The sequence below is a fragment of the Methylobacterium sp. NFXW15 genome (assembly GCF_049887755.1).
GTDB lineage: Bacteria > Pseudomonadota > Alphaproteobacteria > Rhizobiales > Beijerinckiaceae > Methylobacterium.
Genome location: NZ_JAGEKG010000013.1, coordinates 1 through 91,276 on the forward strand (window position 1 = coordinate 1; position 91,276 = coordinate 91,276).

General features: G+C 67.5%; 91 protein-coding genes and 1 pseudogene. 56 read left to right on the top strand and 36 right to left on the bottom strand.

Going from position 1 to position 91,276, the window contains the following annotated elements; all coding sequences use genetic code 11:
• Window positions 1-367 precede the first annotated feature (367 nt).
• A complete protein-coding gene (locus tag J4O73_RS21480; RefSeq protein ID WP_426220716.1) occupies window positions 368-889 on the bottom strand; it encodes a DUF2244 domain-containing protein in 522 nt (173 codons plus the stop codon).
• A 20-nt stretch (window positions 890-909) separates the two neighbouring features.
• Between J4O73_RS21480 and nth the strand changes: the two genes are divergently transcribed.
• Window positions 910-1,644 (top strand): endonuclease III, encoded by a 735-nt coding sequence (gene nth / locus J4O73_RS21485; RefSeq protein ID WP_426220717.1) that lies wholly within the window; start codon window positions 910-912, stop codon window positions 1,642-1,644.
• A gap of 189 nt (window positions 1,645-1,833) precedes the next feature.
• Entirely contained in the window at window positions 1,834-2,628 is a 795-nt protein-coding gene (purC, locus tag J4O73_RS21490) for a phosphoribosylaminoimidazolesuccinocarboxamide synthase (RefSeq protein ID WP_378970029.1), read from the top strand.
• Between the two features lie 3 nt (window positions 2,629-2,631).
• Here the strand turns inward: purC and J4O73_RS21495 are convergent, their stop codons facing one another.
• The 4 genes from J4O73_RS21495 to J4O73_RS21510 all read right to left on the bottom strand — a co-directional run bounded on the left by J4O73_RS21495 (window position 2,632) and on the right by J4O73_RS21510 (window position 7,236).
• Window positions 2,632-4,191, bottom strand: a complete 1,560-nt coding sequence (locus J4O73_RS21495; protein WP_426220719.1) for a glycosyltransferase — start codon at window positions 4,189-4,191, stop codon at window positions 2,632-2,634.
• Window positions 4,188-5,996, bottom strand: a complete 1,809-nt coding sequence (locus J4O73_RS21500; protein WP_426220721.1) for a glycosyltransferase family 2 protein — start codon at window positions 5,994-5,996, stop codon at window positions 4,188-4,190. Before J4O73_RS21500 ends, J4O73_RS21495 begins: the two co-directional genes overlap by 4 nt.
• A 133-nt stretch (window positions 5,997-6,129) precedes the next feature.
• Entirely contained in the window at window positions 6,130-6,741 is a 612-nt protein-coding gene (locus tag J4O73_RS21505) for a hypothetical protein (protein WP_426220723.1), read from the bottom strand.
• Window positions 6,742-6,774: 33 nt separating this feature from the next.
• Entirely contained in the window at window positions 6,775-7,236 is a 462-nt protein-coding gene (locus J4O73_RS21510; RefSeq protein ID WP_426220724.1) for an invasion associated locus B family protein, read from the bottom strand.
• Window positions 7,237-7,491: 255 nt separating this feature from the next.
• Between J4O73_RS21510 and J4O73_RS21515 the strand changes: the two genes are divergently transcribed.
• Window positions 7,492-7,866, top strand: coding sequence for a hypothetical protein (locus tag J4O73_RS21515; RefSeq protein WP_426220725.1), 375 nt, complete (start codon window positions 7,492-7,494; stop codon window positions 7,864-7,866).
• A gap of 3 nt (window positions 7,867-7,869) precedes the next feature.
• Here the strand turns inward: J4O73_RS21515 and J4O73_RS21520 are convergent, their stop codons facing one another.
• From J4O73_RS21520 to J4O73_RS21530, 3 genes are all read right to left on the bottom strand, one after another.
• Window positions 7,870-8,604 carry a M48 family metallopeptidase gene (locus J4O73_RS21520; RefSeq protein WP_426220727.1) on the bottom strand — a complete coding sequence of 245 codons (735 nt, stop codon included), beginning with the start codon at window positions 8,602-8,604 and terminating at the stop codon, window positions 7,870-7,872.
• A 39-nt stretch (window positions 8,605-8,643) separates the two neighbouring features.
• Window positions 8,644-9,165, bottom strand: coding sequence for an A24 family peptidase (locus J4O73_RS21525; RefSeq protein WP_426220729.1), 522 nt, complete (start codon window positions 9,163-9,165; stop codon window positions 8,644-8,646).
• Window positions 9,166-9,275: 110 nt separating this feature from the next.
• Entirely contained in the window at window positions 9,276-9,440 is a 165-nt protein-coding gene (locus J4O73_RS21530) for a Flp family type IVb pilin (protein WP_426220731.1), read from the bottom strand.
• A gap of 288 nt (window positions 9,441-9,728) precedes the next feature.
• On the opposite strand from J4O73_RS21530, the gene J4O73_RS21535 reads away from it, so the two are divergent.
• From J4O73_RS21535 to J4O73_RS21545, 3 genes are read left to right on the top strand one after another with little or no spacing between them, the layout of a single operon-like run.
• Entirely contained in the window at window positions 9,729-10,280 is a 552-nt protein-coding gene (locus tag J4O73_RS21535; RefSeq protein ID WP_426220733.1) for a pilus assembly protein N-terminal domain-containing protein, read from the top strand.
• A gap of 13 nt (window positions 10,281-10,293) precedes the next feature.
• The gene (locus J4O73_RS21540) at window positions 10,294-11,232 is read left to right on the top strand and encodes a quinone oxidoreductase family protein (protein WP_426220734.1); all 939 of its coding nucleotides are present in this window, start codon (window positions 10,294-10,296) and stop codon (window positions 11,230-11,232) included.
• A 48-nt stretch (window positions 11,233-11,280) separates the two neighbouring features.
• Window positions 11,281-11,952, top strand: a complete 672-nt coding sequence (locus tag J4O73_RS21545; RefSeq protein ID WP_426220736.1) for a metallophosphoesterase family protein — start codon at window positions 11,281-11,283, stop codon at window positions 11,950-11,952.
• Between the two features lie 3 nt (window positions 11,953-11,955).
• Here the strand turns inward: J4O73_RS21545 and J4O73_RS21550 are convergent, their stop codons facing one another.
• Window positions 11,956-13,155, bottom strand: coding sequence for a lytic murein transglycosylase (locus J4O73_RS21550; RefSeq protein WP_426220738.1), 1,200 nt, complete (start codon window positions 13,153-13,155; stop codon window positions 11,956-11,958).
• 136 nt (window positions 13,156-13,291) lie between these two features.
• On the opposite strand from J4O73_RS21550, the gene J4O73_RS21555 reads away from it, so the two are divergent.
• Window positions 13,292-13,420: a TFIIS helical bundle-like domain containing protein gene (locus tag J4O73_RS21555; RefSeq protein ID WP_378970002.1), complete on the top strand. Its 129-nt coding sequence runs from the start codon at window positions 13,292-13,294 to the stop codon at window positions 13,418-13,420.
• A gap of 52 nt (window positions 13,421-13,472) precedes the next feature.
• Here the strand turns inward: J4O73_RS21555 and J4O73_RS21560 are convergent, their stop codons facing one another.
• On the bottom strand, window positions 13,473-14,663 hold the full coding sequence (locus J4O73_RS21560) for a patatin-like phospholipase family protein (protein ID WP_426220741.1): 1,191 nt from the start codon (window positions 14,661-14,663) through the stop codon (window positions 13,473-13,475).
• Window positions 14,664-14,994: 331 nt separating this feature from the next.
• On the opposite strand from J4O73_RS21560, the gene J4O73_RS21565 reads away from it, so the two are divergent.
• Entirely contained in the window at window positions 14,995-15,531 is a 537-nt protein-coding gene (locus J4O73_RS21565; RefSeq protein WP_426220742.1) for a GcrA family cell cycle regulator, read from the top strand.
• Here J4O73_RS21565 and J4O73_RS21570 read toward each other — a convergent pair.
• On the bottom strand, window positions 15,528-16,469 hold the full coding sequence (locus J4O73_RS21570; protein ID WP_426220744.1) for a TAXI family TRAP transporter solute-binding subunit: 942 nt from the start codon (window positions 16,467-16,469) through the stop codon (window positions 15,528-15,530). The genes J4O73_RS21565 and J4O73_RS21570 overlap by 4 nt on opposite strands.
• A gap of 240 nt (window positions 16,470-16,709) precedes the next feature.
• On the opposite strand from J4O73_RS21570, the gene cysK reads away from it, so the two are divergent.
• From cysK to J4O73_RS21590, 4 genes are all read left to right on the top strand, one after another.
• Window positions 16,710-17,684 (top strand): cysteine synthase A, encoded by a 975-nt coding sequence (gene cysK, locus J4O73_RS21575; RefSeq protein WP_426220746.1) that lies wholly within the window; start codon window positions 16,710-16,712, stop codon window positions 17,682-17,684.
• Between the two features lie 90 nt (window positions 17,685-17,774).
• On the top strand, window positions 17,775-18,095 hold the full coding sequence (locus J4O73_RS21580; RefSeq protein WP_426220747.1) for a hypothetical protein: 321 nt from the start codon (window positions 17,775-17,777) through the stop codon (window positions 18,093-18,095).
• Window positions 18,095-18,406, top strand: a complete 312-nt coding sequence (locus J4O73_RS21585) for a hypothetical protein (RefSeq protein WP_426220749.1) — start codon at window positions 18,095-18,097, stop codon at window positions 18,404-18,406. Before J4O73_RS21580 ends, J4O73_RS21585 begins: the two co-directional genes overlap by 1 nt.
• Window positions 18,399-18,539: a hypothetical protein gene (locus tag J4O73_RS21590; protein WP_426220751.1), complete on the top strand. Its 141-nt coding sequence runs from the start codon at window positions 18,399-18,401 to the stop codon at window positions 18,537-18,539. Before J4O73_RS21585 ends, J4O73_RS21590 begins: the two co-directional genes overlap by 8 nt.
• A 47-nt stretch (window positions 18,540-18,586) precedes the next feature.
• On the opposite strand, the gene typA is transcribed toward J4O73_RS21590, so the two are convergent.
• On the bottom strand, window positions 18,587-20,404 hold the full coding sequence (gene typA, locus J4O73_RS21595) for a translational GTPase TypA (RefSeq protein ID WP_378969987.1): 1,818 nt from the start codon (window positions 20,402-20,404) through the stop codon (window positions 18,587-18,589).
• A gap of 263 nt (window positions 20,405-20,667) precedes the next feature.
• On the opposite strand from typA, the gene J4O73_RS21600 reads away from it, so the two are divergent.
• The gene (locus tag J4O73_RS21600) at window positions 20,668-23,313 is read left to right on the top strand and encodes an ABC transporter transmembrane domain-containing protein (protein ID WP_426220753.1); all 2,646 of its coding nucleotides are present in this window, start codon (window positions 20,668-20,670) and stop codon (window positions 23,311-23,313) included.
• A gap of 58 nt (window positions 23,314-23,371) precedes the next feature.
• Window positions 23,372-24,772, top strand: coding sequence for a cytochrome P450 (locus tag J4O73_RS21605; RefSeq protein WP_426220858.1), 1,401 nt, complete (start codon window positions 23,372-23,374; stop codon window positions 24,770-24,772).
• Between the two features lie 53 nt (window positions 24,773-24,825).
• Here the strand turns inward: J4O73_RS21605 and minE are convergent, their stop codons facing one another.
• From minE to minC (J4O73_RS21620), 3 genes are read right to left on the bottom strand one after another with little or no spacing between them, the layout of a single operon-like run.
• Window positions 24,826-25,149, bottom strand: coding sequence for a cell division topological specificity factor MinE (gene minE / locus J4O73_RS21610; protein WP_426220755.1), 324 nt, complete (start codon window positions 25,147-25,149; stop codon window positions 24,826-24,828).
• Complete coding sequence (gene minD, locus J4O73_RS21615; RefSeq protein ID WP_426220757.1) at window positions 25,146-25,961, bottom strand: septum site-determining protein MinD; 816 nt, start codon at window positions 25,959-25,961, stop codon at window positions 25,146-25,148. The genes minE and minD overlap by 4 nt, the downstream gene beginning before the upstream one ends.
• 13 nt (window positions 25,962-25,974) lie before the next feature.
• Complete coding sequence (gene minC, locus J4O73_RS21620) at window positions 25,975-26,703, bottom strand: septum site-determining protein MinC (RefSeq protein WP_426220759.1); 729 nt, start codon at window positions 26,701-26,703, stop codon at window positions 25,975-25,977.
• A gap of 322 nt (window positions 26,704-27,025) precedes the next feature.
• On the opposite strand from minC (J4O73_RS21620), the gene J4O73_RS21625 reads away from it, so the two are divergent.
• The 3 genes from J4O73_RS21625 (at window position 27,026) to J4O73_RS21635 (ending at window position 30,866) form a co-directional block, all read left to right on the top strand.
• Window positions 27,026-27,871, top strand: coding sequence for a formate/nitrite transporter family protein (locus J4O73_RS21625; protein WP_426220761.1), 846 nt, complete (start codon window positions 27,026-27,028; stop codon window positions 27,869-27,871).
• 59 nt (window positions 27,872-27,930) lie between these two features.
• Window positions 27,931-29,661, top strand: coding sequence for a protein kinase domain-containing protein (locus J4O73_RS21630; RefSeq protein ID WP_426220763.1), 1,731 nt, complete (start codon window positions 27,931-27,933; stop codon window positions 29,659-29,661).
• A gap of 119 nt (window positions 29,662-29,780) precedes the next feature.
• Window positions 29,781-30,866, top strand: a complete 1,086-nt coding sequence (locus tag J4O73_RS21635; protein ID WP_426220765.1) for a hypothetical protein — start codon at window positions 29,781-29,783, stop codon at window positions 30,864-30,866.
• A 27-nt stretch (window positions 30,867-30,893) separates the two neighbouring features.
• Here the strand turns inward: J4O73_RS21635 and minC (J4O73_RS21640) are convergent, their stop codons facing one another.
• Window positions 30,894-31,604, bottom strand: coding sequence for a septum site-determining protein MinC (gene minC, locus J4O73_RS21640; RefSeq protein ID WP_426220767.1), 711 nt, complete (start codon window positions 31,602-31,604; stop codon window positions 30,894-30,896).
• 159 nt (window positions 31,605-31,763) lie between these two features.
• Here minC (J4O73_RS21640) and addA point away from each other — a divergent pair, with 159 nt between their 5' ends.
• On the top strand, window positions 31,764-35,252 hold the full coding sequence (gene addA / locus J4O73_RS21645) for a double-strand break repair helicase AddA (protein WP_426220769.1): 3,489 nt from the start codon (window positions 31,764-31,766) through the stop codon (window positions 35,250-35,252).
• A 168-nt stretch (window positions 35,253-35,420) separates the two neighbouring features.
• A complete protein-coding gene (gene trxA / locus J4O73_RS21650) occupies window positions 35,421-35,744 on the top strand; it encodes a thioredoxin (protein ID WP_426220771.1) in 324 nt (107 codons plus the stop codon).
• A gap of 53 nt (window positions 35,745-35,797) precedes the next feature.
• Here trxA and J4O73_RS21655 read toward each other — a convergent pair whose 3' ends face one another.
• Window positions 35,798-36,424, bottom strand: a complete 627-nt coding sequence (locus J4O73_RS21655; protein WP_426220773.1) for a TetR/AcrR family transcriptional regulator — start codon at window positions 36,422-36,424, stop codon at window positions 35,798-35,800.
• A 122-nt stretch (window positions 36,425-36,546) separates the two neighbouring features.
• On the opposite strand from J4O73_RS21655, the gene J4O73_RS21660 reads away from it, so the two are divergent.
• From J4O73_RS21660 to J4O73_RS21705, 10 genes are all read left to right on the top strand, one after another.
• Window positions 36,547-37,764, top strand: coding sequence for an HlyD family secretion protein (locus tag J4O73_RS21660; protein WP_426220775.1), 1,218 nt, complete (start codon window positions 36,547-36,549; stop codon window positions 37,762-37,764).
• A 9-nt stretch (window positions 37,765-37,773) separates the two neighbouring features.
• On the top strand, window positions 37,774-39,360 hold the full coding sequence (locus J4O73_RS21665) for a DHA2 family efflux MFS transporter permease subunit (RefSeq protein WP_426220777.1): 1,587 nt from the start codon (window positions 37,774-37,776) through the stop codon (window positions 39,358-39,360).
• Window positions 39,361-39,485: 125 nt separating this feature from the next.
• Complete coding sequence (gene rseP, locus J4O73_RS21670; protein WP_426220779.1) at window positions 39,486-40,640, top strand: RIP metalloprotease RseP; 1,155 nt, start codon at window positions 39,486-39,488, stop codon at window positions 40,638-40,640.
• A gap of 417 nt (window positions 40,641-41,057) precedes the next feature.
• Complete coding sequence (bamA, locus tag J4O73_RS21675; RefSeq protein ID WP_426220781.1) at window positions 41,058-43,616, top strand: outer membrane protein assembly factor BamA; 2,559 nt, start codon at window positions 41,058-41,060, stop codon at window positions 43,614-43,616.
• A 190-nt stretch (window positions 43,617-43,806) separates the two neighbouring features.
• Complete coding sequence (lpxD, locus tag J4O73_RS21680; RefSeq protein ID WP_426220783.1) at window positions 43,807-44,868, top strand: UDP-3-O-(3-hydroxymyristoyl)glucosamine N-acyltransferase; 1,062 nt, start codon at window positions 43,807-43,809, stop codon at window positions 44,866-44,868.
• 109 nt (window positions 44,869-44,977) lie between these two features.
• Entirely contained in the window at window positions 44,978-45,442 is a 465-nt protein-coding gene (gene fabZ / locus J4O73_RS21685; RefSeq protein WP_378969952.1) for a 3-hydroxyacyl-ACP dehydratase FabZ, read from the top strand.
• A 4-nt stretch (window positions 45,443-45,446) separates the two neighbouring features.
• Complete coding sequence (gene lpxA / locus J4O73_RS21690) at window positions 45,447-46,265, top strand: acyl-ACP--UDP-N-acetylglucosamine O-acyltransferase (protein WP_426220785.1); 819 nt, start codon at window positions 45,447-45,449, stop codon at window positions 46,263-46,265.
• A 10-nt stretch (window positions 46,266-46,275) separates the two neighbouring features.
• Window positions 46,276-47,139 (top strand): LpxI family protein, encoded by an 864-nt coding sequence (locus J4O73_RS21695; protein WP_426220787.1) that lies wholly within the window; start codon window positions 46,276-46,278, stop codon window positions 47,137-47,139.
• The gene (lpxB, locus tag J4O73_RS21700) at window positions 47,136-48,332 is read left to right on the top strand and encodes a lipid-A-disaccharide synthase (protein ID WP_426220789.1); all 1,197 of its coding nucleotides are present in this window, start codon (window positions 47,136-47,138) and stop codon (window positions 48,330-48,332) included. The genes J4O73_RS21695 and lpxB overlap by 4 nt, the downstream gene beginning before the upstream one ends.
• Window positions 48,333-48,428: 96 nt before the next feature.
• Window positions 48,429-48,887, top strand: coding sequence for a hypothetical protein (locus J4O73_RS21705; RefSeq protein WP_426220860.1), 459 nt, complete (start codon window positions 48,429-48,431; stop codon window positions 48,885-48,887).
• Window positions 48,888-48,890: 3 nt separating this feature from the next.
• On the opposite strand, the gene J4O73_RS21710 is transcribed toward J4O73_RS21705, so the two are convergent.
• Window positions 48,891-49,106, bottom strand: coding sequence for a hypothetical protein (locus tag J4O73_RS21710; protein ID WP_426220791.1), 216 nt, complete (start codon window positions 49,104-49,106; stop codon window positions 48,891-48,893).
• A gap of 144 nt (window positions 49,107-49,250) precedes the next feature.
• Between J4O73_RS21710 and fae the strand changes: the two genes are divergently transcribed.
• Window positions 49,251-49,790 (top strand): formaldehyde-activating enzyme, encoded by a 540-nt coding sequence (gene fae, locus J4O73_RS21715; protein ID WP_426220793.1) that lies wholly within the window; start codon window positions 49,251-49,253, stop codon window positions 49,788-49,790.
• A 125-nt stretch (window positions 49,791-49,915) separates the two neighbouring features.
• On the opposite strand, the gene J4O73_RS21720 is transcribed toward fae, so the two are convergent.
• On the bottom strand, window positions 49,916-51,082 hold the full coding sequence (locus J4O73_RS21720; RefSeq protein WP_426220795.1) for an alanine racemase: 1,167 nt from the start codon (window positions 51,080-51,082) through the stop codon (window positions 49,916-49,918).
• A gap of 216 nt (window positions 51,083-51,298) precedes the next feature.
• Between J4O73_RS21720 and J4O73_RS21725 the strand changes: the two genes are divergently transcribed.
• The 7 genes from J4O73_RS21725 to mutL all read left to right on the top strand — a co-directional run bounded on the left by J4O73_RS21725 (window position 51,299) and on the right by mutL (window position 58,549).
• A complete protein-coding gene (locus tag J4O73_RS21725) occupies window positions 51,299-52,018 on the top strand; it encodes an ABC transporter ATP-binding protein (RefSeq protein ID WP_426220861.1) in 720 nt (239 codons plus the stop codon).
• Complete coding sequence (locus tag J4O73_RS21730) at window positions 52,011-52,751, top strand: ABC transporter ATP-binding protein (RefSeq protein WP_426220796.1); 741 nt, start codon at window positions 52,011-52,013, stop codon at window positions 52,749-52,751. Before J4O73_RS21725 ends, J4O73_RS21730 begins: the two co-directional genes overlap by 8 nt.
• A gap of 61 nt (window positions 52,752-52,812) precedes the next feature.
• The gene (locus J4O73_RS21735) at window positions 52,813-54,030 is read left to right on the top strand and encodes an ABC transporter substrate-binding protein (RefSeq protein WP_426220798.1); all 1,218 of its coding nucleotides are present in this window, start codon (window positions 52,813-52,815) and stop codon (window positions 54,028-54,030) included.
• A gap of 26 nt (window positions 54,031-54,056) precedes the next feature.
• The gene (locus J4O73_RS21740; RefSeq protein ID WP_426220800.1) at window positions 54,057-54,944 is read left to right on the top strand and encodes a branched-chain amino acid ABC transporter permease; all 888 of its coding nucleotides are present in this window, start codon (window positions 54,057-54,059) and stop codon (window positions 54,942-54,944) included.
• 22 nt (window positions 54,945-54,966) lie between these two features.
• Entirely contained in the window at window positions 54,967-55,953 is a 987-nt protein-coding gene (locus J4O73_RS21745) for a branched-chain amino acid ABC transporter permease (protein ID WP_426220802.1), read from the top strand.
• Window positions 55,954-56,229: 276 nt separating this feature from the next.
• Complete coding sequence (locus J4O73_RS21750) at window positions 56,230-56,586, top strand: hypothetical protein (RefSeq protein ID WP_426220804.1); 357 nt, start codon at window positions 56,230-56,232, stop codon at window positions 56,584-56,586.
• Window positions 56,587-56,638: 52 nt separating this feature from the next.
• Window positions 56,639-58,549 carry a DNA mismatch repair endonuclease MutL gene (gene mutL / locus J4O73_RS21755; RefSeq protein ID WP_426220806.1) on the top strand — a complete coding sequence of 637 codons (1,911 nt, stop codon included), beginning with the start codon at window positions 56,639-56,641 and terminating at the stop codon, window positions 58,547-58,549.
• 6 nt (window positions 58,550-58,555) lie between these two features.
• Here the strand turns inward: mutL and J4O73_RS21760 are convergent, their stop codons facing one another.
• On the bottom strand, window positions 58,556-58,933 hold the full coding sequence (locus J4O73_RS21760) for a 4a-hydroxytetrahydrobiopterin dehydratase (protein WP_426220808.1): 378 nt from the start codon (window positions 58,931-58,933) through the stop codon (window positions 58,556-58,558).
• 247 nt (window positions 58,934-59,180) lie between these two features.
• On the opposite strand from J4O73_RS21760, the gene J4O73_RS21765 reads away from it, so the two are divergent.
• The 3 genes from J4O73_RS21765 to J4O73_RS21775 are packed head-to-tail and all read left to right on the top strand — an operon-like array spanning window position 59,181 to window position 61,641.
• On the top strand, window positions 59,181-60,167 hold the full coding sequence (locus J4O73_RS21765; RefSeq protein WP_426220810.1) for an ABC transporter substrate-binding protein: 987 nt from the start codon (window positions 59,181-59,183) through the stop codon (window positions 60,165-60,167).
• A 21-nt stretch (window positions 60,168-60,188) separates the two neighbouring features.
• Window positions 60,189-60,920: an ABC transporter permease gene (locus J4O73_RS21770; protein ID WP_426220812.1), complete on the top strand. Its 732-nt coding sequence runs from the start codon at window positions 60,189-60,191 to the stop codon at window positions 60,918-60,920.
• Window positions 60,901-61,641 carry an ABC transporter ATP-binding protein gene (locus J4O73_RS21775; RefSeq protein WP_426220814.1) on the top strand — a complete coding sequence of 247 codons (741 nt, stop codon included), beginning with the start codon at window positions 60,901-60,903 and terminating at the stop codon, window positions 61,639-61,641. The genes J4O73_RS21770 and J4O73_RS21775 overlap by 20 nt, the downstream gene beginning before the upstream one ends.
• Window positions 61,642-61,648: 7 nt before the next feature.
• Here J4O73_RS21775 and J4O73_RS21780 read toward each other — a convergent pair whose 3' ends face one another.
• Window positions 61,649-63,565, bottom strand: a complete 1,917-nt coding sequence (locus J4O73_RS21780; protein ID WP_426220816.1) for a hypothetical protein — start codon at window positions 63,563-63,565, stop codon at window positions 61,649-61,651.
• Between the two features lie 136 nt (window positions 63,566-63,701).
• On the bottom strand, window positions 63,702-64,028 hold the full coding sequence (locus J4O73_RS21785) for a HesB/IscA family protein (protein WP_378969913.1): 327 nt from the start codon (window positions 64,026-64,028) through the stop codon (window positions 63,702-63,704).
• Window positions 64,029-64,144: 116 nt separating this feature from the next.
• Here J4O73_RS21785 and J4O73_RS21790 point away from each other — a divergent pair, with 116 nt between their 5' ends.
• The 4 genes from J4O73_RS21790 (at window position 64,145) to J4O73_RS21805 (ending at window position 68,636) form a co-directional block, all read left to right on the top strand.
• Entirely contained in the window at window positions 64,145-65,404 is a 1,260-nt protein-coding gene (locus tag J4O73_RS21790) for a deoxyguanosinetriphosphate triphosphohydrolase (protein WP_426220817.1), read from the top strand.
• A gap of 89 nt (window positions 65,405-65,493) precedes the next feature.
• Window positions 65,494-66,339, top strand: coding sequence for a tryptophan synthase subunit alpha (trpA, locus tag J4O73_RS21795; protein ID WP_426220819.1), 846 nt, complete (start codon window positions 65,494-65,496; stop codon window positions 66,337-66,339).
• A 56-nt stretch (window positions 66,340-66,395) separates the two neighbouring features.
• Complete coding sequence (gene accD / locus J4O73_RS21800) at window positions 66,396-67,304, top strand: acetyl-CoA carboxylase, carboxyltransferase subunit beta (RefSeq protein WP_426220821.1); 909 nt, start codon at window positions 66,396-66,398, stop codon at window positions 67,302-67,304.
• A gap of 6 nt (window positions 67,305-67,310) precedes the next feature.
• The gene (locus J4O73_RS21805) at window positions 67,311-68,636 is read left to right on the top strand and encodes a bifunctional folylpolyglutamate synthase/dihydrofolate synthase (RefSeq protein WP_426220823.1); all 1,326 of its coding nucleotides are present in this window, start codon (window positions 67,311-67,313) and stop codon (window positions 68,634-68,636) included.
• 31 nt (window positions 68,637-68,667) lie between these two features.
• Here J4O73_RS21805 and dxr read toward each other — a convergent pair whose 3' ends face one another.
• From dxr to J4O73_RS21870, 13 genes are all read right to left on the bottom strand, one after another.
• Window positions 68,668-69,846: a 1-deoxy-D-xylulose-5-phosphate reductoisomerase gene (gene dxr, locus J4O73_RS21810; protein ID WP_426220825.1), complete on the bottom strand. Its 1,179-nt coding sequence runs from the start codon at window positions 69,844-69,846 to the stop codon at window positions 68,668-68,670.
• 19 nt (window positions 69,847-69,865) lie between these two features.
• Entirely contained in the window at window positions 69,866-70,735 is an 870-nt protein-coding gene (locus J4O73_RS21815) for a phosphatidate cytidylyltransferase (RefSeq protein ID WP_426220862.1), read from the bottom strand.
• Window positions 70,736-70,769: 34 nt separating this feature from the next.
• On the bottom strand, window positions 70,770-71,333 hold the full coding sequence (gene frr, locus J4O73_RS21820; protein WP_378969902.1) for a ribosome recycling factor: 564 nt from the start codon (window positions 71,331-71,333) through the stop codon (window positions 70,770-70,772).
• Window positions 71,334-71,448: 115 nt separating this feature from the next.
• Window positions 71,449-72,171, bottom strand: a complete 723-nt coding sequence (gene pyrH, locus J4O73_RS21825) for a UMP kinase (RefSeq protein WP_378969900.1) — start codon at window positions 72,169-72,171, stop codon at window positions 71,449-71,451.
• A gap of 674 nt (window positions 72,172-72,845) precedes the next feature.
• A complete protein-coding gene (tsf, locus tag J4O73_RS21830; RefSeq protein WP_426220827.1) occupies window positions 72,846-73,772 on the bottom strand; it encodes a translation elongation factor Ts in 927 nt (308 codons plus the stop codon).
• A 126-nt stretch (window positions 73,773-73,898) separates the two neighbouring features.
• Window positions 73,899-74,960 carry a 30S ribosomal protein S2 gene (locus tag J4O73_RS21835; protein ID WP_426220829.1) on the bottom strand — a complete coding sequence of 354 codons (1,062 nt, stop codon included), beginning with the start codon at window positions 74,958-74,960 and terminating at the stop codon, window positions 73,899-73,901.
• Window positions 74,961-75,130: 170 nt separating this feature from the next.
• Window positions 75,131-75,868, bottom strand: coding sequence for a pseudouridine synthase (locus tag J4O73_RS21840; protein WP_426220831.1), 738 nt, complete (start codon window positions 75,866-75,868; stop codon window positions 75,131-75,133).
• Window positions 75,865-76,770 (bottom strand): class I SAM-dependent methyltransferase, encoded by a 906-nt coding sequence (locus tag J4O73_RS21845; protein ID WP_426220833.1) that lies wholly within the window; start codon window positions 76,768-76,770, stop codon window positions 75,865-75,867. The genes J4O73_RS21840 and J4O73_RS21845 overlap by 4 nt, the downstream gene beginning before the upstream one ends.
• A 147-nt stretch (window positions 76,771-76,917) precedes the next feature.
• On the bottom strand, window positions 76,918-77,877 hold the full coding sequence (era, locus tag J4O73_RS21850; protein WP_426220834.1) for a GTPase Era: 960 nt from the start codon (window positions 77,875-77,877) through the stop codon (window positions 76,918-76,920).
• A complete protein-coding gene (rnc, locus tag J4O73_RS21855) occupies window positions 77,874-78,641 on the bottom strand; it encodes a ribonuclease III (protein ID WP_426220836.1) in 768 nt (255 codons plus the stop codon). Before rnc ends, era begins: the two co-directional genes overlap by 4 nt.
• Complete coding sequence (gene lepB / locus J4O73_RS21860; protein ID WP_426220837.1) at window positions 78,638-79,423, bottom strand: signal peptidase I; 786 nt, start codon at window positions 79,421-79,423, stop codon at window positions 78,638-78,640. The genes rnc and lepB overlap by 4 nt, the downstream gene beginning before the upstream one ends.
• 166 nt (window positions 79,424-79,589) lie before the next feature.
• Complete coding sequence (acpS, locus tag J4O73_RS21865; RefSeq protein WP_378969881.1) at window positions 79,590-79,988, bottom strand: holo-ACP synthase; 399 nt, start codon at window positions 79,986-79,988, stop codon at window positions 79,590-79,592.
• Window positions 79,985-80,731, bottom strand: a complete 747-nt coding sequence (locus J4O73_RS21870) for a pyridoxine 5'-phosphate synthase (protein ID WP_426220839.1) — start codon at window positions 80,729-80,731, stop codon at window positions 79,985-79,987. Before J4O73_RS21870 ends, acpS begins: the two co-directional genes overlap by 4 nt.
• Window positions 80,732-81,078: 347 nt before the next feature.
• On the opposite strand from J4O73_RS21870, the gene rpsF reads away from it, so the two are divergent.
• The 10 genes from rpsF to J4O73_RS21920 all read left to right on the top strand — a co-directional run bounded on the left by rpsF (window position 81,079) and on the right by J4O73_RS21920 (window position 89,719).
• Window positions 81,079-81,489 carry a 30S ribosomal protein S6 gene (rpsF, locus tag J4O73_RS21875; RefSeq protein WP_378969876.1) on the top strand — a complete coding sequence of 137 codons (411 nt, stop codon included), beginning with the start codon at window positions 81,079-81,081 and terminating at the stop codon, window positions 81,487-81,489.
• Between the two features lie 2 nt (window positions 81,490-81,491).
• Window positions 81,492-81,743: a 30S ribosomal protein S18 gene (gene rpsR / locus J4O73_RS21880; protein ID WP_066921788.1), complete on the top strand. Its 252-nt coding sequence runs from the start codon at window positions 81,492-81,494 to the stop codon at window positions 81,741-81,743.
• A gap of 127 nt (window positions 81,744-81,870) precedes the next feature.
• Window positions 81,871-82,860: a DUF2232 domain-containing protein gene (locus tag J4O73_RS21885; protein ID WP_426220842.1), complete on the top strand. Its 990-nt coding sequence runs from the start codon at window positions 81,871-81,873 to the stop codon at window positions 82,858-82,860.
• A gap of 46 nt (window positions 82,861-82,906) precedes the next feature.
• Window positions 82,907-83,482 (top strand): 50S ribosomal protein L9, encoded by a 576-nt coding sequence (rplI, locus tag J4O73_RS21890; RefSeq protein WP_426220844.1) that lies wholly within the window; start codon window positions 82,907-82,909, stop codon window positions 83,480-83,482.
• Between the two features lie 223 nt (window positions 83,483-83,705).
• On the top strand, window positions 83,706-85,193 hold the full coding sequence (locus tag J4O73_RS21895) for a replicative DNA helicase (protein ID WP_378969869.1): 1,488 nt from the start codon (window positions 83,706-83,708) through the stop codon (window positions 85,191-85,193).
• 115 nt (window positions 85,194-85,308) lie between these two features.
• The gene (locus J4O73_RS21900) at window positions 85,309-85,911 is read left to right on the top strand and encodes a cupin domain-containing protein (protein ID WP_426220846.1); all 603 of its coding nucleotides are present in this window, start codon (window positions 85,309-85,311) and stop codon (window positions 85,909-85,911) included.
• A 10-nt stretch (window positions 85,912-85,921) separates the two neighbouring features.
• Window positions 85,922-86,824 (top strand): SMP-30/gluconolactonase/LRE family protein, encoded by a 903-nt coding sequence (locus J4O73_RS21905; RefSeq protein WP_426220848.1) that lies wholly within the window; start codon window positions 85,922-85,924, stop codon window positions 86,822-86,824.
• Window positions 86,764-87,705: a VOC family protein gene (locus J4O73_RS21910; RefSeq protein WP_426220850.1), complete on the top strand. Its 942-nt coding sequence runs from the start codon at window positions 86,764-86,766 to the stop codon at window positions 87,703-87,705. Before J4O73_RS21905 ends, J4O73_RS21910 begins: the two co-directional genes overlap by 61 nt.
• A 44-nt stretch (window positions 87,706-87,749) precedes the next feature.
• Complete coding sequence (gene lgt, locus J4O73_RS21915; RefSeq protein ID WP_426220851.1) at window positions 87,750-88,652, top strand: prolipoprotein diacylglyceryl transferase; 903 nt, start codon at window positions 87,750-87,752, stop codon at window positions 88,650-88,652.
• A complete protein-coding gene (locus tag J4O73_RS21920; protein ID WP_426220853.1) occupies window positions 88,649-89,719 on the top strand; it encodes a class I SAM-dependent methyltransferase in 1,071 nt (356 codons plus the stop codon). Before lgt ends, J4O73_RS21920 begins: the two co-directional genes overlap by 4 nt.
• A gap of 28 nt (window positions 89,720-89,747) precedes the next feature.
• On the opposite strand, the gene J4O73_RS21925 is transcribed toward J4O73_RS21920, so the two are convergent.
• Window positions 89,748-89,921, bottom strand: coding sequence for a hypothetical protein (locus J4O73_RS21925; RefSeq protein WP_426220855.1), 174 nt, complete (start codon window positions 89,919-89,921; stop codon window positions 89,748-89,750).
• Window positions 89,922-90,055: 134 nt separating this feature from the next.
• On the opposite strand from J4O73_RS21925, the gene pgeF reads away from it, so the two are divergent.
• Complete coding sequence (gene pgeF / locus J4O73_RS21930; protein WP_426220856.1) at window positions 90,056-90,838, top strand: peptidoglycan editing factor PgeF; 783 nt, start codon at window positions 90,056-90,058, stop codon at window positions 90,836-90,838.
• Between the two features lie 247 nt (window positions 90,839-91,085).
• Window positions 91,086-91,276 (top strand): annotated as a pseudogene (locus tag J4O73_RS21935) (porin family protein); the annotation flags it as partial.

The following is a 91,276-nucleotide window of genomic DNA, read 5'->3' on the forward strand; positions in this document are numbered from 1 at the left end:
GAGCTCAAAAAGGAGATCTACGATCAGCGTCTCGTCTCTCACGATCCAGCACGAAGCCAGATCCGCAAGGACAAACGAAAACGCCGCCCGCGTCTCCCTTCCTCATAATCACAATGTCAAAGAGCCGAAGCGCCGGGGCTACCCGTCAACCTCCACACCTGAAGACAAAAACAGCAGTTCGCCCGGCATTCGCCGGCCAACCCTGCCGCGATGTTCAGAAGGTGCGTCGTCAACCGGTCCGCTTCCGCGGCCGGCGCCGATGAACAGGGTATACGGACCACTCCCCGCCCCGTCAATCGCCTTTTTCGCGATCGGTCGATTTTTCTCGCAGAAGCCCGTGACGCCCGCGTGACGCGCTGCCAGGCGATCAGCGGCCCTTCTTGATGTCGGCGAGCGCCCGGCTCAGCCCGTCGGCCACACGAGCCCGCTCCTCGGGCCCGGCATCCCGCGCAACCGCCACTTCCTGTCGGCGCGAGACGAGCGTGAGGCGCTGCAATCCGTACTCGTCGTCATCGACGGATTCGAGCTTGGTCCAGAGGGGATTGAATCGCCATTCGCGCCGCTCCCCCCGGTGGCTCACGCGGGCAAGCAGGATTTCGATCTGCGAGATCATGACTTCCTCGAAGGAGGCCCCTCGCTTCACGCTCGTCTTCAAGGCGAGGTAGATGCCCAGCATGTCGAGGCCGAAGAACCCGGCAATCGGCCAGAAGCCCATCCGCCATGCCCAAACGGACACCGCCAGGGACACGAGGCACAGGCCACCCATCACCACGCGAAAGCCCATGCGGCTCAGCGATTGATGGGGCCGGATCGTCGTCGTGAAGATCGGCCTGTCGAAGGTATCTGGATCAAGCCCGTCCGGATGGACTGAAGGATTGCCGCTCGCCATGCCCCAGATATAACGCGCGAATGCCCGCCAGAAAGTCTTCCGCCGCCGCGGCCAACGGACGGATTGCCGCTCGCCTGCCCAAAATCGCCCTCGACGGCCAAGCCACCGCCGCGCCGGAGCCGGTGGAAGCCGCAACCGTCGGCGAAATTTTCCGACGTTTGCGGGACGCCAATCCAGAGCCCAAGAGCGACCTGCGATACACGAATCCCTATACGCTGCTCGTGGCCGTGGTGCTGTCGGCCCAGGCCACCGACAAGGGCGTGAACATCGCCACGGGCCCGCTCTTCGAGGTGGCCGACACGCCGGAGAAGATGCTGGCCCTGGGCGAGGAGACCGTTCGGCATTTCATCCGCACCATCGGGCTATTCAACACCAAGGCGAAGAACGTCATCGCACTGTCGCGCATCCTGATCGAGCGCCATGGCGGACAGGTTCCGGCCACCCTGGAAGACCTTCAGGTGTTACCCGGCGTCGGGGCGAAGACGGCGAGTGTCGTCCTCAACGTCGCCTTCGGCATTCCCCGGATCGCGGTCGACACGCATATCTTCCGTGTCTCGAACCGCATTCCCCTCGCGGTCGCAGCGACCACCGACAAGATCCAGGCGAGGCTCGAGGCGATCGTCCCCGAAGCGTACCTGCTGCATGCGCATCATTGGCTGATCCTGCATGGCCGGTACGTGTGCAAGGCGCGCAAGCCGGATTGCACCGCCTGCTCGATCCGGGATCTCTGCCGTTATCCGGCCAAGACCGCTTGAACCGGAATCGCGCGAGCCTCCCGCGGATGAGCGCGGGGGGCTAACGCGTTGTGCTGCCAGCCCGCTTCGGGTAGTTTGCGGCGTGGCCGCCGGGCCCTTCGCGAGGGGCCTCAGGCTGCCCGACCAAGCGTCCGGTCGCTTCGCCGCGGATCCCGCTTCACTCGTCGCGCTACCCAGGAGCCCCGGCAGATGGACTTCCTCAAACCACGGTACACGCCTATGAATCGCCGCCGTCGCATCTACGAGGGCAAGGCGAAGGTCCTCTACGAAGGGCCGGAGCCGGGCACCCTGATCCAGCACTTCAAGGATGACGCGACCGCGTTCAATGCCAAGAAGCACGAAGTCATCGACGGCAAGGGCGTGCTGAACAACCGGATCTCGGAATTCGTGTTCCAGAACCTGAACGATATCGGGGTGCCCACGCACTTCATCCGTCGGCTGAATATGCGCGAGCAGCTGATCCGGGAAGTTGAGATCATCCCGCTCGAGGTCGTGGTGCGCAACGTCGCGGCGGGCTCGCTGGCGACGCGACTCGGCCTGGAGGAAGGCACGCAGCTGCCGCGCTCCATCATCGAGTTCTATTACAAGAACGACCAGCTCAACGACCCGATGGTGTCGGAAGAGCACATCACCGCGTTCGGCTGGGCGACACCCCAGGAGATCGACGACATCATGGCGCTGGCGATCCGCGTCAACGACTTCCTGTCCGGCCTCTTCCTCGGCGTCGGCATTCGGCTCGTGGACTTCAAGATGGAGACCGGCCGCCTGTGGGAAGGCGACATGATGCGCATTGTCGTGGCTGACGAAATCTCCCCGGACTCCTGCCGCCTGTGGGACATCAAGTCCTCCGACAAGCTCGACAAGGACCGGTTCCGCAAGGATCTCGGCGGGTTGATCGAGGCCTATACCGAAGTCGCCAAGCGCCTCGGCATCATGGCCGAGAACGAGAAGGTGCAATTGGGCGGCCCGCGCCTCGTGCAGTAACGCTCAGGCGGGGCGGCGAACGGGACCCTGCCGGGGAAAGTCCTTCGCCAGCCTCGCATGGGTCGAGAGACCGGTATCGAAACCGAGATGATAATGGGGGTCCTGCACGAGCAGCGGCCCCCATCGCTTTTTGAAGGCAGCGACCTCGCGCTCGTGCCGGGCGCGGGCCTCCGGTGTCCAGCGGCGGCTTGCCGCTTCCCGGTGATGGAGCACGGCCTCCGGCACCTGCAGTGTGTGGTAGCCCGCCGCGTTGAGGCGAAGGCACAGGTCGACATCGTTGAAATCGACCGCGAACTCATCCGCATCGAAGCCGCCGACCGCGTGGAACTTGCGGGCTTCCACCATCAGGCAGGCGGCCGTGACGGCCGACACGCGATGCGCCACGCGCAGGGTCGAGAGATAGCCCGGCGCATCGCCCGGGAAGTGGCGATGGGCGTGAGTGGCGAGCCCGCCCGTGCCGAGGACGATCCCGCCATGCTGGATACGCCCTTCCCCATCGAGAAGCTTGGCGCCGACCGCGCCGACCTCTGGGCGAAGCGCGTGACGCGCCATCGCGACGAGCCAGTCCGGCCGGAACGCCTCGACATCGTTGTTCATGAAGACGAGCAGCGAGCCCTTCGCCTGGGCCGCCGCCGCATTGTTCATCGCCGCGAAGTTGAAGGGCCCCGGACAGGGCACGACGACCCCCCTCCCCTCCCCCGCAAGGGTGCGGAGATAGGCGAGTGTCTCGGGTTCGCGGCTCTCGTTGTCGCAAACCAGGACCTCCAGACGGGGCCATGCCGTGCGGGAGCGGAGGGCGTCGAGACAGGGTCGCAGAAGATCGAGCCGGTCGCGCGTCGGCACGATGACGCTGACGAGGGGCGTTTCGGGGAGCGGATGGGTGACGCGCACGAGGCCGCCGGTCTCCATCATCAGCATCACGGCCTCGCGTCCGGTGCGGTCGAGATGAGCGCGGACAGCGGCAAGGCGATGGTTCGCCGGCTCGTCGTTGGGACGGTGGAGATAGAGCAGACCTGGCAGATGGCCGATGGCCTTCGCGCCGTAACGTTCGGCGATAACGAAGGCGGCCGAAAGCGGATCCGATGGAGAGAGCAGCGCGTCCCGTCGCACGGCGAGGGTGCCGAGGTAATCGACCGACAACAACAGGTCCGGATCGAAAGCCGGGGGCAGGATCGGGAAGACAGGGCCACCCGGCTCCCGTTGAACCAGCCCGTCGCCGTAGAGCGCTTGCAAATTCGGGTCGTCCGCGAAGGCACGCTCGATCCGTTCGGATGCGCCTTGCAGGAGTGTGCCGCTGCCCAGGAGGATAAAGCTGCCTCCGGCGGGAGCTTCGTCGCGCGGCCGATCCATCTCCGTGGCGGGCAGGGCGAGGCGGTGATCGATGCCGATCAGGGCCGCGAGCCGCTGACGAGCGCGAAGGCGCTTGCCCGCCAGGCGGGCCGTCAGCACGCCAAGGGCCGCGCGAGGCTGGCGCAACACGTCCCGTGCCGTCGCCCTGAATGAGCGCCGCGATCCGCTTGGCTCACCGAGAGAGACGCCGCCCATGGGGTCCGGCCGACTCATTCGAGATCCTCGCCGAACGTCGTGAGCGACAAGGCGGGGTGATAGAAGGGATCGTGCCGGATCACATCGAGCCATCGCTCCGTGAACCGGGCGGCCTCACGCTCGAACCGCTCGCGCTTCGCACCGACGGAGGGGCCCCGGCTGACCGACTCGAAGTGATAGAGTTCGGCGGCGGGTGTCCAGATCGTCCTATAGCCACGTGCGCCGAGCCGAAGGCAAAAATCCACGTCGTTGAAATCGACCGGGAAGCTCTCGGCATCGAAACCACCGACCGCTTCGTACTTTTCGTGCGAGACTGCGAGGCAGGCCGCCGTCACAGCCGACACCTCGTGCGCGACGCGAAGTTGGCAGAGATGGCCGGGCGTATCGGCCGGGCGACGACGCAGGAGATGGCCCGCCCTCCCCGCGAGGCCGACCACCACGCCCACGTGCTGCAGCGTCCCGTCCCCGAAGAGCAGCTTCGCCCCGACCGCGCCGACCTCCGGCCGGATAGCCTGACGTACCATCTCACCCAGCCAACCGGCATTCCTCACGCCGATATCGTTGTTGAGCAGCACGACCACTTGGCCGGACGCGGCCTGTACGCCGGCATTGACCATGGCCGCGAAGTTGAAATCGTGAGGATATCGCACGATCCGCACGCGGCGGTCTCGTTGCAACTCCTCATAGAATGCGAGGACGGCCGGATCAGTGGAGCCATTATCCACCACGACCAGCTCGATGGCCGGGTAATCGGTCGCTTCGAGCACGCCGCGACAAGCGACGGAGATGAGATCGATTCGATCGCGCGAGGGGATGATGACGCTGGCGAGGGGGGCCGGATCGGGCAAGGGCCATTTCAGATCCATGGCTCCGTCCCGCTCGGCTACCCGGACCGGAGATCCAAGCGCGGCGAGGCAGCGGCCGAGGGGATGCGTCGAGGCCGGAGACACCCTGGCGAGGGGGCGCGGACAATGGACGGCCCGGCGGCAGGCATGGGCCGCGAGAATGCCGAAGGCTTCCACAGCCTCCATGCTCGGGCCGAGGGGCAGCTGAGGCAGGCGCTCGATCAGCGCCCGCGAAAATAGCGCGACTCGCCCGACATAGCCGGTAGCCAGGGCGAGGTCCGGACTCCAGTCGGGCTTGAGGCGAGGCGATCCGTCCGAGACGATCTCGTCGGCGTAGGCGAGGTCCGCCGTGCCGAGGCTCGCCGCGAGAAGGGCCAGCGCGTCTGGATCGAGCGCGTCCCCCGCCCGTAGCAGGCAAAGGCACGCGGCGTCGCCCAGGAGTTCGGCGGGGCTTCCGATGGAGGCGCTGGTCACCACCTCGACCGTGGCGAGGGGATAGGTCTGAGCGGTCAGCGATGCCTCTGTCCGCGCCAGGGCGTCGGTGTCGGAGGCGTCCGAGAGGACGATACAGCGGATCGGCAGAGGGGGCGCCTTGCCTGTGAAAGCAACGCGGCGCTCGTCTGCCCAGGCAGCGAAACGCGTCCGCCGCGTCACCGCCACGCCACCCCGCAAGATATCCCGCACGCGTCGCCCCTGCCCCCGCATCCGGGCGAGCAGCGCAGCGGCAGCGTTGCCCGGCTTCCGCCACGCGCATTCGAGCAACACGCTCGCCTCGCTGCGGCGCCCGACGCGGGTCAGCTTGGTGCCGGGATCCGTCGAGATAAGGATGTCGATCGCATCGCTGGGGATTAGGCCGATCCAATGAGCAAGGCCCAGCGCCGGGCCGGGGAGCACGAGCACCTGCGCGTCGCCATCGCTGCGCCGGATCCTGAGGACCGGCCGACGCGACGGCGCGGTAGCATCCGCGACAAAAGTCATGCTGAACCAGCCGCGGGAGCAGCCGGTCAGGATCAGGCGCGACTCGAAGTTGGGATCGCCGCTCGGTTCCAGGCGAAAGGCGACCGGCTGTCCATGCCGCCACCCCGCACGTCCGGCAGTCGGGTCGATCGGCTCACTGAGCAGCGTCGCCTCCGCCCGCCGGGGCGGCAGCGGTGGCCGGCTTGCGGCGGTGCTTCGGCTTGGACGGTGCCTTGGCAGCGCCGAGCGAAACCTCGATCTCGTAATCCCGCGTCATCGCCGCAGGCACGGTGAGGTCATCGACCACGATTTGCGCAATCGTCTGCGCCTCGCCCTTGTCGATCTCGGCGGTGGTGCGACCAACCCGGCTCGCTACGACCTTGTCGTCATATTTGACGGACACGGTGACGGGCACGTCGAACCGGCCGGGTGATCCGGCGGGGCCGAGAAGCACCCGCGCTTCGACGCCAACCTTTAGGGCGATCGAGCCATCCTCGCGGCGGGCGCATTCGCGTGCCATGCGGCCGACGCTGATCTGCGTGCGGACATTGGCCCCCGCCATGATGCGGAGCGCCGCGCCGCCCTCAGCGACATCGACGGTCGGGCAATAGGCCGCCTCGAGTTCCTTGGGCTGCGACGGCGGCACGGTGGTCCCGCCATACTTCAGCAGGTTCGAGAAGATGTTGCCTTCCTCGGCGCCCACAGGCGAGGCGCACAGTGCCGTCGCGAGTGCGAGACTAAGAAGGCTGATCCGCTTTCCGACCATGACGAGGACCCGGACAGGCTTACTGGAACAGGGCTATTTGAGACTGTCGAATCCGGCGGCGAAGCCCTTCATCGACAGGGGTATACCGACGCCTTCCTCAGGCGTCTGAAACACGATGAAGGTGGCCTTCGAGCCGTTCTTGAACTGCTGGATCAACCCATTATCCATCACCACCTCCGCGACGCAGCCTGTCGTGAGACAGCGCACGAATCCGGCGCGGCCGATATCGGTCTGGTCGATCTTGAGGCCGAGGCCAGAGGGCAACAATACGCCGAGCGGGGCGACCACGCGGAGGAGATAGCCGCGATTATCGGCAGTCTTGAGCACGATGACCACAAGGGTCAGGTTCGGCCGGTCCTCGGCGGCGAGGTATTGCACGAGGGCACATTGCTCGGCCTTGGCGCCCGCAGGCGTCTCGCAGCGCAATTGCCAGTCGTCGAAGGTCTTGCGCACGGTCCCCTGCGCAGCGGCTGGCGCGGCGGAGAGAAGCGACATCAGGAAAAGCAACCCGGACAGCGCAGCCGCATGCCGGAAACGTTCGAGCCTCACGAGGAACGGCACCGTCTGACCCTGTCGGAGAGGCCGCGCCTGACGGCGGCGGCCCGGAAAATGAGGGTGTTCCGACCATGCGGGCCCATGCGCTGTCAAGCGAATGACCCATGCAGCGCAGACGACGGCTACCCGCAGCCACGCTTCTGGACTAGATTAAGGCGAACAGGCCCCACCGCCGCCACAATCTCGGATAGTCCCATGCGTCTTCTCGTCCTCTCGGCCGCTGGCCTCCTCGCCAGCCTTGCGCAAGCCGGCGCACAGGGGCTGCCGGTGGGTGAGACCACCTATGTCGAGCGCTCCCTTGAGCATTCGGACAGGTTGATCGTCGAGCATCCGCCCGTGGCGGTGAACCCTTATGGTCGTCGTGGTGGCTCGGCTGCCATCGCGGGTTTCTGCCGGGAGGGGGGCATCATCCGGCGGCATGACCAGTTCGGAAATCCGGTCATCCTGCGTCAGCGAGAAGTCTGCGACAGCGTTGCGCCGCGCACGCTCAACCCCGGCGAGGTCGATCCGCGTCCGGCGTGGCCTGCGGAAGTCGTCACCACGCGGCGTGTCCTGCGCGTGAAGGGCTGAGCGTCAGCCGAAGCGGTGCAGTTGCGTGCCGTTCCGCTTCAGCCACGCCTCGGCGGCATCGACATGGCCGCAGAGGTGGTGGGCTACGGCCCAGAAGCGCGGCGAATGGTTCATCTCGCGCAAGTGCGCCATCTCGTGGGCGACGAGGTAATCCAGCACCATTGGCGGCGCGAGGATGAGCCGCCAGGAGAAGTTCAGCTCTCCCCTGGCGGTGCATGAACCCCAGCGGCTGCGCGTATCGCGCAACGTGACCTTTACGGGCCGCTGGCCGAGCCGCACCGCATGCCGCTCGATTGATGCGTCGATATCGGCCCGGGCGGCGCGCATCAGGGCGTCGCGAACCCGGCGAGGGAAATGCGCTTCGTCGCAGGCGAGGGAAAGGACCTTGCCCCCCTCCTCCTCGCCGAAGCACGCCGCGCCGCTGCGCGCCCCCCGCAGAACCAGCCGATGCGGCTCGCCGCGTATCGGGATCTCGGCGCCGGGCTCGAAGGCGGTGCGCTCGGGGACGCGTGCGAGCCGGGCGGCGATCCAGCCGGCATGACTCGCGGCGAAGCGCTGCGCCGTGCTCACGGCAAGGCGCGGAGGCAGGGTGATCACCGCCTCACCGGTGGCAGCGGACACGCGCAACGTCATGCGCCGGGCGGTGTCGCGCCGCCGCAGGGCGACGCGCAGCAGCGTCCCCTCGTGGTGGATGTCGAGGTGGTCGGGATCGGGGCGTCGCAGGAATGCGAGGGGCATGGGCCCTTGTAGCTGCGCCGTGGCGCGCGCTCCAGATCCTCAGGCGCCGGTCACGACCGTCCAGACGGAGGTTTCGGGCAAGACGAGCAAGGCGGCGGCAGCGAGCGCGATGCCGTAGGGCACGCCGGTCTTACGGTCGTGCAGGTGCAGCGCGAAGGGCAGCTTGGCCAGCGGGTTCGGGAGCGGGTGCGAGCGCGCCGCAAGCAGGGCCAAGGTCAGGAGACCGCCGAGAACGGAGGCGGCAAGCAGATAGTCGAGCAAGCCGTCGAAGCCGAGCCATAAGGCCGTGGCCGCCGCAAGCTTGGCGTCTCCGCCGCCGACGATGTTCAGGGCGAAGAGCGTGAAGGTGGTTGCCAGGACGACGGCGGCTGCGCCGACATGCAGGCCGATGTCGGACAGGCTCATCAGGCCGCTTCCCGCCAGGATGGCGAAGCCGAGCACCAGCGCCAGCGAGATCCGGTTGGGGATCAGCATGGTCAGCAGGTCGCTCGCAGCGGCGTAGGCCATGAGAAAGGGGAACAGCACCAGCAGCCCGAACTCGGCAATGATGGTTCCGCTCATCGTGGTCCCCGGTCTTGTTAGCCGCTCCGGCACGGTGAGCTTCCGCCCCGTCCTTTTCAGGACGCGGCGGTTACTCCCCGTGCCGCGGATCGGAGAAGGCTGCTATCCGATCAGTTCAGCTGAGCGGAGATGGAGCCGAACTTCGCGTTGAGCTGCGTGCCGATCACCTTCAGCGTGCCGATGATGACGACGGCGATGAGGGCGGCGATCATGCCGTACTCGATGGCGGTGGCGCCGGACTCGTCGCCGGCAAAGCGCTTGACGATGCTCTTCATGGTGATGGTCCTAAATACGAATATCGCTCGGTGACCGACGAAGTGTTGCGCCTCGATCGGCGGCTCGTTCACACTGGGTGCCACGCCTTGAAATTGAGTTAACCTGATCTCACAACCAGCGGCAAAGTGCTCACAATCGCGACAGGGTAAATAAAAATTGAATTGATAATCACTCACGTCCGGTCTTCATCGCGCAATCAGCGCTATATCATTTAGTGGAACGTTTACCACTTCCGTGCTTGCTGGAAGAGCACGGCGTAGCCGCGCACCGTGTACGGGCTTGTATCGATGCGTCTCACCTTCTCACCGGCCGGAAGGCTCGGTTTCGCCTTGAGCATGCTGTGCTTGCTGACGGCCCCGGTGCAGGCCGCGCCGCCGGAATCCCTACCGGTCGTTACGGTGATCGTCGACAACGCCAAGGTGATCCGCTTACCGGAGAAGACGCAGACGGTCGTCGTCGGAAATCCGTTCATCGCAGAGGTGACGCCGCAGAAGAACGGCGTGCTGATCCTCACCGGCAAGAGCTTCGGCTCGACCAACCTGATCGCTCTCGACAATACGGGCACATTGATCGCCGAGACGATGATCCGTGTCGAAGCCTCCCGCGAGGCGACGATCACTGTTCAGCGCGGCATGGACCGGGAATCCCTGTCCTGCACGCCGAACTGCCAGCCTGCGGCGCAGCTCGGGGATGCGGCCAAGTACTTCGATCCCGCCAGCATGCAGGCCGACAAGCGCCGCGCCCTCGCCTCCAGCGGCAGCCCCAGCGCCAATGCCCAGGGCCCAGCGCCCGGCGGCGGCGGCGGCGGCGGCGGCATGGGCGGAATCACATCTCCGTAAGGACGGCATCGCCATGCAGGCGGTCCGCTTCCACGCCACCGGCAGCCTCGATGAAGTGCGGGTCAAGACGGTACCGGACCCCGTCCCTGCTCGCGGACATGTCCGCGTGGCGGTTCACGCGGCGGGTCTCAACCCGAGCGACGTGAAGAACGTCCTCGGCCGCTTCCCCTACACGACCGTACCGCGCATTCCCGGCCGCGATTTCGCGGGCATCGTGGTCGAGGGTGATGCAACTCTCATCGGCCGCCGCGTCTGGGGTACGGGCCGCGATCTCGGCTTCGACCGAGACGGCAGCCACGCCGAATTCCTCACCCTTCCTGCCGACGGCGTCGCGACCATGCCGGAGGCCCTCTCCTTTGCCCAGGCTGCGAGTCTCGGCGTTCCCTTCACCACCGCATGGGATGCACTGAAGCGTGCGGGTGTGACGACGGAGACCCGGCTCCTCGTGGTCGGCGCAGGCGCGGTAGGCCGCGCGGCGACGGATCTCGCCCGGGCGGGCGGAACTCAGGTGCATGTCGCGGTCCGCCGCCCCGAACAGGCTGAGGAGCTAAAGGCCATCGGCCTCGACGCCGCCGCCTATTCGGCCGATACCGCCCTTCCGACCGGCTTCGACGTCGCCTTCGAGACGACGGGTTACCGCCTTCCGGAAGCGATCCGCGCCATCAAGACCTTCGGCCGGGTGGCCATCATCTCCGCGCCGCCGAGCGGCCATGTCGAGACGCCGGTACTCGACCTCTACCGGCGGGGCGGATCCATCGTCGGCATCAATTCGCTGCTCTATGACAGCCGCGCCTGCGCGACGATGCTCCGCGAAATCGGCGACCTCTTCGCCCAAGGCGCGCTGATCTGCGGCGCAGTGACCGAAGTGCCGCTGGCCGATGCTCCTGCCGCTTATCGCGACGTGGCCCGCGAGGGCGGCGATAAGATCGTGCTGAGGATGCCGAACGCCTGAGGCATCGCCTCGTCTTGCACGGCGCCTGCGTCCCGTGGACAACGGCTCATGCAATCAACGGCTTTGACGTACGCCATCGGCGATATTCACGGTTGTAACGAGCAGCTAGACGCGCTGCTCGAGCGGATCGACGCGTATGCCGATGGCCGCGAGCGGACGATCGTCTTCCTCGGGGATTACGTTGATCGCGGTCCGGATTCGGCTTCGGTGCTTCGGACGTTGAGCCGCCTGCAATGGTCCGAACCCGATCACGTTATTTGCCTGATGGGCAACCACGAGCGGATGCTGCTCGACGCTCTCACGACCGAAGAGGCCGCCCTGCATTGGCTCTCCAATGGCGGCGATGCGACCCTCGAGTCTTTCGGGGTGCGGGATGTCTCGGATCTGCCGAGCAACATTCTCGATTGGCTCGAAGGCCTGCCGACCCTGCATTCGGATGCCTGCCGCTGGTTCGTCCATGCCGGCTTCCGGCCCGGAACCCCGCCGGAGGACAGCGACGTCCATGATCGCCTCTGGATTCGCGATGGGTTCCTCGATGGGGACCATGATTTTGGCCGCCACGTCGTCCATGGTCACACGCCGCAGCGTGGGGGCCAACCGGAGCGCAGGCCCTTTCGGACGAATCTCGACACCGGTGCGGTCTATGGCGGCGCGCTGACGGCCGGCGTCTTCACCGATGAAGCGGGCCCGGCGGGCCACTTTCTCCAGGTCCGAGCCTGACCGTCACTTCTTCTGCGATCTCAGCGTCTCCAGCATCACGGCATTGGCATAGCCATCGGGCGGCAGGCCGGAAGCCTTCTGGAAGGCCCGCAACGCCGCCCGCGTGCGCGGCCCGATCTTGCCATCGACCGTGCCAACTGGATGACCCTGCTCGTTGAGCAGGGTTTGTAGGTCCTGTCGCTCCTCGGTGCCGAGCATCCGGTCGCCGCGCGGCCAATCCCGCCCGAAACCCGGCCAGCCTTGCAGCCTGTCCGAAAGGTGGGCCACGGTCAGCGCGTAGGAGAAGGATGTGTTGTAGCGCAGGATCACCGCGAAGTTCGGCATCAAGAGAAAGGCGGGACCGCGCGCCCCGGCGGGCAGGTAGAGCGTCGCCTTGTTCTCATCGCGCAAGCCGTCGTCCCGCACGGGCTTCACACCGAGTATGCGCCATTCGGCCAGGGTGAGCGACGTAGTCTCGTCCGCCAGCGCGAAGTCGAACCCATCGGGAAGCGTCGCCTCGGCGCCCCACCGCTCGCCTGCCTTCCAGCCCTCGGCAACGAGGTAGTTCGCCGTGGAGGCCAGGGAATCCGGCACCGAACCCCACAGGTCGCGCCGCCCGTCACCGTCGAAATCCACGGCGCGCGAGAGGAAGACGCTCGGCATGAACTGCGTGTTGCCCAGCGCGCCCGCCCATGAGCCTGTCAGCCGCTCCGGCGTCGCATCCCCGGCCGCTAGGATCTTCAATGCGGCGATGAGTTCGGCGCCCCAGTAATCCGGCCGCCCCGGATCGCCACAGGCCAGCGTGGCGAGGGAGCGCACCGCCGGGCGGACAATCGTGGGATCATCGAGCACGGCTCCGTAGCTCGACTCGACACCCCAGAAGGCGACGAGCGTGTAGCGATCGACCCCGTACCGGGCCTCGATTGCATCGAGAGCGCTCGTCCATTGCTGAAGCTTACGCTGGCCTTCCGCGATCTTCTCCGGCGTCACGGAGGCATCGACATAGGCCCAGACCGGCTTCGTGAACTCGGCCTGATTGCGGGTCGCCGCCAGCACATCGGCATCGGGCGTCAAGGTACCGAGTTGCGTCTGCGCGACCTCGCGCGGCACGCCGGCCTCGATCGCCTTGCCCGCCAAGCCCTCGAAGCAGCTATCTGACCGCGCAGCGGAGACCGGGAGGATCGCGGCCGACAGGGCGGCAAACAGGAGGGGGGCAGACTTCATGCTGATCTCGACGCGTTGTCCGGTTCGAACTCAGGCATGACATGCGTGGCCCGTTCATTGCGGAACAGGGGGTGCCCGTCGCCCGTTGATGATCAAGCTGCGCCGTTTTAGCGCAGGATGCGAGAGGACCCCGCGCATGAGCCTTATCGGACGTCTCGTCACCAAGATCCTCGGCAATGAGGATCGGCCCGTCATCCGCGACGACCGCAACGCGAGCACGGCCTCCCCGATCGGCCGTCTCGTGACCAAGATCCTGCGGAAGTAACCGGGCCTTCGCCCATACCGATCCAGGGCGAGCCGCCCTGGATCGTTCGAGCCTACGGATTTACCGTCTGCGCGATCTGCGCCTTGGTGATGGGCGCGGCGGGAACGGTATGCTCCCACAGATGGCTGGTACGGGCCTTCTCGAACCCGTCCTTGTAAAGGGCGCGCATGTAGGCGGTATTGAAGCCCTGAGCGGCCGGTGCCTTGGGACCGGTCTCGTCCACATAGGTCAGATTGAAGCCGATATTGTTGGCGCGTGCGAGCGCGTAGGTCGCAGCCAGCGCCGCGCGGGATCGGGCCCGGCTCGCGGTGGTAAACGACCGCCCGACGATCGCGAGCGTGTTGTTCTGCGTCACCTCGAAATCAGGCTCGAGGCGCCCATTGATGACCACGAAGATGTCGCCCTTCCCGTGGGTGCGCAGCTTGCCGTCCCGGAGCAACAGGCTCTGCGGCAGGGTGAAAACGGGTGTCACGACCGAGCCGTCGACATGCATTTCCTGGAACTGCGTGGGCCCGGCGCTGACATCGATGAGTTGCGGCGGGAATACCGCCGGGATGCTGGCCGACGCCGCGAGCACGTCGCGGAACAGTTCCAGCCGGTTCGGCGCGTTGCTCGAGGCGATAGCGCCCATGTTCCAGATCACGGCGCGCTGAGAGTCGAGGTTCGTCGTCACAACGAGGAGGCGGCGACCCTTGGCATGCTCGGCGGCGATCGCGTCCATCAGGTCGTTCGTCAGATATCGGCCGATCAGGTCGCGCAGGCGCCCGTCCCCGAACAGGCCGGAGCCGAACAGTACGCTCGTGATGCTGGGCTCGGCGACCAGCGTTTCGGCGACGCCGCTCGTGTAGAATTCGGTGAGATACGAGTCGTAGCCCGGTCCCAGGAACGCGAAGGGCGCGATCAGTGCGCCCGTGGACACCCCCGAGACGAGAGTGAACTCGGGTCGCGTGCCCGAGGCCGTCCAGCCATTGAGGACGCCCGCACCGTAAGCGCCGTCCCCGCCGCCACCCGAAAGAGCGAGATAGGTGAAGCGGCTCTTGCGCTTCTCGGGATTGGCCGCGAGCTGAGCGATGGTCTCGACCGAAGCGTCCGCGAACACGCGCGCGTCCGCGACGCCAGGCACGGTCGCGGCGCTGGCTTGGTCGGCGGTATAGGTAGTGCGCGGCACGGAGCCGCAGCCCGCCACAAGCGCGGCCAAGCCGAGGATTGCGGCGCAGCGCAAACCATTCCGAACGGTGGCCATCGTCAACATCCCGAACGTCCGGCTCGCACGAGGCGACGCACTTGCTAAGCAGAACCGAGCTTGGCCGTTTCGCGTTCCGGAAGCAAAGGCCAAGTTTGCCTTGACGAGGGGTTGTTGCAGTGCGGCCACGATTCAGCCGGAGGCCACGGTTGGCGGTGGACAGGCCAACGAGCGCTCGAAACCGTGGTCTCCCCGCCCTTGCAAGCGCCGCGAACGGCGCTGTAGGGTTCATCGGACGGCTCGGAGAGACACGGTGTCGCACTGGCCCGGCTCCCGCTGGCCGGCTCGAACGCGTCGCGTGCGCCGCTGGGCGATGGGTCGGAGGGGGATAATGGAAGCGGGCTTGAGCTGGACCGAAGAGCGCGTGGCGCTTCTTCGACGCCTCTGGGAAGACGGACAGAGCGCCAGCAAGATCGCGGCGCAACTCGGCGGCGTGACGCGCAATGCCGTCATCGGAAAGGTCCACCGGCTGGGTCTCGCGGGTCGCGTGAAGTCCGGCGAGGATACGCCGGTCGTCGCCAGCAAGCCCGTCGAGGTTGAGAAGGCCGCGATCCTCGCCGCCGCGCCGGAACCGGCCGTCGTCGTCTCGCACCGCCCGGCTCCCGAATTTCCGCAGGCTGCCCCCCCTACTCCAGTCGCCGCCGTCGCTCCCGAACCGGCTGCGATCCCCGTGTCGCAACGGGTCACGATCATGGACCTGCGGGAATCCATGTGCCGCTGGCCGCTGGGCGATCCGACCACGCCGGAATTCCGCTTCTGCGGTGCCCGGTCGATCACCGGCCTCCCCTATTGCACGCACCACGCCGAGATCGCCTACCAGCCGGCGACAGAGCGCAAGCGCGATCGCCGGGCCGCGGGTTTCCGCTAAGGCTTCGCTTCGGACAGGTAGCGCCGCGTTCCTGCATCGAGCGCAGCCTTCGGCAGGAGGCCTTCGAGCAGGCGTGGGTCGCTCTCGCCGCCCTGTGCGTGGCGGGAGCGCATTTCCGCCATTGCACGGGCCAGGGCCGTCACGATCCGATAGCCGGTCTCGGGCGGGAAATCCGGCCGTGCGAGGATGAAGCTCCACGAACCGATGGTCGAGATCGGAGCGTCCTGCCCCGGGAAGCTTCCGGCTGCCACGGTCATGGGCGTCAGAGATCGATCCTGCGCCGTCAGCCTGTCGATCGCCTCGGCCGAGGGGCCAAGGAAACGGGCGCCCCCCTCCTCCCGAGCCACGGCCAGGAACCCGGGCCATCCCAATCCGCCGCCCCACAGGGCTGCCGCCCGTCCATCGCGGACCATGGCGGGTCCATCGCCGGCATGATCGAGGAGGATGGACCGGATGTCGCGCTCCGGATCGAGGCCCGACGCGGCGAGCACCGCCCGTCCCATCACCGTCAATCCCGAGTTTCGCGTGCCGAGCGCGACGGCCCGGCCGCGCAAGTCGGCGATGGTGCGCACCGGACTATCGGCACGCAGCACGAACAGACCGGGACTCGAGTACATCGGCGCCAGCACCTTCGGCCCATCGGGCCTGTCGAGGATGGGATAAGCATAGGCCCCCTGCACCAGCGCAAGATCGATCTCACCCCGCGTCAGCAGGCCGATATTTTCCGCCGACCCGCCGCTCGGCCGTGTCTCGATAACCAGATCGGGATCGGCCCCGTGAATCGCGGCGGCAAAGGCCTCTCCGAAAGCCGGGAATCCTCCGCCGGGCGTCGCCGTGGCGAGGGTCACGCGCAGAGGCTCGGCCCAGACCGGCCATGCCGCCATCGCCATGCAAGCCGCGATTCCGGTTCGGCGCGTCAGTCTCGTTCCGTGGCTCATAACCGACACCCACTTGAGAAGGTTATTCTCTGGTCGAGGGGAGTTTAAAATACAATCTTCCACAGCAGGGCTTAATCCCTGGCTTCAGTAAAATGATTTGTCGGATAAGGCACTTACAGTGATTGCTCCGGCCGGATCGAGCGGCTATCGCAGCCCATGGAACGGATCCGGTAAGCCCTCACCCCTTGGCATAGGGTTTTCGCATCCGACATCGGAATGAACGCAGACAGGACATACGCGATGGCCGATTCCCTCAACGCGCCGGCCAAGGTCGGCCACGGTCGCATTTTCGGTTCGATCACGGAAACGATCGGCAATACGCCGCTCGTGAAGCTGAACCGCCTTCCCAAGGAGCATGGCGTCGACGCCGAGATCCTGCTGAAGCTCGAGTTCTTCAACCCGATCGCGAGCGTGAAGGACCGTATCGGCGTCAACATGATCGACGCCCTTGAAGCCTCGGGCAAGTTGCAGCCGGGCGGCACGCTGGTCGAGCCGACGTCCGGCAACACCGGCATCGCGCTGGCCTTCACCGCAGCCGCCCGCGGCTATCGGCTGATCCTCGTGATGCCGGAGACGATGTCGATCGAGCGGCGCAAGATGCTGGCCTTCCTCGGCGCTGAGCTCGCCCTCACTCCCGGCCCGCAGGGCATGAAGGGTGCCATCGCCAAGGCCGAGGAACTCCTTCGCGAGATCCCCGGCGCCGTGATGCCGCAGCAATTCTCGAACCCGGCCAACCCGGACATCCACCGCCGCACCACGGCCGAGGAGATTTGGGCCGACACGAACGGCAAGCTGGACGCCTTCGTGGCCGGCGTCGGCACGGGCGGCACGATCACGGGCGTGTCCGAGGTTCTCAAGCCGCGCCTGCCCGACCTGAAGGTCTTCGCTGTGGAGCCGGTCGACTCGCCGGTCATCTCCGGTGGCCAGCCGGGCCCGCACAAGATCCAGGGCATCGGCGCGGGCTTCATCCCCGACAACCTGCACACCGACGTGCTCGACGGCGTCCTGAAGGTCTCGAACGACACCGCTTTCGAGACGGCACGGGCGCTGGCCAAGCTGGAAGGCATCCCCGGCGGCATCTCGACGGGCGGTAACGTCGCCGCCGCCCTCGAACTGGCCAAGCGGCCGGAATTCCAGGGCAAGCGGATCGTCACCATCGCCTGCTCCTTCGCCGAGCGGTACATCTCGTCGGCGCTGTTCGACGGCATCGGCTAGTCCGAACCCTGCGGCTCGGCGTCCGCGCCGGGCCGCAACGATCACCCGCCGCCTCCGTTGTCCCGATACAACAGGACACGAGAGGCCATCATGGCGGACACCAACCAGCGTCAGTCGCTCAAGGACTTCGACGCCTATGCCGACCGCAACGGTCAGGATCTGGGGCAGGATTCGCCCCTGGACGTGGGCTTGCCGCAGAACACGCAGGCCGATCTGAAGCGCGATCCCTCCGGCGAGGCCGAGGCCGCCCGCATCGCATCCGGCACGCCGGGCCAGGATGCCACCGACGCCACCGAAGCCGAAACGCCTCCGGAGAACCTGCGCCGCCTGCGCGGTGAGACCGATTCCTCCACATCCGAGGCCATCGACCGCGCGACCGCCGCCGTCGGCCAGGACGATGGAAAACGCTGATGCGCGAGACCAGCGACTCCGCGACTGTCACCCGTAAGCCCGACGACAAGGTCGGCTCGCCCGGCACGCCGCCCACAGGCGGCGGGCATCAGACGCCGCAGCAAGCGGCCATCACCGGCATCGAGAGCGGTGGCAAGGATGAGGCCGAGCGTCGGCGAGAGATGGGCGGCGGGGCCGCAGGTTCATCGCCTCCCGCCATCGGCGGCTCATCGAACGGCCATTCCGATCAGAAGGCATCGCGCGGCCCCGAGGCCGATACCAAGGTCGCCGGGGGACATTCCCGTGCGGAGAGGAGGGACGGCGATGAGTGAGCGTGAGGAACCCAAGAAGCGCCCGGCAAACATTGCCCCGGACGCGGTGAAGGACCCGAACGAGAAGACGGACGGCAAGCCGGGCGAAGGCCCGAAGGGGCCGAACAGTGAAACCGACCCCGGCAGCAGCTAACAGAAAAAAGCCCGGAGGGTTTGACCATCCGGGCTTTTCATTCAGCCTCAGGCTTCCTTGGAGCGCTCAGCCCGCTTGCGGTCGTTCGGGTCGAGAACCGTCTTGCGCAGGCGGATCGACTTCGGCGTGACTTCCATCAGTTCGTCGTCTTGGATCCAGGCGAGCGACTTTTCGAGGGTCATGCGAATCGGCGGAGTCAGGCGCACAGCCTCGTCCTTCGACGTGGTGCGGATGTTGGTGAGCTTCTTGCCCTTGAGCACGTTCACCTCGAGATCGTTCTCACGGTTGTGCTCGCCGACGATCATGCCCTGATACACCTTGGCGCCGGGCTCGATCATCATCGGGCCGCGATCTTCCAGGTTCCACATGGCGTAGGCCACGGCCTCGCCCTTGTCGTTCGAGATCAGCACGCCGTTGCGGCGGCCGGGGATCTCGCCCTTGAAGGGCTCGTAGGCCTTGAACAGGCGGTTCATGATCGCCGTGCCGCGCGTGTCGGTCATCAGCTCGCCCTGGTAGCCGATGAGGCCGCGGGTCGGGGCATGGAAGACGAGGCGCAGGCGATCACCGCCTGACGGCCGCATCTCGATCATCTCGGCCTTCCGCTCGGACATCTTCTGAACGACGACGCCGGAATGCTCCTCGTCCACGTCGACGACGACTTCCTCGACGGGCTCCAGCAGGTTGCCGTCCTCGTCCTTCTCGAACACCACGCGCGGACGCGAGACGGCGATCTCGAAGCCTTCGCGGCGCATGGTCTCGATGAGGATGGCGAGCTGCAATTCGCCACGGCCGGACACGTAGAACGAGTCCTTGTCGGCGGCTTCCTCGATCTTGAGCGTGACGTTGCCCTCGGCCTCCTTGAACAGGCGGTCGCGGATCATGCGGCTCGTGACCTTGTCACCCTCGGTGCCGGCCAGCGGCGAATCGTTCACGATGAAGGACATGGTGACGGTCGGCGGATCGATCGGCTGGGCCTGGATCGGCTCGTTGACCGCCGGATCGCAGAACGTGTCGGCCACGGTGCCCTTCATCAGGCCCGCGATGGAGACGATGTCGCCCGCCTCGCCCACGTCGATGGGGGCACGCTCGAGGCCACGGAAGGCCAGGATCTTCGAGACGCGACCGGTCTCCACGACCTTACCCTCGCGGTCGAGAACCTTGATCGACTGGTTCGGCTTCACCGTGCCGGAGGCGATGCGGCCGGTGATGATGCGGCCGAGGAACGGGTTGGCTTCGAGCAGCGTACCGAGCATGCGGAACGGGCCAGGCTCGGTCTTGGCCGGCGGAACGTGCTTGAGCACGAGGTCGAACAGCGGCGCGAGGCCTTCCGATTGGTCGGCTTCCGGCGACAGACCCATCCAGCCGTTGCGGCCGGACCCGTAGAGAATCGGGAAGTCGAGCTGTTCGTCGGTGGCGTCCAAGGCGGCGAAGAGGTCGAACACCTCGTTCACGACCTCGTTGATGCGGGCATCCGGCCGATCGACCTTGTTGACGGCCACGATGGGGCGCAGGCCGATCTTCAGCGCCTTGCCGACCACGAACTTGGTCTGCGGCATCGGGCCTTCAGCGGCGTCGACCAGCACGATCACGCCGTCGACCATCGAGAGGATACGCTCCACCTCGCCGCCGAAGTCGGCGTGGCCGGGGGTATCCACCACGTTCACGCGGGTGTCCTTCCAGACGACCGAGGTCGCCTTGGCCAAGATGGTGATGCCGCGCTCCTTCTCGAGATCGTTCGAATCCATGGCGCGCTCTTCGACGCGCTGGTTCTCACGGAAGGTGCCGGACTGCTGAAGCAGCTTGTCGACGAGGGTCGTTTTCCCATGGTCGACGTGGGCGATGATGGCGATGTTGCGCAGATCCATGGGCCGGGTTCACGCTCGGTGGCCCTGGCAGTGCCGGTGCATCGGACGACATCAGGTCGTCCGCCCCGGGCCATGGGCAGATGTGTGGCGGTTGCGCTGCAATAGAAGGACATACCGCTTCCGGCAAGCCCAGGCGGCAAATGAGCGTTGGTTTCCCTGTGCCGACGTGCGCGTCCAGACGCGACGGCGGGGAGTTCCGCTATAGATAGGCGCCGTCGCGATCCGGGTTCGGCGTCGCCCCGCCCCATGTCCGGAAGGACCCCATGCGCGAGCTAGAGCCGCGACTCTTCAGCTACATCTGGCGCCATTCCAAGCGCGACCAGATCGCGATCTGCGTCGTCGTGCTGGCGTCGCTGCCGTTCTATTTCGCCTCGCTCGACCTGCCGAAGCGCATCGTCAACGACGCGATCACCGGCCGCGCCTTCTCCCATGGAGAGGAGACGGCCTCTTTCCTCGAGATCAAGATCGACTGGCCGAGCTTCCTCGGCGGCGGCCGCACCGAGGTGTTCGAGGGATTCCAGGTCGACCGGCTGCACCTGCTTCTCGGCCTCTCCCTCATGTTTCTCGGCCTCGTGATCGTGAACGGGGCTTTCAAGTTCTGGATCAACCTGCAGAAGGGCATCCTCGGCGAACGGATGCTCCGCCGCCTGCGATTCCAACTCTTCGCCCTGATGCTGCGCTTCTCGGCCGAGGCGCAGAGCGAAGTGAAATCGTCCGAGACCGCCACGATCATCCGCGACGAGGTGGAGCCGATCGGGTCCTTCATCGGCGATGCCATCGTCGTACCGGCGCAGCTCGGCACGCAGGCGCTCACGGCGCTGGCGTTCATCCTCATGCAGAATGTCTGGCTCGGCCTCGTCGCGGGGGGGATGGTCGGCGTGCAGATGACGGTGATCCCGCGCCTCCGGCGGCAGATCATCGTGCTCAGCCGGAAGCGACAGATCGCGTCGCGCGCCTTCGCGGGCCGGGTGGCGGAGGTCCTCGACGGTCTCCCCGCCGTCACGCTCAACAATACCGGGCGGTGGGAGCGCGCCGAAATCGGCGGGCGGCTCTACGCGCTCTACGATCTGCGCTTGCGGATCTACCGCCGCAAGTTCGCGGTGAAGTACCTCAACAACCTCATCGCGCAGATCACGCCGTTCCTGTTCTACGCAATCGGCGGCGTCTTCGCCCTGAAGGGCGAGTTGGATATTGGCCAGCTCGTCGCCGTCCTCGCCGCCTATCGCGATCTGCCTCCTCCGCTGAAGGAACTGATCGATTGGGATCAGCAGCGCCTCGATGTGGAGGTGAAGTACGAGACGGTCGCCGCGCATTTCGGCCCGGATCGGCTGACGCCCTATCAGGACGATGACGGCCCCGGCCTCCGGCTCGGTTCGCCCCTCTCGACCGAGGACCTTACGATCCGCGACCCGCGCGGGGGCTCGCCCATCGACATCGCGGCGATCGACATGCCCTTGCCCGCGCGGCTTGCGCTGGTCCCGCCGGGCCCCGTGGCGCAGGAATTCGCGCGGGTGATGGCGGGGCTCCAGATGCCGCGTGGCGGCACGGTGCGGATCGGCCATTACGATCTTGCCACCCTTCCCCGCTCGATCTTCTCCTCGCGCCTCGCATTCGCGGGCATCACGCCGGTCCTGTTCCCCGGCTCGATCCGCGACAACCTGCTCTACGGGCTCCGGGTGAAGCCGCAGGCCAGCCGTCGCCTGGACTTCACCAAGCAAAGCCTCCGCGAGGCGCTCCGCACGGGTAATCCCCTCGACAGCATCACAGACCCCTGGATCGATTTCGCCGCGCTTGGCGTCGAGGACGCGGCTGGGCTCGACCGGCGCCTCGTGGAGATCCTCTCCCGCCTCGGCCTCGCCGACGATCTCTATCGCTACGGTCTCGGCACCTTGAGTTCGGTGACTCACGAATCGGAGGCCGGACAGCGGTTCATCCTGGCCCGCGAGCATCTCCGCGAGCATTTCGAGCAGCAGGGGCTGGCCGGTCTCGTCATCCCGTTCTCGCGCGGCGCCTTCAACGATCAGGCGACACTCGGAGAGAACCTGCTGTTCGGTGTCCCCCGCGATACCACGCTGACCGAGCCCCTGCGCCTGGCGGCGGCGGCTCCGTTCCGCATGGCGCTGGCGCAGGCGCGCTTGCTCGACGACCTCGACCGGATGGGTGTGGAGATCGCGCGGAATCTCAGCGAGATCTTCAAGGACGTGCCCCCCGGGCACCCGCTCTTCCGGCGCTTCTCCCTGATCACTCCGGAAATGGTGCCGGAATACGAGGCGCGCCTGAGCCGCCTCGCCCCAACGGGTCGCCTACCGGAGGAGGACAGCAAGGCGTTCCTCGCCTTGGCCCTGGCCTATGTCGAACCGCGCATGCGTTTCGGCCTCATCGACCCGATCCTCAAGTCGCGGGTGGTCGGCGCGCGCAGCGTGGTGCAGGACGCCCTTGGCGGGGAGGACGGGTGCGATATCGAGACCTACGACCCCGCCCGCATCAATCCGCGGGCCAGCGTGCTCGACAACATCCTGTTCGGCCGCATCGATACGGCGCGGATGCACAGCGAAGAGATCATCCAGCGCGAGGTACTCGCCGTGTTCCGCGAGTTCGATTTGGAAGACGGTATCCGGCGGCGCGGGCTCGAACGGCAGGTTGGCAATCGCGGGCTTCTCCTGCCGGAGCGGGTACGCGTCCGCGTCGGTCTCACCCGGGCGCTGCTGCGCCAGCCGGAGATCCTTGTGATCGACCGCGTCACCGACCATCTCGAAGGAGGCGTTCAAACGCTGCTGGATGTGGTGGAAGAGATGATCCCCTCGGCGACCCTCCTCGCCTCCGTGTCGTCGGAGGCCGAGGTCCAGGCGTTTCCCGTCGCCCTCCGCCTGGTCCCTTCGGATCAACCGATGCGGAAGGCAGCGGAATGAGCGTTCGACGTTTACTCCCGGCCGTGCGTCGGCCATGACCGCGCCCGTGATGGATGCCATGCCGACGGACGCAGCCCCGACAGGCCAAGCCGCAGCGCGCGCGCCGCGAATGGTGCCGCCGCGACGCGAGCCTCCCAGCCGCGACCTGCCGATCCTCGCCTATCTCCGTTCCATCCGCGACAACGGCCTCTTGGGGTTCCCGAAGGCGGCCTTCGAGGAGCCGGTGACCCGGCGCGGGTTGCTCGGACGGTCGAGCTACATCCTCAACGATCCGGAGGCGATCCGGCGCTTCCTCGTCGAGAATCAAGCCAATTACGCCCGTACCGTGGGCACGATCCGCATCCTGCGGCCGATCCTCGGTGACGGGCTCCTGATCAGCGAGGGCGCGGAGTGGCGCCACCAGCGCCGCACGTTGGCTCCCGCCTTCACCCCCCGCGCCATCGACGGGCTGGTGCCGCATATCGACCGGGCGGTGACGGACGGCATCGCGGCGCTACGCCCCGTGGCGGCGGCCGGTCCGGTCGATCTGTTCGCGACCTTCCATAGCCTCGCCCTGGATATCGCGGGGCGGGCCATGTTCTCCGTGGGGATGGACCGGCAGGGCCCGCAACTGCGCGCCTTCATCGCCGAGTACAGCGTCCGGATCGGCCGCCCCCACGTCCTCGACGTGCTGATGCCGCCGGGCTGGCCAACGCCGCTCGGATGGCCCCGTGCGCGGTTTCGGAAGCGTTGGATTCCCTTCCTCGATTCGCTGATCAGGGCCCGTGCCGAAGCCGCCGCGAATTTCAACGGCGATCTCCTCGATCTCCTGACCGCCGCGCGCAACCCGGAGACCGGCCAGCCCTTCAACCTGCAGGAATTGCGCGATCAGGTCGCGACCATGATCCTGGCGGGCCACGAAACGACGGCGGGGACCTTGTTCTGGGCGAGCTACATGCTCGCCCTGTGCCCGGAGATTCAGGAGCAGGTTGCCGCCGAGGCGCGGGCGGCCGACCTCACCGACCCGACAGGCTGCCACGCGGATGGGCGGCTGCCACTCACTCGTGCGGTCATCGACGAGACGTTGCGGCTCTATCCGGCGGCCTTCGTGGTGGTGCGGCGCGCGCTGGGCCCGGACGAGTTGGCGGGCCACCCCGTCGCCAAGGGCGATATCGTTCTGGTCAGCCCTTGGGTGCTGCACCGGCATCGCAAGCTGTGGGATGACCCGGACGCGTTCGATCCCGGCCGGTTCTTGCCGGGCCGTCCAGCCCCGGCGCGATTCAGCTACCTGCCCTTCGGCGCGGGACCGCGCGTCTGCATCGGCGCGCAATTCGCCTTGAGCGAGGCGGTCATCGCCCTCGCTCGTCTCTGCGCGGCCTTCCGCATCGAGCCCGTCGGCAACGAGCCGATCCTACCGGCGGCGGTGGTGACGACGCAGCCCGAGAATCCAGGCGCCTTCCGGCTGTCCGCACGGGATTGAGGGCTACAAAAGAGAAACCCTCCCCCCGCCGGGACGGGGAGAGGGATTGGCGATCAAGCCGCCTTCTTGGCGCCGCTCTTGGCGGCGACCTGCGCGATCTTGCTCGCGAGCTTCGCATCGAGCTTGGCCGAGGCCCCGAGGGGGAGCTCGATATCGAGGCCCAGCGTCGAGACACCGGCGCCGCGCTCCAGCGTGACCTTGACCTTGTCGGGCTCGACCGCGACGTGGTTGGCGATCACGGCCAGGATCTCTTCCCGGAGCTGGATCACGAGATCCGGCCTGCCGGATTCGTTGCGCTCGTGGGCGAGGATCAGTTGGAGGCGGTCGCGGGCGACCGCGCTCGAATTGCGCTTCTGGAAGATCCCGAGGATGCTCATGCAGCCCTCCGCATGAAGAGCTTGTCGAGGAAGGACTTGCGCTCCGTGGGGAGCACCATCGGCACGTCCTCGCCCTTGAGCCGCTTGGCCGCGTCGGCGTAGGCGCGGGCCGGGGCACAGAGGGGGTTGTTCAGCGTCACCGGGCAGCCGACGTTGGAGGCGCGGAGCACTTCCTGGCTTTCCGGGATGATCGCGAGCAGCGGGATCGAGAGGATCTCCAGCACGTCTTCAGTCTTCAGCATGTCGCCGCGATCGGCCCGCATCGGGTCGTAGCGGGTAAGGATGAGGTGCTTGTCCATCTCCTCGCCGCGCTCGGCCTTGGCGGTCTTGGAGTCGAGCAGGCCGATGATCCGGTCGGAGTCGCGCACCGAGGAAACCTCGGGGTTCGTGACGACGACGGCGATGTCGGCGTGATGCATGGCGAGCTGGGCGCCGCGCTCGATACCGGCCGGGGAGTCGCAGATCACCCAGTCGAACTTCTCGCGTAGTTCATCCATGACCCGGGCGACGCCCGCATCGGTGAGGGCGTCCTTGTCACGGGTCTGCGAGGCCGGCAGCAGGTGCAGGCTCTCGACCCGCTTGTCCTTGATCAGCGCCTGCGGCAGCTTGGCGTCGCCGTTGACCACGTTGATCAGATCGTAGACCACCCGGCGCTCGGCGCCCATGATCAGGTCGAGGTTGCGCAGGCCGACGTCGAAATCGACGACGCACACGCTCTGGCCACCCTGCGCGAGGGCCGCTCCGAGGGCCGCGGTGGTCGTCGTCTTGCCGACGCCGCCCTTGCCCGATGTGACGACGAGAACCTTTGCCACGCGTCGCTCTCCCTTAATCCAGCTTAGCCAGTTTCATGGTGCCGCCATCGAGCCAGACCTGAGCGGCTTTGCCGCGCAGGGCCGATCCCATGTCCTCCGCAGTCCGCACGAGGCGGTCGATCCCCAGCAGCTCGGGCTCGAACTTGCGGCAGTAAATTCGGGCGCGCGGGTTGCGGGCGGCGCCGGCGATGGCGCGCCCCCGCAGGGCGCCGTAAACGTGGATGGAACCGCCGGCGAGGACTTCGGCCCCGGAGGAGACGTGGCCCATCACGGTCACGTCGCCGGTCGGGTTCACGATGCTCTGGCCGGAGCGGATCGACCCCTCGACGGTGATCGAGGTGACGAGCAGCGGCTCGGGTTCGGCGGGGATCGACGGAACCTCGATCGAGGCACCGGGGCGCCCTTGAAGGAGGATCGGCGGCAGGCCCTCGCCCGCCTCCTCCGTGCCCTCGATACCGAGGACGCGGATGTCGCGATGGCGCAGCTCGTCGAGCAGGCCCTGCAGATCGTCCAGGGACGGCTTCAGCTCCGCAAGGTCCAGGATGAGCGCCCGGCCCCTCAACAGGGTCGGTGACCGCTTCAGCGCGAGGTCGAGACCGGCAAGCCAATCTCCGACCGGGGGCTCCGGCGTCAGCGCCAGAGCCTTGAAGACCCGGCCGCGGAAGCTCAGCGGCCGGAGGGTCACCCGCGGCTCGGAGGCGGCGGGCTCTGGTGTGATCGGCTCTGGTGAAGCTGCGCTCATGGCCGCCCGTTAACAGTCCTTACCGGACCATTGACGGCGGGTATGGTTACCGAAGGGTTAAGTTTGTGATCCTCCCGGCAAATTTTGCCGGGATCCTTGGATCGTGTCTTCGAGAAGGGCGGATGCCGCTTTTTGTTGCTTTCGAGCGACAGGTACTCCCCGCGACACGAAAGGCACCAAACAGGCTCACCTCTTGCATCTTACATCCCGGCACCTGGCGACAACGGCAGGAGGCGGCCGGTGCGGCCGTCGCTCGGACTTCCGTCAGCGTCGATGGCAAGCCGAGGCGCCGACGTTCGCAGTAAGATTTTCAGGAGACACGATGGCTTATCTGGCCCCTTCGGAATTCGCCGTCAAAATGGTCGATGCCGGTGAAGCGAAAGTCTTCATGTCGACCCGCGATACGCTCATCCGCGCCTATATGGCCGGTGCGATCCTGGCGCTCGCCGCCGTCTTCGCGGTGACGATCACGCAGCAGACCGGCCAGCCGATCGTCGGCGCCGCCCTCTTCCCGGTCGGCTTCTGTATGCTCTACCTGCTGGGATTCGACCTTCTAACCGGCGTGTTCGTGCTGGCGCCGCTGGCACTCCTCGACAAGCGGCCCGGCGTGACCGTCGGCGGCGTGCTGCGCAACTGGGGGCTCGTTTTCGTCGGAAACTTCCTCGGTGCCCTGACCGTGGCCTTCATGATGGCCTGCGTCTTCACTTACGGCTTCACCAGCCCGCCCGATAAGACCGCCGAATTCATCTCCAACATCGGCGAGAAGCGCACCCTCGGCTACGCCGCTCACGGCTTCGGCGGCTGGATGACGCTGTTCATGCGCGGCATGCTCTGCAACTGGATGGTGTCGACCGGCGTCGTCGGCGCGATGATCTCGACCCACGTGAGCGGCAAGGTGATCGCCATGTGGATGCCGATCATGCTGTTCTTCTTCATGACCTTCGAGCACTCGGTGGTGAACATGTTCCTGTTCCCGTCGGGCTTGATGCTCGGCGCCAAGTTCTCGATCATGGACTACCTGATCTGGAACGAGATCCCGACCGTGCTCGGCAACCTCGTCGGCGGCCTCGCCTTCACGGGCCTGACCCTCTACTCGACCCATGTGCGCACCGCGCCCAAGCGCCCGCTTCCGGCCTCCGCCGAGGGTGTGCGCCGCCTCGCGGCCTGACGCTCATCTGAGAAACGGCGCTCCGGACCGGGTCCGGGGCGCCGCAGCACGGTCGGGCGATGACGCGGACACTGACGGTCACCATCGGCCAGCACAGCGAGCGCGGCCGGAAGGACGAAAACCAGGACTTCCACGGCGCCCTCGTGCCGGATGGTCCGGCCCTCGGGTTGAAGGGCATCGCGGCCCTCGTCGCGGACGGCATCAGCAGCAGCGCCCTCGGTGCTGTGGCGAGCGAGACCGCCGTCAAAAGCTTCCTCACCGACTACTACGCGACGCCCGAGACCTGGACGGTGCGCAGCGCCGCCAAGCGCGTCATCGCCGCCACGAATTCCTGGCTGCACGCGCAGACCCGCCGTGCCGCCGAGCCCGGCAACGCCGACCGCGGCTGCGTGACGACGCTCTCGGCGCTCGTTCTGCGCTCGCGCACGGCGCACATTTTCCATTGCGGCGACAGCCGGATCAGCCGTCTAGCCGGGCGCGCCCTGGAACAGATCACCGAGGATCATCGCGTCGTGATCTCGTCCCGCGAGAGCTATCTCGGGCGCGCGCTGGGCGCGGATGCCCATGTCGAGATCGATTGCTTCAGCGTGCCCGTCCAGGCGGGTGACGTCTTCCTTCTCACGACGGACGGGGTGCACGAGCACCTGCGCGCCCGCGACATCGCCGAGATCGTCGCGTCAGCCGGATCCGATCTTCAGGGCGCAGCAAGGCGTATCGTGGATGCTGCCTATGAAACAGGCAGCGATGACAATCTGACAGCGTTGATCGTTCGCATCGACACCTTGCCGGAGGGGGAGCCCGGCGAGGTGTTGGGCGAGGTCGGCGACCTTCCCCCTGCTCCCCTGCTCGAACCGCCCTGTCACTTCGACGGCTATGACATCGAGCGTCGGCTTCATGCGGGCGGGCGCGGGCATGTCTACCTCGCGACCGATGGCGAGACCGGAGCGCGGGTGGCGCTGAAGGTGCCGGGGCTCGAGTTGCGCGGCGACCGCGATTATCTGCGCCATTTCATGATGGAGGAGTGGATCGCGCGGCGGCTCGACAGCCCCCACGTCCTGAAGGCGTATGACCGCGATGGGCCGCGCAGCCACCTCTACACGGTGATGCGCTATGTCGAGGGACGCACCCTCGCCCAGTGGATGGCGGATCACCGCGAGCCGCATCTCGAAACGGTGCGTGAGATCGTCGAGCAGATCGCGAGGGGCCTTCAGGCCTTCCACCGCCGGGAAATGGTGCATGGCGATCTGCGCCCAGAGAACGTGCTGATCGACAAGGCCGGAACGGTGGTGATCGTCGATTTCGGGGCGACCCGCGTCGCGGGGCTGGTCGAGGAAGGCGGGCGCACGGACGATGCCCTGCCGCAGGGCGCGATCCAGTACACGGCGCCGGAATGCTTCCTGGGCTACGCCCCCTCCCCCGGCTCGGACATCTTCGCACTGGGCATCCTCGCCTATCAGATGCTCACCGGCCGCCTGCCCTATGGTGGAGAGGCGGCCCGCGCACGGACGGCCGGTCGGCAGAAGCGACTCCGCTACGTTTCGGCCCGCCATGCGCGCCCGCTCCTGCCTGCCTGGGTCGATGGATCCCTACGCCGCGCGACGCATCCCGACCCCGCCCGGCGCTACGACGTGCTCTCGGAATTCGTCCACGATCTGCGCCACCCGAATCCGGCCTTCAGCGAAACACGGGGTGTGCCGCTGATCGAGCGTGATCCGCTCGTCTTCTGGCGCGGCCTGTCGCTGGTGCTGGGCGTGACGGTGATCGTACTGCTGGCACTACTGGCGCGGTAGAGTTCGACATCCGTGGGACACCCTTAAGCATATAATCTAAGTCACGAGGCGCTTTTAGGGTTCTGCAAGAGCTCAAAGGCTATCGACCGGCTCGGCAACCCCACACAAGGAAGCGAGCCATGAGGAAGCGCCCCGTCATCACCGCGATCACTCTGGCACTGCTGGCCGGAGGCGCCGGTTCGCCCGCATGGTCGGGCGAACGCAAGCTCTTCGAGAACGTCCGCGGCTGGGAAGTCGAGCGCAATGTCGGCCAGACCGGCCGCTATACCTGCCAGATCTCCTACAGCTACCGCGACAAGGACGACGACAACGCAGAGAACGCGATCGTTCTCTCCCTCGATGAGGGCAAGGTGAATCTCGTCCTCGGCTACGCGAACTGGGGGTGGGACAAGGACGAGACAGTGCAAGCGTCCTTCTCCATCGACAAGCAGGTTCTCTATCCGAAGCAGGGCTGGACCGGGGAGGCCAAGCTCCTCTGGTCGCAATTGCCGGACACGGTGATTCCGAAGCTGCTGAAGGGGAAGCAGATCGTTCTCAAGTTCAACGATGGCGCGGCCGATTTCAGCATCCCAGGCATCGCGGACGCGTATGAAGGTCTGAAGCGCTGCAACGCCGCCGCCAGCCAGGACGCGCCCGCGCCGCAAGCCTCGGCCGTCCCGGCCGAGAAACCGAACGAGATCCGGCTTCAGGCCTATTTCATGGGCGTGATTCTGCAGAAGACCGCCGCGAGTTGCGCCGTCAGCACGACCGCGCCGCAGCGGGCCGCCATCGACGCCAAGGTGAAGGCCCTGCGGACCGAGTTCGCCGCCATCGATGCGGCGGTTCAGGATGAGATCAACAAGGCGGGCAAGCTTCCGGACTGCCCGAAGGATGCTGCCGAAACCGCAACGTTCGACACCGAGATGAAGGCCTATATCGACCAGGGGCCGGAGGCATTCGTCGCCTCCGCGGAGAAGCGCAACGCGGAACGCGAAGCGGTCAAGAAGGCCGAAGCGGAGGCCAAGGCCAAATCCGAGGCCGAAGCGAAGATGCGCGCCGAGATCGAGACCAAGATGCGCGCAGAGGCCGAAGCCAAGAGCAAGGCCGAAGCGGAGGCGAAGGCCCGGGCCGAGATGGAAGCCCGCATCCGTGCCGAGGTCGAAGCCAAGCTGAAGGCGGAAGCCGAGGCCAAGGCTCCGAAGGTCGAGGCCGAGGCGAAGCCCTGAGTCTCGACGAACGAAGCTGCGAGGGCTCTACCGGCTCTGGTCGAGCAGAGTCAGCTTGAGCGCGTCTTCCACCAGCCGCACCTCGACGGGCTGAGTGTGAAAAGCCGGATCGAGATCGTCGGCGGCCTTGTACAGGCCGTCGATGGCCACGAGTTCCGGCTCGAACCGGCGGCACCAGATCCGCGCCGCCGGATTGCCCGAGGCCCCCGCCACCGCCCGGCCGCGCAGGGCGCCGTAGACGTGGATGGAGCCCCCGGCGATCACCTCGGACCCCGAGGCCACGGCGCCGAGCACAGTGACGTCGCCTTCGAGATGGAGGATCGTCTGGCCGGAGCGCACCGGGGTGTCGATGATCAGCGACTTCGCGGGAACGGTGCGGGTCGTAGGCTCCGGAATGGGAGCGTCCGGCGTCGAGACTTCTCCCGCCGGGCGACCGCCCGACAGTGAGGGCGGCAGGCCGGGGCCGAGCATGCCGGGGGGCGCACCCTCGATGCCGTGAATCGGGATATCGCGAGCCGTCAGTTCCGCCACGAGCCCGTCCAGATCCTCCCGCGTCAGCGACAGACCGGTGAGGTCGAGGATGGTCGGACGCCCCGCAAAGAAGGCGGGCGCGCGACGGCACAGGGCGTCGAGGTCGGCGAACCAATCCGCGACGGGCGGCACGGGGGCCAGCACGGTCGCCATGAAGGATCGGCCGCGGAAGCGGATCGGCGGGCGGGCCGCGCTGGATTGTGTCATCGTCACCGGCGGATCGCGTGGTTTCGCGGCGAAAGGTTCTCCTGCATCCATGCGGCGGCGCGGGCTTCGCCGCAATCCCGGTGCGGCACCGAGGCGGCGCGCGGGGGCAAGACCTCGTGTACAAGTGGCGCCCCACCCGGAACGCAGGGACCAAAACCCTTGGATTCGACAGCGGGACAGACCCTGCCCGAAACAACCCGGACGATCGTCGTCGATCCGCTGACCCGCGAGAACCAGCGGCGGGCGGCCGATCCCCGCGCCTCGGCCTGGGTCTCGGCCAATGCGGGCGCGGGCAAGACCAAGGTTCTGACCGACCGGGTCGTGCGGCTGCTCCTCGACGGATCGCCCCCCGGACGGATCCTGTGCCTCACCTTCACCAAGGCCGCCGCCGCCAACATGGCGATCCGCGTGTTCCAGCGCCTCGGGCGCTGGGTGACGCAGGACGATGCCTCCCTGTCTGCCGAACTCACCGAACTGACCGGAGAACGCCCCTCGTCCGAGCGACTGCGCATGGCGCGGCGGCTATTCGCTCGCGCCGTCGAGACGCCGGGCGGGCTCAAGATCGAGACCCTGCACGCCCTGTGCGAGCGGCTTCTGCACATGTTCCCCTTCGAGGCGAACGTGCCTGCGCGCTTCGTCGTGCTGGACGAGATGCAGGCGCGGGAGATGTTCGCGGTGGAGACCGCCAACGTCCTCGCGGACGCGACCCAGGCGACGGAAACTCCGGTGGGCATCGCCCTGTCACGCGTCACCGCTGAGGCGACGGGGGAAGCCCTCCATGATGCGGTGCGCGCGGCGGTCCGCGCCCACGCGCTCATGGTCAGCCGCGACGGGCTGGACGGTGCCTTCGTCCGCCTGCGCGCGGAACTCGGCCTCTCGGCGGAGGAGGATGCTGATCGCATCGAGGGGGCGATCCTCAATGACGGCCTCGACGATCTGACGGCCATTGCCGCCGCCCTCCAGACGGGCAAGGCGAACGACGCCACCTTGGCTGAAACCGTCGCCGAGGCGCACGCCGCGCGGGAGGCCGCGCCGAAGGGATACGACCGGAGCGAGGCGATCGAGGCCTACAAGGCGGTGTTCTTCACACAGAAGGACGACCCCAAGGCCGACAAGAGCCTCGGCACGAAATCCGTGCCCGAGCCGGTCAAGCTCGCTTTGATCGAGGAACGGGACCGCCTCATTCCCCTGTTCGACCGCCTGCGCGCCGCGCGCGCGCAGGCCCGCACCGAGGCGTTGTTCGCCCTGGCCGCCGAGATCCACCGCCGGGTCGAGGCGCAGAAGGCCCGCCTCGGCGCGCTCGATTTCGACGACCTGATCCGCCGCGCCCTCGACCTGCTCTCGCGGGTCGGCGCGGGCTGGGTGCTCTACAAGCTGGATCGCGGCATCGATCACGTCCTCGTGGACGAGGCGCAGGACACGAACCCCGAACAATGGGCGATCCTGCGCACGCTCACCCAGGAATTCGCGGCGGGCGAAGGCGCGCGCGAGGGCAACCGCACCCGCTTCGCCGTGGGCGATCCCAAGCAATCCATCTACGGTTTCCAGGGCGCCGACCCCCGCGAATTCGCGGTGACGCGGGCGGCATGGATCAGCGAGTCGCGCTCGGCGGGCATTGCCTTCGCCGACGTGCCGCTCACCCTCTCCTTCCGCTCGACCACGATGGTCCTGAGGGCGGTTGATGCGGTCTTCGCTATCGACGCCCACAATGACGGCCTGTCGGAAGAGGACGTGCGCCGGCCGGTCCATGCCAGCGCGAGGCCGCACGCGGCGGGTGCCGTCGAGCTCTGGGACATCGCAGAGCCCGAGGCGACCGATGAGGTGAGCGCGTGGTCGGCGCCGGTCGACACGCCCGATCCCGGCTCGCCGGCGCTCCGTGTCGCGCGACGGGTCGCAGCCGCCGTGAAGACCTGGACCCGTGACGGTGACGCCACCGGCCGCATCTGGCGGCCGGGCGACATCCTCATCCTCGTGCGCAAGCGCGGCCCCGCCTTCGAGGAGGTGATCCGCGCCTTGAAAGGGCTCGGCGTCCCGGTGGCGGGGCAGGACCGGCTGGAGGTCTCGGCGCATATCGCGGTGGCCGATCTCGTCGCCATCGGCCGCGCAGGGCTTCTCCCCGCCGACGACCTGACCCTGGCCTGCGCACTGAAGACGCCGCTGGTCGGCCTGACCGATGAGGATCTCGTGCGCCTCGCCGCAGGCCGCGAAGACTCCGAGACGTTGCAGGACGCGCTGACCCGGCATGCCGAGACCGGGGATAAAGCCGCCATCACCGCGCGCGACGCGCTGGCCTGCTGGATCGATCTCGCGGGGGCGCTCGGTCCGTTCGGCTTCTACGCGCGGCTGCTCGGGCCGATGGAGGGCCGGGCGAAGCTGGTGTCACGCCTCGGCGGCGAGGCGGGCGATGCGATCGACGTGTTCCTCGCGGCGGCGGCCCAGGCCGAAGGCGGCGAGGAAGCGCCCTCCCTCGGTAGTTTCCTGGCCCGGTATCTCGGTGCCGAGGCCGGACACACGGTGAAGCGCGACCTCGAATCCGGACGCGACGAGGTGCGCGTGATGACCGTCCATGGGTCGAAGGGCCTGGAGGCGCCGGTCGTCGTCATCCTCGACGGCTGCGAGGCCTTCGCGGGTAAGGACCCGCCACTTCTGCCGATGGTCGGGCGCGACGCGGTGCTGCCGCCGGTCTGGGCGGGAAAGTCTCAGGATTGCGCGGCGACCGAGCGCGTCCGCGCCGCGCTCGGGGCGCGGGCTCGGCAGGAACACAACCGCCTGCTCTACGTCGCCATGACCCGTGCCGCCGACCGGCTGATCGTCGCCCCCTTCCGGGGCAAGATCCGCGAAACGGAAGCCGCATGGTGCCGGATGATCCGCGCCGGAATGGAAGCGACGATCGGCACGGGCGAAACCCTCGAACTGCCCTACGGTCCAGCGATCCTCTGGCGCGACGGCGCCCAGATCGAGGGCGGGACCCAGCCCCCCCGCAGCATCGAGAGCCGACCGGCCGAGCCCGACTGGCTGCGCCGGAAGGTGGAAGCGGAAGCCGTCGCGGAAGCGCCGTTGCACCCGTCGGGCATGCTCGATGCCGCTGATGGCGCCCGTCTGCCGCCGCCGCGCCTGGGTGATGCCGCAGCCCGCCGTCGTGGCCTTCTGGTCCATGCTCTGTTGCAGCACCTGCCACGCGTCGAGCCCGCCGCACGGCGCCGGGCGGGGCTGGCCTATCTCGTCTCGCGTGCTCCGGGCCTCGGCGAGCCTGCGCTTCGCGGCATTCTCGGCGCGGTGATGCGCCTGATCGAGGATCCCGCCCTCGCACCGTTGTTCACGGACCAGGCGCGTGCGGAGGTGAGCCTGTCTGGCCGGGTGAGCGTCGGCGGTCTCGAGCGCCCTGTGACCGGCCGCGTCGATCGCCTTGCCGTCAGCGATGGCACCGTCACCCTCGCGGACTTCAAGACCGGTCGCCCGCCACCGGACGATGCTCCACTGCCCGATGCGGAGGCGAGCCAGATAGCCCTCTACGCCCGGCTTCTGTCTCGGATCTACCCGGATAAGCGCATCGTGCCGATGCTGGTCTGGACTTCCGGGCCGGTCATCCGGGTTCTCGATGAAGTCGCGATGGACGCCGCCCTCGCACGGGTAGGCATCGCCGGGTAACGGCGGTTTCGGGCATGATGGGAATGCCCTGCCGTCATGCGTCCGGTGCCGTACTCCTTGACCGCTCGGACGCGCGACGCCAATTCTGCCTCGACCGTTCGGGCCGAGGAGCCCGTCCGCGGCCGCCCGGCAGCCTTGCCCGGCGGCGACTTCCGAAAGGTGATTCCGATGGCGACGGTGAAGGTTACCGACGCGAGCTTCGAGCAGGACGTTCTCAAGTCTGCCGAGCCGGTTGTGGTGGATTTCTGGGCCGAGTGGTGCGGCCCCTGTCGGCAGATCGGCCCGGCGCTCGAAGAGATCGCGACCGATCTTCAGGGCAAGGTGAAGATTGCCAAGGTCAACGTCGACGAGAATCCGCAGATTGCCCAGCAATACGGCATCCGCTCGATCCCGACGCTGCTCCTGTTCAAGAACGGTGAGCGGGTCGACCAGAAGGTCGGCGCGGCCCCCAAGGGCGACCTCTCCCGCTGGATCTCGACCCAGACCGCCTGAGGTCTGAGCGTGACCGGACCGGGCTGCGCTTTCCAGTGCGGCCCGGTGCTGTTTCAGGGCGCGTAGCCCGCGAGAAACACCCTGACGGCCTCATCGACCCGGTGATCGAGATCACCCTCGTCCTCGATCCCACCGGCCGAGAACAGCAGCCGCGTGAACAGGCCCGCCTGACACAGGTGCAGGAAATGTTTGGCGGCCAGCTTCGTGTCGGTCGCCCTCAAGCGCCCCGCCGCCACCTGCGCATCGAGGTAGGACGCGAGCCGCCCGTGACCCAGGGCAGGCCCGGCCTCGAAGAAGGTGCGCCCGAGATGGGGAAACTTCTCGCAGGCGCCGATCACCATGCGCACGAGCGAGACATGCTCCGGCTTGCTCATCTCGATCAAGTAGGTTCGCCCGAGCCGCGTCAGCACGCTGCGGAGATCCGGGTCATCGACGTCCAGCGCGAACAGTGATTCCGCAAGGCCGCGCTTCTGGTCGATGGTCAGCGCCTCGAACAGCGCATCCTTGCTGTCGAAGTAGACATAGAGCGTGCCCTTAGAGACCCCGGCCGCGCGGGCGATCTCGCCCATGCTCGCCCCGTCGAAGCCGGAGGCGGTGAAGACCCGCCGCGCGCCTTCGAGGATCTGCCGTCTCTTTTCGGTCTCGGCGCCGTCGCGCTCGATGGCCGCTGCACCCGCCACGCTGTGATCTCCACGTCATTGACCGAACGGTTCGGTCAAAATATGCTGCGGGAATTGCAGGCCGACGTCAACGCTCGTCCCGCGCATTGACCGAACGGTTCGGTCAAAACGGAGTTTTTCGGATGTCCCTCCGCGAGGATGCAGGGCGGCCGATCGAGGCCATCGACGACGAGAGTACCGCGCGCAGCGGCGGGGAACGGGCGGAGGCTCGCTCCACAGTAACGGCACCAGTTCAGTCGACAGCGCCTGCCGAACCGGCCGCGCCGCAGCGTAAGCGCTCCCTGCGCAAGCTCTTGCTGCTCGGTGTGCTCGCCGCGGCCGTGACCAGTGGGGGCTACGAGGGATGGCAATGGTGGAGCGTAGGGCGCTTTTTCGTCTCGACGGATGACGCCTATGTTCAGGCAGACATCTCGGTCATCGCCGCCAAGGTTCCAGGCTACCTCGAAGCTGCGCCGGTGGTGAACGGTCAGTCGGTCGCGAAGGGAGATGTCATCGCCAAGCTCGATGACGGCGATTACCGCCTCGCCTTGCGCTCCGCGCAGGACAAGCTCTCGACCCAGCGCAGCACCATCGAACGCATCGGCAAGCAGGCGGAGGCGGCCGAGGCTCAGGTGGCCCAAGCCGCCGCGCAGGTGGAGGCGAGCCGCGCGGACGCCGTGCGTGCCGAGGCCGATTTCCGCCGCGCCACGCAGATGCAGGCCGATTTCGTCGCCCGCTCCCGGATCGACCAGACAAAGGCTGACCGGGACCGCACCGACGCCGCCGTGAAGGGTACGGAAGCGGCTCTGCTCGCGGCCCGTGCCAATGTCGAGGTCCTGCGGGCGCAACAGAAGGAAGCCGAGAACCTCGCGGCCGAACTCAGCACTGCCGTGGACCGCGCCCAGCGGGATCTCGATTTCACCGTGATCCGCGCGCCCTTCGACGGCGTGGTCGGCAACAAGGCGGTGGAGGCAGGCGCCTATGTGGCGCCGGGCACCCGTGTTGCCGCCCTGGTGCCGCTCCAGAGCGTGCGAATCGACGCCAACTTCAAAGAGACGCAGGTCGAGCGGATGCGCCCCGGCCAGGTGGTGACCGTGACGGTCGATGCCTATCCCGACCGGCCGATCCGGGGCGTGGTGGAATCCTTCTCTCCGGCCTCCGGCTCGGTGTTCAGCCTGCTGCCCCCGGACAACGCGACCGGCAACTTCACCAAGATCGTCCAGCGCATGCCCGTGCGCGTGAAGGTGCCCCTGGACGTCGCCCGCGAGGGCTTCCTGCGGCCGGGCCTCTCGGCCGTGGTGAAGGTCGATACCCGCGAGGCGGGCGGGCGCACGGACGCCCGGGTCGCGGCGGCGCGCTGAGGTCCCACCATGGCCGCGTCAGCCGCCCTTTCCCCCGCCGCCGTACCGGTGTCGGCCGAACCGGCCGTCGACAAGCGGCGGATGGTGGCCTTCCTGTGCATGGTGTTCGGGATGTTCATGGCGATCCTGGATATCCAGATCGTCTCGGCCTCCTTGAATGAGATCCAGGCCGGACTCTCGGCCTCCGGCGATGAGATCCCCTGGGTCCAGACCAGCTACCTGATCGCGGAGGTCATCTCGATCCCGCTGTCGGGTACGCTGTCTCGCGTGCTCTCGACCCGGTGGATGTTCTCCATCTCGGCGGGCGGGTTCACGCTGATGAGCCTGATGTGTGCGTCCTCCTCGACCATCACCGAGATGATCGTGTGGCGGGCGCTTCAGGGCTTCATCGGCGGCGGGATGATTCCCACGGTCTTCGCCTCGGCCTTCACCATCTTCCCGGCCTCGAAGCGGTCGATCGTCTCGCCGATGATCGGTCTCGTCGCGACGCTGGCGCCGACGATCGGCCCGACGGTCGGCGGCTACCTGACCGACCTGATGTCCTGGCACTGGCTGTTCCTCGTGAACGTGGTGCCCGGCATCCTCGTCACGATCTCGACCGCAATCTTCGTGGATTTCGACAAGCCCGACCTGTCGCTGCTGCGCCGGTTCGACTGGTTCGGCCTCGCCACCATGGCGGGCTTCCTCGGCTGCCTCGAATACGTGCTTGAAGAGGGGCCGAACCACGATTGGTTGCAGGACGAGGCGGTGTTCGTCTGCGCCTTGATCTGCGCCGTCTGCGCGCTGCTGTTCTTCTGGCGGGTCTTCTCCGCCCGCGACCCGATCGTCGACCTGCGCGCGTTCTCGGACCGCAACTTCGCTAGCGGCTGCGTGGCGAGTTTCATCATGGGCATCGGCCTCTACGGCCTCACCTATCTCTATCCGGTCTATCTCGCGCGGGTGCGGGGCTACTCGGCGCTGATGATCGGTGAGACGATGTTCGTCTCGGGCCTCTGCATGTTCGCGACGGCGCCCATCGCGGGGCGCTTCTCCGGCAAGGTTGATCCGCGCATCCTCATGGCCATCGGTTTCACCGGCTTCGCGGCGGGAACGTGGATCGTCACCGGCCTGACGAAGGATTGGGACTTCTGGGAGTTGCTCTGGCCGCAGGTGCTGCGCGGCTGCTCGCTGATGCTGTGCATGATCCCGATCAACAACATCGCGCTCGGCACCCTGCCCCCGGCGCGGATGAAGAACGCCTCCGGACTCTACAACCTGACCCGCAACCTCGGCGGCGCAGTGGGCCTCGCGCTCATCAACACGCTGCTCAACGACCGCTGGGACCTGCATCTGACCCGCCTGCACGAGCGGTTCACGTGGTCGCATCCGCCCGCCCTCGAACGGCTCGATGCGATCCAGCGCGGCTTCGTGGATTACGGCAGCGCCGCCCCCGCCATGGCCCTGAAAGCCATGACCAACACGGTGCGGATCCAGGGTCTCGTGATGGCCTTCGAGGACGTGTTCCTCGTCCTTACGCTGCTCTTCCTCGCCATGGCCTGCGCCGTGCCGCTGATCCGGAAGCCGCGCGCCGGCGCGGGTGCCGCTGGCGGGCATTGAGGTGGATTGCGGGGGGCGTCGTGTCGCCCCCCAGTATTGATTGGCCTCCGGGCGCGCCGATCTGCTATTGACGGCGCGCGGGACGGCCGGAGAGACGCCCCGCGTCGACGGCCGGGACGGAACGCATGGATTTTCTCAACGCAATGGGCGGCACCGCCGGAGGATTCTTCGGCGCCCTGATCCCGTTCCTGTTCGTGCTCACCGTCGTCGTTTTCGTCCACGAGATGGGCCACTTCCTCGTCGGCCGCTGGTGCGGCGTCGGGGTTCACGCTTTCTCCATCGGGTTCGGGCCCGAACTGTTCGGCTTCAACGACCGCCGCGGCACCCGCTGGAAGCTCTGCGCCATTCCGCTCGGCGGCTACGTGAAGTTCCATGGCGACGCCAACGGCGCCAGCGTGCCCGCCCCCGAAATCATCGCCCAGATGACCCCGCAGGAGCGGGCGATCAGCTTCCCGACGCAGCCCGTCGCCAAGCGCGCGGCCATCGTCTCGGCCGGACCCGTGGCGAACTTCATCCTCGCCATCGCCCTTTTCGCCGGAGCGATCTGGTTCGGGGGCCGCTACGAACTGCCCGCCCGCGTCTCGGCCGTGGAGGCGAACAGCGCCGCCGCCCAGGCCGGGTTTAAGCCGGGCGACCTCATCACCGCCATCGATGGCACCCCGGTCGGCGACTTCAATGCCATGTACCGGATCGTGACCGGCTCGGCGGGCACCTCCCTCGCCTTCACCGTCGAGCGTGACGATCGTAACATCGTCATCAACGCGACCCCGGCCACGATCGAGGAGCGCACGCCCTTCGGCCGCCACCGCATCGGCCGCCTCGGCATCCGCTCGCCCAACGGCACGGAAGCGAAACTCGTCCATTACGATCTCGCCGACTCCCTGAAGCTCGGCGTGAGCGAAACCTACTTCGTGGTGGAGCGGACCTTCACCTATCTCGGCAAGTTGGTGACCGGCCGGGAATCCGCCGACCAGCTGTCCGGCCCGATCGGCATCGCCCGCGTCTCGGGCGAGGTCGCCAAGACCGGCGGCGTCGGTGGCCTCGTCGGGCTGATCGCCCTGCTCTCCGTCTCCATCGGCCTGTTGAACCTGTTCCCGGTTCCGCTGCTCGATGGCGGGCACCTGCTGTTCTACGCCTTCGAAGTCGTGCGCGGCCGCCCCCTCAGCGAGCGGGCGCAGGAGGTCGGCTTCCGTATCGGTCTCGCCCTGGTGCTGATGCTGATGCTGTTTGCCGCCTGGAACGACATCCTCAACCTCGGGGCCTCCCTGAAGAACACCTGATCCGGCCAAGCCGGGCGGTGGATAGGGCGCAAAAATAAAGGCGCCGACCCCCGTCCGGCCGCCCAGCGCTCGCCACAATCCTGGCCGTTCCGCCCGATCCGGCGGGGCGGCCTTTTCGTTAACAGCCAGTTCCCGAAACGACGAACACCCCAAAAAACCCGCGATGCGGCAGATATTTACGGTCTGTTCAGTATCTTCGCGGCTTTAGGCGGACGCCGCCTCAGACGTTAAGTGGCGCGAAGGCCACGTCTCCCCAAAATCCCTTGGTGGAGGTGCCGGGCGCGTTTGCTTGACGGGGGAATCCCAGTAAGAGCTTTGCTTGGACCGAAGCCACGCTTGGACCACGGGAATGGGACGATCGACCAACGATCGCCCGCGCAGGCAAGCCCTGCGACCAGATCAGAAACGGGCGATTGCATGATGTCGTTGACGGGGAAGCATCGGCGTAAGTCGATGCGGAAGACCATCGTCCTGATCTCCACGGGGGCAGGTATGGTGCTGGGCGGGGCCGCCCAGGCCCAGCAGATTGTCGTGCAGGGCAACCAGCGCGTCGATTCCGACACCATCCGTTCCTACGTCACCGGCACCGCATCGGGCTCCGCCGAGGAAGCCCGCCGCAACCTGCTCGCCAGCGGCATGTTCTCGGACGTGAAGGTGTCGCAATCCGGCGGCCGCACGGTCGTGACCGTTCGCGAGAACAACCTGATCAACCGGGTGGTGTTCGAGGGCAACAAGAAGGTCGAGAAGGCGACGCTGGAAAGCATCGTCGAGTCGAAGTCGCGCGGCCCGTACAGCGAGGCCGCCATCAACGCCGACCTCGCCCGTATCCGCGACGTCTACAAGCGCTTCGGCCGCGGCCTCGCCAAGGTCACCTACCGTACGGTCAACCTGCCGAACGGCCGCGTGGACGTGATCTACGACATCGACGAAGGCGATAAGACCGGCATCGTCTCCATCAATTTCGTGGGCAACCAAGCTTATTCCGACCGGACCCTCCGCGGGCTGATGAGCTCGTCGGAGATGAACTTCCTGTCGTTCGTCAAGACGTCGGACGTCTACGATCCGGAGCGGATCAGCCAGGACCTCGATCAGGTCCGCCGCTACTACCTGAAGAACGGTTATGCCGACTTCCAGGTGGTGAATGCCGACGCGCAATACGTCGAGGGCGAGAAGGCCGGCTACGTCATCACGATCACCGTGAACGAAGGGCAGCAGTACTCGGTCGGCGCCGTGGCGGTGGATTCCCGCCTGCCGGGCCTCGACACCGAGACGCTGCGCTCCGACATCGCCACCAATGTCGGCGACACCTACAATGCCGACGACGTCGAGAGGACGCTCAACACCCTGACCCGTGAGGTGAACCGCAAGGGCTATCCGTTCGCGCAGGTCCGCCCGACCGGCCAGCGCGACCCGGCGACCCAGCGCGTCTCCCTCGGCTTCGTGGTCGAGGACGGCCCGCACGTCTACGTCGAGCGCATCAACGTTCGCGGTAACACCCGCACCCGCGATTACGTCATTCGCCGCGAGCTCGATTTCTCCGAGGGCGATGCCTACAACCGCGTTCTGACCGACCGTGCCGAGCGCCGCCTCAACGGCCTGGGCTTCTTCAAGAAGGTCCGCTTCTCCAACGAGCCGGGCTCGGCTCCCGACCGCGTCGTCGTGAACATCGACGTTGAGGATCAGCCCACGGGTTCGTTCTCGGTGGCCGGCGGCTACTCCACCCAGGACGGTATCATCGGCGAAGTCTCGGTCTCCGAGTCCAACTTCCTCGGCCGTGGCCAGTACGTGCGCCTCGCCGGTACCGGTGGCCAGTACTCGCGCGGTGTCGATTTCTCGTTCACCGAGCCGTACTTCATGGGCTACCGCCTCGCGGCGGGCTTCGACGCCTTCTACAAGTACTCGGATCTCACCCGGTACTCGCGCTACGAGACGACCGTCTATGGCGGCCAGGTTCGTATCGGCCTGCCGATCACCGAGGAATTCGGCGTCACCCTTCGCTACTCGCTGTACAACACCGAGCTGAAGGTCCCGAACACCCTCAAGCGTCCGTACAATGACTGTTCGGTGCCGATCCCGGGCTACACGCAGACCTATGCGGCTGGCACGATCCTGAATGGGCGTAACGTCGGCGGTCAGGCGGCTTACCCGCTCTGCGCCACGGACGGCGAAGCCTCGATCGCCATCAAGGGCTCGCAGGGCAACACCCTCACCTCGCTGGCCGGCCTTACCCTGGCCTACTCGACGCTGGACGTGATCGGCGCGCCGCGCAACGGCGTCTACGCCGAGTTGAAGCCAGACGTGGCCGGCATCGGCGGCGACTCGAAGTTCTTCCGCGTGACGGCGGATGCCCGCTACTACAAAGAACTGTACGAGGACGTCGTCGGCTTCGTCCGCTTCCAGGGCGGTCACATCGAATCCCTGGACGGCAAGCCGCTGCGCATCACCGACCAGTTCTTCCTCGGCCCGTCGCTCGTCCGTGGCTTCGCCCCGAACGGCATCGGTCCGCGCGACGTCGGCATCGCCGATGCCCGCTCGAACGCGATCGGCGGCTCGACCTATGTCGGCGGTACGGTGGAAATCCAGTTCCCGCTCTATGGCGTGCCGCGTGACCTCGGCCTGAAGGGCGCCGTGTTCGCCGATGCCGGTACACTGTTCGGCTACCACGGCCAGCGCTCGTTCGACGTGAACGGCGACCAGTTCATCAACGGCTTCGCGAACGGCCGCTGTAACTTCAACGCCTACACGATCGGCGTCGAGCCGGAATGCGTGAACGTCCGCGACAAGGCCGTCCTGCGGTCCTCGATCGGTGCGTCCATCCTCTGGAACTCGCCGCTCGGCCCGATCCGCTTCGACTACGCCTACGCCCTGACGAAGGACGAGGGTGAGAAGGTCATCATCCCCGGCTCGAACCGGATCGGCCATATCGGCAAGGATCAGACTCAGGCGTTCCGCTTCTCGGGCGGCTCGCGCTTCTGATCCAGCGCTCGACGTAAAATCCGAATGGCCGGCCGGGGATGCCCTGGCCGGCCATTCTCGTTTATAGAGCGCAGCGACGCTCCCCGGTGTCAGGCCGTCCCCCACGCGGGGACGTTTCGATTCCGAGGCGAGCCCCCTCGCCGGATGCGCCGAGCCCGACGACGGGTAGAATCGGCGCGGTTGGTTCGAGATGCCCGAGACACACTTCTTTACGCCCGCGACCGGCGTGACCTTCGCCGATGTCGCGGCGGCGGCCGGGGTCGCGCTGCCCGAGGGTGCCGACCCGTCCCGGCCGATCGGCGGCGCCGCCCCGCTCGAGAGCGCGGGCCCCACCGAACTCGCCTACATGGACAACGCGCGCTACGCTGAGGCGCTGACGCAGACCCGTGCTGGGATCTGCCTCGTGGGGCCGCGCTTCGCCGCCCGCGTCCCGGCCGAAACCGTGGCCATCGTCTGCCGCGATCCCTACCGGATCTACGCCGGACTGCTCGGCCGCCTCCACCCCGACGCGATGCGGCCCGGCCCGCAATTCGGAGGCAAGGGCCTTGCCTCCGGGGCCCACGTCCACCCGGACGCGCGTCTCGAGGAAGGCGTCACCGTCGATCCCGGTGCTGTCGTCGGCCCTGGCGCGGAGGTCGGTTCAGGCACGGTGATCGGCCCCAATGCCGTCATCGGACCGGGGGTTCGGATCGGCCGGGATTGCGCCATCGGCGCGGGCACGACCCTGAGTCACGCTCTGGTCGGCAATCGGGTCATCGTCCATCCGGGCGCGCGGATCGGTCAGGACGGATTCGGCTTCGCCATGGGCGCGACGCACCTGAAGGTGCCGCAGGTCGGTCGCGTGATCGTGCAGGACGATGTCGAGATCGGCGCCAACACCACCATCGACCGGGGCGCCTCCCGCGATACGGTGATCGGCGAGGGCACCAAGATCGATAACCTCGTGCAGATCGCCCACAACGTGGTGATCGGGCGCCATTGCGTGATCGTGTCGGGGGTCGGCATCTCCGGGTCGACGACGCTGGAGGATTACGTGGTGCTCGGCGGCCAGGTCGGCGTGGTCGGCCACCTGCGCATCGGGCGCGGGTCGCAGATCGCGGGCTCCTCCAACGTGAACCGCGACGTACCGCCGGGCTCGCGCTGGGGCGGCACCCCGGCCAAGCCTGTCCGGGCGTGGTTCCGCGAACTCACCACCCTCGCCCGCCTCGCGGAGCGGTCGGGTGCGGAAGCCGCCGAGGGCGAGAAGTCCTGATCGGGTTGGATCTGAAACCGCGCCTGCGGCCTTGCACATCCACGCATTTCTGCAAAAGAGAGGCCGCCTCCGGCATGGAGTCGGCCGGCAACGAAGGTAGCGCAGCACGATGAGCGAGGCGGATCAGGTTCTCGGAACGGCCGACATCCACAAGTTGCTGGAGTTGCTGCCGCACCGCTACCCGTTCCTGATGGTCGACCGCATCATCGACATCGACCGGGACGAGTCCTGTGTCGGCATCAAGAACGTGACGGCCAACGAGCCGCAGTTCCAGGGTCACTTCCCCAATCTTCCGGTCTTTCCGGGTGTGCTGATCATCGAGGGCATGGCGCAGACGGCGGGTGCCATCTGCTGTCGCCACATCATGACGGACGAGCTTCGCACGAAGCAGGTGTTCTTCATGACGATCGACAAGTGCAAGTTCCGCAAGCCGGTCATCCCGGGCGACCAGATCCGCTTCGAGATGCGCAAGATCAACCACCGTCGCACGATGTGGTGGTTCCGGGGTGAGGCGAAGGTCGATGGCGTGCTGGTGGCCGAGGCCGAAATCGGCGCCATGCTGGTGACGGAGTGAACCGATGAGCGCGCCCGCGATCCACCCGAGCGCCGTGGTCGAATCCGGCGCCGTGATCGGCGACGGGGTGCGGATCGGCCCATTTTGCCATGTCGGGCCCGATGCGGTCCTCGGCGAGGGCTGCGAACTGGTCAGCCATGTCGTGGTCGCCGGGCGCACGAGCATCGGAGCGCGCACGCGGATCTTCCCCTTCGCTTCCATCGGCCATCCGCCGCAGGACCTGAAGTATCGCGGCGAGCCCTCGACGCTGACCATCGGCGAGGAATGTCTGATCCGCGAGGGCGTCACCATGAATCCCGGCACGGCGGGCGGCGGCCTGTCGACGACGATCGGTGACCGGTGTGCCTTCCTGGCCAATTCGCATGTCGGGCACGACTGTCACGTCGGCTCCAACGTGGTCTTCTCCAACAATGTGATGCTGGCGGGCCATTGCTCGGTGGGCGATTTCGCCATCCTGGGCGGCGGCGCGGCGGTGATCCAGTTCGCCCGCGTCGGGGCCCATGCGTTCGTCGGGGGCCTCTCGGGCCTCGAGAATGATTGCATTCCCTACGGCATGGTGCTGGGGAACCGGGCCTACCTGTCCGGCCTCAACATCGTCGGGCTTCAGCGCCGCGGCTTCGCGCGGGAGGACATCCACACCCTGCGCCGCGCCTACCGGCTGCTCTTCGCGCAGGAGGGCACGCTGATGGAGAGGGTCGAGGACGTGGCGACGACGTTCGAATCCCACACGGCGGTGCGCGAGATCCTCGAATTCATCCGCGCGGGCGGCAAGCGGTCGATCTGCACGCCCCGTGAGGCTCCGGTGCCGGTCGGCGGCGCCTGATCACGTCGCCATGCCGGAGGCCGTCTCGCCCGGCGAGGGCAACCTCGTCCTGATCGCGGGCGCCGGACGCCTGCCGGAACTCGTTGCGGATTCGCTGGACAGGGCGGGCACGCCCTTCCGCATGATCGCCCTACGCGGCTTCACCGGCCGCCCCCTGCGCGGGCGGGCGAATGCCACGGTCGATCTCCTCGACCTTGCGGCGACGCTGGCCCTGCTCAAGACGTGGGGTCCTGCGGTGGTGGTCCCGGCGGGGAGCGTCGCCCGTCCGAGCGCGGCGGCGATCTTCAACGCGGGCGCCGCATGGCGGAACCGGGATACGTTGCGCGAGATAGCAGGCGGTGGCGACGATCGCCTCCTGCGCGCGGCCCTGTCGTTGGTGGAAGAGAACGGGCACCGGGTGCTCGGTGTCCATGAGGCCGCGCCGGATCTGCTCTGCCCGGAAGGCCCGCTCGGCGTCGTGAAGGCGGATGGGGAGGCGCAGGTCTCCATCGCCACGGGTCAGAGCGTCCTCAAGGCCCTTTCGCCCTTCGATGTCGGACAGGCGGTTGCCGTCGCGGGGGATCGCGTGCTGGCGGTCGAGGGCCCTGAGGGCACCGACAAGATGCTTGCGCGCGCCCGCGCCCTCGGGCGCAAACCCTTCGGGCGGGGGCGGCCCAATGCGGGCACCGTGCTGGTGAAGGCGCCTAAGGCCGGACAGGACCTTCGCATCGATCTCCCGGCGGTCGGGCCGCGCACCATCCGCAACGCTCATGCGGCGGGCTGTGCCGGGCTTGCCCTCCGGGCCGGAGGCACTCTGGTGATCGACCGCGTCGCCACCGCCGCCGAAGCCGACCGGCTCGGCCTGTTCGTGATCGGCTTAGGGGATCCCGCATGAGCGCCCCCCGCATCTGGCTCGTGGCGGGCGAGGATTCCGGTGATCAGCTTGGCGCCAAACTCATGCGGGCCCTGCGCGCGGCGGCTCCCGGCGTCACCTTTGGCGGCGTCGGGGGCGAGGCCATGGCGGAGGAAGGCTTCGCCTCCCTCTTCCCCCTCGATGATGTGGCGGTAATGGGCTACCTGCCCGTGCTCGCCAGGGCGCGGACCTTGCTGCGGCGAATCCGCGAGACGGCGGAAGATATCGTCGCGGCCAAGCCGGACATCCTCGTCATCATCGACAGCCCTGGCTTCACCCATGCTGTGGCCAAGCGGGTGCGCAAGGCCATGCCCTCGCTCCCCATCGTCGATTACGTCTCGCCGAGCGTCTGGGCATGGCGACCCTGGCGGGCGAAGGGCATGCGGCCCTTCATCGATCACGTCCTCGCCCTGCTTCCGTTCGAGCCTGAGGCGCATGCCCGCCTCGGCGGACCACCCTGCACCTATGTCGGTCATCCGCTGATCGAGCGTCTGGACGCGTTGCGACCCGATGCGGCGGCGCAAGCTCGGCGAGAACGAGCCCCCTACCCCCTCGTGGTGCTGCCGGGCTCCCGCCGCTCCGAGATCGAGCGTCTGATGCCGGTCTTCGGCCCAGCCCTTGCGCGGATTGCGCGGGACTTACCCATCGAGGCGGTTCTGCCCGCCGTGTCGCGCCACCGGGCGCGGATCGAGGAACTGGCCAAGGGCTGGGACGTGCCGGTCCGCATCGTCGGCGGGGAAGCCGAGAAATACGCCGCGTTCCGGGCGGGGCGAGCGGCGCTCGCGGCGTCTGGGACGGTCACCCTCGAACTCGCCCTCTCCGGCGTACCGACTGTCGTGGCCTACAAGGTCTCGCGGGTGGAGGAATTCATCGCCCGGCGGCTCATCCAGGTGCCGAGCATCGTGCTGCCGAACTTGATCCTCGGCCGGAACGCCATGCCGGAATTCGTGCAGGCCGAATGCTCACCGGACAACCTCGCCAACGCCCTGCTGCCGCTTGTGCGTGGCGGGCCGGAGCGGGAGGCCCAGATCGCCGCCCTCGACCGGATGGATGAGCTCACCATCCTGCCGGGCGACGATACGCCGAGCCGGGCGGCGGCGCGGGTCGTTTTGACAATGCTGCGCAGCCTATCGGTGGCGGCTCGGCCACAGGGCGGGGATGGCGCCACGCGCTGAGGCGCAGATAGCTTGACCGGACCACGGGGCGCGGTTCAATGCGCTCAGGATGGAACCCGAACGGGTCGGGACATCCGGTTGCGAGAGGGATGGCGGATCGTGCGGCGGCTTCCGCTCCTCGTCCTGGCGGCTCCTGTGGTGGTCGCGGCGCTCGGCGCCTGCACCGCGACGAGCTTCTCCTACATCTCCAAGACCTATGTCGGCCTGCCGTCGCAGGTCGTGACCATTGGCTGCAAGGAGCCCTACGAGGTCTATGACAACCGGCAGCAACGCCGGATGCTCATCGTCTCGAATGCCCTGCGCGAGGTCACCGGCTGCAACATCAACGACCTGCGGATCGACCCCGATCCGGAGGGAACACGCGTGGGCCGGTTCCGCGCCGCCGCGCGTGCCTATCTGGACGAGACCGTCCGGGAAGACTGCACCATTCGGGGCGAGACCGTGTTCGACACGCTCAAGACCGAGTTCGCCTATGCCTGCTCGGCGCCGATCGAGCCCCGCAATGCTAAGGTGCCTCGCCTGCCCGGACGTCGGCCCGGCCTTCAGGCGCAATAGGCCTCAGACCTCGGGGCGCGGAAACGTCCGCTCGGCAGCATCGCCCGCCGCCGCCAGCAGCGCGCGGGCGAAGGCCCTCGCCTCGCCTCGCTCCAGCACGACCGCCGCCGTCAAGGGATGTCCGGCGAGATCGGGCAAGGTCAATTCGAGGCGCACGCCTTCGCGCACGGCGCTGGCTTGAAGGCTCCAGCTCGCCTCCCGTCCTGGTTGCTCGGCCATGGCCAGTCCCGCCCCATCATCGCGGCACCCCGCGTGACTTCCTCCTGCCCCGCCTCTCCACAATCCTCAAGACCGGCATGTGCCGGCTTGCGTTGACGCCGTGGGCGGGATGATGTCTCCCCTGCGCCGACAAGGGAGCATGACATGTCAGAGATTTGGTTCCGCGCCGGCGAGGCGACCGTGCTGGCCGCAGAGGGTCAATACACCGACGCGATGCCCGAGGTGCTGATCGGCTCCACCCAGGGTCCCGTGGGACAGGCCTTCGCCTCCATGATGGGTCAGGCTGTCGGCCACACCCGCATGTTCGTGGTGCGCGACCTCAACCAGCTCGTGCGTCCTGCGACGATGATGACGAGCAAGGTCACGATCCAGAGCGCCGATTACGTCGAGCTTCTGGGCGGCGTCGTCCAGGCGGCGACGGGCGATGCCATCGTGGATTGCATCATCGAGGGCATCCTGCCGAAGGAGGGCCTGGATGACCTCTGCATGATCATCATGATCTGGCTCGATATCCGCTGCGCCGACGACGACAATCTCGACCGCAAGGATCTCTACCGGACCAATTACGAGGCGACCAAGCTCGCCATCGCTCGCGCCCTGAAGGGTGAGCCGACGGTCGACGAGCTGATCGCCAACCGGAAGACCGTGAAGCACTACGCACTCGAAGACATCATCGAGTACTGAGACAGCCCCACTCCGCCATTGCGAACGAAGTGAAGCAATCCAGGGACAGGCTCCTTTTTAATAGGTCCCGCTGCCCTGGATTGCTTCGCTGGCGCCCGCAATGACGGCAGCGGCTCTGAGGGTCCTTACCACCCGTTGATCCGCTCCCACACTGCGGAGGCGCGGCCTTCGCCGTCGATGACGTGGTAGCGATCGTACTGCGCGGCGGTGGCGCAGGCGTGGTTCGGCAGAATTCGCACCAGCGTGCCGACTGGTAGCTCGGGAAGCTGCGCGCTCGACCCCTTCCGCACGGCGAGCACGCCGTGCTCCTGGTTCGCTTGAGCGACGATCACGTCTGCATAAGCGTGGCCCAATCGGTCGCAGACGATGCCGTATCCCTGGTCAACGGCCTGCGTGGCAGTGCCCCGGTCGCGGGACATGGCCATCCACCCGGCATCGGTGATGATCCAGCCCTTCTCCGGCTGGTGACCGATGACGGTAGCCAGCACCGAGACGCAGATGTCCTCGACGGCGCAGGATCCGATCCCGGCCTGGACCAGATCCCCGAACATATAGACCCCGGCGCGCACTTCGGTGATGCCGTCGAGATGCCGGGCATGGCGTGCAGTCGGCGTCGAACCGACGCTGACGACGGGGCATTCGAACCCGGCCGCCCGCAGGGTCTCCGCTGCCTGAAGCGCCGCCTTGCGCTCGCCTTCGGCGGCATGAGCGAGCGCCTCCGGATCGGAGAGGCCGTAGCTCTCGCCCGCATGCAGGAGAACGCCGCGCAACGCGGCGCCTTGAGCGAGCCGTTCACCGATGCCGCGCAGCAACTCGGCGTTGCCGGGCTTCACGCCGGAGCGGTGGCCATCGGGATCGACCTCAATAAAGACCGGAAGCCGGTCCCCGCTCGCGCGGCTCCATGCAGCGACGGCTTCGGCCTGAACCAGCGAGTCGAGCACGACCGCGAGGTCCGCCTTCCAACGGCGGCGGATCTCCCCGACCCGGTCGAGCTTGTTCGGCGCGATGCCGACCGCATAGGTCAGATCGGTCACGCCGCGCTCGGCGAAATACTCGGCTTCCTTGAGGGTCGAAACCGTGGCCGGACCGCTCGGGCTCGTCATCGCCATGCGGGCCACGTCGATGGACTTGGCGGTCTTGAGGTGCGGACGGAAGGCGACCCCGTGCCGTGACACCTGCGCCTGCATGCCCGCGAGGTTGGCGGCGAGCTTGCGCTGGTCGAGGAGCAGGCAGGGTGTCTGAAGGGTGCCGAGCCCGTCGTCGATCCCGTTCGTGTTCGCCGCTCCGGTCATCCTGCACTCGCTTTTCATCAGGCCGATGGGTTCGTTTAATCCCTCGTGGCTGCGACTTTAAAGGGCGGGCTCCGTATCAGTGGCCGTGGATTGTTTGGGGCGCCCGACCGAAACCGGTGGACGGCAGGAGACGCGTTCGTCCATAGAGCCTTCAAACAAACGCGGGGAGGGCCGCTCTTGGGACGGGACGTGATCCTGGCAACTCAAGGGTTGACCATGGAATTCAAGGGATTTCGTGCGGTCAACAATGTTGCGCTGCAAGTCGAGCGCGGCACGATCCACGCGCTGATCGGCCCCAATGGGGCCGGCAAGACGACGTGTTTCAATCTACTCACGAAGTTCCTGCAACCCACAGCAGGTTCGATCCGCTATAAGGATCGCGACATTACCGGCCTGAAACCCGCCGACGTGGCGCGGCTGGGTCTCGTTCGGTCGTTTCAGATCTCGGCGGTCTTTCCGCACTTCACGGTCATGGAGAACGTCCGCATCGCGCTTCAGCGGCGGCGGCACGGCGACTCGTTCGACTTCTGGCGCGCGGAAAAGATTTTGCGCGGCTTCAATGCCGAGGCGCTGGAGTTGGTCGAGGCGGTAGGCCTGTCCGAATTTGCGAACACGCAGGCGGTGGAACTCTCCTACGGCCGCAAGCGCGCCCTGGAGATCGCCACGACACTGGCCCTCGACCCCGAAATGCTGCTCCTAGACGAGCCGATGGCGGGCATGGGACACGAGGATGTGGACCGCACCGCCGAGTTGATCCGCCGGGTGGGCAAGGACCGCACGATCCTGATGGTGGAGCACAACCTCTCCGTGGTGGCATCGCTCTCGGACCGCATCACCGTGCTTGCCCGCGGGCAGGTGCTCGCCGAAGGCGACTACGCCACCGTGTCGAAGGATCCGCGCGTGGTCGAGGCTTACATCGGGTCGGGACATGCCTGAGGCTGCGCAGAAACTGTCTTCGGTGGCCTCGACGGCGCCCCTCCTCGCGGTTCGAGGGCTCCAGGGCTGGTATGGCGAGAGCCATGTGCTCCACGGCATCGACATTGACGTGAAGGCGGGCGAGGTCGTGACCCTGCTCGGCCGCAACGGCGCGGGCAAGACCACGACGCTGCGCGCTATCATCGGCATCCTCGGTCGGCGCTCCGGCTCCATCGTCTATGACGGCGTCGAGACCATCGGCATGGCCTCGCGCAAGATCGCCAAGCTCGGCCTCGGCTACGTGCCGGAAGAGCGCGGCATCTTCTCGAGCCTCACGGTGCAGGAAAACCTGATGCTGCCCCCCCGGGTGAAGCCCGGTGGCATGTCGGTGGCCGAGATCCACACCCTGTTCCCGAACCTCAAGGAGCGCGCGGGGAGCCAGGGCACGAAGCTCTCCGGCGGCGAGCAGCAGATGCTCGCCATCGGCCGCATCCTGCGCACGGGCGCCAAGCTGATCCTGCTCGACGAGCCGACCGAAGGCTTGGCCCCGGTCATCGTCCAGCAGATCGGCCGGACCATCCAGAAGCTGAAGGCCGATGGCTACACCATCGTCCTGGTCGAGCAGAATTTCCGCTTCGCCCAGACCCTGGCCGACCGGCACTTCGTGATCGAGCAAGGCCGCGTCGTGGACCAGATCGCCAACGCCGATCTCGACGCGAACCTCGACAAACTCCACGCCTATCTCGGCGTGTGAGCAAGCCACACCTTCGTTTGACCGACCAACCGGCCGAAACGGCCGCCAAGGAGTGACACCGATGAACGGACGCTTTCCGCTCGCCGCACTCGCGGGGGCCTTCCTGGCCGGCGTGGCCATGATCGTTCCGGCTGCTGCCCAGACGACCGTGAAGATCGGTGTCCTGGGCGACCGCTCCGGCGCCTATTCCGACATCAGCGGCGAGGGCTCGGTGGTCGCCGCCAAGCTTGCGCTGGAAGATTTCAAGCCCGAGGAAAAGGGCCTGAAGGTCGAGATCGTCTCGGCCGACCACCAGAACAAGCCGGATGTCGGCGCGGCCATCGCCCGTCAGTGGTACGACCGCGACAAGGTCGACATGATCACCGACGGCGTGACCTCCTCCGTCGCGCTGGCGATCAGCCAGGTGACCAAGGAAAAGAACAAGGTCTTCATCGACACCGGCGCGGGCACCGCCGACCTGACCGGCCCGCAATGCAGCCCGAACACGATCCACTGGGTCTACGACACGGTGGCGCTGGCGAACGGCACCGGCGGCGCCATGGTGAAGCGCGGCGGTAACACGTGGTTCTTCCTCACCGCCGATTACGTCTTCGGCCAGACGCTTCAGCGCGACACGACCAAGGTCATCGACAAGAACGGCGGCAAGGTCGTCGGCTCGGTGAAGACGCCGTTCCCGACCGCCGACTTCTCGTCCTTCCTGCTTCAGGCGCAAAGCTCCGGCGCGAAGGTGATCGGGCTGGCCAATGCGGGCGCGGACACGATCAACGCGATCAAGCAGGCCGGTGAGTTCGGCATCACCGAGGGCGGTCAGTCCCTCGCCGGTCTCCTCGTCTTCTCGTCGGACGTGCATTCGCTCGGCACCAAGGTCGCCCAGGGCCTCGTGCTCACCGAGCCGTTCTATTGGGACCTGAACGACCAGACCCGCGCCTTCTCCGACCGTTTCGCGAAGCAGATGAAGGGCTCGAAGCCGACCTCGAACCATGCCGGCGTCTATTCGGACGTGCTTCACTACCTGAAAGCGGTGGCCGAGCTGAAGTCGACCGCCGACGGCGCCGCCACCGTCGCCAAGATGAAGGCGATGCCGACCGACGATCCGCTGTTCGGCAAGGGCGTGGTGCGCGCCGACGGCCGCAAGATCCACGACATGTACCTGTTCGAGGTCAAGAAGCCCACCGAGTCGAAGGGCGAGTGGGATCTCTACAAGAAGCTCGAGACGATCCCCGGCGATCAGGTCTTCCGCCCGCTGGGCGAGGGCAACTGCCCGCTGGTCAAGGGCTGAGCGTGTAGGCGTCTGGGAGTCCGGCCATGATGACGATATTCGGGGTGCCGACCCAGGCGCTGTTCGGCCAATTGCTGCTCGGGCTGATCAATGGATCGTTCTACGCGATCCTGTCGCTCGGGCTGGCGATCATCTTCGGCCTGTTGAACATCATCAACTTCGCCCACGGCGCGCTCTATATGATGGGCGCGTTCGTGGCGTGGATGCTGCTCACCTATCTCGGCCTCGGCTATTGGTGGGCGCTGGGGCTGGCGCCCCTCGTCGTCGGCGTGTTCGGGGTCATCCTCGAACGCGTGTTGATCGCGCGGCTGTACAAGCTCGATCATCTCTACGGCCTGCTCCTGACCTTCGGTCTGGCGCTGATCATCCAGGGCCTGTTCCGCAACCAGTACGGCGTGTCGGGCCTGCCCTACGCCATCCCGTCCGAACTCTCGGGCGGGCAGCGGCTGCCCTTCATGTTCCTGCCGAACTACCGGGCCTGGGTGGTGGTGGCCTCGCTCACCGTCTGCATCGCGACGTGGCTCGTCATCGAGAAGACCAAACTCGGCGCCTATCTGCGGGCGGCCACCGAAAACCCGACCCTCGTCCAGGCCTTCGGCGTTAACGTGCCCCTGTTCCTGACCTTGACCTACGGGTTCGGCGTGGCGCTGGCGGGCTTCGCGGGCGTGCTCGCGGCCCCGATCTATTCGGTGAACCCGAACATGGGCGCGGACATCATCATCGTGGTGTTCGCGGTGGTGGTGATCGGCGGCATGGGCTCGATCATCGGCTCGGTCATCACCGGCTTCGCCCTGGGCCTCGTCGAGGGCCTGACCAAGGTCTTCTATCCCGAGGCGTCCTCAACCGTGATCTTCGTGATCATGGTGGTGGTGTTGCTCGTCAAACCCGCCGGCCTGTTCGGGCGCACGGCCTGACGTAACGGAAAGCGCGACCATCATGGCCGACACCGCCGCCCTCGACGCCGCCCCCATCGCATCCGCCCTGCCGGAAAGCCGGGACGACAAGGCACTCCAGCGCAAGATCTTCATCGGCCTCGCCGTGCTGCTCGTGCTGGCGCCGCTGGTCCTCTATCCCGTCTACCTCATGAAGGTGCTGTGCTTCGCGCTGTTCGCGCTGGCCTTCAACCTGCTGCTTGGGTACGGCGGCCTGCTCTCCTTCGGCCATGCCGCCTATTTCGGCATGGCGAGCTACCTTTCGGCCTACAGTGCCAAGATATGGGGGCTGACGCCCGAGGTTGCGATCCTCCTCGGCACGGCGACCGCCGCCCTCCTCGGGCTGGTCTTCGGCGCGCTCGCGATCCGAAGGCAGGGCATCTACTTCTCGATGATCACCCTGGCGCTCGCGCAGATGGCGTTCTTCTTCGCCCTGCAGGCGAAGTTCACGGGCGGCGAGGACGGTATCCAGGCCGTGCCCCGCGGCGCCCTGTTCGGGGCGATCCCCCTCGACGACGACCGGGTGATGTATGCCCTCGTCGCCGTGGTGTTCTTCTTCGGGATGCTCGCGATCTACCGGATCATCCACTCGCCCTTCGGGCAGGTGCTGAAGGCGATCCGCGACAACGAGAGCCGCGCCGTCTCGCTCGGCTACCGCGTGAACCAGTACAAGCTCGCGGTCTTCGTCCTGTCCGCGACGCTGGCCGGACTCGCGGGCGCCACCAAGGCGATCGTGTTCCAGCTCGCCTCGCTCACCGACGTGCATTGGTCGATGTCGGGCGAGGTGGTGCTCATGACGCTCGTCGGCGGCATGGGCACCGTGTTCGGCCCCATCGTCGGCGCGCTGGTGATCGTCACCATGGAGACCTACCTCGCGCAGTTCGGCGCCTGGGTGACGGTCATCCAGGGCTGCGTCTTCGTGCTCTGCGTGCTGCTGTTCCGCGAAGGCATCGTGGGGCTCATCGCTCGCATGCTGCGCAAGCCGCTATAGGGCGCGGAGAAGATTCGCGGCGCCCGGCGCCGCGATTTTGCGCGTTGCTGGCGGCCCCTTGGGCGGACTGCCTTCGTGTTGGACGCCTTGACAACAGCGCTTGACACCCTAGGGCCAAGCTTGTGTTGCTTTCCGGCACCAGAATGTTTTGGAGTTCTATCGAAAAGCTGATTTTGCCCGTTCGGAGCCAAGTCTAGCGTCGCGCGAAAACGGCCACGCTACCTTTCGTTAACCAATCGATTCACATCATTCACCATCAAAACGATCGGTGACGTGATGGCCCCTGCTCGCTCCCGCAGTTTCGACGACCCCACCCTGGATTGCCCTGTTTCACCCGAGACGGTCGGCCGCCTCGCACGGGCGACGCCGGGCGATCTCCCCGACCTCGTGGAGGGGATTCCCGAGTCGACACGAGCCAGGCTTGCGGTCTGGCTCTACGGGCGCAGCCACACCCACGAGATTGGCGTGCGCATCGCCGCGACCTGCGACGGCACGAGCCTCCGCCGCGCTGGCGGGCTGATCGGCAACGCGCTCTACGACCTGTCCCGCCGTCCCTACGCCGCACCGACGCACGGCACGCGGGTCAGCGGTTCGGCGCGGATCAGCCTCGGCGGATCGAGCCGTTACGCCTGAGACCACTTCGTCCCCTGGAGCGCACGTCCTCCAGGGGGTATCGTCGCGGGACATGTCAGCCGCCCCCGCCACGATCCGCCGCCTCGACCCCGTCCTCGTGGACCGCATCGCTGCGGGCGAGGTGGTCGAGCGCCCGGCCTCCGCCGTCAAGGAATTGGTGGAGAACGCCATCGATGCGGGCGCGCGCTCCATCGAGATCACCATCGAGGGCGGCGGTCGGCGACTGATCCGCGTGGTCGATGACGGGCGCGGAATGAGCCCGGACGATCTCGCACTGGCCGTCGAGCGCCATGCCACCTCCAAGCTGCCCGACGGCGACCTGAGCGCCATCGCGACGCTCGGCTTTCGCGGCGAGGCCCTGCCCTCCATCGGTGCGGTCTCGCGCCTGTCGATCACCACCCGCCCCGAGGGCGCCGAGGCCGGGGCGAGCCTTGTGGTCGATGCGGGGCGCAAGGGCGAGGTGATGCCCGCCGCCGCCGCGCGGGGGACTCGCATCGAGATCACCGACCTCTTCGCCGCGACACCGGCCCGGCTCAAGTTCCTGAAGTCGGACCGCGCCGAGAACGCAGCCGTGGGCGAGATCGTCCGCCGCCTCGCCGCCGCACAGCCGGGCATCCGCTTCACCCTACGCACCGAAGCGGGCCAGCCCCTGGTCCTCCCGGCCGAGGCGGGAGAGGAGGCGTCGCTGCGGCGCCTCGCCTCGGTGCTGGGGCCGGATTTCAAGGCCAACGCCCTTCCGGTCGATCTGCAGCGCGAGGGCTTCGCCGTCTCCGGTCATGTCGGGCTGCCGACCTTCCACCGGGGTGCCGGGAGCCACATCCACCTCGTTGTCAACAGTCGGCCAGTGCGCGACCGGTTGCTCCTCGGCGCGGTGCGCGGGGCCTATGCCGATACCCTGGCTTCGGACCGGCATCCGGTGCTCGGTCTCGTCATCGCCTGCGCCCCCGACCTCGTGGACGTGAACGTCCATCCGGCCAAGACGGAGGTGAGGTTCCGGGAGCCGGGTCTGGTCCGCGCCCTCGTCGTCAGCGCGATCCATGACGCCCTGCGCCGGGGCGGCGCCCGCTCGGCGACGACCGGCGGCCTGCGCACCATCGAGGCCCTGCGCCCCGCCGCGCCGCGCCTGACCGCCCATACCGGCTATGCGGCTCCGAGCCTGTTCAAGACCGGCGCCGCGCCGCGCCTGCGGGACATGCCCTCCTTCGGGGCCCCGTCGGGCTATGACGGTCCCGCCTACCGGCCGACGCCCGGCCTCGCGGAAGCGGTCCAGGACCTGCTCCAAGCCCCGCCGAGCCTGCCTTCTTCCTTGCCGCCCCAGGCGGAAGTCGCGCCCGAGACGGAGGCGGCCCTGGAGGATCACCCGCTCGGTGCGGCACGGGCGCAGATCCACGGCACGTATATTCTGGCGCAGACCCGCGACGGCCTCGTCATCGTGGACCAGCACGCGGCGCATGAGCGCCTCGTCTACGAGCGTCTGAAGGCGCAGCGCGCGGCCGGGGGCATCGCCCGGCAGGGCCTGCTGATCCCGGATGTCGTCGAGATGGAGCCGGAGGCAGCCGAACGGCTCTGCGCCTGCGCGGAAGACCTGGAGCGGCTCGGCCTCGCCCTGGAACCGTTCGGGCCGGGGGCCGTCCTGATCCGGGAGATCCCGGCCCTCCTGATCGGCGCGAGCCTCCGCGACCTCGTGACCGACATCCTCGATGCGCTGGATGCCAGCGGGCTCGAAGAGGGCGGCGACCCGGCGACGGAGACCGGCCCCCTCGGACGACGCCTCGATGCGGTACTTTCAAGGATGAGTTGCCACGGCTCGGTCCGCGCCGGGCGGCGCCTGAAGCCCGAGGAGATGAACGCATTGCTCCGCGAAATGGAGGCGACGCCGAATTCGGGCCAGTGCAACCATGGCCGCCCGACCTCGGTGGAACTGAAGCTCACCGATATCGAGCGGCTGTTCGGGCGACGATAGACGAGCCTACTTCTCGTACTTGATGTAGGCGAAGCGCGGATCGGTCGGCGTTCCTTCGAGCCCCTGCCCTTCCGAGGCGGGTTGCCAGGAGACGACCTCCTCGATCTTCTTGGCCAGGGCGAAATCCTTATCGGTGATGCCCTTCGCGGCGTGGTTCATCAGCCGCACCTCGACCCAGGCGTAGGACGCGGTGATGTCCGGGTGGTGCCACGCGGCCTCAGCAAGATGGCCCACGGTGTTGATGACCATGAGCGTGCCCTTCCAGCCCGCCGTCTTGTAGGTGCGGCGGATCCAGCCATCCTCCAGTCGCCAGGAGGGGAGCTCGGCTTTGAGCCGGGCCTCCACCGCCGCCTCGTCCATGGCTCCTTCGCGCCGCTCGGTCATTCCGTTTCCTCCGTCATCGTGGTCGCCAGGAAAGGTGCCCGGCACGCCAGCCGCGTGCAAGGTCGTCCCGACCCGGTGGACGAGCCCACTCGTGCGCCCTATGACCTTTTTGGCAATGGCGCCCGCCCCCGGCGGTGCCCAAGGCTGCCGTGAAAGGCCGCTTGGCCGGGCTCTCGGCTCGAGGCTAATTTGCCAAGGTGGACCGGTGACCACCGGAACCGCCGGAATACCGGAGGAGGAACGGCTCATGCTGTCACGGCGTGCGATGCTCGCCGCCGGCCTGCTCGGCGGGTTCGCGGCCCGAACAGGGCATGCGGGCGACCTCCCCGTAATCCGGCTCGGAAGCCTGCCGTTCGGCACCTCCACCTGGGAGGCGGCGGTGATCAAGGCGCGCAGCCTCGACACGGCCAACGGTTTCACCCTGGAGGCCACCAAGCTCGCGGGCAACGATGCCGCGCGGATCAGCTTCGTGGGGGGGCAGGTCGATACGATCATCGGCGACCTGCTCTGGGCTGCACGGCTCAGCAACGAAGGCCAGGGACTGCGCTTCATCCCCTATTCGACCTCCGAGGGCGCCGTGATGGTGCCGAAGGATAGCCAGATCCAGAGCCTGAAGGATCTGGCGGGCAAGAAGTTCGGCGTGGCGGGTGGTCCGCTCGACAAGAACTGGCTGCTTCTGAAGGCGCAGGCGCGGGACGCGGCCGGAATCGATCTCGAGAAGCAATGCGAGATCGCCTATGGCGCGCCCCCGCTCATCACCCTCAAGCTGGAACAGGGCGCGCTCGACGCCGCCCTGACTTATTGGACCTACTGCGCGCGGCTCGAACCCAAGGGCTTCCGCCGCCTGATCCGCGCCGAGGACATCATGCGCGCGCTCGGTGCGGGCGGTGACGTCTCGCTGATCGGTTACCTGTTCCACTCCACCACCGTCGCGGAGAAGCCCGCGGCGGTGGCCGGATTCTACCGTGCTTCGCGGGCGGCGAAGGACATGCTGGCCTCGGACCCCGCGACCTGGGACCTCGTGCGCCCGCTGATGGACGCCAAGGACGACGCCACGTTCGAATCCCTGAAGCGCGAATTCCTGGCGGGCACGCCGCGCAGGCCGGTGACGGCCGAGCGAACCGACGCGCTGAAGCTCTACGCCGTGCTGTCGCGGCTCGGCGGCGAGCGCCTCGTCGGCTCCGGCAACGGATTGCCGCAGGACTTCTACTACGATGGATCCCGGGATGGCTGATACCAGCGCGACCCTGCCCGCGTGCTGACCCGCATCATCTCCCTGGCGATCCTGATCGCTGCGTGGCAGGCCGCCGCGTGGGAAGCCCATTCGCGCCTGCTACCCGCGCCGCTCGCCGTGCTCGACTTCATCGTCGCGGAGGCCAAGCGGGGCGACCTCGCCCACAATGTCGGCATCACGTTGCTGCGTGTGGCGATCGCCTTCGCCATTGCAATGGGGCTCGGCACCGCTTTGGGCGTCGCCCTGGGCCGCTCGCGCAAGGCGGACCTCGCCCTCGACACGCCGCTGCTCGTGTTGCTGAATACGCCCGCTCTCGTCATCACCGTGCTCGCCTATGTCTGGGTCGGACTGAACGAGACGGCGGCGATCCTCGCCGTGGTGCTGAACAAGCTGCCGAACGTCGCGGTCATCGTCCGCGAGGGGTCGCGCAACCTCGATCCCGGCCTGGAGGAGATGGCACGCGCCTACCGGTTCGACCGCTGGACTTGGATGCGCGACGTGCTCGTCCCGCAATTGCAGCCCTACATCGTCACGGCGGCGCGCTCGGGCCTGTCGCTCGCGTGGAAGATCGTCCTCGTGGTCGAACTGCTCGGGCGACCGGACGGTGTGGGCTTCGCCATCAACTTCTACTTCATCCAGAGCACCGACGTGGCCGCCATCATCGGCTACAGCCTCGTGTTCATGGCGGTGATGATCGGGATCGACGTGCTCCTCCTCCAGCGGCTCGAAGCCCATGTCCGTCGCTGGCGCTGACGGGATGCCAGTCCTGCGGGTCGCCGTCGCGGGCAAGACCTACCGGCCGAAGGGCGCCGCGCCCGTGGAGGCGGTGCGCGACCTCGCCTTCACGATCCGGGAGGGTGAGATCGTCTGCCTCATCGGACCGTCCGGTGCGGGCAAGACCACAACCCTGCGCATCCTGCTCGGCCTCGACACCGACTTCACCGGCGAGGTTGCGGGCGCGGAGCAGGCCGGCATCGTGTTTCAGGAGCCGCGCCTGCTGCCTTGGCGCAGTGTGGAACACAATGTCCGCCTCGGCCTCGCCAAGGCCGACCGGGGCCGCGACCTCGATGCCCTGTTCGAACGGCTGGGCCTCACGCCCTGGCGCACAAGCTTTCCCCGCGCCCTCTCCCTCGGAATGCAGAGGCGCGTCGCCCTCGCAAGGGCCTTGGCCGGTGGGCCGAAGGTGCTGGTGCTGGATGAACCTTTCGTCTCGCTCGACGACAACGCGGCGGCCGAACTGCGCGCTCTCGTGGTCGACACGGTGGATGCAGCGGGGATGAGCGTGCTGATGGTGACGCATAACGTCGCCGAGGCCATCGCCATCGCCGACCGTCTGCTCCTCGTCTCCCGCCGCCCCGCGACGCTGGTCGCAGACATCACCCTCGACCGGCCTCGCCGCCTGCGGGACCGGGCTTGGGCCGACGCGACGAGGACCGGCCTGTCCGCCCGGCATCCCGAGGTGATCGCGGACTGAACTGCGTTCAGTTCGCCTTCGCCTCGATGTCGAGCCGGTCGAGCACGGAGGCCGGGGAGCCCGCGGTGCCGAGCTCCACGAAGCCGATGCCCGTGGGCTCCTTCGATTTGGCGCGGATCGTCAGCTTGCCCGGATTCATCACGAACTGACCCATGGCCGCGCCGATGGTCTTGGCCGCCGGGCCATTGCCGAGGATCACCGGCACCCCGAGCACGCTGGCGGTGACGTATTCCTTGCGCAACTCGTCGGGCTTCAGGCTCAGCTCCTTCGCCTGAGCGGCCAGGAAACGCTCGAACAGGCCGCTATTCTCCACCGTGAGATCGACGGTCCGCGCATTGCCCGAGAACAGCAGCATGGTCTGCGCCGGGACACTTCCAGAGAACAATTCCGGACCGATGCCCCCGAACAGAGCCGCAAGGCGCACCGTACCGATATCCTTCCCCGCAATCGTGACGTCGCGTAGGGCGACGGTGCGGGCGGCCTCGTCCCAGGCAGCATCGGCCGTCATGTCGAAGCTCAGGTCGCCGTAGCCGAAGGCCGGAAGGGCACCGACCAACGGCAGGCCCGCCGCCAGAGAAGCGGGCACGTCGAGCCCGGTGAGCGCGAGCCGCGTCGAGGGCGGCGCGCCCTCCGAAGCGGGTCCGACGCCGAACACGGCCTTACGCAGGGCAACGCGGTTCGTCTTGAGGGCCGCGGGCACGGCGAGCGGGTCGCCGGCCTTGGCATCCGGGGCGCGGGCTTCAGCGACCCGCGTCCGCGCAGTGGACTTGCCGCCCGCCGCCTGCTTCCCAGCGGGCGCATCCAGAGAGCCGCGCCGTTGCACCGGCGGCGGAGCGGGGGGCAGATCGACGGTGAGATCGGTGAGGGTCAGGGTGCCCATGCCGGTGGCGAGGCGACGGCTCTCCTCGGCATTCGGCGCGGTGTCCGGCTTGTCGGCGAGCCGTCGCATCTCAGCGATCACCGGAGCGAGGTTCATGCCCGTCAAGGTGATCTTGCCGAGGCGCGTCCGGGTGTTACCGCTGGACACGCTGGCACCCTCGATGCCCAGCCCGGCATCGGGACCGGCGGAGGCGTAGAACAGCCGCTCGGCTTCGAGGAGCAAAGGCTCCGCGGTCGAATCGCTGATGCTGACGCCCTTGAGGTCGATGCTGCCGACCGTCTGCGCGCCGAGCAGGTCGGCGGTGGCGGAGGCCGCACCGCGCTTGGTTTCGGGATCGTCGAAGCCCCGCGAAAGAAGGTCGAGGGAGCCGTTCCAGCCCTTCGGCACCTGGCGGGCGCCGAGATCGCGCCCCTCCAGACGCGCGACCTTCACGGTCGTGCCCTTGGCGTCAGAGAGGGCGATGTCGGACAGCTGCATCGTGCCATAGACACGCAGGGTCGGCCCCTTGCCGTCACCGGGCTCCAGGGCGAGCCTTGCGAAGGAGGCGAGATCGACATCGGTCGCGCGGAAGGCGCCGTAGGTGCCCGCCGCATCCGGCGCCGCCTTGGTCCCCTTGGAACTGAGGGTGACGCCCGAAGCGGTCAATTCGCCGATACGGCCACCGCGCACGTCGCGGGCGACCATGTCGCGATAGGTCGCGCTCTGTCGCTGGTCACCGGGACCGGCATGTTCCGAATTGAGGACCGGCGCCGTCAGGCTCGCCGCGTCGAGCCGCGCAAGGCGCACGGCCCAGGGCTCGGAGGCATCGGCCTTGAAGATCGCCGCGAGATCGTCCCGCGACAGGCGGGTGCCGCTCGCGGTGAGCTTGGGCACCTTGATGACGGTGGCGCCGAGCGGCAGCACCACATCGGTGAGCGTCACGTCCTGGACGGCGGCGGCGCCTTCCTGCGCACGCACCGGATGAGGGACAGCGAGGCCGAAAGCCAGCGCGGCGGCGCAGGCTACGAGGGCCGACCGGAGACGGCGAGCCGCCGGAAAAGTCATGGACAGGTCCAACTTGCCGAGACACGGGCGCGACGGATCGCGTCGCGCGTTTTCCGTCGCGACACAATCGTTGGATGGTGGCGCGAGCGTGGCGAACGGGACCTGTCACCCGGCCGCAACGTTTTCGGCAGGTCGTTCAGAGCGAGAAAGAGGTCCCGCAGCCACAGGAGGCGGTAGCGAGGGGGTTCTCGATCTTGAAGGATTGGCCGATCAGATCGTTGACGAAGTCGATGGTCGATCCGGCCATGTACTGCACCGAGACCGGGTCCACGATCACCGTAGCGCCATCGCGCTCGATGGCGATGTCCTGGTCCTGCCGGTCGCGGGCGATATCGAAGGCGTAGGAAAAGCCGGAGCAGCCCCCGCCGTTCACGCTGATGCGCAGCAGGGAGCCGGGCGGCTCGTCGCCCATGATCTCGTTGATGCGCTTGGCGGCGCGGGGCGTCAAAGTGATCTCGGACATCGTTTCAGCCACAGGCAAATCCGCGGCGGCACGGGACGGCGATTGCCCCGAGCCCTCGGACCACCAAGATATGGGCCTCCGGTCCGTGCTGCAATGCGGGCGGGTGAGGAGCGACTGTGCAAGACACGAAACGGGCCAACGGCGAGCGGTGGCGGGCACCCTACGCGACCGATCCCGCCGCGACGCGGGGGCGGCTCATCACGGAGCCGGGCTCGCCCACGCGCAGCGATTTCCAGCGCGACCGCGACCGGATCATCCATTCGACTGCGTTCCGGCGGCTGAAGCACAAGACGCAGGTCTTCGTGCACCACGAAGGTGACCATTACCGCACGCGGCTCACCCATTCGCTGGAAGTGTCGCAGATCGCCCGCGCATTGGCCCGCGCCCTGGGGCTCGATGAGGATCTGGCGGAGGCGCTCGCCCTCTCGCACGACCTCGGCCATACCTGCTTCGGCCATACCGGCGAGGATGCGCTCGATGCCTGCATGGCCCCCTTTGGCGGGTTCGACCACAACGCTCAGACCCTGCGCATCGTCACGCGGCTGGAACGGCGATATGCCGGGTTCGACGGGCTGAACCTGACCTGGGAGACCCTCGAAGGGCTGGTAAAGCATAACGGGCCGCTCCTGACAGCTCAGGGCGTTCCGACGCCGCGCTACGCCGAGCGAGGCATCCCGGCGGCCATCCTCGAATACAATGCGGTTTACCCCCTGGACCTCGCCCTCCATGCCGGGCCGGAGGCGCAGGCCGCCGCCCTCGCCGACGACATCGCCTATGCCGCGCACGATCTCGATGACGGGCTGCGCGCCGGGCTGTTCGACCTGAAGGATCTCACCGCCGTGCCCTTCCTCGCGGGGCTTCTTGAGGAGATCGAGGCCCTGCATCCGGGGTTGGAGCCTGCGCGGATCGTCCACGAACTCGCGCGCCGGGTGATCACCCGCTTCGTCGAGGACGTGATCCGCGAGAGCGAGCGGCGGATCGCGGCTCTCAACCCCGCAAGCGTCGCCGACATCCATGCGGCCGGTGCCCCCGTCGTCGCCTTCTCGCGGACGATCGAGGCGGCCGATGCGGAGGTGATGCGGTTCCTCTGGAAACGCATGTACCGCGACGCCAGCGTCGTCGCGGTGCGGGAGAAGGCATCAGCCATCGTCACGGACCTGTTCACGGCCTTCAAAGCCGACCCGTCTCGGATGCCGCCGGAATGGAGTGCCGACCTCGCCGGAGCCTCCGAGCCACGAATCGCCCGCCGCATCGCGGACTACATCGCCGGCATGACCGATACCTATGCCGTGCTCGCGCACCGCAAGCTGTTCGACGCGACACCCGAGCTTCAGCCCTCTCCGCCGAGCCGTGGGCTGCCCTTGGCGGAACCATAGCCGCGCAGGCGCTCTTGCCCGCCCCGCTTCACGGCAGGGCGGGGATGGTGTAGCGCGATCCGTTTCCCGAAAGCCGCTAGCACCGTCCCATGCCGTCTGCCACGCCGAGCCGCATCGATAGCACCTTCGCCAAGGCCCGTTCCGAGGGCCGCGCGGTGCTGGTCACCTACATTATGGCGGGGGATCCGGACCCGGAGACCTCGCTGGAGGTGCTGCGCGCCCTGCCCGGCGCCGGGGCGGACATCCTCGAATTCGGCATGCCCTTCACCGATCCCATGGCCGATGGCCCGGCGATCCAGGCGGCAGGCCTGCGCGCCTTGAAGTCGGGACAGGACGTCGCGAAGACGCTGGACCTCGCCCGCCGCTTCCGGGCCGAGAACCAGACGACGCCGATCGTGCTGATGGGTTACTACAACCCGATCCACACCTACGGCGTCGACAGGTTCCTGGCCGACGCGGTCGAGACCGGTATCGATGGGCTGATCGTGGTCGATTGCCCGCCGGAGGAAGATTCCGAGCTCTGCCTCCCGGCGCTGGCGAAGGGCATCGCCTTCATTCGGCTTGCCACCCCTACCACCGACGAGCGGCGCCTGCCCGCAGTGCTCGCGAACACGGCGGGCTTCGTCTACTACGTGTCGATCACCGGCATCACCGGCACGGCCACCCCCGATTTCGGGCGCGTGGCCGAGGCGGTGGGGCGGATCCGCAAGCACACCAAGCTTCCGGTGGTGGTCGGCTTCGGCGTGAAGAGCGGCGCCCACGCCGCTGCCATCGCCAAGGGCGCGGACGGTGTGGTGGTTGGCTCGGCCCTGGTCGATGCGCTCCACCGCTCCCTCGACAGCGGAGGCCGGGCCGGCGACGGCACGGTCGAGGCCGTGACCTCCCTGGTGCGGGAACTCGCCGAGGGCGTCCGCTCCGTCAGCCACACGGCTTAAACCCATCACTCCATTCGGCGCCCCGGCGCCGCATCGAACGACACGGGCGATTCAGCATGGTCGAACCGATGAACTGGATCTCGGAGGTCGTGCGCCCCCGGATCAAGACGCTGTTCAAGCGCGAGACGCCAGAGAACCTCTGGGTCAAGTGCCCCGATACCGGACAGATGGTCTTCCACAAGGAGGTGGAGGCCAACCACTGGGTCATTCCCGGCTCCGAACATCACCTGAAGATGAGCGCCGCCGCGCGCCTCAAGATGATGTTCGACGGTGGAACGTGGATCGATGTGGCCCTGCCCGAGGTCGCCACGGACCCGCTGAAGTTCCGTGACGAGAAGCGCTACGTCGACCGCCTAAAGGACGCTCGCAGCAAGACCGGCCTGCAGGACGCGTTCAAGATCGGCTTCGGCCGCGTCGGCGGAATTCCGATGACGCTGGCCGTGCAGGAATTCGGCTTCATGGCCGGCTCCCTCGGGATGGCAGCGGGCGAAGCCTTCGTGCGCGGTGCCGAAAAGGCGGTGGAGAAGAAGACGCCCTACGTCCTGTTCTCGGCCTCCGGCGGCGCGCGGATGCAGGAGGGTATCCTCTCACTCATGCAGATGCCGCGCACGACCGTGGCGGTGCGGCGACTGCGCGACGCGCGCCTGCCCTACATCGTGGTGCTGACGAACCCGACCACGGGCGGCGTCACCGCGTCCTACGCCATGCTGGGAGATGTCCACCTGGCCGAGCCGGGGGCGCTGATCTGCTTCGCGGGACCGCGCGTCATCGAGCAGACGATTCGCGAGAAGCTGCCTGACGGCTTCCAGCGGGCGGAATATCTGCGCGAGCACGGCATGGTGGATCAGGTCGTCCATCGGCATCAGTTGAAGGATACGATCACGACCCTCTGCGGTCTTCTGATGAACCTGCCCGCCCCCGCGCAGGCCGAAACGGCCTCCGCGCCCGCCGCCGAGATGGCCTGAGGGTCGATGGACTCTTCCGACGCCCTGCTGGCGCGCTTCCTGGCGCTGCATCCCCGGACGATCGATCTCTCCCTCGGGCGGATCGAACGGCTTCTCGCGCGACTGAACCACCCCGAGCGACGCCTGCCGCCGGTGATCCACGTCGCCGGGACCAACGGGAAGGGATCGACCATCGCGTTCATGCGCGCGATCCTCGAAGCCGGGGGGCTCGCGGCCCACGTCTACACCTCGCCGCACTTGGTGCGGTTCCACGAACGCATCCGGCTCGGTGCCATCGGCGGCGGGCGATTCGTGGATGAGGACAAGCTCGCCGACGCGTTCCGCCGCTGTGAGGCGGCCAATGCCGAAGATCCGATCACCGTCTTCGAGATCACGACCGCCGCCGCACTCCTGCTCTTCTCCGAGCATCCGGCGGATGTACTGCTGCTCGAAGTGGGCCTGGGCGGCCGGGTGGACGCCACCAACGTGATCGATGAACCCGCCTGCGCCGTGGTAACGCCCATCGGCCGCGATCATGCGGAATATCTCGGCGATACGGTGGAACTGGTCGCGACCGAGAAGGCGGGCATCTTCAAGCGCGGCTGCCCGGCGGTGATCGCCACGCAGGATTACGCCGAGGCCGACACGGTGCTGTGCCGCCAGGCCGAGCGGGTCGGGGCGACCCCGATCATCGTCGGCGGCCAGGACTTTTCCGTACACGAGGAACGCGGGCGGCTCGTCTATCAGGACGAAACCGAACTGTTCGATCTCCCCAAGCCCCGCCTTGCCGGGCGCCACCAGCTCGTAAACGCCAGCACCGCCATCGCGGCCCTGCGCGCGGCCGGGTTCGGAGATATCGGCACCGCCGCCCTGGAACGGGGCCTCACGGGTGTCGAATGGCCGGGCCGCCTGCAACGCCTCGGCAAGGGGCGCCTCGCCGACCTCGTGCCGAACAGCGCCGAGCTCTGGCTCGACGGCGGGCACAACATGGATGGCGGACGCATCCTCGCCGCCGCGATGGGCGACCTCGGCGAGCGCAGCGATGCCCCCCTCGTGCTGATCGTCGGCTTGCTCGGCACCAAGGATGCAGACGGCTTCCTCCGTCACTTCGTGGGCCTCGCCCGCGCGCTGATCGCGGTGCCGATCCCCAATCAGGTCGCGGCTCGCCCGCCGGAGGAAGTCGCGGAGATCGCGGAGCGTGCTGGTCTCTCGGCGCGTGTCGCTCCGAGCGTCGAAGCCGCGCTGGAAACCGTCGGTGATATCAGCTTCGAACGGGCACCACGCATCCTGATCTGCGGCTCGCTCTACCTCGCCGGGCAGGTGCTGGCGTCGAACGGCACGCCGCCGACCTGATCACCCTCACCGTCTTTGCGAGCGGAGGGTGCTATCCCGCCGCCCGCATTTCCGGCAACGATTCTGCGCTCCAGCTGCGGACATGCGCGTCGATGGCGAGGGCCTCTTCCACATCGGCCGGGGCCTTGGGATAGACCGGCGCAAAATGCGTGCAGGCGCGCTCGACGAGGTCGGCGATGCCGTAGAAGTCGATCCCCCCGGCGATGAACGCCGCGACCGCAACCTCGTTGGCGGCGTTCATCACGGTCGGCGCCGCGCCGCCCTCGGACAGCGCCGCGCGAGCGATGCGCAGGCACGGGAAACGCTCCTCATCCGCCGCCTCGAAGGTCAGTGAGCCGAGCTTCACGAGGTCGAGGGGCCGACCGCGCTCGATCGACAGGCGATCGCCCAGGCCGAGGCAATGCGAGATCGGGACACGCATGTCCGGCAGCGCGAGCTCCGCCGTCACTGCACCGTCGATCCAATAGACCATCCCGTGGATGACCGATTGCGGATGCACCACCACGTCGAGCCGCTCGGGCTCGATGCCGAAGAGGTGGTGCGCTTCGATCAGTTCCAGCCCCTTGTTCATCAGGGAGGCGGAATCGATGTTGATCTTCATGCCCATCGACCAAGTCGGGTGGGCAGCGGCCTCGGTGGGTGAGGCTGCAGCGATACGCTCCCGCGTCCAGGTGCGGAACGGGCCGCCCGAGGCCGTGATCATCAGGGTGCGCACGTCGTCGAGGGGGCGGCCGTGCAGGGCCTGCGCCAAAGCGTCGTGCTCGGAATCCATCGGCCAGATGGTGGCGCCGTAGCGCTTGGCATCGCGCATGAAGGCGTCACCCGCGCAGACCAAGCTTTCCTTGTTGGCGAGCGCCACGGTGCGACCCAGGCGCAGCGCCGCGTGGGTCGGCTTGAGACCGGCCGCTCCGCTGACGGCAGCGACCACGATATCGGCCTCGCGGGACACGGCCTCCATCACGGCCCCCTCCCCCGCGCCGCTCGGGATGCCCGTTCCCGCAAGAGCCTCGGCCAGGGCCGGGCCGCCGGCCTCGTCGGCCAGGGCCGCGAAGCTGGCGTTCAACTCGCGGGCGACATTGGCCAGCGCCACCGCATCGCGCCCGCCGACTACCGCGCCTGTGCGGAAACGATCTGCGTGCTGCGTGAGTAGGTCCGCCGTGGAGCGGCCGATGGAGCCGGTGGCCCCCAAAACGGTGACGGTCTGCACCACGGGCGAAACTCCCAGAATTCTAACCGATCAAGCCCTGCCCACGCAGGACGAGATAGAGCCCGGCCAGAACGGCCACGGCGAAAAATCCGTCGAGCCTGTCCATCACCCCGCCATGGCCGGGGATGATGCGGCTCGAATCCTTCACGCCATGACGGCGCTTCAACCACGATTCGAACAGGTCGCCCGCTTGGCTGAGGATTGAGGCCACCGCGCTCGTTCCGGCCACGACCGGCAGCGAGGCGCCGCGCGGCAGGGTGAAACCCAGGAGGTCGGCGCCCACGGCCACCAGCGCCCCAGCGGCGACGGCTCCGGCCAGGCCGCCCAACGCGCCGGACCATGTCTTGTTGGGCGAGATCGCCCGCATCAACTTCGGCCCGCCGATCTTGCGGCCGACGAAATAGGCGGTGATGTCGGTGGACCAGACCACGGCGAACATCCAGATCGGCCCGATCAACGCGAGGACCGGATCGTCCCGGAGGGCGGTGGGAACCGAGGCGATGATCCCCGCGCAGAGAAGCCCGACAAGCGTGCGCCACCGCCCGGCCGTGGTCCGCGCGACGGTGGCGCAGGCGGCGGCGCCGAGGGCCAGCACGGCGAAGCAGGCGAGCGCCGGCGCCTCGGCCTGCAACGTCACGACCAGCGCGGCCAGCGTCGCCGCACCGAGTGCGATCAGCACCTCGCGCGGCTCGACGCGGCTCATCACGATCCATTCGCCGAAGCCGATGATGCCCGCGGCAAGCCACACGGCCGCGAAGGCCCACCCACCGTAGATCAGGGCGGCGATGACGGCGGGGGCGAGGACGACGGCGGAGGCGACGCGCAGCCATAATTCCCGCCGCGAACGGCGCACGGGCGGAACGGAAACGGCGGCCGAAGCCGCCTTCTCCACAGGAGTCTGGGCCGGAACGTCGGTCACGCCGACCTCAGACCTGCATGATTTCCTTTTCCTTCGACGCGAGCACGCCGTCGATCTCGGCGATATGAGCGTCGGTCGCCTTCTGCACGTCGCCCGCCTGACGCTTCTCGTCGTCCTCGGAGATCGCGCTGTCCTTCAGGAGCTTCTTGAGGTGGTCGAGCCCGTCGCGGCGGACGTGGCGCACGGCGACGCGGGCTTCCTCCGCGTATTTGTGCGCGACCTTCACCATCTCCTTGCGGCGCTGCTCGTTCATCTCGGGGATGCGCAGGCGGATGGTCTGGCCTTCGGTCTGCGGATTGAGGCCGAGATCGGACTCGCGGATCGCCTTCTCGACCGCCGTCACCATGCTGCGGTCCCAGACCGAGATGGAGAGGAGCCGCGGCTCGGGTACGCTCACCGTGGCGACCTGAGACATCGGCATCATCGAGCCGTAGGCATCGACCTGGATCGGATCGAGCAGGCCGGGGGACGCCCGCCCGGTGCGGAGCGAACCGAGATCCTTGGACAGGGAGGACACGGCACCGGTCATGCGGCGCTTGATGTCGTTGAGGTCGAATTCCGGAGTGGCCATGGCGTCAGGTCCCTACGGGCATGGTGGAAAAGGGGCGCGGCGCAGGGCGCGCGATCGCGGCCTCAATGGACGAATTTTTTCTCGCCCGCAAACGCCGGGTTGCAGCATCCCCCTGTTAGGGGACCACATGGGTCGAAGGGGCCTCGCCGGACAGGATCGCGGCGATGGAACTCGGGGCGTGGACCGAGCCGACGACGATCGACAGCCTGCTCTCCCGGGCCAGGGCGAACGCGGCGGTGTCCATCACCTTCAGGTCCCGTGCGATGGCCTCGTCATGGGTGATGCGGTCGTAGCGCGTGGCGGAGGGGTCCTTCTTCGGATCGGCCGAATAGACCCCATCCACCTGGGTCGCCTTGAGCACGGCATCGCAGCGCAGCTCGGCGGCACGCAGGACGGCGGCGGTGTCCGTGGTGAAATACGGGTTGCCGGTGCCGCCCGCGAGGACGACCACCTGTCCCTTGTCGAGGTGGTGCAGGGCGGGCTGTCGGGCATAGGTCTCGCAGATGGTCGGCATGGATACGGCCGACATGGTCCGCGCCTGCACGCCCGCCGCATTGAGCGCGGTCTCGATGGCGAGCGAATTCATCACCGTGGCCATCATGCCGAGGGAATCACCGGTCGCCCGGTCGATCCAGCCCGCCGCCGAAATGCGCGCGCCGCGGATCATGTTGCCGCCGCCGACCACGATGGCGATCTCGAGCCCGTTGGCGATCGAGCGCGCAACATCCTCGGCCATGGCGGCCAGGGTCGGGGGATGCAGCCAATATCCGTCGGGGGCGGCCAGGGCCTCGCCCGAGAGCTTGACCAGCACACGGCGAAACGGCGTCGATCCGGGCATCTCGATTCCTCGTGCCAGCCCGAAGCGCCGGGCGGCAGCTTCTACGTCAGAGGTTGGCTCGACGTCGAGGCCCGAAACGTCATGCACAGGCTTCCCCAGCCCGGAAACCCCGGACAGCAAAAGACCACCGGACCGTGGGACGGCCCGGTGGTCGAGAGATGCACCCGGAGGTGTACGGCCACGTTAGTGGCCAGCGACGACGTCCATGACACCCAGAGCCGTCATCAGAAGGCCCGAGGCGAAAGCGCCGATCATGAGGTAGCTGATGCTTTTCGAGATCATGCCTTACCCTACCCTCGGGAGGCGCCAACGGCTGTGCGTCGCAGCACCAACCGCCCGGGATTACCGAAGCAACGCGTCCGTTAAGACGCAGCTCTACTCACTGGCAAGCGATTGATCGCTCGAAAAACCGTCTGCTTTGCCATGATTTAGGGGGCGTAGAGCTTTGGTTCCATTACCTTCAAGATGATCGATGCTTGCGCATTGTGCACAGCGCCAAGTCTCGTTGTGCCTTGCATTCAGGCGGCGTGAAATACGCGCGTCGGCGGTGATGCGATGACGGCCGCCGGAAACGCCCGAATTTTTGTGCTGCGGCGCACATCCTCCGAAACGAGAAGAGCCCGCCGGGGGGTACCCGGCGGGCTCTTCGACGATCCGGCAGGATCGGTTGCGGATCAGGCGCGACCGGCCTGCTGAGCGACCTCGGTCGCGAAGTCCGGGCCCTCTTCCTTCTCGATGCCCTCGCCCAGCGCGTAGCGGACGAAGCCCTTCAGGGTCACCGGGCCGCCGACCTTGCCAGCGGCTTCCTTGAGAACCTGAGAGATGGTCTTGGAGCCATCGTGCACGAAGGGCTGCTCCATGAGGGTGACCTCCTTGTAGTAGCTCTTCAGGCCGCTCTCGACGATCTTGGCGAGGACGTGGTCCGGCTTGCCGGCGTTCTTCTCGCGCAGGATGTTCGACTCACGCTCCACGGTCGCGGCATCGACGCCCGAGGCGTCGAGGGCGACGGGGTTCGTGGCGGCGACGTGCATGGCGATCTGGCGACCGAGGGTCGTCAGTGCATCGACATCGCCCTCGGACTCGAGCGCCACGAGCACACCGATCTTGCCGAGGCCCTCGGAGATCTGGCTGTGGACGTAGCTGGCGATCACGCCCTTGGTCACGTCGAGCTTGGTGACGCGGCGCAGGGTCATGTTCTCGCCGATCGTGGCGATCAGGCTCTGAAGGTGGGCCGAGACGGTCTCGGACGAGCCGGGGAAGGTCGCGTTCTGCAGGCCCTCGAGGGTGCCATCGGTGTTGAGGGCGATCTTGGCGGCCTCGCGGGCGAAGGCCTGGAAGCCGTCGTTGCGGGCGACGAAGTCGGTCTCGGAGTTCACCTCGACCACGGCGGCGTGATGACCGGCGGACTCGACGGCCACGAGGCCCTCGGCGGCGACGCGACCGGCCTTCTTGGCGGCCTTGGCCAGACCCTTCTTGCGCAGCCAATCGATGGCGGCTTCGATGTCACCCTGCGTCTCGGCGAGGGCGCCCTTGCAGTCCATCATGCCGGCGCCGGTCTTCTCGCGCAGCTCCTTCACCATCGCGGCGGTGATGTTGGCCATGGCCGGTTCCTTTCGTGCAGTTGAGGGCGGTTCGATGAGAGAGGCCCGGCGCTCGGGGTGAGCGGCCGGGCCCGGTGTGCTGAGGTGTGCGACCGGCCGATGACGGCCGGTCCACGGTGCCTTCGATTAGGCGGCGGCAGTGGCCTCGACGAAGCCACGGGCCTGCGAGACCCACGAATCGCGGTCGATGCGGCCGTTGAGCTTCAGGTCGGCATCGACCTTGGCGACCTCGTCCGCGGTCATCGCGGCGATCTGCCAGTAGTGGTAGATGCCGGCATCGTTGAGCTTCTGGACGATCTGCGGACCGGCGCCGTTCAGCTTGGTCAGGTCGTCCGGAGCGCCGCGCGGGGCCGCCAGCAGCTCGAAGTGCTCGGTCGACTCGGCGAGCATCGCCACGTCGGCCGGGTCGAGGGCGTCGGAGGAGACGGCCACGTCGTCGTTGGCCGGCAGTTCCTCGGCCATCGGCTCCTCGGAGGCGCCGAGATCGACACCCGACGAGCCCTGGGCGCGGGAGATGCCGTCGATGGCAGCACGGGCGATCAGGTCGCAGTACAGCGCGATGGCGCGGCCCGCGTCATCGTTCGCCGGCACGACGTAGGTGATGCCATCGGGGTTGCAGTTGGTGTCGACCACGGCCGCGACCGGGATGCCGAGGCGGTTCGCCTCCTTGATCGCCAGCTGCTCCTTGTTGGTGTCGATCACGAACAGCAGGTCCGGCACGCCGCCCATGTCCTTGATGCCGCCGAGCGCCTTCTCGAGCTTGTCCTTCTCACGGGACAGCATCAGGCGCTCCTTCTTGGTCAGGCCCGGGCCACCGGTCTCGAGGGTCTCGGAGACCTTACGGAGGCGCGAGATCGAGCCAGAAATGGTCTTCCAGTTGGTCAGCGTGCCGCCGAGCCAGCGGGAGTTGACGTAGTACTGGGCCGAACGGCGGGCGGCCTCGGCGATCGTGTCGGCAGCCTGGCGCTTGGTGCCGACGAACAGCACGCGGCCACCACGGGCCACGGTGTCGCTCACGGCCTGGAGCGCCTGGTGCATGGCGGGCACGGTCTGCGCGAGGTCGATGATGTGGATGTTGTTACGGGTGCCGAAGATGTACGGCTGCATCTTCGGGTTCCAGCGGTGCGACTGGTGTCCGAAGTGAGCGCCGGCTTCGAGAAGCTGACGCATGGAAAAGTCGACGGCCATTCTGTTTCGTCTCCGGTTAAATCCGCCGCGGAGGGATGCGACCGGGCTGACGCCGGCCACCGGATGAGCCCCATTGAGTCATGGGGACGTCTCCGCGTGTGGGATGGGCCGGGCGGTTAGCAGAATGAGGGGGGCGTGGCAAGTCCGAGCCCGCTCCGCTCGTCCCCCGATCAGCCAGCCGCGAAGATCGCGGCGATGGCCGGTTCATCGAGGATGCGGATCTCTCCCGCAGGCAGATTTTCCGGCAGGTCGAGGCCGCCGACGCGGTCGCGGTGCAGGGCTTCCACATGGTTGCCGAGCGCCGCGAACATCCGCCGGACCTGATGATACCGGCCCTCCGTCAAGGTGACGGCGCAATGGGTGGCGTCCTGCGTCTCCATCACGACCGGAAGGAGCGGCCTGTCCTCGCCTTCCAGCATGAGCGTGCCGGACGCGAGTGCCGCCGCCTCGCTGCCGTTCAGCGGCCTTGCCAGGGTCACCTGATACCGCTTGGCCACATTCGCCTTGGGGGAGATGATCCGGTGGAGCAGCGCGCCGTCATCGGTGAGCAGGAGCAGGCCCGAGGTCTCCTTGTCGAGCCGACCAACCGTGGAGAGCGGAGGCTCCCGGCGACGCCAACGTTCCGGCAGCAGGCCGTAGACCAACGGCCCCGCCTCCTTGTGCGAGCAAGTGACGCCCAGCGGCTTGTGGAGCATCAGGCATAGGCCCGGAAGGGGATCGAGACGCTCGCCTTCGACAGTCAACCGCTCGGGCAGATCAGGGTCGAGGGCGATCCTGTCGCCCGCATCCGAGAGTTCGTTGCCGTCGAGGCGAATCTCACCCATGCGCGCCAGAGCCTGGATCTCCCGGCGGGAGCCGTAGCCGAGATTGGCGAGGAGCTTGTCCAGCCGGACGGCCTTCGCGCTCATCGCTTGGCCTCGAACACCTTGTAGCCGCCCTCCTGCGCGACGGTCTCCACGGAGCGGAAGCGCTCGCGCAGGGTCGCCTCGTAGGGAAGGTGGGCGTTCGCCACGAGCCACAGCGTCCCGCCGGACCGTAGAGCGTCGGCCGCGCGCTGGATGAAGGTCTTACCCAAGGCCTGATCCTCGGCACCACCATCATGAAAGGGCGGATTGCTCACCGCAAAGTCGAGGCCCGTGGGCAGAGACGATGCCGCGCGGAGATCGCCCCAGACGATCTTGGCCCGCGAATCCGAGACGTTCCGCTTGGCCATCTCGATGGCGCGGCGGTCGAGATCGACCAAGGTCATCTCGGTGACGGCATCGGAGTGCAGGATCGCCCGTGCCAAGATCCCAAGGCCGCAGCCGAGATCGGCGCCGCGCCCCTTGAGCGGCGGAAGGCGCGCCATCAGCAAGGCCGTACCCGGATCGAGCCTGTCCCAGGAAAATATCCCTGGCTGCGTGCACAGGGCGAGGTTGTCGATATGCCGGGGCCCGCCTTCGTGAATCGCTTCATCGAGCCCCGCCGGATCGGCCGGTCGGGTGCCGGTGCAGATGCGGTGATGCCGCTTCGGCAGATCGTGGGCGGGGCAGCCGAAGGCGGCGAGTTCCTTGGCAAGGCGAGTCCCGCCGCGGTCCTTCGGCGCAAGCACCACCAGCCGGGCACCGGGCTCCAACGCGCGGAGGGCATGGGCGAGGACGTAGCGGCGCTCGATCGTGCCGGGTGGCGCATAGACCGTGGCGCCCGCGAGCGAGGCATCCGCGACATCCTCCAGCCGCACCGAGCCGGGGATGACGGGAGAGACCTGTAGCGCCGCCTCGGGGGCCTCGGCGAGGTCGACGGGCGGCAGGCCGTAGACGGCGTGGGACATGATGGAGCTATCGAACGACCGGGAAAGCCGATCCCCGCACGCGGGCCCTGGGGCGCGTTCGCGAAACGGGAATCGGGGGATGCCTCCCTGATACACCGGCCGCCCCCCTGGCGGCCAGTGTCGCGGTGGACGGTCAGCCCCTTGCGGTCAGCCCCGCGGGAATTCCAGCCCCATCTCGCGGTAGCGTGCAGGGTCGTCGGCCCAGTTCTCGCGCACCTTCACGTGAAGGAACAGGTGAACCGTCGCTTCGGCCGCTTCGGCGATCTCGATCCGTGCCGCCTGCCCGATGGAGCGGATCGTCTGGCCGTTCTTGCCCAGCACGATGGAGCGCTGGCTCTCGCGCTCCACGAAGATGGTCTGCTCGATCCGCACCGAGCCGTCTGCCTTCACCTGCCACTGGTCGGTCTCGACGGTGGAGCGGTAGGGCAGTTCCTCGTGCAAACGGTCGTAGATCTTCTCGCGGGTGATTTCGGCGGCGAGCATCCGGAGCGGCGCATCGGACACCTGATCCTCGGGATAGAGCCAGGGACCGGCGGGCATCCGTGAGGCCAGGGCCTTGCGGAGGTCGCCGATGCCGTCGCCCTTCAGCGCGGAGATCATGAAGGTCTCGGCGAAGGGCGAAGTCTGATTCAGTTCGGCCGCGAGGGCCAACAGTTTCTCTCGCGGGATGAGATCGATCTTGTTGAGGATCAGCAGCTTCTCTCGGCGAACATCGCCGAGACGGGACAGAATCGCCTTCACCTCGTCGTCGGCACCCTTGCGGGCATCGACCAGCAGGCACACGGCATCGGCGTCGGCCGCGCCGCTCCATGCCGAATGGACCATCGCCCGGTCGAGGCGGCGCTTCGGCGCGAAGATGCCGGGCGTGTCGACCAGAACGATCTGCGACGACCCCTCGATCACGATACCGCGCACCAGCGCGCGGGTCGTCTGCACCTTGCGCGAAACGATGGAGACCTTCGTGCCGACGAGGCTGTTGAGCAGCGTCGACTTGCCGGCATTCGGCACGCCGATCAACGCGACGAAGCCCGCCTTCGAGTCGGTCGGCGTGCCGGGCAGGGTCGAGGGGACGATGGGGCCGTCCTCCGGGGTGTCGTGATCGGTCATGGGGTCTCCGCGGCGGCATCGCCCGCCGCCGTAATGCCTTCGCGGGCCAGCAGGTCACCGGCGGCGGCCTGCTCGGCCACGCGTTTGGAGGTGCCCTCGCCGAAGCCGGGCTCCAGCCCCTCGACCTGCACCGCCATGCGGAAATGCGGGGCGTGATCGGGGCCGGTGCGCTCCACGACGGCGTAGATGGGAATCGGCAGGCTGCGGCTCATGGCCCATTCCTGCAGGGTCGATTTCGCGTCGCGCCCACGGGGCGCGGTTCCGATCTCGGCGGGGCGGAAATGCGCCTCCACGAGCGCTCGGGCGGCGGCGAAGCCGGCATCGAGATAGACCGCGCCGAGGATCGCTTCGCACACATCCGCGAGGATGGTCTGGTTGCGGCGCCCCCCGCCCATCACCTCGCCCTGGCCGAGGATCAGGTGCGGCCCGATCCCCCATGTGGTCGCGACCGCCGCGCAGGTCTCCCGGCGCACGAGACCCGCAAGCTGGCGGGACAGATCGCCTTCGTCGGCATCCGGCAGAGCCGTGTAGAGCCCTTCCGCCACCGCGAGCCCGAGCACCCGGTCGCCGAGGAATTCTAGGCGCTGATAAGAGCCGTTGCGACCCGTCGCCTTGCTCGTATGCGTGAGCGCGCGGGTCAGGAGGTCCTTGTCCGTGAAGACATGGCCGATCCGCTGCTCAAGCTCGGAGAGGGGCGGACGCGGTTTGTGCGCTCGCTTGATCCGCGCCGAAACGCGCGGAACGGGTGTCGCGTCCGTGCTCAATGGATCGTCGAGAACAGGCGCGACCAGCGCACCTGCGCGGGCCAGTTCCAGATCTGCCAGGCCGGAGTGCCTTCATCGATGGAGAAGAAGATCATCTCGGCGCGCCCGACGAAGTTGGCGAACGGCACGTAGCCGACATTGGCGAGGTCGCGCGAATCGGTGGAATTGTCGCGGTTGTCGCCCATCATGAAGTAGTGGCCAGCCGGGACGGTGTACAGTTCGGTCCGGTCCCAGAAGCCGTTGTCGCCGTCGCGCTCGATGACGCGATGGGCCACGCCGCCGGGCAGCGTCTCCATGTATTGCGGCACCTTGGTCGGCTGGCCGTAGGCATCGGTGGTCTCGTAATCGGCGATCCGCTCGCGCTTCACCGGCTGGCCGTTGATGTTGAGGACGCCGTCGATCATCTGGATCTTATCACCCGGCAGGCCGATCACGCGCTTGATGTAATCGGTCGAATTGTCCTTCGGCAGCTTGAACACGGCGATGTCGCCGCGCTTCGGATCGGCAGCCCAGACGCGGCCATTGGCCTGGATCGGAATGTATTCCGACAGGGGCAGCGAGAACTTCGAGTAACCGTAGGAGTATTTCGAGACGAACAGGTAATCGCCGATCAGGAGCGTCGGCACCAACGATCCGGATGGGATGTTGAACGGCTGGAACAGCAGGGTGCGAACCACGAGCGCGATGAGCAGCGCCTGGATGCCGACCTTCAGGGTCTCGCGGATGCTCGCCCAGGTGCCGGTTTCCGCCGGCTTGGCGAGCGACTTACCCTCGTGATTCACGTGCACGTTCCTACTGATCGACCGATTCCGTCGTCTGCCGCCTCAGCGGAAGACGCCGTGAGCGGCTCGGTGCCATCCATCCGCGAGGATTGCGCCGCCATCGTGTCCGCTGGGTGCGGCGATCTAAACCATGCAGCGGTCACCCGCAACGCGCAGAGGCGCAACCCTAATCCCTCAACGCCTCGATGACCACGAAGGCCAGCGCCATGGGCGGGTCGTCGGTGAGGCTGACATGGATCCTGGCGGAGTGCCCGGCTGGCAGCATCTCCGCCAACCGCTCGGCCGCGCCTCCGCTGAGGCGAAGCGTCGGCGCACCGGAGGGCAGGTTCACCACCTCCATGTCGCGCCAGAACACGCCCTCGCTCAGGCCGGTGCCCAGCGCCTTCGCGCAGGCCTCCTTGGCGGCGAAGCGGCGGGCGTAGCCCTCGGCGCGCGCCTTGCGGCGGTCGCAGCGGGCGCGCTCGCCCTCGGTGTAGACCCGATGCGTGAACCGCTCGCCATGGCGGGCCAGGGTCTTCTCGATGCGGCGGATGTCGCAGAGGTCCGAGCCGATCCCGATGATCATCCGCGTGCCCGGTCCATGGCCGCGCGCATGTCGCGGATCGCCTGGGCGAGGCCGACGAAGATCGCGTCGGCGATCAGGGCATGGCCGATGTTCAGTTCACGGATCTCGCGAACAGCCGCCACCGGGCCGACGCTGTCGGTGGTGAGGCCATGGCCCGCGTGGATCTCCAGCCCGAGCCCGGCGCCATGGGCCGCCGCGCGCCGGATTCGCGCGAGTTCGCGCTCGACGGCGGCCTGATCGCCCGCGATCGCCGCTTCGCAATAGCTGCCCGTGTGGAGTTCCACGACGGGGGCACCCAGGGCGTGGGCGGCCTCCATCACCTCCGGCTCCGGCTCGACGAAGAGCGACACGCGGATGCCCGCCTCGGCCAGGGTTCGGATGCGCGGGGCGAGGTGGTCGCGCCCGCCGATGATGTCGAGCCCGCCCTCGGTGGTGCGCTCCTCGCGCTTCTCCGGCACGAGGCAGGCGGCGTGCGGACGGGTCGCGACCGCGAGCGCGACCATTTCGTCCGTCGCCGCCATCTCGAAATTGAGCGGGACGGCGAGGCTCGCCTTCAGGGCCGCGATGTCGGCGTCGCGGATATGGCGGCGGTCCTCTCGTAGGTGGGCGGTGATTCCATCCGCCCCTGCCTCGACCGCGAGGTGGGCCGCCCGCACCGGATCCGGGTAAGCTCCACCGCGCGCGTTACGGACGGTGGCTACGTGATCGATGTTGACGCCGAGGCGAAGCTGCGGAACGGTCATGGCAGTCGAATTGAGTCCGTCTAGAGGCTTTCTCCCTAGGTGTCGGCTTCGACCTCCGACGGCAAGGGCCTTCCTTGAAGCGACCCCCACGCTCCGCCGCGAGGGTTGCGGAAACGCGCGAAACCGTCTAAGCGCGCCCCTCGCGTTCGCTCCGGCCGGGGGCTGAACGGACGGTGCCGCTCGCGGCATAGGAGCATGCTCCGTCGTCCCGTGTCTCCGCCTTCGATCAACCGCTCGGGCCTGAAACATACGGCTCGAAGGGCTTGGCGCCGAGCTAACGTGAAAGTGAACCGGCCCGGACAAGCCGCGCAAGCGGCCGGGTCTCCTTTGAACACGAAAGGCCCGGTATGCCTCTCTACGAGCACGTGCTTCTGGCGCGTCAGGACGTGACGTCCCAGCAGGTCGAGACGATGATCGACACCTACAAGGGTGTCATCGAGCAGAACGGCGGTCGTCTCGAGAAGATCGAGATGTGGGGCGTCAAGTCCCTCGCCTACCGCATCAAGAAGAACCGGAAGGCGCATTTCGCGCTCCTCAACATCGACGCGCCGCCTGCGGCGATCGCCGAGATGGAGCGTCAGATGCAGATCTCGGAAGACATCCTGCGTTTCATGACGGTGCGGGTCGAGGAACTCGATTCCGAGCCGTCCGCGATGATGCAGAAGCGTGACCGCGACGACCGCAAGGATCGTGAGCGTGGCCGTCGTCGTGACGACGAGGGCTTCGGCGGCGGCGGCAGCTTCGGCGGGGAGAACTGATCATGGCTTTCGGTGCTGGTGGCGGCGGCGGCCGTCGTCCCTTCTTCCGTCGTCGGAAGACCTGCCCCTTCTCCGGCGCGAATGCGCCGAAGATCGACTACAAGGACGTGAAGCTGCTCTCGCGCTACGTGTCGGAGCGCGGCAAGATCGTCCCGTCGCGCATCACGGCGGTGTCGGCCAAGAAGCAGCGTGAGCTCGCCCAGGCGATCAAGCGCTCGCGCTTCCTCGGCCTGCTCCCCTACGTGATCAAGTAGTCCGACAAAATCCGCCGGCCCGGACCATCCGGGCCGGCTCCCTCAGAGAGCGGCGAACCCGCTCGATCGTTGGGGCGCTCGTTTGGCCCCTAACCCCTCCCTCGCGGGCGGGGGGACAGCGGAACCCATGACCAACAACCTCGTCATCGGCATCGGCGCGGGCCTCGTTTCCGCACTCCTCTTCGGCGTCCTGCTGAAGGGTACCGGTCTTGCCGTCACGCTCTATCTGCTCGCCCCGCTGCCGATCCTGATCGTCGGCCTGGGCTGGAGCCATCGGGCCGCCCTCGCCGCCGCCGCGACCGGCAGCCTCGTGCTGATGGGCGTCATCCAGCCCTTCATGGGCCTGGCCTTCGCCGCCTACATCGCCATTCCCGCATGGTGGCTCGCCTATCTCGCCCTGCTCGGCCGTGAGACCCCTGCGGGCCTCGAATGGTACCCGACCGGGCGGCTCCTGGGCTGGATCGCCGCCACCGCCGCCCTCGCCTTCATCTCCATCGCCGTCCTGTCCTCGCCGAGCTACGAGGCCTACGAGACGCAGTTGCAGAAGCTTGCCCACAGCTTGGTCGACTCCCGCAGCCCGGCATCCCGTCCCGCCCCACAGGCCGAAGCCAAGCCGGACGCTGGCGCGCCCGAGACGCCACGCAACGATCCGGCCACCGTCACCCGCGACGAATTGGCCGACGCCTTTGCGAGCGTGGTGCCGGCACTCGCCGCGCATGGCCTCGCGATGCTGCTGTGCTTCTACCTGTGGGCCGCCGCGCGGATCGTGCGGATCTCCGGGCGGCTGATGCGGCCCTGGCCGGATCTGCCTTCCACCAAGATGCCGCGGAACTGCCTGGCCGCGCTCGGCGCCGCCGCCCTCCTGAGCTTCGCCCCCGGCTATGCGGGCGTGCTCGGTGTGGCTTTGGTCGGCGCCTTCACCGCCGTGTTCGCGCTCCAGGGCCTCGCCGCCTTCCACGACCGCTCGCGCGGCCGCCCCGGCCGGGGCGTGATGCTGTTCGCTATGTACATGGTCCTGTTCGTGACCCAGGGCGTCGCTCTGATCGCCCTCACCGTTTTCGGCCTCGCCGATACCGCCCTCGACCGCCGCCGTCCGAAAGGGCCCGCGGCGCCGTGACCCCGGGGCCGCACGGCCCCACCCAACCCCCCGAAGGAGATAGACCATGGAAGTGATTCTGCTCGAACGCGTCGCCAAGCTCGGCCAGATGGGCGAGACCGTGAACGTCCGCCCCGGCTTCGCCCGCAACTTCCTGCTCGCCCGTGGCAAGGCCCTGCGCGCCACCGAGGCGAACAAGAAGCATTTCGAGGGCCAGCGCGCTCAACTCGAGACACGCAACCTCGAGCGTAAAAAGGAGGCCGAGGCCGTCGCCGAGAAGCTGAACGGCCAGAGCTTCACGCTCATCCGTCAGTCCGGTGAGACCGGCGTGCTTTACGGGTCGGTCTCGACCCGCGACATCGCCGAGATCGTCACGAAGGACGGCTTCAGCGTCGAGCGCGGCCAGATCGTCCTCAACCACCCGATCAAGACGCTCGGCCTGTTCAAGGTGCCGGTGACGCTGCACCCCGAAGTCGAGGTGGAGATCACGGTCAACGTCGCCCGCAGCCCGGAGGAGGCCGAGCGCCAAGCCCGTGGCGAGAGCATCATCGAGCGCGACTCGTTCAACCTCGACGATCTGGGCCTCGAGGTCGGTGCCGCCCTGGCCGATGCCGGCGAGCAGGGCTCCGACGATCAGGGCTGAATCCCTGGATAGCGGTGATAGCGGGGACACCCGCTTTCATCGCTTGACTTGTTCCACGTTTGTTCCAGCATGGATGCCCGCCCTCGTACGAGTCGGCGGGCATTCGTGTGCCCGGAGAAAGGCTCCGGGCGTCGCAATCGGCTAAGCTTCGGTCAACGCATCGAGGCGATGGTCGGGACGTGAGGTGCGCCGATCGGGGCGCCGGACGGGAGTCGTTCCGCCTATGGCACTGCCCAACGCGATCACGGCCAAGCTGGAAGCGGTGAAGGCGGAATACCGCGTCGCCCCGCACAACATCGACGCGGAGCAGGCGCTGCTGGGCGCCATCCTTGTGAACAACGATGCCTACTACCGTGTGTCGGACTTTCTTCTGTCCGAGCATTTCATGGAAGATGCGCACCAGCAGATCTTCACCGTCGCGGCCTCGCTGATCAAATCCGGCAAACTCGCGACGCCCATCACCATGAAGACCTATCTGGGCGACGCCGATTTCGGCGGCCAGACGGTCATCCAATACCTCGCCCGCCTCGCCGCCGACGCCACCACGGTGATCAACGCGGCCGAGTACGGCCGGACGATCTACGATCTCGCCATTCGCCGTCGCCTCATCGCCATCGGCGAGGAACTGGTGAACGGCGCCTACGAGGCCCCCGTCGAGCAGGCGCCCCGCGACCAGATCGAGGAGACCGAACGGCGGCTCTACGAGCTGGCCGAGGCGGGCAAGTACGATGGCGGCTTCCAGAAATTCTCGGATGCGCTGACCGCAGCCGTCGACATGGCGGCCAAGGCCTATCAGCGCGACGGCAAACTGTCCGGTATCGCCACGGGCCTCAGCGACCTCGACGCGAAGATGGGCGGGCTGCAATCGTCCGACTTGATCATCCTCGCCGGGCGCCCGGCCATGGGTAAGACCTCGCTCGTCACCAACATCGCCTTCAACATCGCGAAGGCGTACCGGGGTGAGAAACATCAGGACGGGACGACCCGCACCGCCAATGGCGGCATCGTCGGGTTCTTCTCCCTCGAAATGTCGGCCGAACAGCTCGCCACGCGTATCATCGCCGAGCAATCGGGCGTGCCGTCCTACAAGATCCGACGCGGCGATATCCGCCCGGAGGATTTCTACAAGATCACCGATGCCGCGCGGGATATGCAGACGATCCCGTTCTACATCGACCAGACCGGCGGCATCTCCATCGCCCAATTGTCGGCCCGCGCCCGGCGGCTCAAGCGGCAGAAAGGGCTCGATGTTCTGATCATCGACTACCTCCAGCTGCTCTCCGGCTCCGGCAAGCGGAGCGACAACCGTGTGCAGGAGATGACCGAGATCACCACCGGCCTGAAGGCGCTCGCCAAGGAATTGGCGGTTCCGGTGATCGCGCTGTCCCAGCTGTCGCGTCAGGTGGAGAACCGCGACGACAAACGGCCCCAGCTCTCGGATCTGCGTGAATCAGGCTCGATCGAGCAGGACGCCGACGTGGTGATGTTCGTGTTCCGAGAGGAATATTACGTCGGCAACAAGAAGCCGCGCGAAGGCACGGAGGAGTTCTTCGCCTGGGAAGCCGAAATGCAGCGTGTCCATGGCAAGGCCGAGGTGATTATCGGCAAGCAGCGCCACGGCCCGACCGGCACGGTGGAATTGCAATTCGACGCCAACATCACCCGCTTCTCGAACCTCGCGCAGGACGAGCGGCTGCCCGACCGGATGTAACCACCGGCCTCGGCCGTCATTGCGAGCGGAGCGAAGCAAACCAGGGCAGCGGGACGTTCCGGAACGTAGCGCCGCTGGATTGCTTCGCTGTCGCTCGCAATGACGGAGCTTGTTCGTGACCGACCGTTTCAGCCGCCGCCAAGCGCTCGCCCTGGCGGCCGGCGCAGCCCTGCCCCTCGCTCCACCCTCCCCCGCGACGGCGGCCGGCAACCCGGCGCCGCGAGCCACGTTGCCCGGACGAAAGCCCGATGCGGCACAAGGAGCGACGATGAGCGAGCCGACCCCTCCCACGATGGCCTATTGGCACGTCTACACCGACGCGGACGGGGTCAGCCGCCAGACGAAGTGTGAACTGACGCGGTTCAAGTTCGAAGGCGTGGATCCGCAGACCGCGCCGCAATGGAACGACAAGCAGGAGAAGACCCAGGCCGGCGTCACCTTCACCGTCCTGCCCGTAGGCTGGGTCGGCGAATGGCACGAGAATCCACGCCCGCAATGGATCGCGATCCTCTCCGGCCGCTGGTTCGTGGAGACCATGGACGGCACCCGCGTCGAGATGGGACCGGGCGAATTGATGATGGGCGAGGACCAGGGCACCCGCGAGCGCGACGGCAAGAAGGGCCACCTCTCCGGCACGGTCGGCGACGAACCCTGCGCGATGATCGTGACCGGTCTCGATGTGACGCCGACGATCAATCAGCCCGGCCGCTTCAAGTGAGCCCTGCACCATGGACCGGTATGAGCTGACCCAACCTCGCTTCAAGAAGCTCGTCCTCCCGAACGCGTATCTCGAGACGCTTGCGGAGGGTTTTCGCTGGACCGAGGGGCCGGTCTGGTTCGGGGATCGCGACGAGCTTCTCTTCTCCGACCTGCCGAACAACCGCGTGATGCGCTGGAGCGAGAGCGGGGGCCTCAGCGTCTTTCGGCAGAATAGCGATTTCGAAAACGGCCACACTCGCGACCGCGAGGGACGGCTGATCTCCTGCTCGCACAGGGGCCGCCGCATTCACCGCACCGAGCTCGACGGGAGCATCACCCCTCTCGTCGAACGGTACGAGGGCAAGAGGCTCAACTCGCCCAACGACATCGTCGTGAAATCGGACGGCACAATCTGGTTTACGGACCCGCATTACGGGATTCAGACCGATTACGAGGGTGGGAAGCAGGAGGCGGAACTGCCCGCCAACGTCTACCGCTTCGATCCGCGGGACGGCTCGCTGATCGTGGTCGCCGACGATTTCCAGGGACCGAACGGCCTGTGCTTCTCACCGGACGAGCGCCGCCTCTACATCGTTGAGACGGGCATCCAGTTCGCCACGCAACCCATTCAGCACATTCGCATGTTCGATGTGCGGGATGACGGGCGGCTGGCGGGCGGACGAGTGTTCTGCACCATCTCTCCCGGCAATGCCGACGGCATCCGCTGCGACGAGGAGGGCAACCTCTGGTCGAGCGCGGGCGATGGCGTGCATTGCCTCGATCCGGGCGGCGAGTTGCTCGGAAAGATCCTCGTGCCCTCGACGGTCGCGAACTTCACCTTCGGCGGGCGCAACCGCAGCCGGTTGTTCCTATGCGCGACACGGAGCGTCTACGCCATCTTCACGAATGTGCGCGGGGCAAGCCGTCCGTGAGCGGCGTGCGGGCGATCGTGCGGTTCGACAGAACCGTTGCCGATCTCGACCGGACGGAAGCGTTCTATCGCGACCATCTCGGTTTCGTGCGTGAGGGGGTGCCCGAGCCGATCCCGTCTGCCGAAGCCGAAGCGCTGGGTGTGTCGGGGCGTTGCCTGCGGATGCGGCTCGGGGCGCAGCATGTCGCCTTCGTGCAGCCGGATGCGCCGGGGGCGCCCTACCCGGCCGAGGCGGATGCGACCGATCCGGTGTTCCAGCACCTTGCCATCGTCGTGCGAGACATGGCGGTAGCGAGCGCGGGACTCTCCGCGACGCCGATCAGCCGGGGTGGTCCGCAGGTGCTGCCGCCCTCAACCGGAGGCGTCATCGCCTACAAGTTTCGCGATCCCGATGGGCATCCCCTCGAGTTGATCCAATTCCCCGGAGGCACGGCCGCCCGGCGCTGGGCCGATGCGCCGGGCGTGTTCCTGGGCATCGATCATTCCGCCATCACCGTCAGCGACCTCGATCAGACGATCGGCTTCCTCACCGATATCCTGGGCCTCACCCTCTCCGACCGGAGCTTGAACCAGGGATTTAAGCAGGCTCGCCTCGACGGACTCGATAACCCGGTGGTGGATGTGGTCGCCGTCGCGCCGCCCGATCCGGCGCCGCATGTGGAGTTGCTGCATTACCGGCAGCCTGCGCGGTCAAACCCTTTGAAGGTTTACGGACCCGCCGATCTGGCGAGCACGCGTTTCGTCTTCTCGGGAGACGATCCCACGGCCATCGCGAAAACGTTACGCGGCGCAGGCTATGCGCCGCGCCTCTCCTTCGATGGCAGCGCCTGCTTCGTCGCGGGGCCGGACGGGCATGGCTTCCTGATCCTGCACCGGGGTTGACGCCGCAGGCCGGCGGCGCCACTCCCCGCGCGGAGATTACACCGATGCCCCTCCTCGCCCTGCCCTTCCCGGCCATCGACCCCGTCGCCATCGCGATCGGGCCGATCACCATCAAATGGTACGCCCTGGCCTATATCACCGGGCTGATCGGCGGATGGTTCTATGCGCGCCGCCTCGTCATGGCGGACCGGCTCTGGGGCGTCGTGAAGCGACCCGTTCCGGCCGATATCGACGACCTCGTCGTGTGGGTGGCCCTTGGCGTCGTCCTGGGCGGGCGCATCGGCTACGTGCTCTTCTACAATCTGCCGATGTATCTCGCCGACCCAATCGAGATCCTGGCGATCCGTAACGGCGGCATGTCCTTCCATGGCGGGTTCCTGGGGGCGATCCTCGCCTTCCTGCTCTTCGCCCGCTCGCGTGGACTGAACGGCTACACCCTGCTCGATATCGGCGCGGTGGTGGTGCCGATCGGCCTGTTCTTCGGCCGCATCGCCAATTTCGTGAATGGCGAGTTGTGGGGCCGGATCGCTCCGGATTTCCCCTACGCGATCGTGTTCCCGACCGGCGGGCCCCTGCCCCGTCATCCGAGCCAACTCTACGAGGCGGCGACCGAGGGGCTGCTGCTCTTCATCGTCATGGCGATCTGCGCCTACCGCTTCGGCTTCCGGAAGCCCGGCCTGCTCGGTGGAATCTTCGTGCTGGGCTACGCCCTGGCGCGCACGGGATGCGAGTTCTTCCGCGAGCCCGATGCGCAGCTCGGCTTCCTGTTCGGCAAAGGTCTCGGCCCCATGGGCGGGGGCGTGACCATGGGAATGCTGCTCTGCGTGCCGATGGCGCTGGTCGGCCTGACCTACATCGTACTCGCAGCGACAGGGCGCACCCGCCCGAAGAAGACCGCCGCCCCGGAGACGGTCGAGGAGGCGCGGGCGACGCGCGCCGGGGCGTGACACCCCTCGGGCGCGAGATCGCGGCCATCATCCGCGAAACCGGTCCCATCGGGATCGATCGCTACATGGCCCTTTGCCTCGGACATCCCGTCCACGGCTATTATCGGACCCGCGATCCCCTCGGCGCACGGGGCGACTTCACCACGGCCCCCGAGATCACGCAGATGTTCGGGGAGCTCGTCGGGGCTTGGGTGGCCTTTGTGCATCGCGCCATAAGCGCATCTGAGCCGCTTGTCCTCGCGGAGCTCGGCCCGGGACGCGGCACGCTGATGGCGGACGCCCTGCGGGCGCTCGCCGCCGCCGCCCCGGGTGTCCGCATCGCGCCCCATCTCGTCGAGACGAGCCCGGTTCTGCGCAAGGCGCAGGAACAGCGTCTCGCCGGATCCGGCGCGACGTGGCACGACGTAGCCAACGCCTTGCCGGATGGCCCGGCGATCATCCTCGCCAACGAGTTCTTCGATTGCCTGCCCGTGCGGCAGTTCGTGCGCACCGCAGGCGGCTGGCACGAGCGGCTCGTCGGACTTGGTCAGGACGGCGATTTCGTCTTCGGTCTCGCGCCCGATCCCGCGCCCGGCCTCAAGGCGGAGGCACCCCAAGGCGCCGTGGTGTCGGTGCCGGGGCCTGGTCTCGATCTCGTCCGCAGCCTTGCCCGGCGGGTCTGCGCCCAGGGCGGCGTGGTGCTCATCTTCGATTACGGGCATGCGCGCCCCGGCTTCGGCGACACGCTTCAGGCTCTCTCCGGCCACACCTTCGCAGACCCCCTCGCCGCTCCGGGCGAGGCGGACCTCACCTGCCACGTCGATTTCGCGGCGCTGGCACTGGCGGCACGCGAGGCGGGCGCGGCCATCCATGGGCCAGCGGATCAAGGAGATTTCCTCGCGGCGCTCGGCCTCCACGAGCGTGCGGCACGGCTACGCCTGCGGGCCGATGATCATCAGGCCGAGGCGATCGACGCCGCCGTAGCTCGCCTGACAGATTCGCGGCCCGAGGGAATGGGGCGGTTGTTCAAGGTCATGGCCCTGTCAGCCCCCACCCTCGGGCCACTGCCCGGCCTACAACCCGGCTAGATCGCGGGAGATCCGGGCTTGGTCCGCCTCAGCTCTCGAACGAGCTGAAGCCGGATGTCGTCTCTTTCAGCGCCTTCGGCTGATCATCGTCCGATTCCTCGCTCTTCGTCGGGATATCGGTGCGCGGAACCGGAGCCCTGAGGGCACCCGGGACCTTGTGCGGCGCAGAGTCCTCCGGGCGTGTATCGTCCGTCTGACGCATGCGGTCCTCCTAGGTTGGGAGCCGGCCGGAGCCGACCACATCAACTTAATGCGGCATCGCAGCATTGGTATGTCATCGCCAGCTGGGGTGCGTTGCGCTATCGCAGCGTCGCAGGTGTGGGCGAGGTCGTATCCATGAGCGCAGGACAATTTATCGAAGCGCCGGAATTGTCCTCGTATCCGGCGATCCGCCATGCCTTCTTCACTCGCCAGGGTGGCGTGTCCGGGGGACTCTATGCCTCCTTGAACGGCGGGCTGGGCTCGGGCGATGCCCCGGAGGCTGTCGCCGAGAACCGCAGCCGGATGTGCGCGGCCCTCGGCCTGCCCACAGACCGGCTGGTGAGCCTGTATCAGGTCCATTCCGCCGACGTGGTGACTGTCGAGGCGCCCTTTCCCACGGCGGAACGCCCGAAGGCGGACGCGATGGTGACGCGGGTTCCGGGCCTCGCGCTCGGTATCGCCACCGCCGATTGCGGGCCGATCCTCTTTGCCGACCCGGTCAACCATGTGGTCGGCGCCGCCCATGCCGGGTGGAAGGGGGCGCTGACGGGGGTGATCGAGTCGACCGTCGCCGCGATGGAGCGTCTCGGTGCAGACCGCGCCTCCATCGTCGCCGTACTCGGGCCGACCATCAGCCAACCCAATTATGAGGTGGGGCCGGATTTCATCGCGCGCTTCACCGCCGAGGCACCTGGGATGGAGGGCTTTCTCGCCTCCGGCCAAAGACCGGACCACGCGCAATTCGACCTTCCGGGGTTCATCCTCGCACGGCTCAAGGGAGCCGGGATCGGCGAGGCGGCGATCCTCGACCTGTGCACCTATGCCGACGCGGAACGGTTCTACAGCTTCCGGCGCACCACCCATCGCGGTGAGCCCGATTACGGGCGCCTGATCTCCGCTATCTCACTTGCGAAGTGACGCGGGTTCCACCCGGACCAGGGGGTGCGACAACTTGTCGGGGATACGACCGCAAAAAAAGCGTGGCGGCAATCGAACCTTGACCATTCGGGTGCGTTTAGACGGTCAAGGTTACGGGGATAAAGGCGGACCGTCGCAAGGGACTGCATCAGCAGTTGGCGGGCTCGCACAGCGAAAAGCAACCTCGGAACCGCTGGATCAACCAGTTCGGGCAGGCGCTGCCGGCCCACCAGTGAGGACCGTACGAATGAAAGCCCTTCTTCGCGCCACGACCGCCCTCGTCGGCCTCGCCGGCATGACCGCCGCCGCCTCGGCCGCCGACCTTCCGCGCCGCGCTGCGCCGCCGCCGGTGTTCACGCCGGTGCCGGTCTTCACCTGGACGGGCTTCTACGCTGGTTTCAACGCCGGTTACGGCTTCGACGCCTCCTCCAGCCGCGG

Excerpts from the sequence above, each read along its gene's own strand:
- J4O73_RS21480 (WP_426220716.1), bottom strand. The coding sequence starts at position 889 with ATGGCGAGCGGCAATCCTTCAGTCCATCCGGACGGGCTTGATCCAGAT.
- nth (WP_426220717.1), top strand. The coding sequence starts at position 910 with ATGCCCGCCAGAAAGTCTTCCGCCGCCGCGGCCAACGGACGGATTGCC.
- purC (WP_378970029.1), top strand. The coding sequence starts at position 1,834 with ATGGACTTCCTCAAACCACGGTACACGCCTATGAATCGCCGCCGTCGC.
- J4O73_RS21495 (WP_426220719.1), bottom strand. The coding sequence starts at position 4,191 with ATGAGTCGGCCGGACCCCATGGGCGGCGTCTCTCTCGGTGAGCCAAGC.
- J4O73_RS21500 (WP_426220721.1), bottom strand. The coding sequence starts at position 5,996 with ATGACTTTTGTCGCGGATGCTACCGCGCCGTCGCGTCGGCCGGTCCTC.
- J4O73_RS21505 (WP_426220723.1), bottom strand. The coding sequence starts at position 6,741 with ATGGTCGGAAAGCGGATCAGCCTTCTTAGTCTCGCACTCGCGACGGCA.
- J4O73_RS21510 (WP_426220724.1), bottom strand. The coding sequence starts at position 7,236 with ATGTCGCTTCTCTCCGCCGCGCCAGCCGCTGCGCAGGGGACCGTGCGC.
- J4O73_RS21515 (WP_426220725.1), top strand. The coding sequence starts at position 7,492 with ATGCGTCTTCTCGTCCTCTCGGCCGCTGGCCTCCTCGCCAGCCTTGCG.
- J4O73_RS21520 (WP_426220727.1), bottom strand. The coding sequence starts at position 8,604 with ATGCCCCTCGCATTCCTGCGACGCCCCGATCCCGACCACCTCGACATC.
- J4O73_RS21525 (WP_426220729.1), bottom strand. The coding sequence starts at position 9,165 with ATGAGCGGAACCATCATTGCCGAGTTCGGGCTGCTGGTGCTGTTCCCC.
- J4O73_RS21530 (WP_426220731.1), bottom strand. The coding sequence starts at position 9,440 with ATGAAGAGCATCGTCAAGCGCTTTGCCGGCGACGAGTCCGGCGCCACC.
- J4O73_RS21535 (WP_426220733.1), top strand. The coding sequence starts at position 9,729 with ATGCGTCTCACCTTCTCACCGGCCGGAAGGCTCGGTTTCGCCTTGAGC.
- J4O73_RS21540 (WP_426220734.1), top strand. The coding sequence starts at position 10,294 with ATGCAGGCGGTCCGCTTCCACGCCACCGGCAGCCTCGATGAAGTGCGG.
- J4O73_RS21545 (WP_426220736.1), top strand. The coding sequence starts at position 11,281 with ATGCAATCAACGGCTTTGACGTACGCCATCGGCGATATTCACGGTTGT.
- J4O73_RS21550 (WP_426220738.1), bottom strand. The coding sequence starts at position 13,155 with ATGAAGTCTGCCCCCCTCCTGTTTGCCGCCCTGTCGGCCGCGATCCTC.
- J4O73_RS21555 (WP_378970002.1), top strand. The coding sequence starts at position 13,292 with ATGAGCCTTATCGGACGTCTCGTCACCAAGATCCTCGGCAATGAGGAT.
- J4O73_RS21560 (WP_426220741.1), bottom strand. The coding sequence starts at position 14,663 with ATGGCCACCGTTCGGAATGGTTTGCGCTGCGCCGCAATCCTCGGCTTG.
- J4O73_RS21565 (WP_426220742.1), top strand. The coding sequence starts at position 14,995 with ATGGAAGCGGGCTTGAGCTGGACCGAAGAGCGCGTGGCGCTTCTTCGA.
- J4O73_RS21570 (WP_426220744.1), bottom strand. The coding sequence starts at position 16,469 with ATGAGCCACGGAACGAGACTGACGCGCCGAACCGGAATCGCGGCTTGC.
- cysK (WP_426220746.1), top strand. The coding sequence starts at position 16,710 with ATGGCCGATTCCCTCAACGCGCCGGCCAAGGTCGGCCACGGTCGCATT.
- J4O73_RS21580 (WP_426220747.1), top strand. The coding sequence starts at position 17,775 with ATGGCGGACACCAACCAGCGTCAGTCGCTCAAGGACTTCGACGCCTAT.
- J4O73_RS21585 (WP_426220749.1), top strand. The coding sequence starts at position 18,095 with ATGCGCGAGACCAGCGACTCCGCGACTGTCACCCGTAAGCCCGACGAC.
- J4O73_RS21590 (WP_426220751.1), top strand. The coding sequence starts at position 18,399 with ATGAGTGAGCGTGAGGAACCCAAGAAGCGCCCGGCAAACATTGCCCCG.
- typA (WP_378969987.1), bottom strand. The coding sequence starts at position 20,404 with ATGGATCTGCGCAACATCGCCATCATCGCCCACGTCGACCATGGGAAA.
- J4O73_RS21600 (WP_426220753.1), top strand. The coding sequence starts at position 20,668 with ATGCGCGAGCTAGAGCCGCGACTCTTCAGCTACATCTGGCGCCATTCC.
- J4O73_RS21605 (WP_426220858.1), top strand. The coding sequence starts at position 23,372 with ATGCCGACGGACGCAGCCCCGACAGGCCAAGCCGCAGCGCGCGCGCCG.
- minE (WP_426220755.1), bottom strand. The coding sequence starts at position 25,149 with ATGAGCATCCTCGGGATCTTCCAGAAGCGCAATTCGAGCGCGGTCGCC.
- minC (WP_426220759.1), bottom strand. The coding sequence starts at position 26,703 with ATGAGCGCAGCTTCACCAGAGCCGATCACACCAGAGCCCGCCGCCTCC.
- J4O73_RS21625 (WP_426220761.1), top strand. The coding sequence starts at position 27,026 with ATGGCTTATCTGGCCCCTTCGGAATTCGCCGTCAAAATGGTCGATGCC.
- J4O73_RS21630 (WP_426220763.1), top strand. The coding sequence starts at position 27,931 with ATGACGCGGACACTGACGGTCACCATCGGCCAGCACAGCGAGCGCGGC.
- J4O73_RS21635 (WP_426220765.1), top strand. The coding sequence starts at position 29,781 with ATGAGGAAGCGCCCCGTCATCACCGCGATCACTCTGGCACTGCTGGCC.
- minC (WP_426220767.1), bottom strand. The coding sequence starts at position 31,604 with ATGACACAATCCAGCGCGGCCCGCCCGCCGATCCGCTTCCGCGGCCGA.
- trxA (WP_426220771.1), top strand. The coding sequence starts at position 35,421 with ATGGCGACGGTGAAGGTTACCGACGCGAGCTTCGAGCAGGACGTTCTC.
- J4O73_RS21660 (WP_426220775.1), top strand. The coding sequence starts at position 36,547 with ATGTCCCTCCGCGAGGATGCAGGGCGGCCGATCGAGGCCATCGACGAC.
- J4O73_RS21665 (WP_426220777.1), top strand. The coding sequence starts at position 37,774 with ATGGCCGCGTCAGCCGCCCTTTCCCCCGCCGCCGTACCGGTGTCGGCC.
- rseP (WP_426220779.1), top strand. The coding sequence starts at position 39,486 with ATGGATTTTCTCAACGCAATGGGCGGCACCGCCGGAGGATTCTTCGGC.
- bamA (WP_426220781.1), top strand. The coding sequence starts at position 41,058 with ATGATGTCGTTGACGGGGAAGCATCGGCGTAAGTCGATGCGGAAGACC.
- lpxD (WP_426220783.1), top strand. The coding sequence starts at position 43,807 with ATGCCCGAGACACACTTCTTTACGCCCGCGACCGGCGTGACCTTCGCC.
- fabZ (WP_378969952.1), top strand. The coding sequence starts at position 44,978 with ATGAGCGAGGCGGATCAGGTTCTCGGAACGGCCGACATCCACAAGTTG.
- lpxA (WP_426220785.1), top strand. The coding sequence starts at position 45,447 with ATGAGCGCGCCCGCGATCCACCCGAGCGCCGTGGTCGAATCCGGCGCC.
- J4O73_RS21695 (WP_426220787.1), top strand. The coding sequence starts at position 46,276 with ATGCCGGAGGCCGTCTCGCCCGGCGAGGGCAACCTCGTCCTGATCGCG.
- lpxB (WP_426220789.1), top strand. The coding sequence starts at position 47,136 with ATGAGCGCCCCCCGCATCTGGCTCGTGGCGGGCGAGGATTCCGGTGAT.
- J4O73_RS21710 (WP_426220791.1), bottom strand. The coding sequence starts at position 49,106 with ATGGCCGAGCAACCAGGACGGGAGGCGAGCTGGAGCCTTCAAGCCAGC.
- fae (WP_426220793.1), top strand. The coding sequence starts at position 49,251 with ATGTCAGAGATTTGGTTCCGCGCCGGCGAGGCGACCGTGCTGGCCGCA.
- J4O73_RS21720 (WP_426220795.1), bottom strand. The coding sequence starts at position 51,082 with ATGACCGGAGCGGCGAACACGAACGGGATCGACGACGGGCTCGGCACC.
- J4O73_RS21725 (WP_426220861.1), top strand. The coding sequence starts at position 51,299 with ATGGAATTCAAGGGATTTCGTGCGGTCAACAATGTTGCGCTGCAAGTC.
- J4O73_RS21730 (WP_426220796.1), top strand. The coding sequence starts at position 52,011 with ATGCCTGAGGCTGCGCAGAAACTGTCTTCGGTGGCCTCGACGGCGCCC.
- J4O73_RS21735 (WP_426220798.1), top strand. The coding sequence starts at position 52,813 with ATGAACGGACGCTTTCCGCTCGCCGCACTCGCGGGGGCCTTCCTGGCC.
- J4O73_RS21740 (WP_426220800.1), top strand. The coding sequence starts at position 54,057 with ATGATGACGATATTCGGGGTGCCGACCCAGGCGCTGTTCGGCCAATTG.
- J4O73_RS21745 (WP_426220802.1), top strand. The coding sequence starts at position 54,967 with ATGGCCGACACCGCCGCCCTCGACGCCGCCCCCATCGCATCCGCCCTG.
- J4O73_RS21750 (WP_426220804.1), top strand. The coding sequence starts at position 56,230 with ATGGCCCCTGCTCGCTCCCGCAGTTTCGACGACCCCACCCTGGATTGC.
- mutL (WP_426220806.1), top strand. The coding sequence starts at position 56,639 with ATGTCAGCCGCCCCCGCCACGATCCGCCGCCTCGACCCCGTCCTCGTG.
- J4O73_RS21760 (WP_426220808.1), bottom strand. The coding sequence starts at position 58,933 with ATGACCGAGCGGCGCGAAGGAGCCATGGACGAGGCGGCGGTGGAGGCC.
- J4O73_RS21765 (WP_426220810.1), top strand. The coding sequence starts at position 59,181 with ATGCTGTCACGGCGTGCGATGCTCGCCGCCGGCCTGCTCGGCGGGTTC.
- J4O73_RS21775 (WP_426220814.1), top strand. The coding sequence starts at position 60,901 with ATGTCCGTCGCTGGCGCTGACGGGATGCCAGTCCTGCGGGTCGCCGTC.
- J4O73_RS21780 (WP_426220816.1), bottom strand. The coding sequence starts at position 63,565 with ATGACTTTTCCGGCGGCTCGCCGTCTCCGGTCGGCCCTCGTAGCCTGC.
- J4O73_RS21785 (WP_378969913.1), bottom strand. The coding sequence starts at position 64,028 with ATGTCCGAGATCACTTTGACGCCCCGCGCCGCCAAGCGCATCAACGAG.
- trpA (WP_426220819.1), top strand. The coding sequence starts at position 65,494 with ATGCCGTCTGCCACGCCGAGCCGCATCGATAGCACCTTCGCCAAGGCC.
- accD (WP_426220821.1), top strand. The coding sequence starts at position 66,396 with ATGGTCGAACCGATGAACTGGATCTCGGAGGTCGTGCGCCCCCGGATC.
- J4O73_RS21805 (WP_426220823.1), top strand. The coding sequence starts at position 67,311 with ATGGACTCTTCCGACGCCCTGCTGGCGCGCTTCCTGGCGCTGCATCCC.
- frr (WP_378969902.1), bottom strand. The coding sequence starts at position 71,333 with ATGGCCACTCCGGAATTCGACCTCAACGACATCAAGCGCCGCATGACC.
- pyrH (WP_378969900.1), bottom strand. The coding sequence starts at position 72,171 with ATGCCCGGATCGACGCCGTTTCGCCGTGTGCTGGTCAAGCTCTCGGGC.
- tsf (WP_426220827.1), bottom strand. The coding sequence starts at position 73,772 with ATGGCCAACATCACCGCCGCGATGGTGAAGGAGCTGCGCGAGAAGACC.
- J4O73_RS21835 (WP_426220829.1), bottom strand. The coding sequence starts at position 74,960 with ATGGCCGTCGACTTTTCCATGCGTCAGCTTCTCGAAGCCGGCGCTCAC.
- J4O73_RS21840 (WP_426220831.1), bottom strand. The coding sequence starts at position 75,868 with ATGAGCGCGAAGGCCGTCCGGCTGGACAAGCTCCTCGCCAATCTCGGC.
- J4O73_RS21845 (WP_426220833.1), bottom strand. The coding sequence starts at position 76,770 with ATGTCCCACGCCGTCTACGGCCTGCCGCCCGTCGACCTCGCCGAGGCC.
- era (WP_426220834.1), bottom strand. The coding sequence starts at position 77,877 with ATGACCGATCACGACACCCCGGAGGACGGCCCCATCGTCCCCTCGACC.
- acpS (WP_378969881.1), bottom strand. The coding sequence starts at position 79,988 with ATGATCATCGGGATCGGCTCGGACCTCTGCGACATCCGCCGCATCGAG.
- J4O73_RS21870 (WP_426220839.1), bottom strand. The coding sequence starts at position 80,731 with ATGACCGTTCCGCAGCTTCGCCTCGGCGTCAACATCGATCACGTAGCC.
- rpsF (WP_378969876.1), top strand. The coding sequence starts at position 81,079 with ATGCCTCTCTACGAGCACGTGCTTCTGGCGCGTCAGGACGTGACGTCC.
- rpsR (WP_066921788.1), top strand. The coding sequence starts at position 81,492 with ATGGCTTTCGGTGCTGGTGGCGGCGGCGGCCGTCGTCCCTTCTTCCGT.
- J4O73_RS21885 (WP_426220842.1), top strand. The coding sequence starts at position 81,871 with ATGACCAACAACCTCGTCATCGGCATCGGCGCGGGCCTCGTTTCCGCA.
- rplI (WP_426220844.1), top strand. The coding sequence starts at position 82,907 with ATGGAAGTGATTCTGCTCGAACGCGTCGCCAAGCTCGGCCAGATGGGC.
- J4O73_RS21895 (WP_378969869.1), top strand. The coding sequence starts at position 83,706 with ATGGCACTGCCCAACGCGATCACGGCCAAGCTGGAAGCGGTGAAGGCG.
- J4O73_RS21905 (WP_426220848.1), top strand. The coding sequence starts at position 85,922 with ATGGACCGGTATGAGCTGACCCAACCTCGCTTCAAGAAGCTCGTCCTC.
- J4O73_RS21910 (WP_426220850.1), top strand. The coding sequence starts at position 86,764 with ATGCGCGACACGGAGCGTCTACGCCATCTTCACGAATGTGCGCGGGGC.
- lgt (WP_426220851.1), top strand. The coding sequence starts at position 87,750 with ATGCCCCTCCTCGCCCTGCCCTTCCCGGCCATCGACCCCGTCGCCATC.
- J4O73_RS21925 (WP_426220855.1), bottom strand. The coding sequence starts at position 89,921 with ATGCGTCAGACGGACGATACACGCCCGGAGGACTCTGCGCCGCACAAG.
- pgeF (WP_426220856.1), top strand. The coding sequence starts at position 90,056 with ATGAGCGCAGGACAATTTATCGAAGCGCCGGAATTGTCCTCGTATCCG.